The sequence below is a fragment of the Streptomyces sp. NPDC014623 genome, from assembly GCF_043088245.1.
Taxonomy (GTDB): domain Bacteria; phylum Actinomycetota; class Actinomycetes; order Streptomycetales; family Streptomycetaceae; genus Streptomyces.
Map to the genome: position 1 here is coordinate 56,225 of NZ_JBIBZU010000004.1, position 115,343 is coordinate 171,567.

Annotated in this window: 96 protein-coding genes, 1 tRNA gene and 1 pseudogene (2 of these 98 running past the window's edge); 30 read left to right on the forward strand and 68 right to left on the reverse strand. The window is 70.6% G+C overall.

Features of this window, described 5'->3' with window-relative positions:
• Both ACF1FZ_RS08780 and ACF1FZ_RS08785 read right to left on the reverse strand, forming a co-directional pair.
• Positions 1-460, reverse strand: partial view of a hypothetical protein gene (locus ACF1FZ_RS08780; RefSeq protein ID WP_391772661.1) — the 5' portion only. Its footprint begins 161 nt before the window's first position; 460 of the gene's 621 nt are visible here — the first part of the coding sequence; it begins with the start codon at positions 458-460; its stop codon lies off the left edge, out of view.
• Positions 461-513: 53 nt separating this feature from the next.
• A complete protein-coding gene (locus ACF1FZ_RS08785; protein ID WP_391772662.1) occupies positions 514-1,740 on the reverse strand; it encodes a DNA sulfur modification protein DndB in 1,227 nt (408 codons plus the stop codon).
• Between the two features lie 176 nt (positions 1,741-1,916).
• On the opposite strand from ACF1FZ_RS08785, the gene ACF1FZ_RS08790 reads away from it, so the two are divergent.
• The 4 genes from ACF1FZ_RS08790 (at position 1,917) to ACF1FZ_RS08805 (ending at position 10,727) form a co-directional block, all read left to right on the forward strand.
• Entirely contained in the window at positions 1,917-4,091 is a 2,175-nt protein-coding gene (locus ACF1FZ_RS08790; protein ID WP_391772663.1) for an N-6 DNA methylase, read from the forward strand.
• A gap of 95 nt (positions 4,092-4,186) precedes the next feature.
• Entirely contained in the window at positions 4,187-6,304 is a 2,118-nt protein-coding gene (locus tag ACF1FZ_RS08795) for an N-6 DNA methylase (RefSeq protein WP_391772664.1), read from the forward strand.
• Positions 6,301-7,551 (forward strand): restriction endonuclease subunit S, encoded by a 1,251-nt coding sequence (locus ACF1FZ_RS08800; RefSeq protein WP_391772665.1) that lies wholly within the window; start codon positions 6,301-6,303, stop codon positions 7,549-7,551. Before ACF1FZ_RS08795 ends, ACF1FZ_RS08800 begins: the two co-directional genes overlap by 4 nt.
• Entirely contained in the window at positions 7,548-10,727 is a 3,180-nt protein-coding gene (locus ACF1FZ_RS08805) for a type I restriction endonuclease subunit R (RefSeq protein WP_391772666.1), read from the forward strand. Before ACF1FZ_RS08800 ends, ACF1FZ_RS08805 begins: the two co-directional genes overlap by 4 nt.
• Before the next feature lie 71 nt (positions 10,728-10,798).
• Here the strand turns inward: ACF1FZ_RS08805 and ACF1FZ_RS08810 are convergent, their stop codons facing one another.
• Both ACF1FZ_RS08810 and ACF1FZ_RS08815 read right to left on the reverse strand, forming a co-directional pair.
• A complete protein-coding gene (locus tag ACF1FZ_RS08810; RefSeq protein ID WP_391772667.1) occupies positions 10,799-11,002 on the reverse strand; it encodes a DUF397 domain-containing protein in 204 nt (67 codons plus the stop codon).
• Positions 10,999-11,865 (reverse strand): helix-turn-helix domain-containing protein, encoded by an 867-nt coding sequence (locus ACF1FZ_RS08815; protein ID WP_391772668.1) that lies wholly within the window; start codon positions 11,863-11,865, stop codon positions 10,999-11,001. Before ACF1FZ_RS08815 ends, ACF1FZ_RS08810 begins: the two co-directional genes overlap by 4 nt.
• Positions 11,866-12,415: 550 nt before the next feature.
• Between ACF1FZ_RS08815 and ACF1FZ_RS08820 the strand changes: the two genes are divergently transcribed.
• From ACF1FZ_RS08820 to ACF1FZ_RS08860, 9 genes are all read left to right on the forward strand, one after another.
• The gene (locus tag ACF1FZ_RS08820) at positions 12,416-13,450 is read left to right on the forward strand and encodes a MarR family transcriptional regulator (protein ID WP_391772669.1); all 1,035 of its coding nucleotides are present in this window, start codon (positions 12,416-12,418) and stop codon (positions 13,448-13,450) included.
• Between the two features lie 63 nt (positions 13,451-13,513).
• Entirely contained in the window at positions 13,514-14,296 is a 783-nt protein-coding gene (locus ACF1FZ_RS08825) for a hypothetical protein (protein WP_391772670.1), read from the forward strand.
• A gap of 40 nt (positions 14,297-14,336) precedes the next feature.
• Positions 14,337-14,804 (forward strand): ATP-binding protein, encoded by a 468-nt coding sequence (locus ACF1FZ_RS08830; RefSeq protein WP_391772671.1) that lies wholly within the window; start codon positions 14,337-14,339, stop codon positions 14,802-14,804.
• 122 nt (positions 14,805-14,926) lie between these two features.
• On the forward strand, positions 14,927-15,418 hold the full coding sequence (locus tag ACF1FZ_RS08835; RefSeq protein ID WP_391772672.1) for an SseB family protein: 492 nt from the start codon (positions 14,927-14,929) through the stop codon (positions 15,416-15,418).
• Entirely contained in the window at positions 15,415-16,062 is a 648-nt protein-coding gene (locus tag ACF1FZ_RS08840; RefSeq protein ID WP_391772673.1) for a hypothetical protein, read from the forward strand. The genes ACF1FZ_RS08835 and ACF1FZ_RS08840 overlap by 4 nt, the downstream gene beginning before the upstream one ends.
• Positions 16,062-20,903: a putative T7SS-secreted protein gene (locus ACF1FZ_RS08845; protein ID WP_391772674.1), complete on the forward strand. Its 4,842-nt coding sequence runs from the start codon at positions 16,062-16,064 to the stop codon at positions 20,901-20,903. The genes ACF1FZ_RS08840 and ACF1FZ_RS08845 overlap by 1 nt, the downstream gene beginning before the upstream one ends.
• Positions 20,893-21,207 carry a hypothetical protein gene (locus tag ACF1FZ_RS08850; protein WP_391772675.1) on the forward strand — a complete coding sequence of 105 codons (315 nt, stop codon included), beginning with the start codon at positions 20,893-20,895 and terminating at the stop codon, positions 21,205-21,207. The genes ACF1FZ_RS08845 and ACF1FZ_RS08850 overlap by 11 nt, the downstream gene beginning before the upstream one ends.
• Before the next feature lie 247 nt (positions 21,208-21,454).
• Positions 21,455-23,044 carry a serine/threonine-protein kinase gene (locus ACF1FZ_RS08855; RefSeq protein ID WP_391772676.1) on the forward strand — a complete coding sequence of 530 codons (1,590 nt, stop codon included), beginning with the start codon at positions 21,455-21,457 and terminating at the stop codon, positions 23,042-23,044.
• 46 nt (positions 23,045-23,090) lie between these two features.
• Positions 23,091-25,256, forward strand: coding sequence for a UvrD-helicase domain-containing protein (locus ACF1FZ_RS08860; protein ID WP_391772677.1), 2,166 nt, complete (start codon positions 23,091-23,093; stop codon positions 25,254-25,256).
• A gap of 113 nt (positions 25,257-25,369) precedes the next feature.
• Here the strand turns inward: ACF1FZ_RS08860 and ACF1FZ_RS08865 are convergent, their stop codons facing one another.
• Positions 25,370-26,569, reverse strand: coding sequence for an ROK family transcriptional regulator (locus ACF1FZ_RS08865; protein ID WP_391772678.1), 1,200 nt, complete (start codon positions 26,567-26,569; stop codon positions 25,370-25,372).
• Between the two features lie 141 nt (positions 26,570-26,710).
• Between ACF1FZ_RS08865 and ACF1FZ_RS08870 the strand changes: the two genes are divergently transcribed.
• Both ACF1FZ_RS08870 and ACF1FZ_RS08875 read left to right on the forward strand, forming a co-directional pair.
• Positions 26,711-27,940 (forward strand): MFS transporter, encoded by a 1,230-nt coding sequence (locus tag ACF1FZ_RS08870; RefSeq protein WP_391772679.1) that lies wholly within the window; start codon positions 26,711-26,713, stop codon positions 27,938-27,940.
• Between the two features lie 156 nt (positions 27,941-28,096).
• Positions 28,097-29,488: a uracil-xanthine permease family protein gene (locus ACF1FZ_RS08875; RefSeq protein WP_391772680.1), complete on the forward strand. Its 1,392-nt coding sequence runs from the start codon at positions 28,097-28,099 to the stop codon at positions 29,486-29,488.
• Between the two features lie 373 nt (positions 29,489-29,861).
• On the opposite strand, the gene ACF1FZ_RS08880 is transcribed toward ACF1FZ_RS08875, so the two are convergent.
• The 5 genes from ACF1FZ_RS08880 to ACF1FZ_RS08900 all read right to left on the reverse strand — a co-directional run bounded on the left by ACF1FZ_RS08880 (position 29,862) and on the right by ACF1FZ_RS08900 (position 36,338).
• Complete coding sequence (locus ACF1FZ_RS08880) at positions 29,862-31,553, reverse strand: flavin monoamine oxidase family protein (RefSeq protein WP_391772681.1); 1,692 nt, start codon at positions 31,551-31,553, stop codon at positions 29,862-29,864.
• A 13-nt stretch (positions 31,554-31,566) separates the two neighbouring features.
• The gene (locus ACF1FZ_RS08885) at positions 31,567-32,394 is read right to left on the reverse strand and encodes a carbon-nitrogen hydrolase family protein (protein ID WP_391772682.1); all 828 of its coding nucleotides are present in this window, start codon (positions 32,392-32,394) and stop codon (positions 31,567-31,569) included.
• A 250-nt stretch (positions 32,395-32,644) separates the two neighbouring features.
• Positions 32,645-33,100, reverse strand: a complete 456-nt coding sequence (locus tag ACF1FZ_RS08890) for an Lrp/AsnC family transcriptional regulator (protein ID WP_391772683.1) — start codon at positions 33,098-33,100, stop codon at positions 32,645-32,647.
• A gap of 112 nt (positions 33,101-33,212) precedes the next feature.
• Positions 33,213-34,673 (reverse strand): aldehyde dehydrogenase family protein, encoded by a 1,461-nt coding sequence (locus ACF1FZ_RS08895; protein WP_391772684.1) that lies wholly within the window; start codon positions 34,671-34,673, stop codon positions 33,213-33,215.
• A gap of 198 nt (positions 34,674-34,871) precedes the next feature.
• Positions 34,872-36,338, reverse strand: coding sequence for a GuaB1 family IMP dehydrogenase-related protein (locus ACF1FZ_RS08900; RefSeq protein ID WP_391772685.1), 1,467 nt, complete (start codon positions 36,336-36,338; stop codon positions 34,872-34,874).
• Between the two features lie 291 nt (positions 36,339-36,629).
• Here ACF1FZ_RS08900 and ACF1FZ_RS08905 point away from each other — a divergent pair, with 291 nt between their 5' ends.
• A complete protein-coding gene (locus ACF1FZ_RS08905; protein WP_391772686.1) occupies positions 36,630-37,682 on the forward strand; it encodes a terpene cyclase in 1,053 nt (350 codons plus the stop codon).
• Between the two features lie 76 nt (positions 37,683-37,758).
• Here the strand turns inward: ACF1FZ_RS08905 and ACF1FZ_RS08910 are convergent, their stop codons facing one another.
• Together ACF1FZ_RS08910 and rpe are read right to left on the reverse strand one after the other, a co-directional pair.
• A complete protein-coding gene (locus tag ACF1FZ_RS08910; RefSeq protein ID WP_391772970.1) occupies positions 37,759-38,745 on the reverse strand; it encodes a sugar-binding transcriptional regulator in 987 nt (328 codons plus the stop codon).
• Positions 38,746-38,884: 139 nt separating this feature from the next.
• On the reverse strand, positions 38,885-39,568 hold the full coding sequence (gene rpe, locus ACF1FZ_RS08915; RefSeq protein ID WP_391772687.1) for a ribulose-phosphate 3-epimerase: 684 nt from the start codon (positions 39,566-39,568) through the stop codon (positions 38,885-38,887).
• Positions 39,569-40,354: 786 nt separating this feature from the next.
• On the opposite strand from rpe, the gene ACF1FZ_RS08920 reads away from it, so the two are divergent.
• Both ACF1FZ_RS08920 and ACF1FZ_RS08925 read left to right on the forward strand, forming a co-directional pair.
• Positions 40,355-40,561: a hypothetical protein gene (locus tag ACF1FZ_RS08920; protein WP_391772688.1), complete on the forward strand. Its 207-nt coding sequence runs from the start codon at positions 40,355-40,357 to the stop codon at positions 40,559-40,561.
• A gap of 38 nt (positions 40,562-40,599) precedes the next feature.
• Positions 40,600-41,535: a TauD/TfdA dioxygenase family protein gene (locus ACF1FZ_RS08925; RefSeq protein WP_391772689.1), complete on the forward strand. Its 936-nt coding sequence runs from the start codon at positions 40,600-40,602 to the stop codon at positions 41,533-41,535.
• A 32-nt stretch (positions 41,536-41,567) separates the two neighbouring features.
• Here the strand turns inward: ACF1FZ_RS08925 and ACF1FZ_RS08930 are convergent, their stop codons facing one another.
• Both ACF1FZ_RS08930 and fmt read right to left on the reverse strand, forming a co-directional pair.
• On the reverse strand, positions 41,568-43,001 hold the full coding sequence (locus ACF1FZ_RS08930) for an RsmB/NOP family class I SAM-dependent RNA methyltransferase (protein ID WP_391772690.1): 1,434 nt from the start codon (positions 42,999-43,001) through the stop codon (positions 41,568-41,570).
• Between the two features lie 80 nt (positions 43,002-43,081).
• The gene (gene fmt / locus ACF1FZ_RS08935; RefSeq protein ID WP_391772691.1) at positions 43,082-44,014 is read right to left on the reverse strand and encodes a methionyl-tRNA formyltransferase; all 933 of its coding nucleotides are present in this window, start codon (positions 44,012-44,014) and stop codon (positions 43,082-43,084) included.
• Positions 44,015-44,273: 259 nt separating this feature from the next.
• Here fmt and ACF1FZ_RS08940 point away from each other — a divergent pair, with 259 nt between their 5' ends.
• Positions 44,274-44,813, forward strand: coding sequence for a hypothetical protein (locus ACF1FZ_RS08940; RefSeq protein ID WP_391772692.1), 540 nt, complete (start codon positions 44,274-44,276; stop codon positions 44,811-44,813).
• A gap of 151 nt (positions 44,814-44,964) precedes the next feature.
• On the opposite strand, the gene ACF1FZ_RS08945 is transcribed toward ACF1FZ_RS08940, so the two are convergent.
• The 14 genes from ACF1FZ_RS08945 to pyrR all read right to left on the reverse strand — a co-directional run bounded on the left by ACF1FZ_RS08945 (position 44,965) and on the right by pyrR (position 61,695).
• Positions 44,965-47,109, reverse strand: a complete 2,145-nt coding sequence (locus tag ACF1FZ_RS08945) for a primosomal protein N' (RefSeq protein WP_391772693.1) — start codon at positions 47,107-47,109, stop codon at positions 44,965-44,967.
• A 119-nt stretch (positions 47,110-47,228) separates the two neighbouring features.
• Positions 47,229-48,437 (reverse strand): methionine adenosyltransferase, encoded by a 1,209-nt coding sequence (metK, locus tag ACF1FZ_RS08950; protein WP_391772694.1) that lies wholly within the window; start codon positions 48,435-48,437, stop codon positions 47,229-47,231.
• Between the two features lie 241 nt (positions 48,438-48,678).
• Positions 48,679-49,881 carry a bifunctional phosphopantothenoylcysteine decarboxylase/phosphopantothenate--cysteine ligase CoaBC gene (coaBC, locus tag ACF1FZ_RS08955; protein WP_391772695.1) on the reverse strand — a complete coding sequence of 401 codons (1,203 nt, stop codon included), beginning with the start codon at positions 49,879-49,881 and terminating at the stop codon, positions 48,679-48,681.
• Between the two features lie 178 nt (positions 49,882-50,059).
• The gene (gene rpoZ / locus ACF1FZ_RS08960) at positions 50,060-50,332 is read right to left on the reverse strand and encodes a DNA-directed RNA polymerase subunit omega (protein ID WP_003970369.1); all 273 of its coding nucleotides are present in this window, start codon (positions 50,330-50,332) and stop codon (positions 50,060-50,062) included.
• A 101-nt stretch (positions 50,333-50,433) separates the two neighbouring features.
• The gene (gene gmk, locus ACF1FZ_RS08965) at positions 50,434-51,051 is read right to left on the reverse strand and encodes a guanylate kinase (protein WP_051709907.1); all 618 of its coding nucleotides are present in this window, start codon (positions 51,049-51,051) and stop codon (positions 50,434-50,436) included.
• A 38-nt stretch (positions 51,052-51,089) separates the two neighbouring features.
• The gene (locus tag ACF1FZ_RS08970) at positions 51,090-51,413 is read right to left on the reverse strand and encodes an integration host factor (RefSeq protein ID WP_014157387.1); all 324 of its coding nucleotides are present in this window, start codon (positions 51,411-51,413) and stop codon (positions 51,090-51,092) included.
• Between the two features lie 244 nt (positions 51,414-51,657).
• Positions 51,658-52,497 carry an orotidine-5'-phosphate decarboxylase gene (gene pyrF, locus ACF1FZ_RS08975; RefSeq protein WP_391772696.1) on the reverse strand — a complete coding sequence of 280 codons (840 nt, stop codon included), beginning with the start codon at positions 52,495-52,497 and terminating at the stop codon, positions 51,658-51,660.
• Positions 52,494-53,603 carry a quinone-dependent dihydroorotate dehydrogenase gene (locus ACF1FZ_RS08980; RefSeq protein WP_391772697.1) on the reverse strand — a complete coding sequence of 370 codons (1,110 nt, stop codon included), beginning with the start codon at positions 53,601-53,603 and terminating at the stop codon, positions 52,494-52,496. Before ACF1FZ_RS08980 ends, pyrF begins: the two co-directional genes overlap by 4 nt.
• A gap of 60 nt (positions 53,604-53,663) precedes the next feature.
• Positions 53,664-56,972, reverse strand: a complete 3,309-nt coding sequence (carB, locus tag ACF1FZ_RS08985) for a carbamoyl-phosphate synthase large subunit (RefSeq protein ID WP_391772698.1) — start codon at positions 56,970-56,972, stop codon at positions 53,664-53,666.
• The gene (gene carA / locus ACF1FZ_RS08990; protein WP_391772699.1) at positions 56,965-58,107 is read right to left on the reverse strand and encodes a glutamine-hydrolyzing carbamoyl-phosphate synthase small subunit; all 1,143 of its coding nucleotides are present in this window, start codon (positions 58,105-58,107) and stop codon (positions 56,965-56,967) included. Before carA ends, carB begins: the two co-directional genes overlap by 8 nt.
• A complete protein-coding gene (locus ACF1FZ_RS08995; RefSeq protein ID WP_391772700.1) occupies positions 58,104-58,718 on the reverse strand; it encodes a hypothetical protein in 615 nt (204 codons plus the stop codon). Before ACF1FZ_RS08995 ends, carA begins: the two co-directional genes overlap by 4 nt.
• Entirely contained in the window at positions 58,715-60,001 is a 1,287-nt protein-coding gene (locus ACF1FZ_RS09000; RefSeq protein WP_391772701.1) for a dihydroorotase, read from the reverse strand. The genes ACF1FZ_RS08995 and ACF1FZ_RS09000 overlap by 4 nt, the downstream gene beginning before the upstream one ends.
• A 2-nt stretch (positions 60,002-60,003) precedes the next feature.
• The gene (locus ACF1FZ_RS09005; RefSeq protein ID WP_391772702.1) at positions 60,004-61,020 is read right to left on the reverse strand and encodes an aspartate carbamoyltransferase catalytic subunit; all 1,017 of its coding nucleotides are present in this window, start codon (positions 61,018-61,020) and stop codon (positions 60,004-60,006) included.
• 90 nt (positions 61,021-61,110) lie between these two features.
• Positions 61,111-61,695, reverse strand: a complete 585-nt coding sequence (gene pyrR / locus ACF1FZ_RS09010; RefSeq protein ID WP_391772703.1) for a bifunctional pyr operon transcriptional regulator/uracil phosphoribosyltransferase PyrR — start codon at positions 61,693-61,695, stop codon at positions 61,111-61,113.
• Between the two features lie 221 nt (positions 61,696-61,916).
• On the opposite strand from pyrR, the gene bldD reads away from it, so the two are divergent.
• Positions 61,917-62,417 (forward strand): transcriptional regulator BldD, encoded by a 501-nt coding sequence (gene bldD, locus ACF1FZ_RS09015; RefSeq protein ID WP_124267334.1) that lies wholly within the window; start codon positions 61,917-61,919, stop codon positions 62,415-62,417.
• 168 nt (positions 62,418-62,585) lie between these two features.
• On the opposite strand, the gene nusB is transcribed toward bldD, so the two are convergent.
• The 7 genes from nusB to aroC form a co-directional block, all read right to left on the reverse strand.
• Positions 62,586-63,017: a transcription antitermination factor NusB gene (gene nusB, locus ACF1FZ_RS09020; protein WP_031097763.1), complete on the reverse strand. Its 432-nt coding sequence runs from the start codon at positions 63,015-63,017 to the stop codon at positions 62,586-62,588.
• Positions 63,018-63,019: 2 nt separating this feature from the next.
• Complete coding sequence (gene efp / locus ACF1FZ_RS09025) at positions 63,020-63,586, reverse strand: elongation factor P (RefSeq protein ID WP_018490319.1); 567 nt, start codon at positions 63,584-63,586, stop codon at positions 63,020-63,022.
• A gap of 73 nt (positions 63,587-63,659) precedes the next feature.
• Positions 63,660-64,766, reverse strand: a complete 1,107-nt coding sequence (locus ACF1FZ_RS09030; RefSeq protein ID WP_391772704.1) for a M24 family metallopeptidase — start codon at positions 64,764-64,766, stop codon at positions 63,660-63,662.
• A gap of 69 nt (positions 64,767-64,835) precedes the next feature.
• Positions 64,836-65,645 (reverse strand): Pro-rich N-terminal domain-containing protein, encoded by an 810-nt coding sequence (locus ACF1FZ_RS09035; protein ID WP_391772705.1) that lies wholly within the window; start codon positions 65,643-65,645, stop codon positions 64,836-64,838.
• Between the two features lie 107 nt (positions 65,646-65,752).
• Positions 65,753-66,196, reverse strand: coding sequence for a type II 3-dehydroquinate dehydratase (gene aroQ, locus ACF1FZ_RS09040; RefSeq protein WP_391772706.1), 444 nt, complete (start codon positions 66,194-66,196; stop codon positions 65,753-65,755).
• Positions 66,193-67,839, reverse strand: coding sequence for a 3-dehydroquinate synthase (gene aroB / locus ACF1FZ_RS09045; RefSeq protein ID WP_391772707.1), 1,647 nt, complete (start codon positions 67,837-67,839; stop codon positions 66,193-66,195). Before aroB ends, aroQ begins: the two co-directional genes overlap by 4 nt.
• On the reverse strand, positions 67,836-69,020 hold the full coding sequence (gene aroC, locus ACF1FZ_RS09050; RefSeq protein ID WP_391772708.1) for a chorismate synthase: 1,185 nt from the start codon (positions 69,018-69,020) through the stop codon (positions 67,836-67,838). The genes aroB and aroC overlap by 4 nt, the downstream gene beginning before the upstream one ends.
• A 356-nt stretch (positions 69,021-69,376) precedes the next feature.
• On the opposite strand from aroC, the gene ACF1FZ_RS09055 reads away from it, so the two are divergent.
• Positions 69,377-69,811, forward strand: a complete 435-nt coding sequence (locus ACF1FZ_RS09055) for a hypothetical protein (RefSeq protein WP_391772709.1) — start codon at positions 69,377-69,379, stop codon at positions 69,809-69,811.
• A 109-nt stretch (positions 69,812-69,920) separates the two neighbouring features.
• On the opposite strand, the gene ACF1FZ_RS09060 is transcribed toward ACF1FZ_RS09055, so the two are convergent.
• The 7 genes from ACF1FZ_RS09060 to rpsD all read right to left on the reverse strand — a co-directional run bounded on the left by ACF1FZ_RS09060 (position 69,921) and on the right by rpsD (position 77,597).
• Positions 69,921-70,772 (reverse strand): shikimate dehydrogenase, encoded by an 852-nt coding sequence (locus ACF1FZ_RS09060; protein ID WP_391772710.1) that lies wholly within the window; start codon positions 70,770-70,772, stop codon positions 69,921-69,923.
• A complete protein-coding gene (gene mltG, locus ACF1FZ_RS09065) occupies positions 70,759-72,450 on the reverse strand; it encodes an endolytic transglycosylase MltG (RefSeq protein ID WP_391772711.1) in 1,692 nt (563 codons plus the stop codon). The genes ACF1FZ_RS09060 and mltG overlap by 14 nt, the downstream gene beginning before the upstream one ends.
• Positions 72,451-72,550: 100 nt before the next feature.
• Positions 72,551-73,024, reverse strand: coding sequence for a Holliday junction resolvase RuvX (gene ruvX / locus ACF1FZ_RS09070; protein ID WP_391772971.1), 474 nt, complete (start codon positions 73,022-73,024; stop codon positions 72,551-72,553).
• An 8-nt stretch (positions 73,025-73,032) separates the two neighbouring features.
• A complete protein-coding gene (alaS, locus tag ACF1FZ_RS09075) occupies positions 73,033-75,702 on the reverse strand; it encodes an alanine--tRNA ligase (RefSeq protein WP_391772712.1) in 2,670 nt (889 codons plus the stop codon).
• On the reverse strand, positions 75,702-75,998 hold the full coding sequence (locus tag ACF1FZ_RS09080) for a hypothetical protein (protein ID WP_391772713.1): 297 nt from the start codon (positions 75,996-75,998) through the stop codon (positions 75,702-75,704). Before ACF1FZ_RS09080 ends, alaS begins: the two co-directional genes overlap by 1 nt.
• 7 nt (positions 75,999-76,005) lie before the next feature.
• Positions 76,006-76,455 (reverse strand): DUF948 domain-containing protein, encoded by a 450-nt coding sequence (locus tag ACF1FZ_RS09085; RefSeq protein ID WP_391772714.1) that lies wholly within the window; start codon positions 76,453-76,455, stop codon positions 76,006-76,008.
• A 527-nt stretch (positions 76,456-76,982) separates the two neighbouring features.
• Positions 76,983-77,597, reverse strand: coding sequence for a 30S ribosomal protein S4 (rpsD, locus tag ACF1FZ_RS09090; RefSeq protein ID WP_014157362.1), 615 nt, complete (start codon positions 77,595-77,597; stop codon positions 76,983-76,985).
• A 191-nt stretch (positions 77,598-77,788) separates the two neighbouring features.
• Between rpsD and ACF1FZ_RS09095 the strand changes: the two genes are divergently transcribed.
• Positions 77,789-78,490, forward strand: a complete 702-nt coding sequence (locus ACF1FZ_RS09095) for a DUF2470 domain-containing protein (protein ID WP_391772972.1) — start codon at positions 77,789-77,791, stop codon at positions 78,488-78,490.
• 7 nt (positions 78,491-78,497) lie between these two features.
• Here ACF1FZ_RS09095 and ACF1FZ_RS09100 read toward each other — a convergent pair whose 3' ends face one another.
• The 4 genes from ACF1FZ_RS09100 to ACF1FZ_RS09115 form a co-directional block, all read right to left on the reverse strand.
• Positions 78,498-79,868, reverse strand: coding sequence for a replication-associated recombination protein A (locus ACF1FZ_RS09100; protein WP_391772715.1), 1,371 nt, complete (start codon positions 79,866-79,868; stop codon positions 78,498-78,500).
• Positions 79,869-79,912: 44 nt separating this feature from the next.
• A complete protein-coding gene (locus ACF1FZ_RS09105; RefSeq protein ID WP_391772716.1) occupies positions 79,913-80,548 on the reverse strand; it encodes a vitamin K epoxide reductase family protein in 636 nt (211 codons plus the stop codon).
• A gap of 388 nt (positions 80,549-80,936) precedes the next feature.
• Entirely contained in the window at positions 80,937-82,199 is a 1,263-nt protein-coding gene (hisS, locus tag ACF1FZ_RS09110) for a histidine--tRNA ligase (RefSeq protein WP_391772717.1), read from the reverse strand.
• Positions 82,200-82,214: 15 nt separating this feature from the next.
• Positions 82,215-82,901, reverse strand: a complete 687-nt coding sequence (locus tag ACF1FZ_RS09115) for an MBL fold metallo-hydrolase (protein ID WP_391772718.1) — start codon at positions 82,899-82,901, stop codon at positions 82,215-82,217.
• Positions 82,902-83,048: 147 nt separating this feature from the next.
• Between ACF1FZ_RS09115 and ACF1FZ_RS09120 the strand changes: the two genes are divergently transcribed.
• From ACF1FZ_RS09120 to ACF1FZ_RS09130, 3 genes are all read left to right on the forward strand, one after another.
• Positions 83,049-83,837, forward strand: coding sequence for a peptidylprolyl isomerase (locus ACF1FZ_RS09120; protein WP_391772719.1), 789 nt, complete (start codon positions 83,049-83,051; stop codon positions 83,835-83,837).
• Positions 83,838-84,026: 189 nt separating this feature from the next.
• Entirely contained in the window at positions 84,027-85,256 is a 1,230-nt protein-coding gene (locus ACF1FZ_RS09125) for a DUF349 domain-containing protein (protein ID WP_391772720.1), read from the forward strand.
• Between the two features lie 203 nt (positions 85,257-85,459).
• Complete coding sequence (locus ACF1FZ_RS09130; RefSeq protein ID WP_391772721.1) at positions 85,460-86,047, forward strand: hypothetical protein; 588 nt, start codon at positions 85,460-85,462, stop codon at positions 86,045-86,047.
• Here the strand turns inward: ACF1FZ_RS09130 and ACF1FZ_RS09135 are convergent.
• From ACF1FZ_RS09135 to pgsA, 15 genes are all read right to left on the reverse strand, one after another.
• Positions 85,931-88,333, reverse strand: coding sequence for a RelA/SpoT family protein (locus ACF1FZ_RS09135; RefSeq protein WP_391772973.1), 2,403 nt, complete (start codon positions 88,331-88,333; stop codon positions 85,931-85,933). The two genes, ACF1FZ_RS09130 and ACF1FZ_RS09135, sit on opposite strands and share 117 nt — an antisense overlap.
• Before the next feature lie 458 nt (positions 88,334-88,791).
• A complete protein-coding gene (locus tag ACF1FZ_RS09140) occupies positions 88,792-89,349 on the reverse strand; it encodes an adenine phosphoribosyltransferase (RefSeq protein ID WP_391772722.1) in 558 nt (185 codons plus the stop codon).
• Positions 89,346-90,455 (reverse strand): protein translocase subunit SecF, encoded by a 1,110-nt coding sequence (gene secF / locus ACF1FZ_RS09145; protein ID WP_391772723.1) that lies wholly within the window; start codon positions 90,453-90,455, stop codon positions 89,346-89,348. The genes ACF1FZ_RS09140 and secF overlap by 4 nt, the downstream gene beginning before the upstream one ends.
• 1 nt (position 90,456) lies before the next feature.
• Positions 90,457-92,211 carry a protein translocase subunit SecD gene (secD, locus tag ACF1FZ_RS09150; RefSeq protein ID WP_391772724.1) on the reverse strand — a complete coding sequence of 585 codons (1,755 nt, stop codon included), beginning with the start codon at positions 92,209-92,211 and terminating at the stop codon, positions 90,457-90,459.
• Between the two features lie 147 nt (positions 92,212-92,358).
• A complete protein-coding gene (gene yajC / locus ACF1FZ_RS09155; RefSeq protein WP_391772725.1) occupies positions 92,359-92,820 on the reverse strand; it encodes a preprotein translocase subunit YajC in 462 nt (153 codons plus the stop codon).
• Between the two features lie 169 nt (positions 92,821-92,989).
• Entirely contained in the window at positions 92,990-94,075 is a 1,086-nt protein-coding gene (gene ruvB / locus ACF1FZ_RS09160) for a Holliday junction branch migration DNA helicase RuvB (protein WP_391772726.1), read from the reverse strand.
• Between the two features lie 81 nt (positions 94,076-94,156).
• The gene (ruvA, locus tag ACF1FZ_RS09165; protein ID WP_391772727.1) at positions 94,157-94,783 is read right to left on the reverse strand and encodes a Holliday junction branch migration protein RuvA; all 627 of its coding nucleotides are present in this window, start codon (positions 94,781-94,783) and stop codon (positions 94,157-94,159) included.
• On the reverse strand, positions 94,780-95,313 hold the full coding sequence (gene ruvC, locus ACF1FZ_RS09170; RefSeq protein ID WP_325749653.1) for a crossover junction endodeoxyribonuclease RuvC: 534 nt from the start codon (positions 95,311-95,313) through the stop codon (positions 94,780-94,782). The genes ruvA and ruvC overlap by 4 nt, the downstream gene beginning before the upstream one ends.
• A 120-nt stretch (positions 95,314-95,433) precedes the next feature.
• Complete coding sequence (locus tag ACF1FZ_RS09175) at positions 95,434-96,186, reverse strand: YebC/PmpR family DNA-binding transcriptional regulator (RefSeq protein ID WP_325749654.1); 753 nt, start codon at positions 96,184-96,186, stop codon at positions 95,434-95,436.
• 62 nt (positions 96,187-96,248) lie between these two features.
• Positions 96,249-96,881, reverse strand: a complete 633-nt coding sequence (gene pdxT / locus ACF1FZ_RS09180) for a pyridoxal 5'-phosphate synthase glutaminase subunit PdxT (protein ID WP_391772728.1) — start codon at positions 96,879-96,881, stop codon at positions 96,249-96,251.
• Between the two features lie 6 nt (positions 96,882-96,887).
• Positions 96,888-97,808, reverse strand: coding sequence for a pyridoxal 5'-phosphate synthase lyase subunit PdxS (pdxS, locus tag ACF1FZ_RS09185; RefSeq protein WP_391772729.1), 921 nt, complete (start codon positions 97,806-97,808; stop codon positions 96,888-96,890).
• Positions 97,809-97,954: 146 nt separating this feature from the next.
• Positions 97,955-98,503, reverse strand: a complete 549-nt coding sequence (locus ACF1FZ_RS09190; RefSeq protein WP_325749657.1) for a hypothetical protein — start codon at positions 98,501-98,503, stop codon at positions 97,955-97,957.
• Positions 98,504-98,641: 138 nt separating this feature from the next.
• Positions 98,642-99,802, reverse strand: a complete 1,161-nt coding sequence (locus ACF1FZ_RS09195) for a glycosyltransferase family 4 protein (protein ID WP_391772730.1) — start codon at positions 99,800-99,802, stop codon at positions 98,642-98,644.
• Positions 99,799-100,719 carry a phosphatidylinositol mannoside acyltransferase gene (locus ACF1FZ_RS09200; RefSeq protein WP_391772731.1) on the reverse strand — a complete coding sequence of 307 codons (921 nt, stop codon included), beginning with the start codon at positions 100,717-100,719 and terminating at the stop codon, positions 99,799-99,801. The genes ACF1FZ_RS09195 and ACF1FZ_RS09200 overlap by 4 nt, the downstream gene beginning before the upstream one ends.
• Positions 100,716-101,402, reverse strand: a complete 687-nt coding sequence (gene pgsA, locus ACF1FZ_RS09205) for a phosphatidylinositol phosphate synthase (protein WP_391772732.1) — start codon at positions 101,400-101,402, stop codon at positions 100,716-100,718. The genes ACF1FZ_RS09200 and pgsA overlap by 4 nt, the downstream gene beginning before the upstream one ends.
• 268 nt (positions 101,403-101,670) lie before the next feature.
• On the opposite strand from pgsA, the gene ACF1FZ_RS09210 reads away from it, so the two are divergent.
• Positions 101,671-103,875, forward strand: coding sequence for an elongation factor G-like protein EF-G2 (locus ACF1FZ_RS09210; protein WP_391772733.1), 2,205 nt, complete (start codon positions 101,671-101,673; stop codon positions 103,873-103,875).
• A gap of 178 nt (positions 103,876-104,053) precedes the next feature.
• Positions 104,054-105,724 carry a hypothetical protein gene (locus tag ACF1FZ_RS09215; RefSeq protein WP_391772734.1) on the forward strand — a complete coding sequence of 557 codons (1,671 nt, stop codon included), beginning with the start codon at positions 104,054-104,056 and terminating at the stop codon, positions 105,722-105,724.
• 24 nt (positions 105,725-105,748) lie between these two features.
• Here the strand turns inward: ACF1FZ_RS09215 and ACF1FZ_RS09220 are convergent, their stop codons facing one another.
• A complete protein-coding gene (locus ACF1FZ_RS09220; protein ID WP_391772735.1) occupies positions 105,749-106,321 on the reverse strand; it encodes an HIT family protein in 573 nt (190 codons plus the stop codon).
• 66 nt (positions 106,322-106,387) lie between these two features.
• Here ACF1FZ_RS09220 and ACF1FZ_RS09225 point away from each other — a divergent pair, with 66 nt between their 5' ends.
• Entirely contained in the window at positions 106,388-107,065 is a 678-nt protein-coding gene (locus ACF1FZ_RS09225; protein WP_391772736.1) for a potassium channel family protein, read from the forward strand.
• 27 nt (positions 107,066-107,092) lie between these two features.
• On the opposite strand, the gene thrS is transcribed toward ACF1FZ_RS09225, so the two are convergent.
• From thrS to ACF1FZ_RS09240, 3 genes are all read right to left on the reverse strand, one after another.
• The gene (gene thrS, locus ACF1FZ_RS09230; RefSeq protein ID WP_391772737.1) at positions 107,093-109,069 is read right to left on the reverse strand and encodes a threonine--tRNA ligase; all 1,977 of its coding nucleotides are present in this window, start codon (positions 109,067-109,069) and stop codon (positions 107,093-107,095) included.
• Positions 109,070-109,173: 104 nt separating this feature from the next.
• Positions 109,174-110,409, reverse strand: coding sequence for a hypothetical protein (locus ACF1FZ_RS09235; protein ID WP_391772738.1), 1,236 nt, complete (start codon positions 110,407-110,409; stop codon positions 109,174-109,176).
• Positions 110,409-111,008, reverse strand: a complete 600-nt coding sequence (locus tag ACF1FZ_RS09240; RefSeq protein ID WP_391772739.1) for a DUF4365 domain-containing protein — start codon at positions 111,006-111,008, stop codon at positions 110,409-110,411. Before ACF1FZ_RS09240 ends, ACF1FZ_RS09235 begins: the two co-directional genes overlap by 1 nt.
• A gap of 194 nt (positions 111,009-111,202) precedes the next feature.
• On the opposite strand from ACF1FZ_RS09240, the pseudogene ACF1FZ_RS09245 reads away from it, so the two are divergent.
• A pseudogene (locus ACF1FZ_RS09245) lies at positions 111,203-111,918 on the forward strand (3'-5' exonuclease).
• 61 nt (positions 111,919-111,979) lie between these two features.
• Here the strand turns inward: ACF1FZ_RS09245 and ACF1FZ_RS09250 are convergent.
• A tRNA-Val gene (locus ACF1FZ_RS09250) sits at positions 111,980-112,051 on the reverse strand.
• A gap of 39 nt (positions 112,052-112,090) precedes the next feature.
• Entirely contained in the window at positions 112,091-112,537 is a 447-nt protein-coding gene (locus tag ACF1FZ_RS09255) for an SRPBCC family protein (RefSeq protein ID WP_391772974.1), read from the reverse strand.
• A 90-nt stretch (positions 112,538-112,627) separates the two neighbouring features.
• Between ACF1FZ_RS09255 and ACF1FZ_RS09260 the strand changes: the two genes are divergently transcribed.
• Complete coding sequence (locus tag ACF1FZ_RS09260; RefSeq protein WP_391772740.1) at positions 112,628-115,030, forward strand: SCO7613 C-terminal domain-containing membrane protein; 2,403 nt, start codon at positions 112,628-112,630, stop codon at positions 115,028-115,030.
• Here the strand turns inward: ACF1FZ_RS09260 and ACF1FZ_RS09265 are convergent.
• Positions 115,027-115,343 carry the 3' portion of a Tat pathway signal sequence domain protein gene (locus tag ACF1FZ_RS09265; RefSeq protein ID WP_391772741.1) on the reverse strand. The gene runs 2,428 nt beyond the window's last position, so the window shows 317 of its 2,745 coding nt (coding positions 2,429-2,745); its start codon lies beyond the right edge, outside the window — the gene reads right to left on this strand; it ends in the stop codon at positions 115,027-115,029. The two genes, ACF1FZ_RS09260 and ACF1FZ_RS09265, sit on opposite strands and share 4 nt — an antisense overlap.

Sequence of the window (115,343 nt, forward strand, 5' to 3'; positions counted from 1 at the left end):
CGGGCCCTGCGGTCTTGTAGGTCCCCGCCTTCATGTCCTCACCCACCAGGTACTCGCCGTCTCCCTCGACGGTGGTGGGCGGCCCCTTCGGCTTGGCGGGCTTGGGCGGCGGGGCCGTCACTGTGGTGGTCACGGTCACCGTGGGCCCGGGTACCTCGACCTCCTTGGTGACTGTCTTGGTCCCAGTCGTCTTCGGTGCGGGGCCGGCGGAGCCCGTGGCCTGAGCCTGGTCGTCCGAGACGCCGATCCCGACTCCGAGGAAGAGAGCGACGAGACCGACGGCTCCGTGGGCAAGCCACTTCTTGCCCTGCGACGGCTTCGCCGGCGGGGCGGGCGGGGGCATGAACCGGCCCGGGTACGGACCGTGTGACGGCGAGGTGGGCTGAGTCGGGTACGCGCCGAAGGAAGGGGTGTCGGTGGGACGGGGCGTGCCGGGCTGCTGCGGGCTGTCGGAATTCATCGTGCGGGCTCCTGGTCGTCGTGATCGGGCGTCGGTGGTCGGGGCAGGAGCGGTCACCGGCCCCGGATGCGCCGCCCGGCCTCCGTGCCCGGGTAGAGCATCGCGTCGGCGACACGGCCGCCGGAGTCCTTCACGCCGCCGCTGAAGTTGAGCCGCCCGGTCGCCCCGGCCTTCGCGGCCACGCCGTCCCAGTAGCGCGCCTCCCGCTCCCACTGGATGTCGGCGAGGAGCCGCTGCAGCGCATCGGTGCTCAGTGCGTTCGCCGGGTCGGCCCACGGCGTCGTGTGGTGGACGGCGATCCCGAGCCCGGCGAGCACGGCGGGCGCGGTGAGGGCGCTGCGCGAGACGAAGTGAGGGCTGTGCTCGGCGATGAGCCGGGCGAGCAGCGGTACGACGTGTCCCTCGACCTGACCGGCGTCGGTACCGGCGGGCAGCTCGTCCTCCTGGACGGTCTCCGCGGACCGGGACAGCCCGTTGCGGCCGTAGACCGCCGTGATGACCAGGGCCCGCAGGGCGGAGAGGGTGATGACCTCGGGGTCGCTCTTGCCGACCTGGCGCTTGCTGGCGTTGACGAGCTTGGTGAACGGTACGAGCTTGCCGTCCACGTCCACCTTGACGGCGTCGGCGACGCGGTGCGCGAGGCGGGTGGCGAAGTCCCGCTGGTCCATGGACATCGCCAGGTTCTTCGCCACGGCGACGCCCTGCACGTTGCGGTCGTAGAAGATCTGTCGCGCGTCGGCGACGCCCAGGTCGACGTACAGCTCGAACGGCACGCGGATCGTGGCGAGTTCGGCGTAGGTGAGCCCGAAGTGCTCCGGGTCGTCGTACAGCTCGTGCCAGGCGGTCGTCTGGGTCTCGCCGTCAATGGCGACGACTGCGGTGCCGGGCGTGATCGTCAGGGTCCGCAGTCCGGTGCCGGGCAGCAGTTCGTCGCTGAGTGCGGCGAGCGGTCCGGCGTGCCAGAAGGTGATCGGCGGCGTGGACCAGCCGGCGCCCAGTTCCCCCTTGACGCCGTCGGCGATGTACTCGGCGTACGAGCCGACGTTCTTCCCCTTCTGCGTGGACTTCAGCGCCCGCTGCACCAGCGACCGCAGCTCGGCGTGGCGGCGTACGGCACCGGAGGCGGCCTTGAGCGTCTTCGTGTCCTCCTCGCGGCGGGGCGAGGGGACGAGCTGGACGAGCGTCGGGACGGACATGGTCCCGATCACGGCGTCCGCCCGGAACGGCATGACGGTGAGCTGGGTGCCTTCGACGACGGCGGTCGGCATGGTGATGCGCATGGCGATTCCCCCCACGGGATCGACGAGTTGCCCGGACCCCCCTCGGGCCGAGCACCTCCACTTGGAAGCAACACCAGAGAAGCATCACCGTGAAAGCATTGTCAAACAGCTTGACGCGTTTGACCGGCCATGTAAGTTGTGAGCTGTCAGCTACCGAGAGGCCCAGGACTCCCGCCATGCTCCAGCCACCCGCCCAGGTGACCGCCGCCGAGATCTCACGCATCGCCGGAGTCACGCGCGCCACCGTCAGCAACTGGCGCCGTCGGCACGACGACTTCCCGGCACCCTCCGGGGGCACGGACTCCAGCCCGCTGTACGACCTGGTGGACGTGCGGAAGTGGCTCGGCGCCCGAGGACACGCCTCGACGGCCGACCCCGCGGAGGAGCTGCGCACCACGTTGCGACTGCACCCCGGGGGCGGCGGCATGACCGGCGCCCTGCTCCCCCTGGTCCTGGCCACGGCCCGGCGCACCCCCGAGGAACGCACCGCGCTGGCCGGCCTGTCCGACGCCGAACTCGTCGCCCGCGCCGACAGCGCGGTGGCCGATCTCGCGGAACTGGTCCCCGGCGCGGAGGCCGTCCACTTCGCGGCGCCTGACGTCGATGTCCTGCGGGCGCTGCTGCGCTGCGTACAGGACGACACGAGCGGCGAGGCGGCGCTGGCCGTGCTGGCGGAGCGAGAGCTGGAGGACAGTGCCGCGAGCGGCACCTACCGCACCCCGGTGCAGCTGGCCGACCTCGTCGCCCGCCTGGTGCCCGGCCCGTACGCCCGGGTCATGGACCCGGCGTGCGGCAGCGGCTCCCTGCTGTCGGCCGCCGCCCGGCGGGGCGCAACGGTGCTGTGCGGCCAGGACAGCGTGCCCGTGCAGGCGCAACGCAGCGCGGTGAGCCTGCTGCTGGCCGCCCCGGGCGCGGACATCACGGTGCGTGCGGGAGACAGTCTCCGCGCGGACGCGTTCGGCGGGGTCACCGTGGACGCCGTCCTGTGCAACCCGCCGTACGGCGACCGCGACTGGGGCCACGACGAGCTGGCCTACGACGCCCGCTGGGCGTACGGCGTACCGCCGCGCGCCGAGTCCGAGCTCGCCTGGGTCCAGCACGCGCTGTCCCACCTGGTGCCGGGCGGCCACGCCGTCCTGCTCCTCCCCCCGGCCGCCGCCTCCCGCGCCTCGGGCCGCCGGGTCCGCATGGAGCTGGTCCGCAGCGGGGCGCTGCGCGCGGTGGTGGCGTTGCCTCCGGGCGCGGCGGCGCCGTTCCATGTGGGGCTGCAGATCTGGGTGCTGCGGCTGCCCGAACCGGCCGGCTCCGCGCATACCTCGGTCCTGTTCGTCGACACGTCGGAGGCGGCGGGAGCGGGCGGCGACACGGCGACGGGTGGAGGTACGCGGACGGGCGGCACCGCCTCCGGCACACGCGCGGGCCGCGCCCCGCTGAACTGGACGGCTCTGACGGAAACGGCGCTCACCCAGTGGTCCGCCTTCGCGAAGGACCCGGACGCGTACGCCGACGAGCCGGGCACCGCCCGCGCGGTCCCGGTGGTCGACCTCCTGGACGACGTCGTGGACCTCTCCCCCGCCCGCCATGTACGCGCCTCGCGCACAGACGTCGCCCCGGCGGAATTGGCCCGAGAGGCGGACGAGGTACGCCGACGGCTCGTCGCCGGCGCCAAATCACTGGGCGAGGCGGCCGGTTACGACGACTGGAGCCCGGCCGGCCCCGCCCCCCGCGTGTGGCGCACGGCCACGGCGTCGGACCTGTCCCGGGGCGGCGCGCTCACGTTGCTGCGCACGGCGCCGGACTCCAAGGGTTCCGCCGGTGCGGCATCGGTGACTGCCGTACTCACCGGCATGGACATTGCGCGCGGCACGGAGCCATCCGGTGACCCCAGCGGGCTGCGGGCAGACTCGGCGCCGGTGATCGCGGCGGGCGACGTACTCGTACGGGCGGTCGCGGGCGGCAGCGGCGCGATGGCCCGCGTCGCGGACGACGCGGACACCGGAGCACTGCTCGGCCACCAGGTCCACCTGTTCCGACCTGATCCGGCAAGGCTCGATCCGTGGTTCCTGGCGGGCTTCCTGGGCTCGGAGGAGAACATCGCGAGCGCGTCCACGGGCAGCACGGTGCTTCACGTCAGTCCGGGCCGGCTGCGCGTTCCGCTGCTGCCGCTGGAGGAGCAGAGACGCTACGGCGACGCCTTCCGCCGCGTGCACGCACTGAGAACCGAGGCCGCGCGTGCCACGGAGCTGGCCGAGGAGACGGCCCGGCTGCTGGTCGGCGGGCTGACAGGGGGCGGGCTGGTCCCGTCGGCCCCGGCGGCGTCCGACAGCGGGGCCGCCGCGGAATCGGCCTGAACCGGCACCACGGCCTTCACGTAACCACCACACTTGTCAGTACCCGCTCCGGTAGACCGGAGAGCGGGGGGTCCGAAAGGAAACCGGGGAATCCCTTGAACAGCAGCAAGCACACGGAGCTGGCGAACCACGCCTGGTCCGTCGCCGACCTTCTGCGCGGCGATTACAAGCAGTCCGACTACGGAAAGGTCATCCTTCCGTTCCTGGTGCTGCGCCGCCTCGAATGCGTACTGGAGCCGACGCGGGAGAAGGTCGCGGAGACGGCCGCCCGTTTCGAGGGCCAGGAGATCGACACGGACCACTTCCTGCGCCGGGCGTCGGGCCACTCGTTCTACAACACGAGCAGCCTGACCCTGCGGAAGATCGCCGGCGACGCGAGCAACGCGGCAGCGAACCTCCAGGTGTACGTCGGGGGCTTCTCCCCCAATGCGCGCGAGGTCATGGAGAAGTACGAGTTCGCCCAGCAGATCCGCAAGCTCGACAGTGCGAACCTGCTCTATCAGGTCATCGGCAAGTTCACGGACCTGGACCTGCGCCCGGAGGTCGTGCCCAACCACAACATGGGCTACATCTTCGAGGAGCTGATCCGGCGCTTCTCCGAGCAGTCCAACGAGACCGCGGGTGAGCACTTCACCCCACGCGAAGTCATCAGGCTGATGGTCAACCTGCTGATCGCCCCGGACGGCGACGCGCTCAGCCTGCCGGGTGTCGTACGCACGGTCATGGACCCGGCCTGCGGTACGGGGGGCATGCTCAGCGCCGCCGAGGATCACATCAAGTCGTACAACGACGACGCCACGGTGGAGGTCTACGGACAGGAGCTCAACCCGGAGTCCTGGGCGATCTGCCGGTCCGACCTGATGATCAAGGAGCAGAACCCGGAGAACATCGCGTTCGGCAACTCCTTCTCGGACGACGGCCACGCACGGGAGACGTTCGACTACCTGCTGGCCAACCCGCCGTTCGGCGTGGAGTGGAAGAAGGTGAAGGAGGCCGTCGAGTTCGAGCACAACAGCCTCGGCGACTCCGGCCGCTTCGGCGCGGGTCTACCCCGCATCAACGACGGCTCGCTCCTCTTCCTCCAGCACATGATCTCGAAGATGAAGCCGGTGGACGTGAACGGCGGGGGCGGCTCACGCGTCGCCATCGTCTTCAACGGTTCGCCGCTGTTCTCGGGAGCAGCCGGCTCGGGAGAGTCGGAGATCCGCCGCTGGATCCTGGAGAACGACTGGCTGGAGGCGATCGTCGCCCTGCCGGACCAGCTCTTCTACAACACCGGGATCTCCACGTACTTCTGGATCCTGACGAACCGCAAGGACGCCCAGCACAAGGGCAAGGTCGTGTTGCTGGACGCGCGCGACCAGTGGGTGAAGATGCGAAAGTCGCTGGGCGACAAGCGCAAGGAGCTGGGCGACGGGACGGGCAGCAAGCCGAACCACATCGGCGACATCACCCGCCTGTACGGGGAGGCGGTGGCAGCCGCCGCGGACCCGGAACACCCGACGCACGCCAAGGTGAAGGTCTTCGACAACACGGCCTTCGGCTACCAGCGGATCACGGTCGAACGGCCATTGAAGCTGCGGTTCGAGCTGACGGAGGAGACGCTGGCGGCGCTGCTGGCCTCGAAGCCGGTGCAGAAGTGGACAGAGGAGCGCTTCCTGCCGCGTGAGCCCGAGCTGGCGGCGAAGGCCAAGGCCCGCCGGAAGCTGACGGACGAGGAGCAGGCCCAGTTCCAGAAGCTGGCCGACGCCGAGGCGCAGGTGCTCGGGGACGCGCTGAGCCCGCTGCTGGGCAGCCAGTGGGCGACCAAGTCCGAGGCGCAGGTGGCGGTACGGAACGCCATGGCGGAGGCCGGCGTCCAGGGCCCGACTGGCGCGACGTTCACGAAGGCGCTGCGGGACACGGTGGGGGTACGGGACCCAGAGGGCGAGGTGCAGCTCCTCAAGGGCGGGGAGCCGGAGCCGGACAGTGAGCTGCGCGACTACGAGAACGTGCCGCTGGGCGAGGACGTGGAGGCGTACCTGAAGCGGGAGGTACACCCGCACGTGCCGGACGCGTGGATCGACCACACGAAGACGAAGGTAGGGTACGAGATCCCGTTCACGCGGCACTTCTATGTGTACGAGCCGCCGAGGCCGTTGGCAGAGATCGACGCGGAACTGAAGGCGCTTGAGGCAGAAATTCAGGCGCTGTTGGGCGAGGTGACGGAATGACGACCGTACGACTTCGACACCTTGCACAGGTAAACCCGCTCACCCCTGCTTTCGATCGTCTCGCCGATGAGGACGAGCTGACATTCCTTCCGATGGAAGCGGTCTGGCCCGGTAGCCGCCTTGACGTTGCACGGCGCCGGACCAAAGTGTCCGTCGCCACGGGGTACACGAGGTTCCAGGACGGCGACGTGCTGGTTCCGAAGATCACACCAACATTTGAGGCAAGTCGCTCTGTACTGATCGGTGGACTCTTTGGCGGGGTGGGTGCGGGCACGACCGAACTTCACGTAGTACGCCCCGGGCCGCACATCGACCCCCGGTTCCTCCTGTACGTCGTCAACACACACAGCTTCCTCAAACTCGGTGAGGCTGAGATGCACGGCGTAGCGGGGCAACAACGTGTACCCGACAGCTTCCTGCGCGACTTCCTGGTGGAGCTGCCGCCGCTGGAGGAGCAGCGCCGCATCGCCGACTTCCTCGACGCCGAGACCGCCCGCATCGACCAGCTGGCGTTGAAGCGCCGCCAGATGCGGAGTTTGCTGACGCTCAAGCGGGAACGGGTCATTGAGTCGACACTGGGGCTTGAACGAGCGCAGACGACTGACGGTTTGGTGCCTCTGAAACATCTGGTGGCCGATGTCACCGTTGGAATCGTCATCACTCCGGCTAAGTGGTATGTAGAAGTGGGAGGGACTCCCGCGCTGCGGGGCCTAAACGTCAAGCCTGGCTTCATCAACACCGGTGACCTCGTGCAGATTAGCGCTGAGGGACATGCCGTCAACCGCAAGTCGCAACTCAATGCCGGTGACGTTGTGGTTGTGCGCACGGGCCAGGCAGGTGCAGCAGCTGTGGTTCCAGCCGAGTTGGATGGGGCGAATTGCATCGATCTCATCGTGGTGCGTCCCGGCAGCAAACTCTCGCCGAGGTACTTGCAGTACGTCTTGAACTCGGACTATGCCAGTGCACGAGTTACTGAGCACTCTGTCGGGAGTATCCAAGCCCACTTCAACGTGGGTGCCATGAAACAGATCCCCATCCCTTCGATCCCCCGCTCAGAGCAGGACGAGATCGTTCGCCTGCTCGATACCAGGGTCGGTGCTCTCGACCTGCTGCATCGCAAACTGGATTCCCAGGAGCAGCTGCTCACGAAGCGCCGCCAAGCCCTCATCACCGCTGCCGTAACCGGCCAGTTCGACGTCTCCACCGCCAACGGCCGCAACGTAACGGACGGAGTCCCGACATCGTGAGTCCCATCCACGACGAGTCCGCCTTCGTCGCCGCCATCGTCGCCGCCATGACCGAACGCGGCTGGCGCGAGGCGCGCCCCGAGGACTACCAGGCCGATCTCGGCCTGGACACCAACGAGCTGTTCACCTTCCTCGGCGAGAGCCAGCCCCGCGAGTGGGACGAGCTCCTCGCCGTCTACGGCAACGACCCCAACGCCGCCCAGCGCGGCTTCGCCCAGCGCCTCGACAAGGCGATCAGCGACGAAGGTCTCCTGAACGTCCTCCGCAACGGTGTCAAGGACCGGGGCGTCCGGCTCCGCGTGGCCTACTTCAAGCCGAACCTCGTCGCCGACGACTCCGTACTCGACGGCTACCGCGCCAACCGCCTCACCGTCGTGCGCGAACTCGTCTACGCCACCAAGCAGGCCGACTGGGGCAACAAGCTCGACCTGGCCCTGTTCCTGAACGGCATCCCCGTCGCCACCGCCGAGTTGAAGAACCCGCTCACCCGGCAGGGCGTCGAGCACGCCAAGGAGCAGTACCGCACCGACCGCGATCCCACCGAGCTGATCTTCACCCGCCGCGTCATCGCCAACTTCGCGGTCGACCCGGACCTCGTCTTCGTCGCCACCCAGCTCCGGGGCAAGAACACCCGCTTCCTCCCCTTCAACACCGGCTCCAACGGCGCCGGCTTGCCCGGAGGTGCCGGAAACCCGGCCCCCACCGCGTACGGCACGTACGCCACCTCCTATCTGTGGGAGCAGGTCTGGGCGCGGGACAACTGGCTGGACCTGCTCCAGCGGTACGTGCACCAGCAGAAGACAAAGACTCCCGGGGGCGGGACCACCAAGTCGACGATCTTCCCTCGCTTCCACCAGTGGGACGTGGTCAAGAAGCTCACCACCCACGCAGCGACCTTCGGCGTGGGCCAGAACTACCTCGTCATGGCCTCCGCCGGCTCCGGTAAGTCGAACACCATCGGCTGGCTCGCCCACCGCCTGAGCGACCTCCACGCCGACACCGACCCCCGCACGCTCGACCCGGATGCGCTGTCCGCCGGCCGGATCAAGCCTGGGGCACCGGTCTTCGACAAGGTCATCGTGATCACGGACCGCCGCAACCTCGACGCCCAGCTCCGGGAGACGGTCGGCAGCTTCTCGCAGACCGAGGGCCTGGTCGTGAAGGTGGACGAGAGGCACGGCTCGAAGAGTGAGCAACTCGCCCGTGCGCTCTCCCGGGACACCGGCAAGATCGTGACCGTCACGCTCCACTCGTTCCCCGCGCTCATCGACTACATCGAGCGCAACCCGACGGAGATCAGCGGCACGAAGTTCGCCATCGTCATCGACGAGGCACACTCCTCCCAGTCCGGCGACGCATCCACCGCCGTCAAAGCGGCACTGCGTGACCTCGGTCTGGACGCCGACTCGGAGGAGCAGGGCGCGAGCGCCGTCACCGTCTACGAGAAGCTGAAGAAGAAGGCCGCGGAGCGCTCACGGGCCGCGAACCTCTCCTACTTCGCCTTCACCGCCACCCCGAAGGCGAAGACGCTCGAACTCTTCGGCACGGAAGACATCGTGGACGGCAAGGCGGCCTACCGCCCCTTTCACACGTACTCCATGCGCCAGGCCATCGAGGAAGGCTTCATCCTCGATCCGCTGCGGAACTACGTCACGTACAACACGTACTGGAAGCTGGTGAACGAGAACCCCGACGAGCGCGAGGTGGACCCCTCCAAGGCCAACAGCCTGCTCGCCCGGTTCGCGCTCACCCACGAGTACACCGTCTCCCAGCACGCCCAGGTGATCGTCGAGCACTTCCTGGCGCATTCCCGCGGCCGGCTCGGTGGGCGGGCCAAGTCGATGGTGGTGACGGGTTCGCGGCAGTCTGCCGTGGAGATGGCGCGGGCGATCAAGAGCTACATCGCGGACCGGGAGTACGACACCAAGTACCCGGACCTGGGCGTCCTGGTCGCGTTCTCCGGCTCGCTCACGATTGACGACGAGGAGACAACCGAGCCGAAAGAGAACGGCGGCATCCCGGAGAGCGCGCTGCCGAAGGCGTTCGCGTACACACGGGCCGACGACAAGGCGGTGGGCGCGGGCGGCCGGGGCCAGCAGGAGTACAAGATCCTGGTGGTCGCGGAGAAGTACCAGACGGGCTTCGACCAGCCGCTGCTGACAACCATGTACGTCAACAAGAAGCTGACCGGTATCTCCGCCGTGCAGACCCTCTCCCGGCTCAACCGCACGGCCGACCGCAAGAACCAGGCGGACCTGGCGGTCCTGGACTTCGCGAACGACGCCGAGGACATCCGGGACGCGTTCCGCCCGTACTTCGAGGAGGCCAACACCCTCCCCTCCGACCCGAACCTGCTCTACACCGCGCAGAGCCGGGTCATGTCGGCGCCGATCATCTCGGAGTCGGAGATGGACGAGTTCGCCGCGGCATATTTCGCGGCGAAGGAGAAGGCGGCCGGCTCGCAGGCGAAGTGGGAGAAGCTGCACGCGGAGCTGTACCGGCTGCTCTCCCCTGCTGTCGCCCGCTTCACCCCGCTCCTGGAGAGCGAGGAGGAGGACGACGTGGAGACGGCTGAGGACTTCCGCGCGGACCTCAACGACTACGTGCGTAAGTACGGCTTCCTGGCCCAGATCGTCCCGTACCGCGACCACGAGTTGGAACGGCTCCACCTCTACGGCCGCTACCTCCTCAACCGGCTCCCGCGCCGTGCGGACGGTGGCGTAGACATAGGCGAGATCGACCTCAGTCACCTGCGGGTGGAGAAGACGGGCGAGTACGACGTCTCCCTGTCGCCCGAGGGTTCCGCCCAGCTCCCCGGCTTCGGTGACGGCACGGGTGGCGCGGCGGAGGCGGAGAAGTCGCTGTTGTCGGAACTGATCGAGGCGTTCAACGCCAAGTTCGGCACGGACTTCACCGAGGAAGACGTCCGCAAGCCGTTCAACAAGACCACGGAAGACCCCAAGGTCCGGGCGGCTGCCGTCGTCAACGACGAGGCCAACTTCGGCAAGGTCTTCGACCGGGCCTTCGCCGACAACATGGCCGACCACATCGAGACGACCGCCGGCATAGGGCGCCAGTACTTCGGCCCCGACAAGAACTTCCGGTCCAACCTGGACCGCAGCGCACGCCGGGCGGCGTGGCGGATGATCCGCCGCGAGGAGAACGTGGACGAGTAGTTTCCGGACGGACGGGAGGTCCCGCCGCAGCACCGAACCGGCGCTGCGGCGGGACCTCCCGCGTACGCTGCTCAGCCTGCGACGAGCCCAACGAGCCCTGCCCACGCCTCCGGAGCGACGGTCAGTACGGGCCCGCTAACCTGCTTCGAGTCCCGGATGTGCACCTTGGTGGCCACAGCGGCGACCTCAACACACTCGCCGCCGTCGCCGCTGCTGTAACTGCTCTTGAACCAAGCGCTTTCATGCACGGTCCGGGCAGTAGTTTGTGCGCTCATGTCTCCCCAATCAGCTTCACGATCAACGCTGACGACTCAGCAGGCGTCAACGCCTGCGATCGGAGAATGCCATAGCGAGCTTCGAGCTCGCGAACTTTTCGGGTGCCAGTGTAGAGACGACTGTCACTCTGGACCTCGGCGTACGCGATGCGTTGCTCCTTGTCCGTGTCAATCAGCGCAAACGGCCCGCCAAGCCCCGCACTGTCCTCGCGGTCAGTGGGCATGACTTGTACCTCCACACTGCGCAATTGCCCGGTCAGCAGAATCTGCTCCAGGGTGTTCCGCAGTATCTGCTTCCCGCCAATCGGCCGACGAAGAACGGCTTCCTCGATCACGAAACTCAGCAGGGGAACGGGGGTCCGGTTGAAGATGTCCTGCCTCACCATCCGTGCTTCCAGGCGCTGCTCGATCACGTCGTCCTCAAGTAGCGGGCGCTCCATCTGGAAGACAGCTCGTGCGTACTCCTCCGTCTGAAGCAACCCCGGCACGGCGTTCACTGCGTACACGCTCATGGCCGCCGCACGCGCCTCCAGCCGCGCCATATCCCTGAAGAACGCCGGATACTGCGACCGCGCCAGTTCCTCTTTCAGCGCCATCAGGAGCCCACCCGCCTCCAGCAGCCTGTCCGCCTTGTCGACGAACTCCGGCTGCGGGATCCGCCGCCCCTGCTCGAACGAGGCCACCGACTGCGCCGCGTACCCCAGCCGCTTCCCGAACTCCACCCGGTCCAGCCCCGCCCGCACCCGCAGCAGCTTCAACTGCCGCCCGAACGCGACCGCCACACCGTTCTCCGGCTTGCCCTCCGGCTGCGTCCCCGACGGGGTCACCGCCCCCGCGTCCATGGCCGCCTCGTCCTGCGTCATCGCCACCCGCCTGTCCCACGTGCGTACACGCCTCGACCCATCGCGTACAACCAGCTTGCGTAGGACGGCTCTTCGAGGTCCCGTCCGACCGACGGCACCGGCCCCGGACGGCAGCGCCCGCCCCGGCTCGTCCCACTCGGGCACCGTAACGACCCGCCCTCCCGCACGCACACCACTCCGGCCGCGTTCCATCGAAGGAGTGGCCCGACGCTCGGCACCCGAGATCCGAGCTTCGAGCGCCGGAATCAGCTCGTTCACTCGTTAGGAGGACGCGATCAAGGGCGCGGGCCCGACGCTTGAGCTCCGGGATTCGGGGGTCGGGATGCGAGCTTCGAGATCCGAGCGATGTTGTTCACCCGGTAGGTAGAAGAAGGGTTCTGGGAAAACCTCCCCGCCCTCCCTACCCCGTCACGGCCAGCCGGTATGACTAAAGGTGATCAGCTTGCGGCTCACCGTCACGACTGCTTACGGTGCCCCCAACAAATCGACCCCGACGCGGTGCGGAAACACCAGGCCGGGGTCTCACCCCAAGATCGAATCGAGCGATCTCGTGGCTACCGAGCACCTTAGCCCTGCCCTTCGCGCACCCGCATCCTCGCGCCCGTACGCGAAGGCCCGCCCCGGCTACGGCAAGCGCACCGCATCAGGGCAACGCGCTCCCCGTACCGACGACTTCGCCCTGTTGCCGGAGCGCGAGCGATACATCGCCGGATACGTCGACCGGCTCCCCGACGGCGCGGCCATGGACATCAAGTCGCTTGCCAAGAGCCTCCCGCTGTACGGCCAAATGGCCGTCTCCAGCGCGTTGAAGGCCCTCGGAGTGGCGGGGCATCTGCGGCGCGTACGCTGCCTGGCCGGCGAGGGGGACCAGGTCCGCTGGGTCTCCCGTACCTACTGGTCCCGTACGGCCCGCGACAACGAGTGGTGGGACACGTTCCTGACCACCGAGGGCAGCCGCTCCAGGCCGGAAGCGACACCCACCGCCCCGCCGCCCAGCAACACCGCCCCGACCTCCTCCCTGCAGGCGACCTCAACACCAACCACCCCACCCGAGCCCACCGCGCCTCCGACGTCACCTGCTCCTGCGCCCGCATCACCCGCCCTGCCCGAGCAGCGCACCTCGGTGACACCAGTGGTCGCCGCCTCCCCCGCGTACCTGGCCCTGGCCCAACTCGGCCGCCTGGACACGCGCCTGACGCTCTCAGCGGCGGACTGCCGCGCCCTGGAGCCGCTGGCCGCCGGCTGGTTCGCACGCGGGGTGGATGCCGACTACCTCACCCAGGCCCTCACGGCGGGCCTGCCCACCCAGGTCGGCTCTCCCGTCGGCCTCGTACGCCGCCGCCTCACCGACAAGCTTCCGCCGCTCACGGCCGGCAGCCCTGCACCTGCCACGACCGTCGCCCCGAAGCGCCGCGTCCTCGCCGAGTGCACCGAATGCGGGCGCCCCGGCTCGCCCGAGGCACTCCCCGACGGCCTCTGCCGCCCCTGCCGCACCACCCCGCAGGAGGCGTCCGCCGCTCCACCCGCTGAACGCGACGTCCACGCGCTGGTCGGACAGCTGCGCGAGTTGACCCGCCTGCCCTGACCTTCCGCGATCAACTCGGGGCATTCACGCCGAACCGCAGGGCATGGGGCCATAGAATCCGCCGTGAGCGCCGCCGACGTCTGGTCGTTGGGCGTCCCCGCAGGAGGAGATCGCATCCAGGGCCCTTCGGACTCGACGGAGATACCCGAGCCTGAGGAGGACGGCCGGGGCGATTCCGCCGACTCACCCGGGACGGACGGTCCGGCACCGGGCCCGGGTCTCGATTCGTCACCCTCGTCGACGGTCATCGCGGAGGTGCTCCCCGGTGTGGCAGTCGTCTGTGGCGAGGTCCCGACGGAGCTCGAGCCCGATCTGATCGACTTCGGCATCGTGCCGGCTGCCGACCGCAAGCAGATCTCCGCGGTCCTCGCCTCGCTCGGGAACGCGGCGACCGTGGCCGGCAACCTCGGACACGCCTTCGCGAGCGTGCAGGGGCTCTACAGGCTCGGCGACGCGACACAGGCCCTGCTGAACAGCGGCGCGAAGCTCGCCGTCAAGGACGGCGCGAACCTCGGGGCGGTGACGCTTCCTGGCCGCATCCTGCGCCAGGCTCGTCTCTACCCCGTGAACGCGGTGAGCAAGGCACAGACCGCGGCCTCGATCGGCCGGATCGATGACGATCCCGGACACGGAACGCGACGCACTGCAACGGCGTCGCCTTACGGCCATCCAGTCGGACAGCAAGAACGAGGGCACCGACGCGAGCTCGGCGAATCCGACCGGTTCCGAGGCCGAGACCTCAGGCGCAGGGTAGGCCCGAGCGCGGCTGTCCTCGGGCATCCCGCCTGCCCCTTCCGCGTACGGGCTGGTTCTGGTCGCGTACATCCGGGCCATGACAGTGCGTGACCCCTGGTGACATGTGGTCATGGTTCGTCACTGTGGAGGAATGACCGACAAGCCGCCGCTGCTGCCCGTACGACCGACGCGCGCCTCGCACACGCGATTCCCCTGGCATGACTTCACGATGCGCTTCAGCTCCACGCCGCGGGGAGCCCGGCTCGCCCGGGGCCTGGCGGGTGAACGCCTCGACGCCTGGGGCATCCCGTACGGAAGCGACGCGCACGATGCGTTGCTGCTGATCGTCGCCGAGCTCAGCAGCAACGCGGTGCGGCACGGTCACGTATCCGGCCGCGATTTCCGGCTCTGCCTCACCGCCGAGGGCACCGCCATCCGCATCGAGGTCACTGACACCCGGGGCGATCGCCTGCCCACCTCCACCGACCCGGCCTCACCGGACCAAGAGGGCGGCCGGGGCCTCCTGTTGGTCGCCGCACTGGCCGACCGGTGGGGCTGGTATCCCCGCACGGACGGGCCGGGCAAGACGGTGTGGGCGGTTCTGGAAGTCTCCCTATGACTGGTGTCATCCACACCCGGAGCCCGTCGCCATTGACAGGTTCGTGCCCGCAGTCGCAGCTTTCCAGCCAGTAGGCGATGTCACGTTGCACTCGGAAATTTGTACGTGTGATGATCCTTCGTATGACCACGGGTGGGGATGGGGTTCCGGAGCAGCAGCCGAGGCGGTCGCGGTTGGCGGACCTGGATGATCTTCCAGGTCCACCCCCGGAGGGTGCACCGACGGCGACGTCGGTCGAAGCCGGCCAGGACCGGTTGCGTACGGCGCGCCGGGAGTTTGCTGTGTTGCTGAGTGAGTTCCGGCGTACGGCGGTGCTGGTGCCGCTGGACGAGGCCGGTGACCTGTGGTCGGCGGAGCAGAACGGTGTGCGCTGGATTTGTGCCTTCTCGGATGAGGAGGCATTGGCCAGGTTCGCGTTGGCTCGTGGTCAGGGTGGGCGGGAGTGGACGTATCAGACCGTTCTGGGCGCGCGGTTGCTGGATGTGATGGTGCCTTTGCTGCCGGGACCGGCCGGGGTGGCGCTGGACGCGGGCGGTACGGACGGCATGTTGTTCCCGCCGGTGGCGGGCATCGTGCCGGATGCGGTCGCGGTGGATCTCGGGGGGATGCAGTGAGCGGGGAGAACGCGGATCTTCAGGTGCCGCCGGAGGCGCTGGCCGAGATCGCGAAGGGGATCGATCTGGCGCATGCGGAGCTGAAGGAGCTCGGCATGATCGGGGAGGCGTCGACGGGCCGGGGGTTCTCGGATCTTGCCTTGTCGGGCCTGGAGTTGGGCCATGGCGGGCTGACGTCTGAGTTCGAGACGTTCTGCAACCGCTGGGAGTGGGGTGTGCGGGCCCTGACGCAGAAGGGGAACGGCTTCGCTCTGGGTGTCGGGCTGTCGGCCGGTTCGTATGCGGAGCAGGAGCAGTACGTCAAGGACTCGATCAAGATCGGTGTGAACTCCCTGAACGGGAATCCTCATGCGTCCGAGGACGAGGTCAAGGGGATGAGCTGGGACACGATCAGTACCCAGTCCGCCTACGACAACCCGGACTACAGCCGCGAGTCATGGGACGAGGCCCATTCCGAGGTGAAGCAGACCTGGAAGGACACCGCCTACGACGTGGAGGACGCCGCGCTCGACTCGATGGAGCGCAACGGGCTGGTGGATCCGTCGCTGCGCTCAGAGGTGGATGAGCGGCTGAAGGAGCACTTGGATCCGTCGCAGGAGACGATCGATCAGGCTGAGCAGCCGCGGTGGGGGGAGAGTCGCTGATGGTGGACTGGGGGAAGTGGGGCGACACCCTGTACGACGGGGCGGGCGATCTTGTCGACAAGGGCAAGGAGATCGTCGGCACAGGGATCGACAAGGGCACCGACGTGCTCGGCGCCGGGCTGGAGAAGGTCGGGGCCGACGAGTGGGCGGACAAGGTCGAGGACTGGGGCGACGAGACCGCCTCCTCGCTGGGGGCCCACGTCGGCGAGCAGCAGCTCGGTCAGACCGAGGAAGCGAACGAGCTGATCCACGGGCGGCCGGAGAAGATCAGCGCTGCGGTGAAGAACCTCCGCGACTTCCAGAAGGCGTTCGATCTCGTCGGCAGTGGGATGAAGAAGCTCGACTCCGGTCGCTGGAAGGGCGAGGCCGCCGACGCCTTCCGCGCCAAGTTCCAGACGCTGCCCACCGACTGGCTGCGGGCGGCAGACGCGTTCGAGGACGCGGCCAAGGCGTTGGAGACCTACGCGGGGACAGTCACCAGCGCGCAGGCCAAAGCCGGTGAGGCGATCGCTCTCTACAAGGAGGGCAAGCAGGACTACGAGACTGCGGCGGCCTCTTTCAAGGAGAAGGCGGAGGCGTACAACGCGGTCCGCAACACCGACCACCCCCTCCCGCACCCAGGCACCTTCTCCGACCCGGGCGCGTCCAAGCGCCGGCACGCGCACGAGATCCTCCAGCGCGCCCGGCAGGCACGCAACGACGCTGCCGAGACGGCGAAGGGTGCGGTCACCGCCGCGATGGCTCACGCGCCGAAGGAGCCTACCGGTCTTGACCGGGCCGAGCAGGAGCTCATGGACTACGGCGTCGGCCAGTCCATGGAGCTGACCCACGTGGTCGGCGGAGCCGTCAAGGGCACCGCGGGACTGCTGAACTTCGTGCGCTCGGTCAACCCGACCGACCCCTACAACCTGACGCACCCGGCCGAGTACTACAAGGGCGTCAACATGACGCTCGCCGGCCTCGTCTCCACCGCTGCCAACCCCGACCGCGCGCTGAAGAACGCCTGGGACGCGGCCAAGGGCGACCCCTCCGAATTCATCGGCCGACTCCTGCCCGAACTGATCGGCACCAAGGGCGGTGGGCTCGTCAAGGGCCTTGCCCGTCACGGGCTGAAGGACGGCCTCGAACCCCCCAAGGGCAGTAACCGGCACGGGCACGAGAAGGCGCCCGACTCGAACGCCAATCAATGCAGCAAGGTCAAGTGCGCCGGAGACCCCGTCGACGTGGCCACCGGGCGCATGCTGCTCCCGCAGACGGACATCGCGCTGCCCGGGTCGCTGCCCCTGGTCTTCGAGCGCGTCTTCGACTCCTCGCACCGCGCCGGCCGCTGGTTCGGCTCCGGCTGGTCCAGCACGGTCGACCAGCGCCTTGAGATCGACGCGGAAGGTGTGGTCTTCAGCTGCAACGAGGGCAGTCTCCTGGCCTATCCGCATCCGGCCCCAGGCGTCCCTGTCATGCCCACGCACGGCCGGCGCTGGCCCTTGGACCGGGTGCAGGACGGCTACACGATCACGGATCCGGAGACCGGTCAGGTCCGGCACTTCGTCGACCAGCCCACCGGAGACCTGGCGCTCCTGGCTCAGATCGATGACCGCAACGGCCGCTGGATAGCCTTCGAGCACGACGAGGAGGGCGCTCCGAGGTCGATCGTGCACCACGGCGGCTACCACCTGAAACTCACCACGTGCGAAGGCAGGGTCACTGCCCTGCACCTGGCAGGCGCCGCCCCCGACGGCACCGACCAGGAGATCCGCCGCTACGGCTACACGGACGGCCACCTCACGTCGGTGACCAACTCATCGGGCAAGCCCCTGCGCTTCGACTGCGACGAGTTGGGCCGCATCACTGCGTGGACGGACACCAACGGCAGCCGGTACGAGTACGTCTACGACGAACAAGACCGCTGCGTCTACCAGACCGGCACCAACGGCCACCTTGAGGCCCGCTTCACCTGGGACGACACCGACCCCGATACCGGCCTGCGCATGACGTCCATGACTGACGGCCTCGGTCATGCCACGCGATACGTGATCAACGACCGATCCCAGATCGTCAGCGAGATCGGCCCTCTGGGGGCGATCACCCGCTACGAGCGCGACCGCTACCACCGGCTGTTGTCCCACACCGACCCGCTCGGCCACATCACGCGCTTCACATACGATGAAGACGGGCGGCTGACCGAGGTGGAGCGGCCGGACGGACGCCGGTCATGCGCCGAGTACAACGAACTGGGACTTCCCGTACGCATCGTCGGCACCGACGGAAATGTCACCCGGCAGACCTTCGACGAGCACGGCAACCGAACCGCGATCACGGAGCCCACCGGCGCCACAATCGCGTTCTCGTACGACGAGGCGGGCCACCTCGTCTCCATGGCCGACGCCCTCGGGCAAACTTCGATCGTCACGCCCGACAAGGCCGGACTTCCGATCGCAGTCACTGACCCATTCGGCGCGACCACTCGCTACGAGCGTGATGCCTTCGGCCGCCCAGTCTCGCTCAGGGACGCTGGGGGCGCAGTCACCCGTCTCGAGTGGACTGTCGAAGGCAGACTTGCCCGTCGCGTCGGAGCGGACGCAAGCGAGGAGTTGTGGACCTACGACGGTGAAGGAAACTGCCTCACCCACACCAATGCCGTCGGCGCGACCGTCAGCTTCGAGTACACCGACTTCGACCTCCTGCTGTCACGCACAGAAGCGGACGGCGCCCGGTACGAGTTCACGCACGACAGCAACCTCCGGCTCACTCGGGTCACCAACCCTCAGCACCTGACCTGGAGCTACGGATACGATCCAGCCGGTCAGCTGATATCCGAGACGGACTTCGACAACCGGACGCTCCGCTATGAGCGGGATGCTGCGGGCAGGCTCGCTGCACGCACCAGCGCCGCAGGCCGAACAACCCGCTACGAGAGGGACAGGCTCGGTCGCGTCGTCCGCAAGAACGCCGCCGGAGCCATCGCCACCTTCGCGTACGACTTCGCCGACCACCTCGTGGAAGCAGCCAACGAGGACGCAACCGTCAGGCTCATTCGGGACAGGTACGGCCGCCTTGTCTCCGAGACGGTCAACGGCCGCACCATGTCGTACACCTACGATGCCCTCGGCCGACGTACCAGCCGCACCACCCCGACCGGCGCGGTCAGCACGTGGGCCTCCGACGCCGCCGGCCGCCGAACCTCCCTCACCACCTCCGGCCGCACCATCGTCTTCGAACATGACGCCATCGGCCAGGAAACCGCCCGCCACATCGGCGATACCGTCTCCTTCACCAACCGGTACGACCCGCTCGGCCGCCTCACCAGCCAGCAGATCACCGGCACTACGGGCGCAAGCATCCAGCGCCGCGACTACACCTACAGCGCCGACGGCAACCTGACCACCCTCACAGACCAGCTCAGCGGGACCCATACCTTCGACCTCGACCCCGCCGGACGTGTCACCGCCGTCCACGCCTCAGGCTGGACCGAGCGCTACGCCTACGACACAGCCGGCAACCAGACCCACGCAACCTGGCCGCAACGCCACCCTGGGCAGGAAGCCACAGGTGCGCGTGAGTACGAGGGCACCCGCCTTACCCGGGCCGGCTCTCTCCGCTACTCCCATGATGCGGACGGCCGGATCGTCCAGCGCCGCAAGATCCACCTGTCGGGCAAGGCAGAGGTGTGGCACTACACGTGGGATGCCGAGGACCGGCTCACTGCAGTGACGACGCCGGACGGAACGCGATGGCGGTACGAGTACGACGCGTCAGGCCGACGCACAGCCAAGCTGCGCCTGTCGGCGGACGGTAAAACGATCATCGAACGCAGCGACTTCACCTGGGACGGACCGACACTGTGCGAGCAGACCACGGTCTCGGACGAATTGCCTCACGCGGTCACCCTCACGTGGGACCACGACGGCCTGCGGCCGGTGGCCCAGACGGAACGCATCCTGGCGGCGGTGACGCAGGAGGCTGGAGATGGCCGACATGACGCTCAGGCTCGCCCCTTGGGGGGCCTACACACCATGGTTCGAGCGACCGGTGCAGCTACACCAGTCGGTATGCCGAACGGGACGGGGCGCACGCAGCCCAGCGTCGACTCTCGCTTCTTCGCCATCGTCACCGACCTCGTCGGCGCGCCCTGCGAACTTATCGACGAGCAAGGCGGTATCGCCTGGCGCAGCCGCCGGGCCTTGTGGGGTACTACCACATGGGCATCTGGCAGCACCGCGTACACGCCGCTGCGCTTCCCCGGTCAGTACTACGATCCTGAGACAGGGCTGCACTACAACTACTCCCGCCATTACGATCCCGAGACGGCGCGCTACCTCACCCCGGATCCGCTCGGCCTCGTACCGGCGCCGAACCCGTCGACGTATGTCCTGAATCCGCACACGTGGACCGACCCACTCGGGCTGTCGCCGTGCCCTACGCATCTGTTTCGCGGAACCACAAGGGGTTTCGAGGGCAGTCCCGGTGTACAGCGGCACAGCATCACACCGACATCGTCCGATCCTGGCGTCGCCAGCGTGTTCGCGACGCAGGCCGAGCGGTTCGGCGACGCCATCGTCGAGATCTACCCGCGCGGCGCGCTGGACGGGGTCCCGGTCCACCAGGGGTACATTGCGCGGGAGGCCGAGTGGCCGGTCGAGCTGAGCCCGGCAGAACTCTCGTCCCGCGCATCCGTGCAAGTGCCCTCGGCGGTAGCCCGGGAGATCCTCTCCGAGATGGGCATCCACGTGCCACGCAAGATTGGCAACGGGGACATCGATCCGCTCCTTGAATACGATGTCCCCAAGCTCACCCCCGAGCAGATCGCGCACTTCGTAGAGGAGGCACACCGACGTGCTGGATAACGTGCCGGAAAAGGCAGCCCTGAGCATCGAATCCATCGAGTCCGTGACACCGGGCGTTCTCGGCGCGGCGGACACCGTGGCCATTTGCGTCGTCCGCTGTGTTGAGGGGACGGCACGGCTGGGCATGGTGTTCCATCACCCGGGTTCCGCAGCCTCCCCAGAGTTTTCGCTGACCGCCATTGAGTGGTACGGCAGACAGGTCGAGCAACTGGACACCGTTCACTCCGGCAGGGTCACGCTCACGGGAGCCGGAGCGGAGACGCTGGCCAAGCGCGATGTCCTGAGTTCGGCACCGCGGCACTGAACGCCCCGTCGGCACGGACGACGAAGACCTCTCCCTCCTGGAGGGCGGAGGGCCGTCACCGCCCCAGTGGGGACCAAGCTGCGCGCGACGAGCGCTTCGACGCCGGTGACCGGAAAGTGACGCCCCCTCACTCGCTGCCGCAGGGTCGCTGGACTGTAGATCGCCGCACGGAGAGACTTGGCCCCACCACATCGGGTCCACGCACCAACACGCGTCGGCCCTCAGCACACGCACACACGGGGGCAAGGTGCCAGACCAGCCGATCGCCGGGCGGTACGAGCTCCTGGAGGAGCTCAACAGCGGCGGTATGGGCGACGTGTGGCGCGGCTACGACGCCGTGCTGGACCGGCCCGTGGCCGTGAAAGTGGTCCGGCGGCAGGCCGTTGCCGGCTCACCACAGCTGGCCGAGGAGTTCGCCAAGCGGTTCAAGCGTGAGGCCCGCATCACCGCACGCATCCAGCACCCCGGCGTGCCGCAGGTGTTCGATGCCGTGCTCGATGACGCCTATGAGCGGCTGTTCCTCGTCATGGAGCTGGTCGACGGCTTCCCGCTGTCCTCGTACATCCACCCGGATCATCCGCTGCCCGTCAGCTGGGCCGTCGCCGTCGCCGCGCAGGTCGCCACCGTCCTGTCGCACGCCCACGAGGTGCCGGTCATCCACCGCGACCTCAAGCCGGGCAACATCCTGGTCGCGCAGGACGGCACGGTGAAGGTCCTCGACTTCGGGATCGCGGCGATCCTTAGGACGGACGTCACCAAGCTGACCGCGACCGGCAGCCCCATCGGGACCTACCAGTACATGGCGCCGGAGCAGGTCCGAGGAGGGCGGACCAGTCCGCAGACCGACCTGTACGCGCTCGGCTGCGTCATGCACGAACTGCTCAGCGGGCGGCGCCTGTTCACCGCCGACAGCGAGTACCTGGTGATGTACCAGCACGTGAACGCCGCGCCGACCCCGCTGCGCCTGCTGCGGCCGGACGTACCGGCGCCCCTGGAGGAGCTCGTCCTGCACCTGTTGCTCAAGGCGCCCGAGGCCCGGCCCGTCGACGTACAGGAGGTGTACGAGCGGCTCCGGCCCTTCCTGCCGTCGCCCGGCGAGAGGCCGACGCCGGGTGAGGAGGGTCCGCGCGGGGCGCCCGATCCGACAGGCGTCTTCCGTCAGCCGTACGCGCCGCGCGCCCGCGCCGGTACGAGCAGGACCGTACCCACCACAGTCGACCCGAACGCCGCGCCTCCGGCTCCCTTGGCCGTACCGGAGCAGCTGCGGGAGGAGATCGCGGAGGCGTACGCGCACTCCGACGCGCTGCTGGACGAGGAACGGTTCGCCCAGGCCGCCGAGGTGCTGGGCGAGATCATCGAGCCGGCCGCACGCGCCCTCGGTGCCGAGAACAGGAAGGTCCTGGAACTCCGCACGCAACGCGCCGCGATCCAGCTGCTCGGCGGGGACTACAGGGCCGCGCTGCCCGAGTTCGACGCCTTGGCCGACGCGTACGCGCGTACAGGCGGCCACAGCAGTACGCAGGCCCGTGCGTGCCGGGCCCAGGCTGCTCGGTGCCGCGCCGAGCTGGGCCAGGCCACCGACGCGCTGGTGGCACTGCGGGCGGTTCTGGACGTCGTCCGGGCGGTGGACGGCGACGTGAGCGAAGAAGCGGTCGAGCTGCGCAGGGACATCGGCATGCTGTTGCTGGCCCAAGGGGAAGCACCTGAGGCGCAGTTGATCCTCGCACCCCTCCACGACGACCTGTGCCTGGTCTACGGCCCCACGGACGACCTGTCGGAGGAGGTCGCCGAGGCACTGGCCCTGATCCAGCTCGGTCTCGACGGGCCGGCTGCCTGAACCGCCAACACCTGCGACGCCAACCGCTCCCCCGGAGAGTCCGCCCATGCCCCACCTCGCGTTCGACATCGACTTCTGCGCACAGCTCAGCAAGCTCCAGGGAAGCGTGAAACAGGGGGTGTTCGACGCCTGGGAAAAGTTCGAACGTCTCACCCTGGACCAGCTCTTCAAGGACCAGGGACTGAAGCTGGAAACGCTCAAACGGGCTCGCGACCCTCACATCAGGACCATTCGCATCGATCAAAGCACGCGTGGCGTCGTCCTCGCGCCGGACAGCGGGGACACCTACGTACTGCTACGGGTGATGCCGCACGACAAGGCAATCGCCTGGGCGATCAAGCAGAAGGCCAGCATCAACACGGTCACCCGGTCCGTCGAGATCCGGGACATCGCGATGCTCGACGAACTGACGCCGGCCTACGAACGCATCGCCCCGGCCCCCCATCAGCGGCTGTTCGCACACGTGTCCGACGGGGACATGACCGCGCTCGGCATCGACGGGACCACCCTGCGCCAGGCCCGCGCGCTCACCGACGCGGAACAACTGGAGATCTTCGCCCCGTACTTCCCGCAGGACCAGCGAGAGGTCCTGGAATACCTGGCGGCGGGCTTCAGCGTGGAGGAGGTGTGGCGCGACGTGGTGTCCGTCAGCATGTCCACCGTGTCCGCCGGCGACCCGCCCGTGGACACCGAGGACTTCGCGACCGCCATTCGGCGCACCCGGGCCCGTATCGCTCTCGTCACGGCCTCCGAGGAGCTCCGCGACATCCTCGCCAAGCCGTTCGCCGCCTGGAGGGTCTTCCTTCACCCGTCACAGCACAAGGTCGCCTACCGGCCCTCCTACTCAGGCCCTGCCCAGGTCACCGGCGGCCCGGGCACCGGCAAGACGGTCGTCGCCCTGCACCGGGTACGCCACCTACTGGGGTATCTGCGCGACGGGGACCGGATCCTGCTCACGACGTACACCAACACGCTGGTGGCCGCGCTGCGCACCGGGCTGGCCGCACTGGTCGAGGACGAGGTGCTGCGTGACCGCGTCGACATCATGACCGTCGACGCGTTCGCGGGGAGGGTCGTGTCGACGTCACGGCGGCCGTTGCGGGGTGGTGAGGAGGAAGCCCGGTGGGAGCAGGCGGCACAGGCCACTGGTTTCACCGGCACCGCGCAGTTCCTCGCCCAGGAGTACAAGCACGTGATTCTCGCGCAGAACCTGCGGTCCCTGGAGGAGTACGAGGGGTGTGAGCGGCGGGGGCGCGGCAGTGCGCTGCCGGCGTCCTCCCGCAGGCTCGTCTGGCGCACGATCGTGGAGTTCCGCGAGCGGCTCACCGCGGATGGGCTGCGCACCTACCTGGGCACGTGTGCGGAAGCCGCCGATCTGCTGGAGAGCGACGGCCCCCGTTTCCGGCACGTGGTCGTCGACGAGGCACAAGACCTGCACCCCTCCCAGTGGCGGCTGCTGCGCGCTGCGGCTCCGGCCCGGCCGGACGACCTCTTCATCGCGGGCGACCCCCACCAGCGCATCTACGACACGAAGGTGTCGCTGAAGGCGGTCGGCGTCCGAGTCTCCGGTCGGTCCACGAAGATGCGCAAGAACTACCGGTCGACCCACGAGATCCTCAGCTGGTCGACCGCCCTCCTCGTAGGCCGGCCCTTTGAGCAACTCGCGGACGACGCCCGCAATGAGACGCTGCTCGGCTACCGGTCGGCCCTGCACGGTACCGGGCCCGAGATGTTCGGCGGGAGCTCGGAAGCGGCCGAACTCGACGCCCTCGTCGCGCGGGTACGCGCGTGGCTCGACAGCGGAATCGAGCCGGGTGAGATCGGGATCGGCTCCCGATTCAACAAGGGTTGCGACAAGGTGGTCGAACGGCTCACAGCGGCGGGGATCCGTGCGGCGCGGCTACGAGGCGATTCCGTCGCCGACCCGGCGGCCGTCCAGATCGGCACGATGCATGCGTTCAAGGGGCTGGAGTTCCGGTGCGTCGCCGTCGTCGGCGTGAGCAGCGGTGCCCTGCCGTATCCGAAAGCCGTGACACCGGCGGAGGTCGACCGGCTTCAACACGAGGCCGACCTCCTGGCTGAACGCTGTCTGCTGTTCGTCGCCTGCACCCGCGCGCGGGACAGTCTGTACGTGTCGTGGTGGGGCGAGCCGAGCGAGTTCCTGGTGGAGACGGGCGCCGTGGTCCACCAGGCCCTTCCGGGCCGGGGCTGAGGAGCAGTCCCGGGCCCGGATCGGACGCGGCCCGACGCCGTGCTCCGGCGTCGTCCGGGGAGCCGTGCCCACCTGGCCGGACGGGCCGCTGTCGTCCGCACCCCGGGCCGCCTTCACCCTCCCGGGCTGAAGAGGGCGTCCTGCGCGGCATCCCGCGCGGCGAACAGCCCGCCGCGCAGGACCGCGCCGCCGCCCAGCGTCCCGGCCCTGACCTCCGTACGCAGCGGTGACATCCGGGCCAGTCGTTCCTCCACCCGCGCGGCGAGCGCGTCGCCTCCGGCGCGGCCCACCTCGCCCGCCAGGACGAGGCAGCCGGGGTCGAGCACGGAGACGACGGAGGCGGCCCCGATCGCCAGGCGGTCGGCGAGCGCCGCCAGGAAGGCCTCACTGCCCGCGTCGTCGGCGCGCAGCGCGGCCCGTACGGCGAACGCGGCGGCGGGGTCCTGCTCCTGCGCCCCGTCGGCCGACGGGCCTCGCGCCTCGATGCCGTGGTCCGCGGCCAGCTCACACACGGCGGCCGAGCCGACGAGGGAGTGGAAGCCTCCGTCGCAGTTGACCGCCGAGGGGACCCCGGAGGTGCCGGGCACCGGCAGGAAACCGATCTCCCCCGCTCCCCCGGACGCGCCGCGGCGCAGCTTTCCGTCGAGCATGACGGCTGCGCCGATGCCGTGACCGAGCCAGAGCAGCACGAAGGTGTCGCGGTCCCGGGCGGCCCCGACGCGGTGCTCCGCGACGGCGGCGAGGTTGGTCTCGTTCTCCACGAGGACGGTGGCGGAGAGCCGCCGCTGGAGTTCCCTGACCAGATCCCTGTGCCAGGCGGGGAGCCCCGCGGTGTTCCTGAGCTCCCCGGTGACCGGGTCGATCAGGCCGGGGGCGCCGATGCCGACGCTGTGCAGCGGGGCCGTGCCCGCCTTCCGGGCGGTACGCTCCAGCATCACCACGGCCCGCTCCACGGCGGGCCGCGTCCCGGTGTCGCCGGCGATGGGCAGGGTGGCCTCGGCGAGCGTGGTGCCGAGCAGGTCCGCGACGGCCACGGCGACGCCGTCCGTACGCACGTCGAGGGCGGCCAGGTGCGCACGGTCGGCGACGATCCCGTACAGCCGGGCATTGGGTCCACGGCGGTCCGAACCGCTCTCCCCGACGACCCGGACCAGGCCCGCGTCCTGCAGACGGTCCACCAGGTCGGCGACCGTCGGGCGGGACAGGCCGGTCAGGGTCTTCAGCTGAGTGGCCGTCAGCGGGCCGTCCTGCTGGAGGAGCCGAAGGGCGAGCCGGTCGTTGATGACCCGGGCGGTGCTCGGGGATGCGGGCATGCCGGGATCCTTCCAGATCACTGACGGTCCCCTGCCATGGGGTTATTTATCAGGCAGGGTTCCTGATAGTTTACGGCCCGCACCGCGCGCCGGGCACCGGCGGCCACCGGCGGGCAGGATCTTTCAGGGAGGGCACGGCATATGGCGAAGGACCCAGCGGTCCCGGTCTTCTGCACGGAGCAGATCAGGCGGGCGAGGTACGCGGTCGGCGCGGTGTTCGCCGTGCACGGGGCGGTGACCGGGAGCTTCGCGACCCGGGTCCCGTGGATCCAGGACCACGCCTCGGTGAGCGCGGGCGAGCTGGGTCTCGCACTCGCCTTCCCCGCCGTCGGTGCCTCGCTGGCCATGCCGCTGGCGAGCAGTGTCAGTCACCGGTTCGGAGCACGGACGGCCCTGCGCGGGCTGCTGGCGCTCTGGACGCTGGCGCTGGTCCTGCCGGCCCTGGCCCCGAATCTGCTCACGCTCTGCCTCGCGCTCTTCGTCTACGGGGCGACGGCGGGGATGTCGGACGTGGCGATGAACGCGCTCGGCGTCGAGGTGGAGAACCGGCTCGACAAGTCGATCATGTCGGGACTGCACGGCATGTGGAGCGTGGGCGCCCTGATCGGTTCGGCGGCGGGTACGGTCGCGGCCCACCTCGGCACCGACGCCCGTCTGCACCACACGCTGGCCGCACTGGTGCTGACGGCGCTCGGCCTCGCCGCCTGCCAGGGCGTCCTGGACCTGCGCAGCGAGCCCGGCGAGGAGCCGCCGCCGCGCTTCACCCTCCCGCCGAAGTCCGCGCTGGTCATCGGAGCCGTGGGCTTCTGCGCGGTGTTCGCCGAGGGGGCGAGCATGGACTGGTCCGCGGTCTACCTCCGGGACGTCATGGGCAGTTCGGCCGGGCTCGCCGCGGCGTCGACCACGGCGTTCGCCCTGATGATGGCCATCGCCCGGATCGCCGGCGACAAGGTCGTCGACCGTTTCGGCGCGGTGCGGACCGTACGGGCCGGAGGCGTCCTGGCCACGGCCGGCGGACTGCTCGTGGTGCTGTCGCCCGGCCCGGCCCTGGCGCTCTGCGGCTTCGGGCTGCTGGGTCTGGGCGTGGCGGTCGTCGTCCCGCTGGCGTTCGCCGCGGCCGGCCGCAGCGGTGCGAACCCGAGCCGGGCCATCGCGGGCGTCGCCACCATCACGTACACCTCCGGGCTCATCGCCCCGTCCGCGATCGGCTCACTGGCGGAGGCGACCTCGCTGCTCGTGTCGTTCGGACTGGTGACGGTGCTGGCGTTCGGGCTGGTCCTGGGCGCCGGGGTGCTGCGGGCCGGTGACCGCAAGGTCGCGGAGGGCGGCGTCCCGCAGCCCGCGCCGACCAGGAGCCCGGCAGACGGCTGAGGGCCCGGTGGCAGCACGGGCCGCGAAGGGCGGAAGGGCAGGTTCTGCCGGCGGCGGGGCCGGGCGCGGGGTCACCGGCCTGCGGCACTAACATGGCTCCGACCTTTCCGCGGGTGGACCCCAGGGCGCACCGCACACACCAATCAGGGAGCGACCATGGGCCTCGGCGTGCGCTGGACCTTGCACGGCGACGGGAAGACGCCTGCACCGGGGGCCGTGGTGCGCCCCGACGAGCGGCTCTCCTGGCCCCGTACGTTCGGCCTGGGCGCCCAGCACGTGGTGGCCATGTTCGGCGCGTCCTTCGTCGCGCCCGTCCTGATGGGCCTCGACCCGAACCTCGCGATCATGATGTCCGGTGTCGCCACCGCCATCTTCCTGCTGGCGACGAAGGGCAGGGTTCCCAGCTACCTGGGGTGCTCGCTCTCCTTCGTGGGGGTGGCCGCCACGATCCGGGCCGGCGGCGGCACCAGTGCCACCGTCACCGGCGCGGTGCTGGTGGTCGGTGCCGTGCTGTTCCTGGTGGGGCTCATGGTGCAGCGGTTCGGCGCACGGATCATCCACGCGGCGATGCCCCCCGTGGTGACCGGGGCCGTCGTGATGCTGATCGGCTTCAATCTGGCACCCGTCACCGCCTCGACGTACTGGCCCCAGGACCAGTGGACCGCCCTGCTGGTGATGCTGTTCACCGGCCTGGCCGTGGTCTGCCTGCGCGGCTTCTTCTCCCGTATCGCGATCTTCCTCGGGCTCGTCTTCGGCTACGTCCTGTCGTGGGCGCTCGACCTGGTCCTCGGGAAGATCCACTCCCCGGCCGGCGGCGCGGAGGCCGTCGACCACTGGCGGCTGGACCTGTCGGCCGTGGCGGACGCGGACTGGATCGGGCTGCCGTCCTTCCACGCGCCGGCCTTCGAATGGTCCGCGATCCTGGTCGCACTGCCGGTCGTCATCGCCCTGATCGCCGAGAACGCCGGGCACGTGAAGGCCGTGGGCGAGATGACCGGCGACTCGCTCGACGACAAGCTGGGCACCGCCATCGCCGCGGACGGCGCCGCCTCGATGCTGTCCACGGCCGTCGGCGGCCCGCCCAACACCACCTACAGCGAGAACATCGGGGTGATGGCGGCGACCCGGGTCTACTCCACCGCCGCCTACTGGGCCGCGGCCTGCTTCGCCCTGCTCTTCGGCCTCTGCCCCAAATTCGGTGCGGTCGTCGCCGCCATCCCCGGCGGCGTGCTCGGCGGCATCACCGTCATCCTGTACGGCATGATCGGCCTGCTCGGCGCCCAGATCTGGCTCAATGCCGAGGTCGACCTGCGTAATCCCCTCAACCTCGTGCCGGCCGCCGCGGGCATCATCATCGGCGTCGGCGGCGTCAGCCTGAAGATCACCGACAACTTCGAGCTGAGCGGGATCGCCCTCGGCACGCTCGTCGTGATCACCGGCTACCACGCGCTGCGGGCGTTCGCCCCAGCCCACCTGAAGACCCAGGAGCCCCTGCTGGACTCGGGCACGTCCCAGTACGACGAGAAGCCGCCGGCCGGGACGTCCTGACCGGCCCGGGAACCGTCCGGCGCCCGGTGTCCGTCCGTCCCGGTGACGTCCCGGGCCCGTCGGTGCCGTGGGGGGTCCCTGACCGGGACGCTGCGGGTACGGACCGGGTCGAGCAGTTCGCACGTCCGGCCGGCGCTGCCGGCGCGGCGACCGGTGCCGACGCGGTGATCGAGCGGATGCGGACTTTCCCCTCCGGCCGGCCGCCCGAGGACGGCCCGCGGTCTTCCACCAGGTCTGTCCGGCGGTCGCGGAGACCCTCCCAGCACATCGCGGACGGAGCGTCCCCGGACCGGGAGGCCGTCGCCGCACCGGACGTGCGGTTCGCCGAGCAGTGCCTGACGGCGGCCGGCACGGCCGCCCCGTGCCCCCGCCCTCAGCCCTCCGGGAGCTCGACCGGTGCGATCTCGTCGAAGACGTCGCCCGGGCCGGGGTTCGTCGGATCGGTCGACCCGCCGAACTGCGCCATCACACCCCATACGGCGTTCAGCGCGGTCTGCACGGCTCCCTCGGCCCAGCCCGCGGTCCACGAGATGTCGTCACCCGCCAGGAACAGGCCGCGCTTGTCGGCGGGCAGCCGGTCCTGCATGAAGTGGGTGAACAGGCGTCGCTGATAGCGGTAGTGGCCGGGCAGGTTGGCCTTGAAGGCGCCCATGAAGTACGGCTCGTTCTCCCAGGAGACGGTGACCGGGTTGCCGATGATGTGCTTGCGGATGTCGACGCCCGGATAGATCTCGCCGAGCGACTTGAGCATGACGTCCATGCGCTCGTTCGGGGAGAGCGGCAGCCATTTCAGGCTGTCGTCGCACCAGGTGTAGGAGAGGCAGATGACGGCCGGCTTGCCGGGCCCGTCGTCCAGGAGGTACGTCCCCCGGGTCATCCGGTCCGTGAGCGTCATGGACATCGTGTCCCGGCCGGTGGTCTCGTCCTCGTCCAGCCAGAACGGCCGGTCGACGGGCACGAACAGCTTGGACGACTCCATGTAGTGGGTACGCTCCATCGCCGTCCAGTGGTCGATCGGGAAGAGCGCGTCGTCGCAGGCGATCTTGGAGAGCAGCAGCCAGGACTGGGCGGTGAAGACCGCTGCCCGGTAGGTACGGATGTCGCCGGTGGCGTCGGTGACCGTGATCCGGTTCCCGGCGGTGCGGTCGAGCCGGGTCACGGCGGTGCGGGGCTCCCCGCCGTGCAGGGAGGACAGCGACGTGCCGGGCGGCCAGTGCACGGTCTTCTGCGGTTCGCGGTCCCACAGGCGCAGTGGCAGCTGCTGGCTGCCGCCGACGATTCCCCGGTGGTGGTCGTCGGCCTCGGTGTAGACGACGCGGAGGATCTCCAGGATCGAGTTGGGGAAGTCGGTGTCCCAGCCACCCGTGCCGAAGCCGACCTGCCCGAAGATCTCGCGGTGCCGGAAGGAGGTGAAGGCGTCGGAGTCGCAGAGGAAGCCGTAGAAGGTCTGGTCGTCGAGCTTCTCGACGAGCTTCGCCCAGATCTCCCGGATGCGCGGGACGTCGCGCTCGCGCATCGCGCGGTTCATGTCGGAGAAGTCGGCGCCCTCCTCCAGGCAGGAGTTCCAGGCGTCCATGACCTCGCGGTAGACCGGCGGCAGGTCGTCGATCGTCCGCGCGTAGTGGGACTCGCCCTTGAGGTCGACGACGGTCGACGGGGTGGCCGCGGACAGGGGGTTGGGGAACGGCTTGGTCTCCAGGCCCACCAGGTCGATGTAGTGCTGGAGCGCCGTGGACGAGGGCGGGAAGCGCATGGCGCCCATCTCGGCGGTCAGCGAGGGATCGCAGCCCTCGAAGCCGACGGTGCGCAGCCGGCCGCCGATCCGGTCCGCCTCGTAGACGACGGGCTTCAGCCCCATCTTCATGAGTTCGTACGCGGTGATGATGCCGGAGAGTCCTCCGCCGATGACAGCCACCTCGGTGCCGTGTTCGGTGGCCGGTACCTGTCCGATGCCCGCCGGGTGGGCGAGGTAGTCGTCGTAGGCGTACGGGAAGTCCGGCCCGAACATGGTGATCGGCGGCTGCGCGTCGGTGTGCTGGACGGCGTTGGGCACCGTGGACGTCATGGGGTACGGGCTCCTAGCGGGAAACGTGGGCGGGGACGGGGGGCCGGACCAGGGAGCCGTACAGGCCGGGGACGCGGTCCTCGATGTACGGGTTGGCGGCGCGCGACCGGGAGAGCAGCCCGGGGTCGGCCTCGGCGACGAGCAGTTCCTCGCCGCGGCCGGCGCGGGCACGGACCGTGCCGTCGGGCCCGGCCAGGCAGCTCAGTCCTGTGAAGTCGAACTCGCCTTCCCTTCCTGCCCGGTTGACGTAGGCGATGTAGAGCTGGCTTTCGAAGGCACGCACCGGCACGACGGCTTCGGCGACGAACGGGAAGGGATGCATCAGCGCGGTCGGGACCAGCAGCAGCTCGGTCCCGGCCAGGGCGTGCGCGCGTACGTTCTCCGGGAACTCCACGTCGTAGCAGATCAGCAGTCCGATCCGTACGCCGTCCAGCTCGGCCTGCACCACGGGCGTTTCACCGGGGGTGAACCACTCCTCCTCGAAGCTGCCGAAGAGATGGGTCTTGCGGTAGTTGGCGAGTGGCGTCCCGTCGGGGCCGATGAGCTGCGCCGCGTTGTGGACCGCGTCGCCGGCCCGCTCCGGGTAGCCGTAGTGGACGGCCAGACCGTGGCGTACGCAGATCTCGGCGACCGTTCGCGCGGCGGGCCCGTCCGCGGGCTCGGCGAGTTCGGGGACGGCGTCACCGATGGCGTATCCGGTGAGGAACAGTTCCGGGCAGACGAGCAACCGGGCACCCGCGGCGGCGGCCCGCGCGGCGGCCTCGTCGAGCGTGGCCAGGTTGGCGGCGACGGAGCCGGCCCGTCCGGAGCTCTGGAGCAGGGCGGTGCGCAACGGCGGCATGGCTGACCTCGGGCGGGGCGGGCGGGGTGGGGAGACGTATCGAAGGTACGGCGCGGAGATCGCGGCCGACAAGGCGCGTTCGTTGCGCGTTCACCGTTGATCCGTTGCGCGGGAAGCCGCTTCGGCGGCGATTCGTTGCGCACGGCGTCTTCGCAGGTCAGGCGAGTGATTTCGGTCTCCTCGGCGCCCGCCCGGACCGGGGCCCGGCTGCCACGACGCCCGCCGGCGTGGGGCGGAGGTCCGCCCGTCTTCAGGCCGGCGGGCCCGGCGAGTACCGCCGCAGCAGCGGGGAGAGGACGAGGACCGACTTGGTCCGCTCGACGTACGGCTCGCCGGCGATCCGTTCCAGCACCTGCTCGAAGTGCCGCATGTCGGCGGCGAAGACCTGCACGATCGCGTCGGCGTCGCCGGTCACCGTGGACGCCGACGCGACCTCCGGGTAAGCGGACAGGCCCCGTTTGATGGCGTCGGGCGCGGTGTTGCGGCTGCAGTAGATCTCGATGAACCCCTCGGTCTCCCAGCCGAGCGCCGCCGGGTCGACCCGCACGGTGAAGCCCGTGATGGCCCCCTCGGCGCGCAACCGGTCCACACGGCGTTTCACCGCGGGCGCGGAGAGACCGACCAGGGCGCCGATGTCCGCGTAGGAGCGACGGGCGTCTTCGGCCAGAGCGTGGACGATGCGTTCGTCGAGGTCGTTGAGGCGCACTTCGGGTGGGTCACTTCTCTGCGGCATGCGGATGCGGGGGGCGGCACGAGCCGCCCCCCGAAGTAGACCACGGGCGCCCCGGCGGGGCGCGCTCGCCGCAGGAAGCGACTGGTCAGAAGGGGAACTGCGAGCGGCCGTGCTGGACCGAGATCCACTTCTGCGTGGTGAACGCCTCGATCATCGACTCGCCGTTCAGCCGCCCGAGACCGGAGTTCCTCTCCCCGCCGAACGGGACGACGGGCTCGTCGTGGACCGTCCCGTCGTTGATGTGGATCATTCCGGTGCGGATCCGCTGTCCCACCCGTACGCCACGCTCGATGTTCCCGGTGTGGACCGCGCCGCTCAGCCCGTACGGGGTGTCGTTGGCGATCCGTACGGCCTCGTCCTCACCGTCGAAGGGGACGAGCAGGGCGACCGGCCCGAATATCTCCTGTCGCAGGACGGGGGAATCGTCGGCGAGACCGGTCAGTACGGACGGGCTCACCACGTTCCCTTCGGCCCGTCCGTGCAGCAGTGCCGTGGCGCCGGCCGCGACGGTCTCGTCGACGAGTTTCGACACCGCGTCGGCCTGCGAGGAACTGATCAGCGGGCCGATGTGGGTCGCGGGGTCCGCCGGGTCGCCGACGCGCAGGGAGGCGACCTTGGCGACGAACTTCTCGGTGAACTCCCGTTCCACCGAGCGGTCCACCAGGATGCGGTTGGCCGCCATGCAGACCTGGCCCTGGTGGATGTACCGGCTGAAGACGGCCGCGTCGACGGCGTAGTCCACGTCGGCGTCGTCCAGGACGATCAGCGCGCTGTTGCCGCCCAGTTCGAGCACCGCGCGCTTGAGGTTGGCCGCACAGACCGTCGCGACGTGGCGGCCGATCCGGTCCGAGCCGGTGAAGGAGATGACCTGCGGGACGGGGTGTTCCAGCAGGCTGTCACCGATCTCGGCGATGTCGGTGACCACGACGTTCAGCAGCCCGGCGGGCAGCCCCGCCTCTTCGAAGACCTTGGCGATGAGCGTGCCGCCGCAGACCGGGGTGTTCTGGTGCGGCTTCAGGACCACGGCGTTACCGAGGGCCAGTGCGGGCGCGACCGACTTGAGCGACAGCAGGAAGGGGAAGTTGAAGGGACTGATGACACCCACGACGCCGACGGGGAGCCGGTAGACGCGGTTCTCCTTGCCCTCGGTCGGCGAGGGGAGGATCTGCCCGGTGGGCCGCAGGGTGAGCTGGGCCGCCTCGCGCAGGAATTCCTTGGCGAGATGCAGCTCGAAGCCCGCCTTCAGCCGGGTGCCGCCGAGCTCCGTGACGATCGCCTCGGCGATCTCGGCTTCGCGCTCCTCGACGACGCGCAGTGCCTTCTCCAGCACGGCCCTCCTGGCGTACGGCGTCGTGTCCGCCCACTCCGGCTGGGCCCGGTCGGCGGCCCGGTAGGCCTGGTCGACCTCGAGGGCCGTCGCGACGGTGATCGAGGCGATCTTCTCCCCGCTGTACGGGTCGAAGTCGATGATGTCCCAGGACCCCTTCCCCGGCCTCCACTCGCCGTCTATGTACTGCTGGGCCAGGTCGGTGAAGAAGGAAGTCATGAAATCCCTTACCGCAGAGGGACGGACAACTGATTGCCGCTCATATTACTTATCCTTCAACAAAGTTGAAGAGAAAGCCTGTGGTGCCACGGGGAAGGCGATCCGCCGTACACGGCCTCGGGCGTACACGGAAAAGCGCCCCTCCCGGCCCGAACACCGGGGAGGGCGCCGCGATGCGGGGCCGACGGCCCCGCGACATCAACTCCAGCTGGCGTGGAGGGGCTTGCCCTCCGCGTAACCGGCGGCGCTCTGCACGCCCACGATCGCCTTCTCGGCGAACTCCTCGAGCGAGGACGCACCCGCGTAGGTGCAGGAGGAACGGACACCGGCGATGATCGAGTCGACCAGGTCCTCCACACCGGGGCGGGTGGGGTCGAGGAACATCCGCGAGGTGGAGATGCCTTCCTCGAACAGCGCCTTGCGGGCCCGGTCGTAGGCGGACTCCTCCGAGGTCCGGTTCTTGACCGCGCGCGCCGAGGCCATCCCGAACGACTCCTTGTAGTACCGCCCGTCGGCGGACTGCTGGAGGTCACCGGGCGACTCGTACGTACCGGCGAACCAGGAACCGATCATGACGTTGGACGCACCGGCGGCCAGCGCCATCGCCACGTCGCGCGGGTGCCGGACACCGCCGTCGGCCCAGACGTGCTTGCCGTGCTTCTTCGCCTCGGCGGCGCACTCCAGTACGGCGGAGAACTGCGGCCTGCCGACTCCGGTCATCATCCGGGTGGTGCACATCGCGCCGGGGCCCACACCGACCTTGACGATGTCGGCGCCCGCCTCGATCAGGTCGCGCACGCCATCGGCCGACACGACGTTGCCCGCGACGACCGGCACGCCCGGGCCGAGCGCCCGGACGGCGGTGACCGCGCTGATCATCGATTCCTGGTGGCCGTGCGCGGTGTCCACCACGAGGGTGTCGACACCGGCGTCGAGCAGCTGCCCGGCCTTGCCCGCGACGTCACCGTTGATACCGACGGCCGCCGCGATCCGCAGCTTGCCGTTCGCGTCCGTCGCAGGGGTGTACAGCGTCGCCCGCAGCGCGGCCTTGCGGGTGAGGATGCCGACGAGCCGGCCGTCCGCGCCGACCGCCGGAGCGAGCTTGCGGTTGGCGCCGTCGAGCTTGGTGAAGGCCTCGCGCGGGTCGATGTCCGCGTCGAGCACGACCGGGTCCTTCGACATGACCTCGGACAGCTGGGTGAAACGGTCGACGCCGGTCAGGTCGTGCTCGGTGACCACGCCGACGGGCCGGCGCTCGGCGTCGACGACGATGCCGGCCCCGTGGGCCCGCTTGTGCAGGAGGGACAACGCGTCGCCGACGGTCTGGCCGGGGGCCAGCACGATCGGCGTGTCGAGCACGAGGTGGCGCTTCTTGACCCAGCCGATGACCTCGGTGACGACCTCGATCGGGATGTCCTGGGGAATCACCACCAGGCCGCCGCGGCGGGCGATGGTTTCGGCCATCCGGCGGCCCGCGATGGCGGTCATGTTCGCGACGACGAGCGGGATGGTGGTGCCGCTGCCGTCCGGCGAGGAGAGATCCACGGCCTGCCGGGACCCGACCGCGGAGCGGCCGGGAACCATGAAGACATCGTCGTACGTGAGGTCGTAGGGGACCGAGGGGGAGGCCGTGTAACGACCGGTGCCGGGTTCAAGAAAACGCATAACACCCATTTTTTCATACGAAACAGTGCAGGTTGTTTCCACGAAGACACAGCAATGGGCCCCCGCATTCGTCAGTTCCTCCAAGGGAGCTGTCGGGGGCCGGGCAAGTGGAAGCCTGCCTTACCCATGGACCCTACCCGAACAGGAATAGCACCTTCGTGATCACGATCCCTGGACCGGGTGACATTGCGTCAGGTAGCTTCAAAACTGCAGGTCCTTACGGTAGGCGCAATGCCGCCACGAGCCCGGAGCACCTGTCACGCGTTCGGCCGGAAGGTTGGGAATCCGCCTGTGGAAAGCGAACTGCCTCAGATCTACTGTCCGTTCCCCCAGCGGAGCAATCCGCACGTGAATCACACCCGTGAGCACCTCGACGCCTGGACGCGGCGCACCGGCCTGGTGCACCGGGAATCGGCCAGGCAGCGCTTCGAGCAGGCCGACTTCGGTGCCTTCGTGGGCATGGTCCACCCGACGGCGGACAGCGAGCACCTCGACCTGGTCGCCGACTGGTTCGTCTGGCTCTTCCTCGTCGACGACCAGCTGGACGACGGCCACCTGGGCCGCAGCCCCGAGCGCGTACGCGACGTGGTGGAGCGGATGCGTGCCGTGGTCGAAGGCAGGGCGCCCGGTCCCCGGCCGGGCGAGGAGGCCCCCGCCGCGCTCGTGGCCCTGGCGGACCTGTGGGAACGTACGATTCCGCAGGCTGCGCCCCACTGGCGCACCCGCTTCACCTGGCACCTCATGACGTATCTGACGACCGCCACCACCTGGGAGGCGGGGAACCGCGCCGACGGTGTCGTGCCGTCGGAAGCGGTGTACATCGCCAAGCGCCGGCACACCGGGGCGATCCACGTGTGCATGGACCTGATCGAGATCGTCGCCGGCATCGGGGCGCCCGAATCGGTCCACAACGACGCCCGGTTCATCACGGCTCTCGAAGCCTCCTGCAACGTCGTGTGCTGGGCGAACGACGTCTACTCCTACGAGAAGGAGCAGGTCCTGGGCGAGATCCACAATCTCGTCCACCTCGTCCGCCACCACCGCGGCTACGGGAAGCGTCAGGCGCTCGAGCACGTGTGCGCGGAGATCGCCGCCGAGACGCGACGGTTCCTCGCCGCCGAGAGTGAGCTGCTCGGCATGTATCCGGAGCTGGCGGGCCTGCTCGTGCCCTATCTCGACGGGATGCGGAGCTGGATGCGCGGGAATCTGGACTGGTCGCGGCAGACCCCCCGCTACAACCCGGCGGACGTCGGCCAGTACGCGGAGCCGGGGGCGTATCTGGAGGAGTCCGTCCTCGGCGTGAGCGCTGATCACGCACCCCTGGGGGCGGGCGACAGCCGTTGAGACCGGTCACGGCGGAGGCCGGGCACCCGCGTGGGTGCCCGGCCTCCGCCGTGACCGGGGGTGGTCGTGACCACGGTCAGTCGTCCGGGTCGGCCCGCTCCAGTGCGGGCCGCTGGCCGGCGGCGGACTCCGTCAGGAGGTAGTCGGCCGCAGCCGTGTCCGTGACCAGGCTGGTCACCAGCCCCGAGCGCAGCACCGCGCCGATCGCCGCCGCCTTGCGCTGTCCTCCTGCGATGGCCACCACCTCGGGGATCCGGCGCAGCCGGTCCGCCTCCACGGTGATGCAGCGCTCACCGAGGTCCCGGCCGACCCGGCGTCCGTCCGCGTCGAAGAGGTGGGCGGACATCTCCGCCGCCACGCCGAGCGAGGCGTAGTGGCCCCGCTCCTCGTCCGAGAGCATGTCGTAGACGGTGGAGATGCCCGGCTCCCAGGAACCGATGGAGACCGCGGCGACCGTCACCTTGTCGAAGTACTCGAAAGCACGGGCGATACCCGTCTGGTGCCGCAGCGCGGCCGCTGTCGCCGGGTCGGGCAGGAGCATCGGCGCGTAGATCGGGTGCGCCTCACCGCCGGACACCTGTGCGGCGCGACGGACCGCCTCGACCGAGCCGCGCTCGGCCGTCCCCGCGTCGTAGACGCCGGTCAGCTGCACGACCGTGCACGGGGGCAGCCGGTCGAGCGCCGCCGCCATGTGGATGGTGGAGCGGCCCCAGGCCAGCCCCAGCACATCGCCCTCGTTGACCAGCTCGCCGAGCAGGTCGGCCGCCACCTCACCCAGATTCTCCGGGTCGGCGGCATCGTCCTGCTCCTCCGCCGGGGACTCGACCACGACAGCGTGCCGCAGGCCGTAGCGTGCCCGGAGCGCGTCGGAGCGCTCCGCGTCCAGCTCCGCCGGTACCCGGATCTCGATCCGTACGAGATCACGCTCGAGGGCCGTCTCCAGGACCCGGGCCACCTTGAAGCGGCTGACGCCGAACTCCTCGGCGATCTGGATCTTCGACTTACCCTCCAGGTAGAACCGGCGAGCCATGGCCGCCGCCTGCACCAGCTCCGCGGGTCCCATCCGCATGGCTGACCGACCCGCCGAGATGCCAGACACCGCGATCTCCTCACTGCTGTTCACACGCCCGATACACCGTTCATCCTGTCAGATGCGGCGATCCCTGATCAGGCCCGTCGGGCCCCGTTCACCTGAGCTTGGTTCAGTGGCCGCACGCCCAGGGTGCGGAAGCCGTGACCGTGTCCGCCTGCGCGCGCAGCGCCCGCACCGCCTCGGCCGGGTCCTCGGCGCCGTAGACCGCCGAGCCGGCGACGAACACATCCGCGCCGGCCTCGGCGCACCGCTCGATGGTGGTGGCCGAGACCCCGCCGTCGACCTGGAGCCACAGTTCGAGGCCGTGCTTGGAGATCAGCTCACGGGTGCGGCGGATCTTCGGCAGCATGATGTCCAGGAAGGCCTGGCCTCCGAAGCCCGGCTCGACCGTCATGATCAGCAGCATGTCGAGCTCGGGGAGCAGGTCCTCGTACGGCTCGACGGGCGTGGCGGGCCTGAGTGCCATGGAGGCGCGGGCGCCCTTCGCCCTGATCTCCCGGGCCAGCCTCACGGGGGCGGCCGCGGCCTCCGCGTGGAAGGTGACCGAGCCCGCCCCGGCCTCGACGTACTGCGGTGCCCAGCGGTCCGCGTCCTCGATCATGAGATGGCAGTCCAGCGGGGTGGCCGTGGCCTTGCTCAGCGCTTCCACGACGGGCACGCCGAGGGTCAGGTTGGGCACGAAATGGTTGTCCATGACATCGACATGGAGCCAGTCGGCGCCTTCCACGGCCTTCGCCTCCTCGGCGAGACGGGCGAAGTCGGCGGACAGGATGCTGGGGTTGATCTGGGCCATGCCCCAAGCCTGCCATGCTCCGTGCCGCTTCCCCGCCCCGGTGCGCCTCAAAGCCTCACGGGATCATTACGGTTCGTGCGGTCCCGGCCCTTCCGTGCCGTGGTTCCCTCCTCCTGTCCTGTCCCGCCGAACCGCCCGGGCGGCCGGCTCCGCGCTTCGGCTCCGGGTGCGGGACGTCACCGGGCCGCCGCCCGAGCCGTCCCGGCAGCGGTCCGCCGAGGTCCGGGCCCGGCGGGCACGGAGGGGGCACCGCGCCCGTCGGACCGCTCAGGTCCGTACCAGGGTGCGGACAGCCCCTGGTGCCCGCCCTGAGGCTGTGTTAGAAACTCCCCATGATAAGCGACCAGTTCCTGAAGGAGTGCCTCAGCATCGATCTCTGCCGTGTGACCAGCTGCTCCTGTTGAGCCCGGCCCGGCAGCGCTGAGCGCTTCCAGAACTGTGCGGCGTCGTCCGGCCGCCCCTCGGGTGAGCCGGCGGTCTCCCCCCGGAATCCTGCCCGTGGCCCCGGACCGGACGGTTCCCGTCCGCGTACGGCGCACCGGCCGCGCCCGCTCCGGGGACCTCTCCTCCCCGTGGCCCGCGGGCGCTGTCGTCCGCACCCCGCGGCCCCTGCCCGGCACGGTCCGCCCTCCGCGGCCCTGTGCCTGCGGCACCTCTCGACGGAGTCCGCCATGAGCACACCCGCCACCGCGGAGAAGCAGCCGCCGGCCGTCGCCCGGGTCCTGGCCGGCGGCAAGGACCTGCGGCTGCCGGACGAGCCGTTCGCCGTCCTGGACGCGTTCGCCCGTGAGCGGCTCCCGGAGGACGGGGAGCACATCGGTCCTGGTCACGCACAGCGTGGACGAGGCCGTCCTCCTCGGTATCCGTGCGGTCGTCCTGAGAGCCGGTCCGGGCACCGCCGCACGCGACACCCCCGTCCCCCTGCGAGGTCTGCCCGAGTACGCCGCGCTGCGTGCCGAGGTCCGCGCGGCGGTACGCGAAACGGCTCGCTGAGACCTCGGCGGGCAGCCCCGGCACAGACAGGAGTTCCCATGTCCCTCACCGCGTCCCTCGGTTCCGTAGCCGCGCTGCGTGCGCCCCGGCTGCCTCCGGACGGGCTGTACGAAGGCCCCCGGCAGCTGCGCAGGCTGGCGCCGGGGCAGCCCGACCGGCCCTACACGCTGTTCGACGTCCTTCCGCTCGGTCCGGTGATCGGGGCCGAGATCGGCGGTGTCGACCTGACCCGTCCGCTCGCGCCCGCCGTGCACGAGGAGCTCGACCGGGCCCTGCTGGAGTGGAAGGTGCTCTTCTTCCGTGGGCAGCACCCCAGCCCTGCCGAGCAGCGGGCCTTCGCCCGCAACTGGGGTGAGCTGGAGACCAACCCCCTGCTGGCCACCGGTGACGATCCGGAGGTCGCGCGCTTCGACCGCGCGTCCACACCGGGCTTCGAGAACGTCTGGCACACCGATGTGACGTTCCGCGAGCGGCCGGCTCTGGGCGCGGTCCTCCATCTGCGCGAGGTGCCTCCGTACGGCGGCGACACGATGTGGGCCGACATGGCTGCCGCGTACGACAACCTTCCGCCGGAGGTGAAGGGGCGTCTGGAGGGGGCGCGGGCGGTGCACGACTTCGTGCCGGGTTTCGCGCGGTTCACGCCCGAGGAGCGGCTCATCCCCTTCCAGGACCGCTTTCCCCCGGTCGAGCACCCGGTGGTGCGGACGCACCCCGCCACCGGACGCCGGATGCTCTTCGTCAACACCTCGTTCACCACCCGGATCGTGGGCTGGGACCGGGAGGAGAGCGACCGGATGCTGCGCCTGCTGTTCCAGCAGGCGCACGTGCCCGAGTACCAGGTGCGTTTCACCTGGCGCGCGGGGGACGTCGCGTTCTGGGACAACCGGGCGACCCAGCACTACGCGGTGAACGACTACGCCCCGCACCGCCGGGTGGCCGAGCGCGTCGCCGTCGCGGGCGACCGTCCGCACTGACGGACGGTCCGCGCGGGTGCGGGACCGCCGGATCAGCCCGTGCGGCGCAGCAGGGCGAGGTACATCGCGTCCGTGCCGTGCAGGTGCGGCCACAGCTGGACGTCCGGCCCGTCACCCAGCGCGGGCACCCCCGGCAGCAGCGGACGGGCGTCGATCCACTCCGCCTCGGCCGGTGCACCGCCACGCCCCTTGAGGACGTCCTCGACGACGACCCTGGTCTCGGCGAGATGCGGCGAGCAGGTCGCGTAACCGACGACCCCGCCGATCCGTACGGCCTTCAACGCCTCGCGCAGCAGGCCGCGTTGCAGGGGGGCGAAGCTCTCCAGGTCCTCCGGGCGGCGCCGCCAGCGGGACTCGGGCCGCCGCCGCAGCGCGCCGAGGCCGGAGCAGGGCACGTCCATGAGGACCCGGTCGAAGGAGCCGGGCCGCCACGGCGGCCGGGTGCCGTCGGCGGTGATCACCTGGTACGGCCCCGGGTTGCCGGCCAGCGCGTGCCCGACGAGCCGGGCACGGTGCGGCTGCTTCTCCGCGGCGAGCAGGGTGGCCCCGCGTCCGGCGGCGAGCGCCGCCAGCAGTGCGGCCTTGCCGCCCGGGCCGGCGCAGCCGTCCAGCCACCGGGTGTCGTCGCCCTCGACCGGAGCGTCGGCCAGGGCCGCCGCGACGAGCTGGCTGCCCTCGTCCTGCACACCGGCGCTGCCGTCCCGTACGGCGGCCAGGGCACCGGGCTCGCCGCCCTCGGCCATCCGCACCGCGTACGGTGACCAGCGGCCGGGAAGGCCGCTCTCCTCGCCCAGGGCCTCCAGCAGCTCCTCCGTGGTCGAGCGTCCGGGGCGGGCGGCCAGCGTCACCTCGGGCCGTTCGTTGTCCGCCTCCAGCAGGTCCTCGATCCCGGCCCGGCCGCCGCCCAGGGAGTCCCAGAGGGCGGAGACGATCCAGCGGGGGTGCGAGTGGACGACGGAGAGGTGCTCCTCGGCGTCCTCGTCGTAGGCGGGCGCCACGCGCTCCACCCACCCGTCGAGGTCGTGCGCGGAGACCTTGCGCAGCACGGCGTTGACGAACTTGGCGCGGCCCTCGCCCAGCACCACCCGCGCCAGCTCCACACTGGCGGAGACGGCCGCGTGGGTCGGGATGCGGGTGCCGAGCAGCTGGTGGACCCCCATGTTGAGCACGTCGAGCACCGGGGGGTCGACGTCGCGCAGCGGCCGGTCGATGCAGGCGGCGACGATCGCGTCGTAGGTGCCCTGCCGGCGCAGGGTCCCGTAGACCAGCTCGGTCGCCAGGGCCGCGTCCCTGTTCTCGAAGCCGCCCTTCGCGCGCGCCTTCTTCAGCAGCGGGGGGAGGACGAGGTTGGCGTAGGCGTCGCGCTCGTCGACGGCCCTGAGCACCTCGAAGGCGAGGAACCTGACCGGGTCCTTCCTGGGACGGCGATGCGGCTTGGCGGGACGGCGACGCTGCTGGTCGTTCACGTGAAAGGTGCTCCGCTGATGGTGAGAGGGCTAACCCGTCCAGCGTACGTCGCCCGCCTCCGCACGCCCGTTCCGAGGCCTCAGAGGCCCAGCAGCTCACCGTGGGCGATCCGCACACCGCGGGCCCAGTCGGCGGCCTTCATCGGCTTCTTGCCCTGCGGCTGGACCCAGAGGAGCTCCACTGCGTGGGAGCCGGTGCCCACGTGCACGTTGTTCTTGCCCGCGGACAGCTCGCCCGGGTCCAGGTCCGTGCGGTCCGGGGCGGGCACGGCCTGGACCAGCTTGAGGCGTTCACCCCGGAAGAGGGTCCAGGCCCCGGGCGCGGGGGTGCAGCCGCGCACCACACGGTCGACCCGCAGCGCCGGCGCGGACCACTGCACCTGGGCGTCCTCGACGGTGATCTTGGGTGCGAGGGTGACACCCTCCGCGGGCTGCGGGACGGCGTGCAGGGTGCCGTCCTCGATACCGTCCATGGTCGCCGCGAGCAGCCCGGCACCCGCGAAGGCGAGCCGGGTGAGCAGATCACCGCTGGTGTCGGTGGGCCGGACCTCCTCGGTCAGGACGCCGTACACCGGTCCCGAGTCCAGTCCTTCCTCGATCAGGAAGGTCGACGCTCCGGTGACCTCGTCCCCGGCCATCACCGCGTGCTGCACGGGCGCGGCCCCGCGCCAGGCGGGCAGGAGGGAGAAGTGCAGGTTGACCCAGCCCCTGGCGGGCACGTCCAGCGCGATCCCGGGCAGCAGGGCCCCGTACGCGACCACGGGGCAGCAGTCCGGGGCGATCTCCCGCAGCCGCGCCAGGAAGTCCTCGTCGCGCGGCCTGGCGGGCTTGAGCACCTCGATGCCCGCCTCTTCGGCGCGCTCGGCCACGGGACTGGCGACCAGCCGGCGTCCCCGCCCGGCCGGCGCGTCGGGACGGGTCACCACGGCGGCCACCTCGTGGCGGCCGGAGGCGATCAATGCGTCCAGAGCGGGAACGGCGACCTCGGGGGTGCCTGCGAAGACGAGCTTCATGGGTGGCGGACTGCCTCTCGGGCCGGAACGTACGTGGCGAGCAGCACACCAGTCTAGGGGGTGCCCGCGGAGTCCCGCCCGGCCTGCCCGGGGCGGCGTCCAGGGGGCGTACGCAGGACCGTGCGCCCCGCGCATACGCACTTACGCCCCTGTTGCGTGACCACTTGGCCGGGTGCCGCGTTGGTCAAGTGAGATTGACCGAAGTGGGCCGCCACCGCGCGGTCCGATCCCTTTCAACGCCGGTTCGAGAGGCTTGTTCATGGCCGACCACGCAACCCACGACGCCCAAGCGCGTGCCAGTCTGCATCTGCTGGTGCGGGACATCGAGCGGGTCCGGCGGCAGGTGGACGCACTGCGTACGCTCACCGCTCAGCTGGGCAACGTCTACCGTCCGCGCCGCTCCGGCCCGTCCGCGGGCTTCGTCGTCTACGGCAGGGCGCCGGCCCCGACGGTCCGGCTCGCGCAGGAACTGCGGGACAGCGTCGAGACGCTGGTCACGGCGGCGGTGGATTTCGACCGCTCGCTGGGCTTCTCGTGGGACGCGGTGGGCTCCGCCCTCGGGGTCACCAAGCAGGCGGTGCACCGCCGTTACGGCGCACGGCGCACCATCCCGCAGCCGGGGGCGGCTGAGACCCCTCCCGAGGGCGGGCACCGTGCGGTGCCCGAGAACACGAACCGTACGGTGCCCGCGGCGCCGGGCTCCTCCCCCGCCCTGCTGCCGACCGTACCCGCGGCCCGTTCGATGCCGCCGCAGCCGTCGGACCGCCCCGGCGCCTTCCCCGGCCCGCACAACGGTTGAGCGCAGCGGTTGACGGCAAGGCCGAGCTCAAGGGCTGCGAGCAGCCGAGCGGGGCCGGTCCCGGCGCGCCCCTCCGGCGGTCGAGGACGCACGGCCGCCGGACGCGCCGGGCCTCCCGCGGCATGCGGCTTCCCGCCCCCGCCCGGGCGCGTCAGCCGATGTCCGGCGGATCGATCCTGATCCGTACGGGCTCCCCGGTGCCCCGGGCCGTCCGCGCCGCCTGCGCGGCCTTCAGCGCGGACGCAAGCGCCGCGCCCCGCCCCGGGGGAACCCTGACCAGCGCGCGCTCCCAGGTCTCGCCGGACGGGGCGTCCCCCTGTCTTCGAGGCCTCCCGGGTGTGGCTCCCGGCACCGGCACCGGGCCGAGGACCTCCGCCTCCGGCGGCAGCTCCGCCCCGGCGAGGCAGGCCGCCACCGCCTCCGGCGGGCCGGTCACCGAAGCCATCCGGGACACCGGAGGAAAACCGAGCTCGGCGCGTTCCGCGAGCTCACGACGGGCGTGACCGACCGGGTCCCACCGGACCAGGGCCTGTACGGGCCGCAGGGACGGCTCGGCCACGATCACCACCGTGCCCCCCTCCGGCTGACCCCGTACGAGCGCGGCGGCGGCCGTCCAGCGCCGCAGCGCCTCCTCGCCCGCCCGGAGGTCCGGCCGGCCGACCATCGCCCAGCCGTCCAGCAACAGCGCCGCCGCGTACCCGCCCTCGGCGACCGGCTCCGCCCCCGGGGTGCTGACGACGAGGGCGGGGCTCCCGGGTACTGACTCCAGTACATGGTCCCGTCCGGACGTCCGGACCGGGACGGCGGGAAAGGCCCGCCCGAGCTCCTCGGCGGTCCTGCGGGCCCCCACGATCTGCGCCCGCAGCCGCACCCCCCCACAGGCTGCGCAGCTCCAGGCCGTCTCGGTCCGCCCGCACCAGGCGCAGTCGAGGTCCCGCTGGTCCGGTGCCTGCAGCGGTCCCGCGCAGTGCCGGCACCGCGCGGATTCGCGACAGCGTTCGCAGGCCAGCCTGGGGGCGTAGCCCCGGCGGGGCACCTGGACGAGCACGGGACCGCTGCGCAGGCCGTCCCGCACCGTCTGCCAGGCCAGGCTGGGAAGGCGCGCCGAGCGGGCCGCGCCGTCCCGCGCGAGTTCCCCGTCATCGACGGTACGCACCAGGGGGGCCGCGGCCCGCAGCTGCTCGCGGTCCGCCCGCAAGGGCAGGGCCCAGCCGCTCTCGACCAGCTGGGCGGCTTCCACCGTGCAGCTCGTCCCCCCCAGCAGGAAGGCGCAGCGGCCGTGCGCCGCCCGCAGCTCCAGGACCTCCCTGACGTGCGGGAAGGGGGCGTTGTCATCGCTGTGACTGGAGTCCCCGTCGTCCCAGAGGGCCACCAGGCCGAGGTCTGCGACCGGGGCGAACATCGCGGCCCTGGTGCCGACCACCGCGCGCACCGAGCCACGTGCCACCGCCAGCCACTGCCGGTAGCGCTTCTCCGGTCCTGAGTCGGCGGTCAGCAGCGCGTGGCGCCCCTCCCCCAGCACGGCGGTGAGCGCGGCGTCGACCCGCCCCGCGCTCCGTCCGTCCGGTACGACGACAAGCGCGCCCCGGCCCGAGGCCAGGGTCGCAGTCATGGCGCGGGCGATCTCCTCGGGCCAGTGCGGCCCGGGCAGCGCCGTCCACACGGCCCGGGGGACCCCGCCCCCGGCCAGCGCCCGCAGGAATCCGGGACCCTGGGCATACCGCTCCCAGGTCCCGGGCACCGGGGCGGGAGGCGGCGGCAGGGGCGCGGGCGACGGTTTGCCCTCGGCGCGCCCGTTCCTGGGCGGCACGGCGAGCTGCAGTACGTCCGCGAGGCTGCCGGCGTAACGGTCGGCGACGGCCCGCGAGAGCTCCAGCAGCTCCGGGCCCAGCACGGGCTCGGGCGAGACGACGTACGCGAGGGCGGCCAAGGCCCCCTGGTAGTCCGAGGAGGCCCGTCGCTCGATCAGGAAGCCGTCGATCAGCCCGCCGCCTTCGCGTCTCCCGCCACGGACCTGACGTCCGCCGGCCCCGAAGCGCACCCGGACGCGGACTCCGGGCTGCGCGTCCGCGTCGAGCTCCTCGGGGACGGCGTAGTCGAAGTACTGGTCGAGGTGAAGGGCGCCCTTGTTCACCAGGACGCGGGCCACCGGCAGCTCCCGGGCGAGCGGGGCGCCCCGCCAGGTCCGCGGCTTGGCACGCGGCACCTTGGCCCGGCGCACCGTCTCCCTGATGAGCGCAAGCTGCTCCGGCGCCCCGGCACCGGGTTCGTCGGACCGCTCGTCGTCGCTGCTCACAGCCACATTCCTACCAGACGTCACTGACACGTCCCGGCCGTACGGGAGGGCCCCACGACGCCGGGGCCCGGACACCTCGTACGGTGTCCGGGCCCCGGCGTGAAGGACGACGAGCGGTGCTAGAGCCCCGCGGCCTCGCGCAGCGCGTCCACGCGGTCGGTGCGCTCCCAGGTGAAGTCGGGCAGTTCGCGGCCGAAGTGGCCGTAGGCGGCGGTCTGCGCGTAGATCGGGCGCAGCAGGTCGAGGTCGCGGATGATCGCGGCCGGGCGGAGGTCGAAGACCTCGCCGATGGCGTGCTCGATCTTCTCCGTGTCCACCGCGGCGGTGCCGAAGGTCTCGACGAACAGGCCCACCGGCTCGGCCTTGCCGATCGCGTAGGCGACCTGGACCTCGCACCGGGTCGCGAGACCGGCCGCGACGACGTTCTTGGCGACCCAGCGCATGGCGTAGGCGGCCGAGCGGTCGACCTTGGAGGGGTCCTTGCCGGAGAAGGCGCCGCCGCCGTGGCGGGCCATGCCGCCGTACGTGTCGATGATGATCTTGCGGCCGGTCAGGCCCGCGTCACCCATCGGGCCGCCGATCTCGAAACGCCCGGTCGGGTTCACCAGCAGACGGTAGCCCTCGGTGTCCAGCTTGATGCCGTCCTCGATGAGCTGCCCCAGGACGTGCTCCACGACGAACTCGCGGATGTCGGGTGCGAGCAGCGAGTCCAGGTCGATGTCCGAGGCGTGCTGCGAGGAGACCACGACCGTGTCGAGGCGGACGGCCTTGTCGCCGTCGTACTCGATGGTGACCTGGGTCTTGCCGTCGGGGCGCAGGTACGGGATGGTCCCGTTCTTGCGGACCTCGGACAGACGGCGCGAGAGCCGGTGCGCGAGGTGGATCGGCAGAGGCATCAGCTCGGGCGTCTCGTCGCACGCGTAGCCGAACATCAGCCCCTGGTCGCCCGCGCCCTGCTTGTCGAGCTCGTCCTCATCGCCCTCGACCCGCTTCTCGTAGGCGGTGTCGACACCCTGGGCGATGTCCGGGGACTGCGCCCCGATCGACACCGAGACACCGCACGAGGCTCCGTCGAAGCCCTTCTTGGAGGAGTCGTAACCGATCTCCAGCACCTTGTTGCGCACGAGGTTGGGGATGTCGGCGTACGCCTTGGTCGTGACCTCACCCGCCACATGCACCAGACCAGTGGTGATCAAGGTCTCGACGGCGACGCGCGAGGAGGGGTCCTCACGCAGGAGCGCGTCGAGAATCGTGTCGCTGATCTGGTCAGCGATCTTGTCGGGGTGACCCTCGGTGACGGACTCCGAGGTGAAGAGACGGCGGGACACATCGCTCCCTGGGGTTGCAGCGGCTGCTGGCTGATCATTGATGGAACTCCGGGAGCTGCGCCCGGCACATTCCGTCGACCAGTTTATCGGTCGCTTCCGGTGATTGGGTCACGCGTCTCGCCCCTTGGGAGGTCTGTGACCTGCGGCACTGTTGACAGCGGTACGACGATCACTCCTCCCAGGCGCGAGATACGACTGATTATCGTGCCTTTACTTCCCATCGGGGCGGCGCTTACGCAACTTAGCCGAAACGTGCCGCCACCAGGTCCCACACCGTGTCGGCAAGGGCTTCCTTCGGCCCGTACGGCACAGCGGTCTCGCCGCCGTCGGCCCCGAGCACGACCGCCTCGTTCTCCTCGGACCCGAAGGTCTTGCGTTCCCCCACCTCGTTCACGACGAGCAGGTCGCACCCCTTGCGGCGGAGCTTCTCGCGGCCGTTGGCGAGGACGTCGTCGGTCTCGGCGGCGAACCCGACGACGAGCTGCCCCGGCCGGGCCCGGTCCGCGGCGACCTCGGCGAGGATGTCGGGGTTGCGGACGAGTGCGATGGGGGCCGGCTCCTGGCCGTCCTTCTTCTTGATCTTCCCTGTCGCGTAGGCGGCCGGCCGGAAGTCGGCGACCGCCGCGGCCATCACCACCACATCGGCGTCGGCCGCCGCCTCCAGTACCGCCTCGCGCAGCTGTACGGCCGTTCCGACGCGCAGGACGTCGGCGCCCGCGGGGTCGGGAAGTCCCGTGTTGGCCTCGATGAGCGTCACCCTGGCGCCCCGCGCGACGGCGGTGCGGGCGAGTGCGTAGCCCTGCTTGCCCGAGGACCGGTTTCCCAGGTAGCGCACCGGGTCGAGCGGCTCACGGGTGCCGCCCGCACTGATCACCACGTGCCGGCCCGCGAGATCGGGGGCGCCGGGGCCACGGGCCAGGACGCGGCGGCAGACCTCGAAGATCTCCCCCGGGTCCGGCAGCCGCCCCTTGCCCGTGTCCACGCCGGTGAGCCTGCCGACGGCCGGCTCGATGACGACGGCTCCGCGGCGGCGCAGGGTGGCCACGTTCTCCTGGGTGGCGGGGTGCTCCCACATCTCGGTGTGCATCGCGGGCGCGAAGACGACCGGACAGCGCGCGGTGAGCAGGGTGTTGGTGAGGAGGTCGTCGGCGAGGCCGTGGGCGGCCTTGGCGAGCGTGTCGGCGGTGGCGGGGGCGACCACGACGAGATCGGCTCCCTGGCCGATCCGGACGTGCGGGACCTCGTGCACGGTGTCCCAGACCTCGGTGGACACGGGGTTCCCGGAGAGGGCCGACCAGGTGGCCGCCCCGACGAAGTTCAGGGACGATCCGGTCGGCACGACCCGTACGTCGTGGCCGGACTCGGTCAGCCTGCGCAGCAGTTCACACGCCTTGTACGCGGCGATGCCTCCGCTGACCCCCAGCACGACCCTCGGCTTCTCCACTGCGTCTCCCCGCACTCGTGTCTCCGCGCACTCATGTGCGGCCTCGTGGCGCACGCCCTCCATGCTGCCTCACCGGCCGGGCCGGCCTCCGGCGGGCCCGGCCGGTGACACACCACAGGCCCGGCGGTCACCGACCGCCGGGCCTGTGGTGAAGGTGCTTTTCCTGCCTGCCGCCTGCTTACTGCGCGGGGCCCTCGATGGCCTCGGAGGTCAGCAGGCCCGCGTTGATCTCGCGGAGCGCGATCGAGAGCGGCTTCTCGTGGACGTGGGTGTCGACGAGCGGACCGACGTACTCGAGGAGGCCTTCGCCGAGCTGCGAGTAGTACGCGTTGATCTGGCGCGCGCGCTTGGCGGCGTAGATCACGAGGCTGTACTTCGAGTCGGTGGCCTCGAGGAGCTCATCAATCGGCGGGTTGATGATGCCCTCGGGCGTGGTGATGGAAGAGGACACTCTCTGCCTTCCGAAGGGGATAGAGATCAAAGAGATCTTTGATCATGCTGGTTCCGCAGTGGTGATGCTCTGCGTCCGTGGACCGGTGAGGACCGGTGAGGTCAGTCGTCGGTGCCGCGGAGGCCGGAAGCCTGCAGCATCAACGTTAGCAGCTCGCGCGCCACGTCCTCGACGGAGGTGTTGACGAGCGTCGTGTCGAACTCCGCCTCCGCGGCCAGTTCGACCTTCGCCGCGGCGAGCCGGCGCTCGATCACGTCCGGCGCCTCCGTCCCCCGGCCGGTGAGCCGGCGCACCAGCTCGTCCCAGCCCGGCGGCGCGAGGAAGACCAGCTGCGCCTCGGGCATCGACTGGCGGACCAGCCGTGCGCCCTGGAGGTCGATCTCCAGCAGAACCGGCTCGCCCGCCTCCAGGCGGTCGAGCACGGCCCGGCGCGGCGTGCCGTACCGGTTGCCGGCGAACTCGGCCCACTCCAGCAGCTCGCCGTTGGCGATCAGCTTGTCGAACTCCTCGTCGTCCACGAAGAAGTAGTGGACACCGTTGCGCTCGCCGGGGCGGGGCTTACGGGTCGTGGCGGACACCGAGAGCCAGACCTCGGGGTGAACCTTGCGCATATGCGCGACGACCGTGCTCTTGCCGACCCCTGAGGGGCCGGAGAGCACGGTCAGCCGCGGACGTACGTCCGGGGGTACGGGGGACGTCCCCCGGGATGTTGCAGCCATGGGGCGATTATCCCCGTTCTCAGGAGTGCCTGAGAACGTCAGGCGGCGCTGCCGCCGAACTCACGCTCCAGGGATGCGATCTGGTTGGAGCCAAGACCCCTGACCCGGCGGCTCTCGGAGATGCCGAGCCGCTCCATGATCTGCTTGGCGCGGACCTTGCCCACGCCAGGCAGGGACTCGAGAAGAGCGGAGACCTTCATCTTGCCGATGACGTCGTTCTCCTGGCCCTGCTTGATGACCTCATGGAGCGAGGCGCCGGAGTGCTTGAGTCGATTCTTGACCTCGGCCCGCTCCCGGCGAGCCGCGGCGGCCTTTTCGAGCGCGGCTGCGCGCTGTTCAGGGGTAAGGGGCGGAAGAGCCACGCCTACGTCACCTCGGATGTCGATCTGTCGGATACGGACCGGCGCGGAACCTGATGGCTCCGCACCTGGTGAGCAACGAACAACCTGTACTCGTTGGCTCTCGACGGAGACTAGCGGCCAAGACCGCCCGAGTCAGCGAGAACAGCGGAAAAGTCCTGGTCAGCCTTAGCCGAGCCGGACATTTCAGTCATAACAACCCGGAATTCTGGTCAGGATTCCGTCAACAGGCTGTCACGTGGCATGGTCAGCTTTCCGGGACGGCCGTACGGACCTCGTCCGCGAACCGTCCGGCGGCTTCGCGCAGCCCTGATACGTCCGGTCCGTGACGAAGCACACCCCGGCTCACGCTCGGCACGACATTGCCCACGGCGGCGCCGAAGACGCGGGGCAGATCCGCGGGGGTGGCGCCCTGGGCGCCGATGCCGGGAGCGAGCAGCGGGCCGTTGACCGACAGATCGACACCGGCGTCCCCGAGCGTGGCACCGACGACGGCGCCGACGGAACCGAGCGGTGTCGCGCCCGCGTTCTCGGCGGCCATGTGGTCGAGCATCACCTGGGCCACCGACCGGCCGTCCGCGGCGGTGGCGCGCTGGACCTCCGCACCCTCCGGGTTGGAGGTGAGGGCGAGCACGAAGACGCCCGCGCCGGAGGCCTCGGCGGCGTCGAGCGCCGGGCGCAGCGAGCCGAAGCCGAGATAGGGCGAGACGGTGACCGCGTCGGAGAACAGCGGCGAGTCCTTGTCGAGGTAGGTGGCCGCGTAGGCGCCCATCGTGGAGCCGATGTCGCCGCGCTTGGCGTCCATGAGCACGAGGGCCCCCGCCGCGCGGGCCTCCTCGAGGGCCTTCTCCAGGACGGCGACACCGCGTGAGCCGAAGCGCTCGAAGAACGCGGACTGCGGTTTGAGCACGGCGACCCGGTCGGCCAGTGCCTCGACGACCGTGCGTGTGAAGCGCTCGAGACCCGCGATGTCGTCGTCCAGGCCCCAGGAGGCGAGCAGGGAGGCGTGCGGATCGATGCCGACGCAGAGCGGGCCACGGGTGTCCATGGCGTGGCGCAGGCGCGCGCCGAAGGGTTCCAGGGTCACTGCATGACCTTCCGTGTCTCGGCGCCGACGGCCTCGGCGAGGGTGGCGTACGGGGACGCGGCCAGCCGGGCGGCCAGGCCCTTGTGGATCGCGCGGGCGTAGAACGGGCCCTCGTAGATGAAGGCGCTGTAGCCCTGGACCAGCGTGGCACCGGCCAGGATGCGCTGCCAGGCGTCCTCGGCGGTCTCGATGCCCCCGACGCCCACCAGGGTGATCCGGGTCCCCACGCGGGCGTACAGGCGGCTCAGGACCTCCAGGGAACGCTCCTTGAGGGGCGCGCCGGAGAGGCCACCGGTCTCCCCGGCCAGGGACGCGGCGGACTTCAGGCCGAGGCCGTCGCGGGCGACGGTGGTGTTGGTGGCGATGATGCCGTCCAGCCCGAGCTCGACGGCGAGGTCGGCGACGGCGTCGACGTCCTCGTCCGCGAGGTCGGGGGCGATCTTGACGAGCAGCGGGACCCGCCGGCCGGTGACGGTGCGGTCGGCCGCTTCGCGCACCGCGGTGAGGAGCGGGCGGAGCGCCTCGGTGGCCTGGAGGTCGCGCAGCCCGGGCGTGTTGGGTGAGGAGACGTTCACGACGAGGTAGTCGGCGTGTGCGGCGAGCCGCTCGGTGGACTTCACGTAGTCGCCCACGGCCTCGTCCTCGGGGACGGCCTTGGTCTTGCCGATGTTGACGCCCACGGTGGTGCGGAAGACGGGGGTGCGGGCGGCCAGGCGCGCGGCCACGGCCGCGGATCCTTCGTTGTTGAAGCCCATGCGGTTGATCAGGGCCCGGTCGGCGACGAGGCGGAACAGCCGCTTCTTCGGGTTGCCGGGCTGCGGCTCACCGGTGACCGTGCCGATCTCGATGTGGTCGAAGCCGAGCATCGACATGCCGTCGATCGCGACGGCGTTCTTGTCGAATCCGGCGGCGAGCCCGAACGGGCCGTGCATCCGCAGACCGAGTGCCTCGGTGCGCAGCTCCTCGAAGCGGGGCGCGAGCGCGGCGGCCACGAAGGTGCGCAGCACGGGCGTACGGGCGGCGAGGCGGATCCAGCGGAAGGCCAGGTGGTGGGCCTGCTCCGGGTCCATCCGCTTGAAGACCAGCTGGAAGAAGAGTTTGTACATCACGGTGTCCTCATGAAGAGGGGGACACCGTTTCCGGTGTCCCCCTGCTGGGCCTGGCTGCTAGTCGCGGGCCGCGGTCAGATGTTCCGCGTGTTCCTGGAGGGAACGTACGCCGACGTCACCGCGGTTGAGCGCGTCGATGCCCTGGACGGCGGCGGCCAGCGCCTGGACCGTCGTCAGGCACGGTACGGACCGTGCCACGGCCGCGGTGCGGATCTCGTAACCGTCGAGCCGGCCGCCCGTCCCGTACGGGGTGTTGACGATGAGGTCGACCCCGCCGTCGTGGATCAGCTGGACGATGGTCTTCTCCCCGCCGGGCCCCTCGCCCTCGGACTGCTTGCGCACCACGGTGGCGTTGATGCCGTTGCGCTTGAGCACCTCGGCGGTGCCGGAGGTGGCGAGCAGCTCGAAGCCGTGGGCGACGAGTTCGCGCGCCGGGAAGATCATCGAGCGCTTGTCGCGGTTGGCGACCGAGATGAAGGCACGTCCCTTGGTGGGCAGCGGGCCGTAGGCGCCGGCCTGCGACTTGGCGTAGGCCGTGCCGAACACCGAGTCGATGCCCATGACTTCGCCGGTGGAGCGCATCTCCGGGCCGAGGACCGTGTCGACCCCGCGGCCGTGGATGTCGCGGAAGCGCGACCACGGCATGACGGCCTCCTTGACGGAGATCGGCGCGTCCAGCGGCAGGGTGCCGCCGTCGCCCTGCTTCGGCAGCAGACCCTCCGCGCGCAGCTCCGCGACGGTCGCGCCCAGCGAGATGCGGGCGGCGGCCTTCGCGAGCGGGACCGCGGTCGCCTTCGAGGTGAAGGGGACGGTCCGCGACGCACGCGGGTTGGCCTCCAGGACGTAGAGGATGTCACCGGAGAGGGCGAACTGGATGTTGATCAGTCCGCGTACGCCGACCCCCTTGGCGATGGCCTCGGTCGAGGCCCGCAGCCGCTTGATGTCGAAGCCGCCGAGGGTGATCGGGGGCAGCGCGCAGGCCGAGTCGCCGGAGTGGATGCCCGCCTCCTCGATGTGTTCCATGACGCCGCCGAGGTAGAGCTCGGTGCCGTCGTAGAGCGCGTCGACGTCGATCTCGATCGCGTCGTCGAGGAAGCGGTCGACCAGGACCGGCCGGGTGGGGCTGATCTCGGTGGACTCGGCGATGTAGGCGGAGAGGCGGGCCTCGTCGTAGACGATCTCCATGCCGCGGCCGCCGAGCACGTACGACGGGCGCACGAGGACGGGGTAGCCGATCTCGTCGGCGATGGCCTTGGCCTCGGCGAAGGTGGTGGCGGTCCCGTGCTTCGGGGCCGGGAGGCCCGCCTCGGCGAGCACCCGGCCGAAGGCGCCGCGGTCCTCGGCGGCGTGGATGGCCTCGGGGGACGTCCCCACGACCGGCACGCCGTTGTCCTTGAGGGCCTGCGAGAGACCGAGCGGGGTCTGGCCGCCGAGCTGGACGACGACACCGGCGATGGGGCCCGCCAGGGACTCGGCGTGCACGATCTCCAGGACGTCCTCGAGTGTGAGCGGCTCGAAGTACAGCCGGTCGGAGGTGTCGTAGTCCGTGGAGACGGTCTCCGGGTTGCAGTTGACCATCACGGTCTCGTAGCCCGCGTCGTGCAGCGCGAAGGAGGCGTGGACGCAGGAGTAGTCGAACTCGATGCCCTGGCCGATGCGGTTCGGGCCGGAGCCGAGGATGATCACCGCCGGCTTGGTGCGGGGCGCGACCTCGCTCTCCTCGTCGTAGCTGGAGTAGAAGTACGGCGTCTTCGCGGCGAACTCCGCCGCGCAGGTGTCGACCGTCTTGTAGACCGGGCGGATGCCCAGCGCGTGCCGGACCTCGCGCACGACGTCCTCGCGCAGGCCGCGGATCTCGGCGATCTGGGCGTCGGAGAAGCCGTGCCGCTTGGCCTCGGCGAGCAGGTCGGTGTCCAGTCGCTCCGCGGCGGCCAGCTCGTCGGCGATCTCCTTGATCAGGAAGAGCTGGTCGACGAACCAGGGGTCGATCTTCGTGGCGTCGAAGACCTCTTCCTGGGACGCGCCGGCACGGATCGCCTGCATCACGGTGTTGATGCGCCCGTCCGTGGGGCGGACCGCCTCGGCGAGCAGCTCGGTCTTGTCGCCGGTCTCGCCGGTGAAGGCGAACTGCGAGCCCTTCTTCTCCAGGGAGCGCAGGGCCTTCTGCAGGGCCTCGGTGAAGTTGCGGCCGATCGCCATGGCCTCGCCCACCGACTTCATGGTGGTGGTGAGGGTGGAGTCGGCGGAGGGGAATTTCTCGAAGGCGAAGCGCGGGGCCTTGACCACGACGTAGTCGAGGGCCGGCTCGAAGGAGGCCGGCGTCTTCTCGGTGATGTCGTTGGGGATCTCGTCGAGCGTGTAGCCCACGGCCAGCTTGGCGGCGATCTTGGCGATCGGGAAGCCGGTGGCCTTCGAGGCGAGCGCCGAGGAGCGGGAGACGCGCGGGTTCATCTCGATCACGATGATCCGGCCGTCGGCCGGGTCGATCGCGAACTGGATGTTGCAGCCGCCGGTGTCGACGCCGACCTCGCGGATGATCGCGATGCCGATGTCACGCAGCCGCTGGTACTCACGGTCGGTGAGCGTCATCGCCGGGGCGACCGTGATGGAGTCGCCGGTGTGGACGCCCATCGGGTCGAAGTTCTCGATGGAGCAGACGACCACGACGTTGTCGTGCCTGTCGCGCATCAGCTCCAGCTCGTACTCCTTCCAGCCGAGGATGGACTCCTCCAGGAGCACCTCGGTGGTCGGCGAGAGCGTGAGGCCCTGGCCGGCGATGCGGCGCAGTTCCTCCTCGTCGTGGGCGAAGCCGGAGCCGGCGCCGCCCATGGTGAAGGAGGGGCGGACGACGACGGGGTAGCCGCCGAGGGTGTCGACCCCCTTGATGACGTCGTCCATGGAGTGGCAGATGACGGAGCGGGCGGACTCGCCGTAACCGATCTTCGCCTTGACGGCTTCGACGACTCCCTTGAAGAGGTCGCGGTCCTCGCCCTTGTTGATGGCCTCGACGTTGGCGCCGATGAGCTCGACGCCGTACTTCTCCAGCACACCGTTGTCGTGCATGGAGATCGCGGTGTTGAGCGCGGTCTGGCCGCCCAGGGTCGGGAGCAGCGCGTCGGGGCGCTCCTTGGCGATGATCTTCTCGACGAACTCGGGGGTGATCGGCTCGACGTACGTGGCGTCGGCGATCTCCGGGTCGGTCATGATCGTCGCCGGGTTGCTGTTCACCAGGATGACGCGCAGGCCCTCGGCCTTGAGCACGCGGCAGGCCTGGGTGCCGGAGTAGTCGAACTCGGCGGCCTGCCCGATGACGATCGGACCGGAGCCGATGACCAGGACGGACCGGATATCGGAGCGCTTAGGCACGCTGGCCCTCCATCAGGGATACGAAGCGGTCGAAGAGGTACGCGGCGTCGTGCGGGCCCGCGGCTGCTTCGGGGTGGTACTGGACGCTGAAGGCGGGCCGGTCCAGGAGCTGGAGGCCCTCGACGACCTGGTCGTTCAGGCAGACGTGGGAGACCTCGGCGCGGCCGAACTTCGTGTCGGACGGCTTGTCGAGGGGGGCGTCGACGGCGAAGCCGTGGTTGTGCGCGGTGACCTCGACCTTCCCGGTCGTGCGGTCCTGCACGGGCTGGTTGATGCCGCGGTGGCCGTACTTCAGCTTGTAGGTGCCGAAGCCGAGGGCGCGGCCCAGGATCTGGTTGCCGAAGCAGATGCCGAAGAGCGGGGTCTTCCGCTCCAGGACGCCCTGCATGAGGGCGACCGGGTGGTCGGCGGTGGACGGGTCGCCGGGGCCGTTGGAGAAGAAGACTCCGTCGGGCTCCACCGCGTACACCTCGTCGAGGGTGGCGGTGGCGGGCAGGACGTGCACCTCGATGCCGCGCTCGGCCATGCGGTGCGGGGTCATGCCCTTGATGCCGAGGTCGATCGCGGCGACGGTGAACTTCTTGGTGCCGTGCGCGGGGACGACGTAGGCCTCCTTGGTGGCGACCTCGGCGGAGAGGTCGGCGCCGCGCATCTCGGGGGCCTGGCGCACCTTGCTGAGCAGGGCGGCCTCGTCGGCGAGCGCGTCGCCGGAGAAGATGCCGACGCGCATCGCGCCGCGCTCACGCAGGTGGCGGGTGAGCGCACGGGTGTCGATGCCGCTGATGCCGACGACGCCCTGGGCGGCGAGCTCCTCGTCCAGGGTGCGGCGCGAGCGCCAGTTCGAGGGGAGGCGGGCGGGGTCGCGTACGACGTATCCGGAGACCCAGATGCGCTTCGACTCGGCGTCCTCGTCGTTCACACCGGTGTTGCCCACGTGCGGGGCGGTCATCACGACGACCTGGCGGTGGTAGGAGGGGTCGGTCAGCGTCTCCTGGTAACCGGTCATGCCGGTGGAGAAAACCGCCTCGCCGAAGGTCTCCCCCACGGCCCCGTAGGCACGGCCGCGGAAGGAGCGGCCGTCCTCCAGGACGAGTACGGCGGGAGCTTTTCCGGCTCCCCGGGTGGAGATCGTCATCGTGCGGTGCCTTCCGTCGTGCTGGTGGTGAGGTGGGTGCCGGCTGCGCCGGTGAGGCGGCCGACGGCGTCGACCCACGCCTGGTGCTCGGCCGCGTGGTCGGAGCGGAAACCCGAGTCGATCAGCGTCTCTCCGTGGGCCCAGGTGATGACCAGCAGACCGCCCTCGGGCAGGACCTTGCCGGCGAGGGCCTTGTCGAGCCTGGCCTCGCGCAGCGCGGAGGCCGGTACGAAGAAACCGGCCGCTCCGGGGCGTACGACGTCCAGACCCTGCGCGGTGAGGGTCAGCTCGACCCGGCTGCGGGTGCCGAGGCCGTGCGCCACGATCCGGTCGAGCCACTGCCCTGCGGTCGTCGAGGCGTGGTAGCGGCCGGTCAGTGTGAGCAGCGTCTCGCCGTCCGCGAACCCTTCAGGGGTGGTCGGGAGCTCGGGCAGCCCGGACTGCAGGCTTCCCCGCCACTTCCATCCCTGGCGCATCAGCCAGTAGACGAAGGCGATGAAGACGAGCAGTCCGAGGACCCAGCTGATGCGGGCGGACCAGTCGGTCACTTCGGCCGACTTCTGGTCCGCGGCCAGGTGGAGCAGCTGATGAGTGGGGTGGAGTGTTGTCACGCGAGCTTCCCGTCGACGACCGTGGCACGGCCCCGCAGGAAGGTGTGGGTCACTCGGCCGGGCAGCTCGCGACCCTCGTACGGAGTGTTGCGGCTGCGGGAGGCGAAGCCCGCGGGGTCCACAGCTCCACGGTATGCCGGATCGACCAGGGTGAGGTTGGCGGGCTCACCCGCCGAGACGGGCCGGCCGTGTCCTTCGAGCCTGCCGATGGCCGCGGGGCGGAAGGACATGCGGTCGGCCACGCCCGCCCAGTCGAGGAGCCCGGTGTCCACCATCGTCTGCTGGACCACGGAGAGCGCGGTCTCCAGGCCCACCATGCCCATGGCGGCGGCGGCCCACTCGCAGTCCTTGTCCTCGTGCGGGTGCGGTGCGTGGTCGGTGGCCACGCAGTCGATGGTGCCGTCGGCGAGGGCCTCGCGCAGGGCCATGACGTCGGCCTCGGTGCGCAGCGGCGGGTTCACCTTGTAGACGGGGTTGTAGGTCCGTACGAGCTCGTCGGTGAGCAGCAGGTGGTGCGGGGTGACCTCGGCGGTGACGTTCCAGCCCTTGGACTTCGCCCAGCGGACGATCTCCACGGAGCCGGCGGTCGAGAGGTGGCAGATGTGCACCCGGGACCCGACGTGGGCGGCGAGGAGCACATCGCGGGCGATGATCGACTCCTCGGCGACGGCGGGCCAGCCGCCGAGACCGAGCTCGGCCGAGACGACGCCCTCGTTCATCTGGGCGCCCTCGGTGAGACGGGGCTCCTGGGCGTGCTGGGCGACGACGCCGTCGAACGCCTTCACGTACTCCAGCGCGCGGCGCATGATCACAGCGTCGTCGACGCACTTGCCGTCGTCGGAGAAGACCTTCACCCCGGCGGCGGAGTCGTGCATGGCGCCGAGTTCGGCGAGCTGCTTGCCCTCCAGGCCGACGGTGACGGCGCCGACGGGCTGCACGTCGCAGTAGCCGGACTCCTTGCCGAGCCGCCAGACCTGCTCGACGACTCCGGCGGTGTCGGCGACGGGGAAGGTGTTGGCCATGGCGTGGACGGCGGTGAAGCCGCCGACCGCCGCCGCCTTCGTGCCGGTGAGGACGGTCTCGGAGTCCTCGCGGCCGGGCTCGCGCAGGTGGGTGTGGAGGTCGACGAGGCCGGGCAGCAGGACGCGGCCGGCCGCCTCGATCACGGTGGCGTCGCCGGCCTCGATGCCGGTACCGGTCGCGGCGATGCTCTCGCCGTCGATGAGGACGTCCGCAGGCTCGCCGCCGAGGACCTTCGCACCGCGGATCAGGATCTTGCTCATGGTTACTTGTTCTCCTCGGTACGGGCGGAGGCGGAGGGCAGGGCGGTCTCGGATCCGCCGAGCAGCAGGTACAGGACGGCCATGCGGGTGGAGACGCCGTTGGCGACCTGCTCGACGGCGGTGCAGCGGTCGGAGTCCGCGACCTCGGCCGTGATCTCCATGCCGCGGACCATCGGGCCGGGGTGCATCACGACGGCGTGCTCCGGCATCTTCGCCATGCGTTCGCCGTCCAGGCCGTAGCGGCGGGAGTATTCACGCTCGGTCGGGAAGTAGGCGGCGTTCATGCGCTCGCGCTGCACACGGAGCATCATGACGGCGTCCGACTTGGGCAGCACGTCGTCGAGACGGTAGCTGACGTCGCAGGGCCACCGCTCGACGCCGACCGGCACGAGGGTGGGCGGGGCCACCAGGGTGACGTGGGCACCGAGCGTGTGCAGCAGGTGGACGTTGGAGCGGGCCACACGGCTGTGCAGGATGTCGCCGACGATCGTGATCCGGCGGCCTTCGAGGTCGCGGCCGATTCCCGCGTCGGGTCCGACCAGCCTGCGGCGCATGGTGAACGCGTCCAGCAGCGCCTGGGTCGGGTGCTCGTGCGTGCCGTCGCCGGCGTTGACGACCGCACTGTCGATCCAGCCCGAGGTAGCGAGGCGGTACGGGGCCCCGGAGGCGCCGTGCCGGATGACGACCGCGTCGGCGCCCATGGCCTCCAGGGTCAGGGCGGTGTCCTTGAGCGACTCCCCCTTGGAGACCGACGAGCCCTTCGCGGAGAAGTTGATGACGTCGGCGGAGAGGCGCTTGGCGGCGGCCTCGAACGAGATCCGGGTCCGGGTCGAGTCCTCGAAGAAAAGGTTCACGACCGTTCGTCCACGCAGAGTGGGAAGCTTCTTGATCGGCCGGTCCGCGACCCGGGCCATCTCCTCGGCGGTGTCGAGGATCAGGACGGCGTCGTCGCGGGTGAGGTCTGCGGCCGAGATGAGGTGGCGGGGGGTCCGGGGGTTGTCCCCGGGAGGGCGCAGCATCTGGGGGTCTCCGTGGAGGGTGGAGGGATCAGGCAGGCGTGCGTACGGAGGCAGCCGTACGGCCGCCGGGGCGCACGGAACGGGACTCGGCTACCGCTCGCCTGCCGGGACGGTCTGCTTGACGCCGAGCAGCACGGCGTCGCGGCCGTCCTCCTCCGCGAGCTGGACCCTGACCGTCTCCCGCAGCGACGTGGGGAGGTTCTTGCCGACGTAGTCGGCACGGATCGGGAGTTCGCGGTGGCCGCGGTCGACGAGGACCGCGAGCTGTACGGCACGGGGCCGTCCGATGTCGCCGAGCGCGTCGAGTGCGGCGCGGATCGTGCGGCCGGAGAAGAGCACGTCGTCGACCAGCACGACGAGGCTGCTCTCGATGCCCTCGCCGGGGATCTCGGTGCGCGCGAGGGCACGCGCCGGGCGCATCCGCAGGTCGTCGCGGTACATGGTGATGTCGAGTGACCCGACCGGCGTCTTCCGGCCGGTGATCTCTTCGAGTTTCCCGGCGAGCCGACGGGCGAGGTAGACCCCTCGTGTCGGGATGCCGAGCAGCACCACGTCGTCGGCGCCCTTGGCGCGTTCGACGATCTCGTGGGCGATTCGGGTCAGTACCCGGGCGATGTCGGAAGCCTCGAGAACGGGGCGTGCCGCATTGCCGGTGTGGTCATGCTGTGCGTCCATAGGAAACGGACCTCCTTCTCCGCCTCACCGGACGGATGTTAAAGGACGTCGAAATTGCGTCATCCACGTTACCAGGGCTTGTGCGGAGCCCCGGGCCCGGCCCCAGGAGGTGGCAGTCCGGACCTTTCGGCTTGACGCAGCCAAGTAACGCTGCGTAACCTCACAGTGAGTTACCAGCCACGCGGCCCAGCCGCAGAATGTTCCAGCGTCCGGGGAGCCTTATGTCCAGCGAATACGCAAAGCAGCTCGGGGCCAAGCTCCGCGCCATCCGCACCCAGCAGGGCCTCTCCCTCCACGGCGTGGAGGAGAAGTCGCAGGGCCGCTGGAAGGCCGTCGTGGTCGGTTCCTACGAGCGCGGCGACCGTGCCGTGACCGTGCAGCGCCTTGCCGAGCTGGCCGACTTCTACGGCGTTCCGGTGCAGGAGCTCCTGCCCGGCACGACCCCCGGCGGTGCCGCCGAGCCGCCGCCGAAGCTGGTCCTCGACCTGGAGCGCCTGGCCCACGTGCCGCCGGAGAAGGCCGGACCGCTGCAGCGTTACGCGGCGACGATCCAGAGCCAGCGCGGCGACTACAACGGCAAGGTGCTGTCCATCCGGCAGGACGACCTGCGCACCCTTGCCGTGATCTACGACCAGTCGCCGTCCGTGCTCACCGAACAGCTGATCAGCTGGGGCGTGCTGGACGCCGACGCGCGTCGCGCGGTGGCCCACGACGAGAGCTGACCCCCAGCACCACGAAGAGCGTGCCGCCGGCCCGGCGGGGTCCTCAGGACCCCGCCGGGCCGGCGTTCTCATGTCCCGGCCCGTCCGCCGTGTCCGGGACGGACACGCCGAAGGGCCCACGGTCGCGTGCGACCGTGGGCCCTTCGTTCGGCTTGTCACCGCCCGGAGCTACTGCTCCCGGCGGAGATTCGGCTTGAGGTCCTTGAACCGGGCCAGCAGGCCGTTCACGAAGGCCGGGGAATCGTCCGTGGAGAACTCCTTGGCGAGCTGGACCGCCTCGTCGATCACCACGGCGTCCGGGGTCGAGTCCATCCAGATCAGCTCGTACGCACCGAGCCGCAGAATGCTCCGGTCGACGACCGGCATGCGGTCGATCTCCCAGTCCACGGCATAGGTGACGATGAGGTCGTCGATCCGGTCCGCGTACTGTGCGTACCCCTCGACCAGCTCCATCGTGAATTCACCGACCGGCGGCTGACGGTCGTCGGTCCGCGAGAGCCGCACCCAGTCCGCGAGGACCGTCTGCACGGACTCACCGCGCTGGTCGGCCTCGAAAAGGATCTGGAAGGCGCGCTTGCGGGCCTTGTTCCGGGCAGCCACGGTTAGCTGTTCACCCGGCCGAGGTAGTCGCCCGTACGGGTGTCGACCTTGATCTTCTCGCCGGTGGTGATGAAGAGCGGGACACCGATCTCGTAACCGGTCTCCAGGGTGGCGGGCTTGGTGCCACCGGTGGAGCGGTCGCCCTGGACGCCCGGGTCGGTGTGCTGGATGGTCAGCTCGACCGCGGCGGGCAGCTCGACGTAGAGCACCTCGCCCTCGTACTGCGCGACGGAGGCGGTGAAGCCCTCGATCAGGAAGTTGGCGGCGTCGCCGACGGCCTTGCGGTCGACCATGAGCTGGTCGTACGTGTCCATGTCCATGAAGACGAAGTACTCGCCGTCCATGTACGAGAACTGCATGTCGCGGCGGTCGATGGTGGCCGTCTCGACCTTCACGCCGGCGTTGAACGTCTTGTCGACGACCTTGCCGGAGAGCACGTTCTTGAGCTTGGTGCGCACGAAGGCGGGGCCCTTGCCGGGCTTGACGTGCTGGAACTCGACGACGGACCAGAGCTGGCCTCCGTCGAGCTTGAGCACCAGGCCGTTCTTGAGGTCGTTCGTGGAAGCCACGGTTGCGGAATCTCCTGGACTGAAGCTGGTGGACGGCCAAGGATGCGCGCCGGGGTCCCCACGAGGAGTTCCCCTAGAGCGCGAGCAGCTCCTTGGTCGTAATGGTGAGTAGCTCGGGTCCGCCGTCCGCCTCGGGGCGCACGACGAGAGTGTCATCGATCCGGACACCGCCCCGGCCCGGGAGGTGGACCCCCGGTTCGACGGTGACCGGCACACAAGCGTCCAGTTTACCCATGGCTGCCGGTGCCAACTGCGGGTCCTCGTCGATTTCGAGTCCGACCCCGTGCCCGGTGCTGGGCTGGAGGCCGTCGGAGTGGCCCGCCGAGTCCAGGAGATGGCGGGCCGCCCGGTCCACGTCCCGGTAGGCGGCTCCGGGGACCAGAGCCTCCCGTCCGGCTCGCTGAGCGGCGAAAACGAGGTCGTAGAGCTCGATCTGCCAATCGGCGGGACTGGTCCCGATGACGAACGTCCGGCCGATCTCGCAGCGGTATCCCCGGTAGTTCGCCCCCAGGCAGACGGAAAGGAAATCACCTTCCTCGACCCTGCGGTCGGTGGGACGGTGCCGGCCCTGACCCGAGTGCGGCCCCGTGCCGACGGAGGTGGCGAAGGCCGGGCCGTCGGCTCCGTGGTCCACCAGCCGGCGCTCCAGCTCCAGGGCGAGATGGCGCTCGGTGCGCCCCACCAGGATGGATTCGAGGAGTTCGCCGAGTGCCTGGTCGGTGATCTCCGCGGCGATCCGCAGGCAGGCGATCTCCTCCTCGTCCTTCACCAGGCGCAGTTGCTCCACCGTGCTGCCGAGGTCGCACAGGCGCACGCGCGGGGCGGCGGAGCTCATGGTGCGGTGGCGGGAGACGGTCAGGTCGTGTTCCTCGACGGCCAGGGAGTCCGCGTGCAGGCCGTCGGCGAGACCGGCCGCCGCGACCACCGGGTCGCCGTCGGCCTCGGGAAGGACGGTCTGGCGCAGGTGCTCGTCGGGTCGCCCGTGGGCGGGGCCCCCGGCCGGTGCGCGGGGACAGAGCAGGACGTCCTCGCCGGGACCGAGCAGCAGCACCGCGCCGGGCGGGGCCCCGCCCGCGAGATAGCGGACGTTGGCGGGGCGGGAGACCAGGGCGGCCGCGGCTCCGGCGGCGGCGTACCGGTCACGTAGCAGCCCGCGTCGGACGGCGTACACCTCTGACATGTTCCCGAGCCTACGAGCGTCGGCGGAGCCCCGCCCGGTCAGCGCACCCGACCGGGCACCGGCCGCTCGCTACCAGGCCGGCGGGCTGGCTATGGAACGGGCCAGGACGTCGTCGAGGACCCGTGCCGTCGTCTCCACGTCATAGGTGGAGTTGTCGATGATCGGCAGGCCGGAGCCGTACCACCCGGCCATGCGGCCGTGGATCCGGGCGACTTCCTCGTCGGAGAGCCTGCGGTTCCCGCTGCGGGCCGCGTTGCGCTCCAGGACGACCTCCAGGCCGGGCAGGAGGACCACGGGCAGCAGCCCGGGGCCCACATGGCGCTTCCAGCCGCCCAGGCCGACGACGGGCCGGTCGGGGAAGACGGCGTCGTCGAGGATGCAGGAGATCCCGTTGGCCAGGAAATTACGGGCGGCGAAGCCGCAGGTGCGTCGGGCCAGGCGGTACTGGGCCTCGGAGTGGTCGTTCCATCCGGCCTGCGGGTCGGCGAAGCCGGAGCAGACCCACTCGCGGACGTCGTCGAGGGACACGTGCGCGGTGGGGACCCTGCGGCGGCCCGCCCAGAGCTTGGCGACCGTGGTCTTCCCCGCTCCGGCCGGCCCGATCAGGAGCACGGCCAGGGTCGCGGAACCCGTGCCCGCCTCGGCGGGCGGAGCGGGCAGCGGGACGGGACCGCCGGGCGGCAGCTGGACGTGCCCGGTGGTCTCCCGGGCGGGAGGGGCCGGAACGTGCCGGGGCACCGGCGGCTGGGTCCCGGGAGCCATGGGAGGGAGGGGCGGCCCCGGGGGGCCGGGGTGGCCTGAGTGCTGGGCCTGGTGCGTCCACGGTCCGTTTCCGGGACCCTGGGGCGGCGGCAGCGGGGCCCCCACTGCGTGCTGCATCCGGTGCCACTCCGTCTCGTACAGGCAACTGGCGCTGGTCGACGGCAACCGTACCTTCCCCGGCCGCCATGCGGTGAACGGGCGGGGAAGGTACGAAGTGCCCGGTATCAGTCCGTCAGTTCCCCGGCCAGGGCCCGCAGGGCGAGCCGGTAGGAACCGATCCCGAACCCTGCCACGGTGCCGGTGGCCACCGGGGCGACCACCGAGGTGTGGCGGAATTCCTCCCGTGCGTACGGATTCGAGATGTGCACCTCGATCAGCGGAGCGGTGCGCTGGGCTGCCGCGTCGCGCATTCCGTACGAATAGTGCGTGAAGGCGCCGGGGTTGAGAACGACCGGAATCGAACCGTCCGCCGCCTCGTGGAGCCAGCGGATCAACTCGCCCTCGTCGTTGGTCTCGCGGACCTCGACGTCGAAACCGAGTTCCCTGCCGAGGGACTGGCAGGCGTCGACCAGACCGGCGTAGGACGTCGCGCCGTAGACGTCGGGTTCGCGGGAGCCGAGACGTCCGAGGTTCGGGCCGTTGAGCACGAGGACCCCCCGGGTCGTCATGCGGAGACCTCCCCGTAGGCGGCGAGCAGGACTGCCGGGTCGGGGCCCTCCAGCACGGTGGGCTTGCCGATGCCGTCCAGGACGATGAAGCGCAGCAGGTCGCCGCGGGACTTCTTGTCGACCTTCATGTTCTCCAGGAGCTTGGGCCACTGGTCGCCGCGGTAGGTGAGCGGCAGCCCGACGGACTCCAGGACGGCACGGTGCCGGTCGGCGGTGGCGTCGTCGAGCCGGCCGGCGAGCCGGCCCAGTTCGGCGGCGAAGACCATGCCGACCGACACGGCCGCGCCGTGGCGCCACTTGTAGCGCTCGTTCTTCTCGATGGCGTGGGCCAGGGTGTGGCCGTAGTTGAGGATCTCCCTCAGGCCGGACTCCTTGAGGTCGCTGGAGACGACCTCGGCCTTGACCCGGATGGAACGCTCGATCAGCTCGGCGGTGTGCGGTCCGGCGGGCGTGCGGGCGCCCTGGGGATCGGCCTCGACGAGGTCGAGGATCGCCGGGTCCGCGATGAAGCCGGCCTTGATGATCTCGGCCATTCCGGAGACGTAGTCGTGGACCGGCAGCGAGTCCAGCGCGGCGAGGTCGCAGAGCACCCCGGCCGGCGGGTGGAAGGCGCCCACCAGGTTCTTGCCCTCTGCGGTGTTGATGCCGGTCTTGCCGCCGACCGCGGCGTCGACCATGGCGAGCACGGTCGTCGGTACGGCGATCCAGCGCACCCCCCGCAGCCAGGAGGCGGCGACGAAGCCCGCGACGTCGGTGGTGGCGCCGCCCCCGACGCCGACGATGACGTCGGTGCGGGTGAAGCCGGTCTGGCCGAGCGCCTTCCAGCAGTAGGCGGCGACCTCGACGGTCTTGGCCTCCTCGGCGTTCGGCAGCTGGATCGCGATGGCCTCGTAGCCCTGGGCGGCGAGGTCCTCCCGGACCGCCTCGCCGGTCTCGGCGAGTGCCTCGGGGTGCAGGACGGCCACCCGCTTGGCGCGGTCGCCGATGAGGCTCGGCAGCTCGCCGAGGAGCCGGCGTCCGACGAGCACCTCGTACGGGTCGGTGCCCGCCGTGCCGGCGATCTGGATGCGCGTGGTGCCCTGCTCGGTCATACGTGTCTTCTCCTGGCCGGAGGGTACGGGCGGGCCGTTGCGCTCCGGCAGTTCCAGTGTTTCGGTGATCGCCTGGGCGACCTCTTCGGGAGTGCGTGCGTCGGTGGCGACGGTGACGGTGGCCACCTCTTCGTAGAGAGGGCGCCTGGCCTCCATCAGCTCGCGCCACTGACGTCGCGGGTTGACGGCGAGGAGGGGGCGGGCCGTGTTGAGCCCGACCCTCCGGACGGCCTCGTCCACGTCCATGGAGAGATAGACGACCCGGTGGCCGGCGAGCAGGGCGCGGGTCCCCGCGTCGAGCACGGCGCCACCGCCGAGGGCGAGGACACCTGTGTGCTCGCCGAGCGCGTCCCGCACCGCCTGCTGCTCCAGCGCGCGGAAGCGCTCCTCTCCGTCGTCGAAGAAGATCTCCGGGATGGCCTTGCCCGCCGTGGCCACGACGTCCGCGTCCGTGTCGCGGTAGGTGGTGCCCAGACGGCCGGCGAGCAGTTCACCCACCGTGGACTTGCCCACGCCCATCGGACCGACCAGGACGATCAGCGGGCCGCTCACCGGATCTGGAGGTGGGAGAGGTAGGACTGCACGTTGCGGTGGGTCTCGGCAACGCTGTCGCCGCCGAACTTCTCCGCCACCGCGTCGGCGAGGACCAGGGCGACCATCGCCTCGGCGACGATCCCGGCTGCCGGAACGGCGCACACGTCGGAACGCTGGTGGTGGGCCCTGGCCGCCTCGCCGGTGACGACGTCGACCGTGGCGAGCGCCCGGGGCACCGTGGCGATCGGCTTCATCGCGGCACGGACCCGCAGCAGCTCACCGGTCGTGAGTCCCCCCTCGGTACCGCCCGCGCGGCCGGAGGCGCGCTTGATGCCGGCCTCGGTGGCGAGGATCTCGTCGTGCGCCTTGGAACCGGGCACCCGGGCCAGATCGAAACCGTCACCGACCTCGACGCCCTTGATGGCCTGGATGCCCATCAGCGCGGCGGCGAGCCGGGCGTCCAGCCTGCGGTCCCAGTGCACGTGGGAGCCGAGGCCGACGGGAACGCCGTAGGCGAGCACCTCGACGACACCCCCGAGGGTGTCACCGTCCTTGTGGGCCTGGTCGATCTCCTCGACCATCGCCTTCGACGCGTCGGCGTCGAGGCAGCGCACGGGATCCGCGTCGAGCCGCTCGACGTCGGAGGGCTTGGGGTAGACGCCGTAGGGCGCCTTGGCCGCCGCCAGCTCGACGACGTGGGAGACGATCTCGATGCCCGCGGTCTCCTTGAGGTAGGAGCGGGCGACGGCGCCGAGGGCGACACGGGCGGCGGTCTCCCGGGCGCTGGCGCGCTCCAGGACCGGACGGGCCTCGTCGAAGCCGTACTTCTGCATCCCGGCCAGGTCGGCATGGCCGGGCCGGGGGCGGGTCAGGGGGGCGTTACGGGCCTGCGCGGCCAGCACGTCGGGGTCGACCGGGTCGGCCGACATCACCTGCTCCCACTTGGGCCACTCGGTGTTGCCCACCATGACGGCGACCGGCGAGCCCATGGTCAGGCCGTGGCGGACCCCGCCGAGGAAGGTGACCTCGTCCCGCTCGAACTTCATCCGGGCGCCGCGCCCGTAACCGAGCCGTCGCCTGGCGAGCGCGTCCGCCACCATCTCCGTGGTGACGGGGATACCGGCGGGAAGACCCTCCAGCGTCGCCACCAGTGCGGGGCCGTGCGACTCTCCGGCGGTCAGCCAGCGCAACCTGCTCAACGGTGCTCCTCATGCTCGCGCCTGTAACTGCGACGGCGCGACCGGGTGCGCGGCCCTGGCCCGCCTCCTCCGATCCTCCCATGACCAGGGGCCGGGACGGCCGCCGGTCCAGCAGCCGGACGACTCGCGGGCCCCGGTCCCGGCATGCGGCCCGCGCCGCAGTGAGGGCGCCCCTTCGGTCCTGGGCAGCGTCCGCCGAGCGGAACAGACCAGGACGGGAAGTCGCGTCGATGTCGCGTTCACACACCATGCATGCCATTTGCCTTCATCAAATCAATGCGCTTGACGCTCTGTCAGGAGGGCGTAACAATCACGGCGCAGAAATTCCATGAATGTAATTAATCAGGATGTGCAGCATGCGTAAATCCCTTATATCCCTGACCCTGGGCGCCGCGTTGGCCCTGTCGGCCACCCTCGGCGGCACCGCATACGCCGGACAGGGGAATTCGGACTGGCGCTACCTCGAATGCACGTCGGGCGGCGCCAAGGGTGAGCTGGGGTACCGCTGGTGGAGCAAGGGCACCATCACGTCGATCGACCTGGAGCTCACCGCGTACGACATCTCCTCGGACGGCCACCACCCCGAGGTCCGCTTCGTGTCCCGCAACTACGGCGGCGGAATCAAGTACTGGGGCTGGCGCTCCTACTCCGGCGGCGCCCCGGGGGGCCGGACCTGGTACACCAGCGCCCAGAGCGATGCCGGCCTTTACGGCATCGGGATCCAGATCGCCAACAAGGAGGGCAGCGACATCGTGACGTACAGGACCTGCTGGGTGTCCGAGGCCGCCTGAGCCCTGAGAAATCCGTCCGGCGGGCGGGACGTGGAGCCGTCCCGCCCGCCGCGGCGTCTTCGCACGGGCCCCGCCCGCCGGCGGTTCCGGCACACGCGCCCGGTTCCCGTTATCCGGAAGCCTCCGGCTTCCGTCCGTGGAGCGCCGTCCGGCCCGCCGCCCTCATCACGGCGAGCGGCGCCTTCGGACACCCCGTCATCTGTTCCACCTGAAGAACAGCCTGGTGCACGAGGAGGTCGAGCCCACCGACCACCGGCCCGCCGGCCGCTGCCCAGCGGGAGGCCAGCCGGGTCGGCCAGGGCTCGTACAGCACGTCGAACAGGGTGCCGGGGGTCGCGGGGACGGCCTCTGCCAGGGCATCCGTGGTGCCGGCCGGAGTGGTGGCGATCACCAGGGGGGCGCGGAAGGCCTCCTCGGCCCGCGTCCAGTCCGCGATCCTGACGTCGGCACCGAGGCGCTCGCCCCAGCCACGCATCTCGTCGGCCCGTGCCGCGCTGCGCACGTAGGCCGTGACCGGCCCGGCGCAGATCCCGGCGAGGGCGGCCAGCGCGGAGGACGCCGTGGCTCCGGCGCCCAGGACCGCGGCGGACTCGACCTTGTCGACACCGCGTTCGCGCAGGGCCGCGACCATCCCGGGGATGTCGGTGTTGTCGCCGGTCCGGCGGCCGTCCTCAGCGAGGACGACGGTGTTGACCGCCTCGACCGAGGCCGCCGTGTCGGTGATCCCGTCCAGCAGGGGAATGATCACCCGCTTGAGCGGCATCGTCAGGGAGAGCCCGGCCCAGGAGGGGTCCAGCCCTTCGACGAAACCGGGGAGTCCCTCCTCGTCCACGTCGAATCGGTCGTACGACCAGTTCTCCAGCCCCAGCTCCTCGTACGCGGCCCGGTGGAGGGCCGGGGAGAGGGAGTGGGCGATGGGCGAGCCGAGGACGGCCGCCCTGTGGGCCTCATTCGAGGGCATCGAACTTTTCCTTGAGCTTCAGGAAGTCGTCATAGTTCTTGGCGAACTCGGTCTTGTGCTGCCCATCGGTGGCCACGAAGTACAGCCAGCCGTCCGCGGTGGGGTTCAGCGCGGCGGCCAGCGCATCAGTGCCCGGGTTGCCGATGGGGCCGGGTGTGAGGCCCCGCTGCGTGTAGGTGTTGTACGGATCCTTGTTCTTGTGGATCTCGGACACACTGATATTGATCTTGCTCTGCTTCATGAGGTAGTTGAACGACGAGTCGAACTGAAGCAACTGATTCGTCTCGGTGTTAGTGGGCTTGAGGCGGTTGTAGACGACTTCGCTCATCTTCCGGAAGTCATCGTGCGTCTTGCCCTCGGCCTGGACGAGGCTCGCGACGGTGAGGACCTGCCAGGGGCCGTCCAAATTGTGCTTCTTCGCAGTTGCTTCCAGATCGAGTTTGCCGTACTCGGCGGTGGCCCGGCTGACCATCTTCTTCAGGACGGCTTCGGGTTTCGTCCCCTTGGTGACCGCGTAGGTGGCCGGGTAGAGAAACCCCTCCAGCGGATCCTTTATGGCCGGATCGTTGTCCGCCCAGTCGGGGAGACCGAGGCTGCCCGCATGGGTCTTGGCGACGCCCTCGGTCGTACCTGCCTTGAGCTGGAGCCTCTTGTCGAGCTCCGCGTACACGGTGGCGTTGCGCGTACCCGGAGTGACCATCATTCCGTTCTGGCTTTTCGGGTCCAGCATCATTTCTACAGCGCTTTTCGCCGACATCTCCTTCTTCAGGAGATAGGACCCGGCCTGCAAGGAGCCACCCTTGGGGTTCCCGTTCTGCGCCGAGACGAAGGCGTCGACGGATTTCACGACGCCGGCCTTCTTCAGGATGTTCGCGATCTCGTTGCCCAGCGCACCGGGCGGGATCTCCACCTCGACCGAGCCCGTGCCGCTGCCCGCGTAGTCGGGCGCCGAGCCGAACTGGTTCTGGAAGTACGAGTAGCCGAGGTACCCCACCCCGCCGAGACCTCCGACGAGGACCGCCGCGACGCCCAGGCAGGCGCAGCCGTTGCGGCTCTTCTTCTTGCCCTTGCCTCGGCGCTCGCCGCCGCCCCTGCGGGACTCACGCGGGTCGTCGTCGTGTTCGTCGTCCTCGCCGGAGCGGGAACGGGAGCGGGAGCGGGAGCCACGGCCGTCGCCCGGCTCGTCCGCGCCCGTGAAGAAGGGATGCGTCTCCTCCTGCGGCGTCTCCGGGTCCCAGTCCCGCCCCTGCTGCTGGGGCTCCTGCTCACGGCGGCCCGGGGGCTGCGGCGGGGGGTAGGCCTCGGTGGTCCCGTAGTGGTCGGCCTGTTCGCCGTAGCCGCCGGGGGCGTCGCCGTGCTGGGGCTGCTGGGCCGCGTACGGCATCGCCGCCTGCTGGCCGGTGTCCCAGCCGCCGTCGTACTGCGGTGGCTGGGGCTGCTGCTGGGCGTACGGGTCCTGCGGCGTGCCGTACTGCTGCTGGGGGTCCTGCTGCTGGTACGGGTCCTGCTGGTAACCCTGCCCCTGCTGGGCGTACGGGTCCTGCGCGTAGGGCTGCTGCTGGCCTTCGTACGGGCCCTGGCCGTAGGCGGCCTGCTGGCCCCCCCACCCCTGGTCCCCGTACAAGGGGTCCTCGGGATGCCACGGTTCGGAGCCGGAGCCCCGGCCATACTCAGTCATCGATCCCCTTGAGCCGCGAGACGACGCTCCGTCTCTTCGCTTTGCTGTGCGGTGTCTGTTCGAACACCGGCGCATCGCGCGGAACGTTACCGTATTGCGATCAGACAACCACTTCGACGCCCTCGCCCGGAGCAGTGCCTGACGCCCGTTCGGACTCCAGAGCGTTCTGAAGGATCACCACAGCGGCAGCTTGGTCGATGACAGAACGGCCCTTCTTGGACTTCACGCCCGAAGCGCGCAGCCCTTGAGTGGCCGTCACTGTGGTCATCCTCTCGTCCACGAGACGCACCGGGACCGGCGCGATCGCGCGGGCGAACACCTGGGCGAAGGCGCGGACCTTCACGGCCGCCGGGCCCTCTCCGCCACCCAGGGAACGGGGCAGCCCGACGACGACCTCGATCGGCTCGTACTCCGCGACGATCTGCCCGAGCCGCCGGTGGGCGGCCGGGACGTCACGTCCCGGCACGGTCTCCACCGGCGTGGCGAGGATCCCGTCGGGGTCGCACGAGGCGACCCCGATGCGGGCGTCTCCGACGTCGATGGCGAGTCGGCGTCCACGGCGCATCTGCGACATGTGCGGCGTCACGCCGTCTCGGTGACAAGGCGTTCGACGGCGGCGACGGCGTCACCGATGGCGTCCGGGTTCTGGCCACCGCCCTGGGCGACGTCCGGCTTGCCGCCACCGCCGCCACCGAGGGTCTTGGCGGCGGTGCGCACCAGGTCACCGGCCTTGAGGCCGCGCTCGCGGGCGGCCTCGTTGGTGGCGATGACCGTCAGCGGGCGGCCGTTGGCCGTGGTGAACAGGGCCACGACGGCAGGGCGGCCGCCCTGGATGCGCCCGCGCACGTCGAGGACGAGCTTGCGCAGGTCGTCGGCCGAGGTGCCGTCGGGCACCTGCCCGGTGACCAGCGCGACACCGCGTACGTCCTTGGCCGACTCCACCAGCCCGGCGGCGGCCGCGAGGACCTTCTCCGCGCGGAACTTCTCGATCTCCTTCTCGGCCTCCTTCAGCTTGCCGAGCATGCCGGAGATCTTCTCGGGAAGCTCTTCGGGGCGGCCCTTGAGCAGCTCCTGGAGCTGGGCGACGACCGTGTGCTCCTTGGCGAGGAAGTTGTACGCGTCGACGCCGACGAGGGCCTCGATACGGCGCACGCCGGAACCGATGGACGACTCGCCGAGCAGCTTCACCAGACCCAGCTGGGCGGTGTTGCCGACGTGCGTACCGCCGCACAGCTCCTTGGAGAAGTCGCCGATGGTGACGACACGGACCCGCTCGCCGTACTTCTCGCCGAACTCCGCGATGGCGCCCTGCTTCTTGGCGTCGTCGATGGACATGACCTCGGCCTGGACGTCGAGCTCCCGGGCCAGGACCTCGTTGATCTTCTGCTCCACGTCGGTCAGGACCGTGCCGGGTACGGCGGCGGGCGAGCCGAAGTCGAAGCGGAAGCGGCCCGGCGAGTTCTCCGAACCGGCCTGGGCGGCCGTCGGGCCCAGGGCGTCGCGCAGCGCCTGGTGCGTGAGGTGCGTGGCGCTGTGGGCGCGGGCGATGGCGCGGCGACGGGTGTTGTCGATGGCGGCGTAGGCGGAGGCGCCGACCGTCACCTCGCCGACCTGGACCGAGCCCTTGTGGACCGAGACGCCCGGGACCGGCTGCTGCACGTCGCGGACCTGGATGACGGCGCCGGTGCCGAGCCTGATCCGGCCCTGGTCGGCGAGCTGGCCGCCGCCCTCGGCGTAGAAGGGGGTGCGGTCGAGGACGACCTCCACCTCGTCGCCCTCGGTCGCGGCGGGCGAGGGCACGCCGTCGACCAGCAGGCCGACGATCTTCGACTCGCCCTCGGTGGCGGTGTACCCGGTGAACTCGGTGACGCCTGAGTGGTCGGCGACCTCGCGGTAGGCGGACAGGTCGGCGTGACCGGTCTTCTTGGCCTTGGCGTCGGCCTTGGCGCGCTCCCGCTGCTCCTTCATCAGGCGGCGGAATCCGTCCTCGTCGACCGAGAGGCCCTGTTCGGCGGCCATCTCCAGCGTGAGGTCGATCGGGAAGCCCCAGGTGTCGTGGAGCAGGAACGCCTTGTCGCCGGCCAGGACCTTACCGCCGGCGGCCTTGGTCTCGGTGACGGCGGTGTCGAGGATGTTCGTGCCGCCCTTGAGGGCCTTGAGGAAGGCGGCCTCCTCGGCCAGCGCGACGGTCTCGATGCGCTTGCGGTCGGTGATCAGCTCCGGGTACTGCCGGCCCATGGTGTCGACGACGACGTCGACGAGTTCACGGACGACCGGGCCGGTGGCACCCATGAGCCGCATGTTGCGGATGGCGCGGCGCATGATGCGGCGCAGGACGTAGCCACGGCCCTCGTTGCCCGGGGTGACGCCGTCGCCGATGAGCATCACCGAGGTGCGGATGTGGTCGGCGACGACACGGAGGGAGACGTCGGAGCCCTGGTCGGCGCCGTAGCGCACGCCGGTGAGCTCGGTGGCCTTGTCCATGACGACGCGCAGGGTGTCGGTCTCGTACATGTTCTGCACGCCCTGCAGGATCATCGCGAGGCGTTCGAGGCCGAGACCGGTGTCGATGTTCTGCGACGGCAGGTCCCCGAGGATCGGGAAGTCCTCCTTGCCGTCACCCGCACCGCGCTCGTACTGCATGAAGACCAGGTTCCAGATCTCCACGTAGCGCTCGTCGTTGACGGCGGGGCCGCCCTCGACGCCGAACTCGGGGCCGCGGTCGTAGTTGATCTCGGAGCACGGACCGCAGGGGCCGGGGACGCCCATGGACCAGAAGTTGTCCTTCTTGCCCAGGCGCTGGATGCGCTCGGCCGGCACGCCGATCTTCTCGCGCCAGATCTGCTCGGCCTCGTCGTCGTCGAGGTAGACCGTGATCCACAGACGCTCGGGGTCGAGCCCGAAGCCACCGTCCTCCACGGAGTTCGTGAGCGCCGCCCAGGCGAACTCGATGGCGCCTTCCTTGAAGTAGTCGCCGAAGGAGAAGTTGCCGCACATCTGGAAGAACGTGCCGTGCCGGGTGGTCTTGCCGACCTCTTCGATGTCCGGCGTACGCACGCACTTCTGCACGCTGGTGACGCGCGGGGCGGGCGGCTTGACCTCGCCGAGGAAGTAGGGCTTGAAGGGGACCATGCCCGCGGGGACCAACAGCAGAGTCGGGTCGTCCGCGATGAGCGACGCCGAAGGCACGACGGTGTGACCGCGCTCCTCGAAGAAGCTCAGCCAGCGGCGGCGGATTTCAGCCGACTCCATCAGTAGTCCTCATTCCGGTTGTTCGAGTTGTAGGGGAGCGTCCGGTGGACGGCGGGTTCGGGACCGGCAGGCGCCTCGATGCCGAGTGCCCCGCCCAGTTCGGCCTCGCGCCTGACCATGCCCTCACGCACGTCGAGGGCGAAGTCCCTCAGCTTGTGACCTGCCTCGATCGCCTTGTCCGCGGCCTGCGCCGCGAGGCTCTCGGGGGTCAGCTGCCGGATCTTGCGGTTGACCTTGGTGGTGGCCCAGACGCCGGCGGCTGCGCCGGCGGTGAACCAGAACGTACGGCGGAACATCGCTGGCTCAGTCCTTCTGTCCACGGGAGCTCCGGCCGTTCCGCTTCCTGTCACGGGCGGACGGCACGGTACGGCCGACGATCACGGTGCGGCGGGAGGCCCTGCGGGCCGGTTCCGGCTCCGCGGCGGTACGACGGCCGATCGCCTGCCGCACCCCGTAACCGAACGCGGCGACCTTCACGAGCGGGCCGCCGAACGTCGACGCGACGGTGGTGGACAGGGCGGAGGCGTTGGAGGTGACCTCCTGGACGTCGCTCGCGATGGCGTCGACCTTGTCGAGCTGGGTCTGCGCGGAACGCAGCGTGGCGGAGGCGTCGGCGAGCAGCGGAACCGCCTGCTCCGTCACGTCCGCCACCAGCGCGGTGGCCGCCTTGAGCGTCTGGGCCAGCCTCACCAGTACCACGGCGAGGAAGGACACCAGGATCGCCCAGAAGACAGCCACCAGGATGCCGGCCACCTCTCCACCGGACACAGCGCACCGCTCTCTGCTCGTCACCCGTACCGGCCGTTCCCGGCCGGTATCCGCCTGTCACGTCCCGGCGGGCGCGTCCTGCCACCACCGCCGATCGTCGTCCCCCGAGCCTATCGCGCCGGACGTCACGCGCCGTACCGCATTACGGACGGGCGGCGCGGGCCCCGGTCCCGGGAAGATCGTACGGAGAGATCACGCGCCGGCACTCTGCGTGTTCCGTGCGACGCCCTCACCGCTCTCCCTCGTGCCCGGCGACGCGGAACCCGCTCCTGTCCGCGGGAATCTCCCGGCGGAGCTGAACACCTTCGTGGGACGCGACGACGAACTGGCGGAACCCGAGCCGCTCCTGCGGGAGTCCGGGCTCGCCACCGTGGCAGGGGCCGGGGCGGACGGCACCCCGGCCGCCGAGGAGACGCCCGGGAGATGCCGGACGGGGAAACGCGAAGGCCCGCCACCTCCCGCACAGCGGGGAGGGGCGGGCCCGGGCTCGGTCGAGAGCTACGCCTGCGTCATCAGCGGGCGTAGTACTCGACGACGAGCTGCTCGTCGCAGATGACCGGGATTTCCTTGCGGTTCGGGTCCCGGTCCAGGCGGAAGGCCAGAGCCTTCAGGTTCACCTGGAGGTAGCGCGGGGTCTCGCCGTCGGTGTCGTAACCACCCTCACGGGCCACCTGGAAGGGGACCTTGGAGCGGCTGCGCTCGCGGACCTGCACGACGTCGTCGGGACGCACGCGGAAGGAAGGCTTGTCGACCTTGCCGCCGTTGACCTCGATGTGGCCGTGGACGACCATCTGGCGGGCCTGGTAGATGGTGCGGGCGATGCCCGAACGCAGGACCAGGGCGTCGAGGCGGCGCTCGAGCTCGACGACCAGCGCCTCGCCCGTCTTGCCCTCGGCCTTACGGGCGCGGTCGTAGGCGCGCGCCATCTGGCGCTCGCTGATGTCGTACTGCGCACGCAGACGCTGCTTCTCGAGCAGACGGACCTTGTAGTCCGAGTTCTGCTTGCGGCCACGGCCGTGCTCGCCCGGCGGGTAGGGGCGGGCTTCGAAGTACTTGACAGCCTTCGGCGTCAGGGCGATGCCGAGGGCACGCGACTTCTTGACCTTGGGACGCGACTGGTTAGGCACGTTCTCCAGACCTCCGTTGTAGGTTAGGTTAGGCTTACCTTACTCAAGGAGATCGCATGTCTCGCCCTGGGAACACCACACACGTCACGGACAGCACAGACAGCGGCAGCACACCAGAAGAAGGTGCTGCTACGACGGAAGGCCGATCTGATCGTGGTCAGCCGCGTCCCAGCGGGCTTGAAAACACTCGGCTGCCGTCAGCAGCCGAGCGCACACGAACTCTCGTACAGAGTACCTGCTCCGCCGTGCTGCTCGTACCCGGGCTCTCGGTGGTCCACCCGGACCAGCTGATGCCGGTCAGCAGGAGCATCGGCCCCGAGGGGGACCTCTTCCTCGGCTTCCCCGCCGATTCCCCGGTCGTACGGGCCGCGACGCGCGCCCAGGGCGACGAACTGACCGCTGTGCTGGAGATCACCGATGTCGCACCGGTCTCGGTCCCGCACCGGATCCGCGGCCGTGCCAGGATCGCCGGCTGGCTCACCGCCGTACCGGGGCTCGCTCAGCCCGGCCGGATGATGCTCCGGCTGGAGACCGGGGAGGCATCCGTCGACGATCTGTGGGGGTTCGAGGAGGTGGAGCCGGAGGCCTTCCGGGACGCCGTCGCCGATCCTCTGGCCACCCATGAGGCCGAGCTGCTCCAGCATCTGCACGCCGCTCACGACGAGCAGATGGCCACCCTGTCCGCGCTGCTCGGTGACCGGACCGAGTGCGGCTGCGCGGAGCACCGGATCGGTGCCGTCCCGCTCGCGCTCGACCGTTTCGGGCTCCGGGTGCGGTTCGTGGACGGCCGCGACGCCTGCTTCGACGCCCGGTTCGAATTCCCCGAGCCCGTACGCGACGTCTGCGAGCTGCGCCGCGCGATGCGCACCCTTTTCGCGGCGGCGTCGTGCTGAGCCGCGGTCACGAGGACGCCGGCCCGCCCTGCTCGCGGCCGAGCCGCTCGCGGACCCTGTCCGCCACATCGGCGTAGCGTGCCTCCGCTCCGTACCGCGTGGGTTCGTAGTAACGCCGGCCGCGGACGGCGTCCGGGGCGTACTCCTGGGCGGCGATGCCTCCGGGCACGTCGTGCGGGTAGACATAGCCCTGGGCGTGGCCCAGCTTGGCGGCGCCCTTGTAGTGGCCGTCGCGCAGATGGGCCGGGACCGGGCCCGCGAGGCCCCGGCGCACGTCCTCCTGCGCGGCGGAGATCGCCAGCGTCGCCGCATTCGACTTGGGGGCGAGCGCCAGCGCGATCGTGGCATGGCTGAGGGTCAGCGCCGCCTCGGGGAATCCGATCATGGCGACCGCCTGGGCCGCCGCCACCGCTGTGGGCAGCGCCGTCGGATCGGCGAGTCCGATGTCCTCACTGGCGGAGATCATCAGTCGCCGGGCGATGAAGCGCGGGTCCTCCCCCGCCTCGATCATGCGCGCCAGATAGTGCAGGGCGGCGTCCACGTCGGACCCGCGGATGGACTTGATCAGGGCGCTCGCGACGTCGTAGTGCTGGTCGCCGTCGCGGTCGTACTTCACGGCGGCGCGGTCGACGGTCTCCTCCAGCGTCGTGAGGGTGATCTCCCGCTCGTGCGTGGTGAGGGCCGCTCCTGCGGCCGCCTCCAGCGCGGTCAGCGCGCGGCGGGCGTCGCCGCCCGCGATACGCAGCAGATGGGCCTCGGCGTCCTCGGGCAGGGTGACGGCGCCGCCCAGTCCCCGCTCGTCGGTCAGCGCCCGGCGCAGGAGCGCGCGCAGGTCCTCGTCGGTGAGCGGCTCCAGGGTGAGGAGCAGGGAGCGCGACAGCAGCGGGGAGATGATCGAGAAGTACGGATTCTCCGTGGTGGCCGCGATCAGCGTGACCCAGCGGTTCTCCACGGCGGGGAGCAGGGAGTCCTGCTGGGCCTTGGAGAAGCGGTGGATCTCGTCGAGGAAGAGGACGGTCTCCTTGCCGAAGCCGCCGGTGGCGCGGCGCGCGCCCTCGATGACGGCCCGGACCTCCTTGACGCCCGCGGTGATCGCGGAGAGCTCGACGAAGCGCTTGTTGGTGGCCTTGCTGACCACGTACGCGAGGGTCGTCTTCCCCGTGCCGGGCGGGCCCCACAGGATCACCGACGAGGGGCCCGCGGGCCCTCCGCTGCCCTCGCCGACGAGGCGGCGCAACGGCGAACCCGGCTTGAGCAGGTGCTGCTGGCCGACGACCTCGTCCAGCGTGCGAGGACGCATCCGGACAGCGAGGGGGCTGCTGGACGGGTCCTTCTCCTGGCGGTCTTCGGCTGCTGCGGTAAAGAGGTCGGGCTCCACGTGAGGAAGCCTATGTCACCCCGCCGACAGGACCGCCCGGCGCGTCAGCTGGTCCAGAAGTCCCACCAGCGGGTCAGGATCAGCATGCCGATGATCCCGATCCAGAGCACCGGCGGCACCCAGTGGAATTCGGTGAGGGTGTTCCGCAGCCAGGCGGGGGCGGGCAGGATGCCGTGCTTGATGTTGTGCGTGGTGACGTAGCAGAACATGAAGATCGTCGCGACCCAGGCCAGGCAGCACCACAGGCAGAGCGAATTGATGTTGTACAGCGACTGGTACTGCAGCCAGGTGCAGAAGCCGACGCCGAACAGGGTGCCCGCGTTGAGGCCCAGCCAGTACCAGGCGCGGAAGCGGGCCCCGGCGAGGAGCGCCATGCCGATGCCGATGACCACCGAGTAGGTGGCGATGCCGAGCATCGGGTTGGGGAAGCCGAAGGCGGCCGCCTGCTCGCTCTTCATGATGTTGCCGCACGCGACCACCGGGTTCAGGCTGCAGCCCGGAGTGAAGCTCGGGTCCTCGAGCAGCTTGAACTTGTCGATCGTGATGACCCAGGCGGCGAGCAGTCCGGCAGCGCCGGTGATCACCAGCAGCAGCGCGAGCGCGCGACTGCCGCCGTAGGTCTTCGCGCCGTCGTCCTCGTCCCGCCGGGAGGAGGGGTGGTCTACCGCTGCCATCGTCATATCGCCGTTCCATCACTGAGTAGCCGGCCGGGCACGGTCATTGTGCCGCACCGACCGTGCGGCCGACCGTTCGATCGACATAAAAGTGTGCGCCGGAAAAGCCGGAACCGGCGGTCCCCGGGAAGCCCGTGCCGTCGGCGGAACCCGCATTCCGCAGGGCCACCGCGACCATGACGGGGCAGCGCCCCCCCTGCACGCGGCAACGACCCGGCGGCGCCGGAAGCCGTCGAGCGGTCCCGTATCGGAAACCTCCCTGCGGTGAATCCGGTCTCGCGGAGTTGACGGGACGCACACGTGCGTGCTCCCGGGACCTGCCTGCGGGGCTGGGAGTGCTCCGACGGGCTGTGCCCGCCCGGGCGGGCACAGCGGTGGGCGGACAGCTTCCGGCTCAGGCCAGTCCGGCCCGCACCGTGGTCACGAGCGCGTCGAGCGCGACCGGCTCCTGCTCGCCGGACTCCATGTCCTTGAGCTGGACCGCGCCCTCGGCGAGATCACGCTCGCCGGCCACGATCGCGTAGCGGGCGCCGGAACGGTTCGCGTTCTTCATCGCGCCCTTCAGACCACGGCCGCCGTATGCGAAGTCCGTGGCGATCCCGGCCTTCCGCAGCTCCGTGACCAGCCCGAAGAGCACCCGGCGCGCCTCGTCGCCGAGCGGCACGGCGTACACGCTGGTGGTGGCGGGGATGCCGAGTTCGACACCCTCGGCCTCCAGGGCGAGGACCGTGCGGTCCACACCGAGCGCCCAGCCGACCGACGGCAGAGCGGGGCCGCCGATCATCTCGGACAGGCCGTCGTACCGGCCGCCGCCGCCCACCGCGGACTGGGACCCCAGGCCGTCGTGGACGAACTCGAAGGTCGTGCGGGTGTAGTAGTCGAGGCCCCGGACCAGCTTCTCGTCGTCCTCGTACACCACGCCGGCGGCCGTCAGCAGAGAGCGGACCTCCTCGTGGTACGCCTTGCAGGCGTCGCAGAGGAAGTCACGCAGCATCGGGGCGCCGGTCAGCTGCTTCCGGACGTCGGACCGCTTGTCGTCGAGGACGCGCAGCGGGTTGATCTCGATGCGGCGGCGGGTCTCCTCGTCGAGATCGAGGTCGCGCAGGAAACTCTGGAGCGCCTCCCGGTAGACGGGACGGCACTCCTTGTCGCCCAGCGAGTTCAGCAGGATGCGGAACTGGCTGAGTCCGAGAGAGCGGTACGCCTGGTCGGCGAGGATGATCAGCTCGGCGTCGAGCGCGGGGTCCTCGGTGCCGATGGCCTCTGCGCCCACCTGGGAGAAGTGACGGTAGCGGCCCGCCTGCGGCTTCTCGTAGCGGTAGTACGAACCGGAGTACCAGAGCTTCACGGGCAGGTTGCCCGCCTTGTGCAGGTTGGCCTCCAGCGCCGCGCGCAGCACGGACGCGGTGCCTTCGGGGCGCAGCGCCAGCTTGTCGCCGCCCTTGGTCTCGAAGGCGTACATCTCCTTGGACACGATGTCGGTGGACTCACCGACACCGCGTGAGAACAGGGCGACGTCCTCGAAGCCGGGAGTCTCGATGTAGCCGTAGCCGGAGTTCTTCAGGGGTGCGGAGATCGCGTCGCGCACCGCGAGGAACTTCGCGGAGCGAGGCGGGATCAGGTCGTACGTGCCCTTGGGGGCCTGGAAGGTACTCACGGTTCTTTTCTCTCGTCACATTCCGCGGCGCGGCGCGGCCGGACCGCTCAGGTACGGATTGGAGGCGCGCTCGCGGCCGATGGTCGTCTGGGGGCCGTGGCCGGACAGCACCACGGTCGAGTCGTCGAGCGGCAGGCACACACGGGCCAGCGACTCGAGCAGCTCGGCGTGGTCACCACCGGGCAGGTCGGTACGTCCGACGGAGCCGGCGAAGAGCAGGTCGCCCGAGAAGAGGATCTGCGGGACATCCGCGGCCTCGGGCATCCGGAACGTCACCGACCCCTTGGTATGGCCGGGCGCGTGCGCGACGCCGAACTCCAGACCCGCCAGCTCCAGCCTGGCGCCGTCGGTCAGCTCCTGGACGTCGTCCGGCTCCCCCACGGTCAGCTCGCCCATCAGCGGCATCCCGATGGAGTGGCCCAGCGCCTTCTCCGGATCGCTCATCATGTAGCGGTCCTGCGGGTGGATCCAGGCGGGGACGTCGTGGGCTCCGCACACGGGGACGACCGAGGCGACGTGGTCGATGTGGCCATGGGTGAGGACGACGGCGACGGGCTTGAGCCGATGTTTCTTCAGCGCTTCCTCGACGCCCTGGGCGGCCTGGTGACCCGGGTCGATGATCACGCACTCCTCACCGGCGGCGGGGGCGACCAGGTAGCAATTGGTCCCCCAGGCCCCGGCGGGGAACCCGGCAATGAGCACGATCGTCCTTAGTGTTCGTCCGACGAGGAGGGCCGCGGAGGCGAATGCGGCAGATCAGAGACTACCGGCGCTCCTCATTCCACAGCTAACCCATATACCGTACGGGCATTCCAGGACCGATCACACGACGCGCAAGGAGATCATCCGGTGGTCAGCAGCGATCAGCGGCGGCGGCAGCTCGCCCGGGAGAAGTTCGAGCGGCAGCAGCAGCGTCGGGAGGAAGCACGCCGGAGGACCAGGCGTCTCACGGCGATCATCGCCTCGTCGGCGGCCGTGGTGGCGGTCATCGGCGTGGGCGCGTACGTCTCGCTCGACGGCGACGACTCGAAGACCTCCGCGGACGCGGCCGCGAGCGCCGACCCGTCGCCCTCGCCCTCGAAGAGCGAGAGCAGCGCTCCCGAGCCGGCGATGAAGATCGACAAGAAGGCGAAGTACTCCATGTCGCTCAAGACGAACCAGGGCGACATCGGTATCGCGATGGACGCGGCGAAGACCCCGCACACCACGAATTCCTTCAAGGCCCTCGCGGACAAGGGGTACTTCGACGACACGAAGTGCCACCGACTGACCACGCAGGGTATTTTCGTCCTGCAGTGCGGTGACCCCAAGGGGGACGGCACGGGCGGTCCCGGTTACACGATCCCTGACGAGAATCTGACCGCGCTGGGCAAGGCGGGCGCCGACGGTTCGGTGACGTTCCCTGCGGGCACCGTCGCGATGGCGAACACCGGCCAGCCCGGCACGGGCGGCAGCCAGTTCTTCCTGGTCTACAAGGACACCAAACTCCCGCCCAGCTACACACCGTTCGGCACCATGGACGATGCGGGTCTGAAGGCCGTCAAGAAGGTCGCCGAGGCGGGCGTCGCCGATGGGGCGGGCGACGGCGCCCCGAAGAAGGCCGTCACGGTCGAGAAGGTGACGGTCGACAAGGTCTGACCGCAGGTGTGGTCGCCCGGCGCGGAGTCCCTGGAGCGCACCGGAGAATTTCAGCCGCGCTGAGTGCGGACAGCCGGGCGGCCGGTCGCCTAGATTGGCGTTGTGCAGGGCGGGCGCTGCCCGCCCCAGGAAACTGTGGACGATGCACGGGGGGCGAACCCCCTCGATGCATCAGGTGGAGGAGGCGCTGTGAGCAGCGACCCGTGGGGCCGTGTCGACGAGACGGGCACCGTGTACGTGCGTACGGCCGAGGGCGAGCAGGTCGTCGGATCGTGGCAGGCCGGTTCCCCCGAGGAGGCTCTGGCCTATTTCGAGCGCAAGTACGAGGGCTTGGTGGTCGAGATCGGCCTCCTCGAGCGGCGGGTGAAGACCACCGACCTCTCGGCGAAGGACGCCACGGCGGCGATCGAGCACCTTCGTGCGCAGGTCGACGAGCATCACGCCGTCGGCGATCTCGCCGCGCTCGGCAAGCGGCTGGACGCGCTCGTCGCGACGGTCGACTCACGCCGTGAGGAGCGCAAGGCCCAGAAGGCGAAGCAGACCGACGAGGCCCGTCAGGCCAAGGAGGCGCTCGTCGTCGAGGCCGAGGAGCTGGCGCAGAGCGAGCAGTGGCGGTCCGCGGGTGAGCGCCTGAGGGCTCTCGTCGACACCTGGAAGGGGCTGCCTCGTCTGGACCGCAAGTCCGACGACGAGCTGTGGCACCGCTTCTCGCATGCCCGTTCGGCCTTCTCCAAGCGCCGCAAGGCTCATTTCGCCGCGCTGGACGCCCAGCGCGAGGAGGCCCGCAAGGTCAAGGAACGGCTGGTCGCCGAGGCCGAGTCGCTCTCCGGTTCGACCGACTGGGGTGCGACGGCGGCGCGTTACCGCGACCTGATGACCGAGTGGAAGGCTGCGGGCCGCGCCCAGCGCGAGGCCGAGGACGAGCTGTGGAACCGCTTCCGCGGCGCACAGGACGTGTTCTTCGCGGCCCGCAGCGGCGTCTTCGCGGAGCGGGACGCGGAGCAGGGCGAGAACCTCAAGCTGAAGGAGGAGCTCGCCGCCGAGGCCGAGAAGCTCGTTCCGGTGACGGATCTGAAGGCGGCCCGGGCCGCGTTCCGTTCCATCAACGAGCGCTGGGAGGCCATCGGCCACGTCCCGCGTGACGCCCGCCCGAAGGTCGAGGGCCGGGTGCAGGCGGTGGAGCGCGCGCTCCAGGAGGCCGAGGAGTCCGAGTGGCGCCGGACGAACCCGGAGGCCCGGGCGCGCGCCGAGGGTCTGACGGGCCAGCTCCAGGCGGCCGTCGACAAGCTGCGCACGCAGATCGACACGGCACGCGCCTCGGGCAACAACGCCAGGGCCGACAAGCTCTCCCGCGAGCTCGAGGGCCGGCAGGCTCTGCTGGACCAGGCGCTGAAGGGCCTGGAGGAGTTCGGCGGCTGAAGCCGGCTTTCCCACCCGGTGAGGGGCCCCGCACGCGTCGCGTGCGGGGCCCCTCACGCATGCGGACGGCAACGAAGATCCGTGAAGCACCGCCGGGCTCCCGCCTTGGTCCCGAACAGGCCGAAGCGGATGAGTCCCGCACCAGCATGGTGTGCGCGTGCCGGATCCGCTGTATTCACCACGGCCTCGATGCAGATCAACACATGAGAATCACCCGTGCCGCCCTCGCCGCCGGATCGCCGTCCGCGGCCGGCACCGTGACGGCGGTGCCGGCCGCCGCGGACGGCCCGCTCACGCCGGTGGACGAGATGTCCGACGACGACCTCCGTGCCTCGATCCTGCGCATCCTGGCGGACGAGGACAGCGGAAGGAGGATCATCCCCGAGGCCGGCGAGGCCCTCGACAGCGGCTCCGCCGAGGTCATGCGGCAGTGGCTGGAAACCGGCTACCGCCCCGCCCGGGCCGAGGACGACCAGGCCGCCCTCACCAGCCTCCTCGCCCGGCCGGGCATCGGCGACGCGCTCCGCGCGGCGGCCGAGGAGGCCATCGAGGGCCCCCGGAGGAGATGCGGTACTTCCTGGAGCACGGCCAGTACGAGGGCGACGCGTAACCGGAGCGTCTCGCCGGCGACGTGCGCCGGAGCCTCGTCGCCGACGGTTCCTACGCGCCAGGCGTTACGGCCGCCGCGTCGAGGTGACCCGGTAGACGTCGTAGACGCCTTCCACGCCGCGTACGGCCTTCAGGACGTGCCCCAGGTGCTTCGGGTCACCCATCTCGAAGGTGAAGCGTGAGGTGGCCACCCGGTCGCGGGAGGTCTGCACGGCTGCCGACAGGATGTTCACGTGCTGGTCGGACAGGACCCGGGTGACGTCGGAGAGCAGCCTGGAGCGGTCCAGCGCCTCGACCTGGATGGCGACGAGGAAGACCGACGACTGGGTGGGCGCCCACTCGACGTCGAGGATCCGCTCGGGCTGCTGCGAGAGCGAGTCGACGTTGACGCAGTCCGCACGGTGCACGGAGACGCCGCTGCCCCGGGTGACGAATCCGATGATCGGATCGCCGGGTACGGGAGTGCAGCAGCGGGCCAGTTTGACCCAGACGTCCTCGACACCCTTGACGACCACGCCCGGGTCCGCGTTGGCCCGGCGTTTGCTGCGCCCGTGCGAGGGCGGCGAGCTCTCCGCCAGGTCCTCGTTGGCCGCGTCCTCGCCGCCGAGTGCCTGGACCAGTTTCTGGACGACACCGGCCGCGGTGACATGGCCTTCGCCGATCGCCGCGTAGAGCGAGGAGATGTCGGGGTAGCGCATCTCATGGGCGAGAGTGACCAGGGAGTCGCCCGTCAGGATCCGCTGGATCGGCAGATTCTGCTTGCGCATGGCTCGCGCGATGGCGTCCTTGCCCTGCTCGATCGCCTCGTCACGCCGCTCCTTGGAGAACCAGGCCCGGATCTTGTTGCGCGCCCGGGGCGACTTGACGAACTGGAGCCAGTCGCGGGAGGGCCCGGCGCCGGCCGCCTTGGAGGTGAAGACCTCCACCAGGTCGCCGTTGTCGAGCGTCGACTCCAGCGGTACGAGCCGGCCGTTGACCCGTGCCCCTATGGTCCGGTGGCCGACCTCCGTGTGGACCGCGTACGCGAAGTCGACCGGCGTCGCCCCGGCGGGCAGCGCTATCACGTCGCCCTTCGGTGTGAAGACGAAGACCTCGTTGCGCGACAGGTCGAACCGCAGGGACTCCAGGAACTCACTGGGGTCCTCGGTCTCCTTCTGCCAGTCCAGGAGCTGGCGCAGCCACGCCATGTCGTTGACCGTGTCCTGGCCGCGCCCGCCACCGGTGTTCTTCGGGATGTCGGTGCGGACCTTGGAGGCGCCGGCGACTGCTTCCTGCTTGTACTTCCAGTGCGCCGCGATGCCGTACTCCGCGCGGCGGTGCATGTCGAACGTACGGATCTGGAGCTCGACGGGCTTGCCGCTGGGACCGATCACCGTGGTGTGCAGCGACTGGTACATGTTGAACTTGGGCATCGCGATGTAGTCCTTGAACCGCCCCGGCACCGGATTCCACCGGGCGTGCACGGTGCCGAGCGCCGCGTAGCAGTCGCGGACGGTGTCGACGAGGACCCGGATGCCCACCAGGTCGTAGATCTCCGCGAAGTCGCGGCCCCGCACGATCATCTTCTGGTAGACGCTGTAGTAGTGCTTCGGCCGTCCGGTGACGGTGGCCTTGATCCGGGCGGCGCGCAGGTCGGCCTGGACCTCGTCGGTCACTATCGCGAGGTACTCGTCCCGCTTGGGTGCGCGCTCGGCGACGAGGCGGACGATCTCGTCGTACATCTTGGGGTAGAGGATCGCGAAGGCGAGGTCCTCCAGCTCCCACTTGATGGTGTTCATGCCCAGGCGGTGAGCCAGGGGCGCGTAGATCTCGAGGGTTTCGCGGGCCTTCTTCTCCTGCTTCTCCCGCTTGAGGTAGCGCATGGTGCGCATGTTGTGCAGCCGGTCGGCGAGCTTGATGACGAGGACCCGGGGGTCCTTGGCCATGGCGACGACCATCTTGCGTACGGTCTCCGCCTGGGCGGCCTCGCCGAACTTGACCTTGTCGAGCTTGGTGACGCCGTCGACGAGCAGCGCGACCTGGTCGCCGAAGTCCTTGCGCAGGGTGTCCAGGCCGTACTCGGTGTCCTCGACCGTGTCGTGCAGCAGCCCGGCCATCAGAGTCGCCGGGTCCATGCCGAGCTCGGCGAGGATCGTGGTGACGGCGAGCGGATGGGTGATGTACGGGTCGCCGCTCTTGCGCTTCTGGCCGCGGTGCCAGCGCTCGGCGACCTGGTAGGCCTTCTCGATCTGCCGCAGCGTGGCGGACTCGATCTTGGGGTCGTTGCCGCGGACCGTACGCAGGAGGGGTTCGAGGACCGGGTTGTACGGACTGGAGCGCTGCACCCCCAGTCGGGCGAGACGGGCCCGCACACGGTTGGACGAGCCGCCGGAGCGCGCGGGCGGGGCCGGCGGAACGGCGACGGCTCTGGAGGGGGGCTTCGCCGCGGGGGCGGGTGCCGGGGGGTTCGGCTCCGCGGCCGGCTTCACCGGGGGCGCCTGCTCCGTGCCGGAGGAGGGCACGGACTCCGGTCCGGGAGTCGGCGTCTTCGAGCCCGGAGGCGGGGTCTTCGTCCTGGGAGGCGGCTGCGTCTTCGACCCCGGAGGCGGGGCCGGCTTCGCCTGGGCCGTGGGCGTCTGGGGGGCCGGAGCCTGGGCGGGGCCCTGGGTGCGCTCACCGGCGGGCCCGGGCGTGCCCGCCCCGTCGGGCCGGCCCTTCCCGGGCGTGGCGGAGGCCGCCGCGGGCCTTTCGGGCTGCGGGGCGGCGGCTGGCTGGGCCTCGTCTGGCAAGAGCGCTCCTCGTGCGGATCCGGGCTACCGGAAAACCCATGGTATCGAGCCCCGGGCGGGTCCTCGCCCGGGGAGTGTGGAACCCCTCACGGCAACAGGACGGGTACCCGGATGTTCCCGGGTACCCGTCCTGTACGTCCTCATGCCCGCGGCGCAGGTCAGAGGGTGATCAGAGCCTCCAGCGGGGCGCCCCGCAGTCCTGCCCCGAGCCGGCTGCGGCCGGCGAGGAAGCCGAGCTCCATGAGGACCGCCACCCCGGCGACCTGCGCTCCGGCCCGCCGGATCAGTTCCAGCGAGGCCTCGGCGGTACCGCCGGTGGCCAGGACGTCGTCGATGACCATGACCCGGTCGTCGGCGGCCAGGTCCTCGGCGTGGATCTCGATCTCCGCCGTGCCGTACTCCAGCTCGTACGCCTGACCGAGCGTGGCGCCGGGCAGCTTCCCCGCCTTGCGCACGGGCACGAACCCGATCCCCGCCCGGACCGCGACCGGTGCGGCCAGGATGAAGCCACGCGCCTCGAGGCCGACGATCTTGGTGGCCCCGTACCGTACGCAGAGCTCCACGAAGAAGTCGGTGAGCGCGCTGAAGGCGGCCGGGTCCGCGAGCAGCGGGGTGATGTCCTTGAACATCACTCCGGGCTTCGGGTAGTCCGGCACGTCACGGATACGGCTGAGCAGGAGTTCCCGGGTGGCGTCGGTGACGCTCGTGCCGGTCATCGGCGGTTCCTCGGGGTCCTGCCGTGGCCTCCGGACTCCCGCCGCTGGCCCACGACCGCCCCGGCGGGCTCGGTGTCCCCGTCGGGGTCCCCGGCCCGGCCGTCGCCCTCGTCCTCGACGGACTCGCCCTTGGCGGCCGCCGCGGCCCTCTTGGCGAGGATCCGCTTCTTCAGTGCCTTTATCTGCGGCTCGCGCTCCTTGAGGTCGGCGACCAGCGGGGTGGCGATGAAGATCGAGGAGTACGCACCGGCGGCGAGGCCGACGAAGAGGGACAGCGAGATGTCGTTCAGCATGCCCGCGCCGAGCACGCCGCCACCGATGAACAGCAGACCGGCGACCGGCAGCAGGGCGACGACGGTGGTGTTGATCGAGCGCACCAGCGTGCCGTTGATGGAACGGTTGGCGATCTCGCTGTAGGTCCAGCGGGTCTGCTTGGTGATCCCGTGCGTGCCCTCCTTCAGGCTGTCGAAGACGACCACCGTGTCGTAGAGGGAGTAACCGAGGATCGTGAGCAGACCGATCACGGTGCCCGGGGTGACCTCGAAGCCGACGAGGGCGTAGACACCGACCGTGATGGTGATGTCGTGGATCAGCGCGATCAGGGCCGCGACGGCCATGCGCCACTCGAAGGCGATGGCCAGGTAGACCACCACGAGGACCATGAAGATGCCGAGGCCCGCCCAGGCCTTGTTGGCGATCTGCTCGCCCCAGCTGGGGCCGACGAGGTCCGCGTTGATCTTCGCCTCGGGGATGCCGAGGTCCTCGGAGAGCTGGGCCTTGATCTCGTCGGCCTTCTGGGTGTCGACCTCGGTGATCTGGATCCGGAGCCCGCCGTTGCCGAGCTCCTGGACGATCGCCTCGTGGCCGGAGGCCTCGACCGCGTCCTCGTGTGCCTGGGAGACGGACACCTTGGCCTTGGTGTCGGTCGTGAAGACGGCACCGCCCTTGAACTCGATGCCCATGTTCAGACCGCTGACCGCCAGACCGAGGATGGCCGTGATGGTGATCAGGATCGAGACGCCGTACCAGATCTTGCGCTTGCCGATGAAGTCGTAACCGACCTCGCCACGGTAGAGCCGGGCGCCGAGATTGCCGAGTCGCGACATCTCACGCCTCCTTCGGGTGGTCGGTGCGGACGTTGACGCGGCGTGAGCGGCGCAGCGGGGGCTTGGCGCCGAGCCGCTTCGGGTCCAGGCCGGACCACGGGTGACCGCTGGCGAAGAACTTCGTACGGGCCATCAGTGTCATCACGGGCTTGGTGAAGAGGAACACCACGACGACGTCGAGCAGGGTCGTGAGACCGAGCGTGAACGCGAAGCCCTGGACCTTGCCGACGGTGACGAGGAAGAGCACGGCCGCGGCGAGGAACGACACGAAGTCGGACACGAGGATGGTGCGCCGGGCCCTGGGCCAGGCGCGCTCGACGGCCGGCCGGAGTGTGCGGCCCTCACGGATCTCGTCCCGGATGCGTTCGAAGTAGACGATGAAGGAGTCCGCCGTGATACCGATCGCCACGATGGCACCGCAGACGGCCGGGAGGTTCAGCGCGAAGCCGATGGCCGGACCGAGCAGGGCCATGATCGTGTAGGTCAGGACGCCGGAGGCCAGCAGGCTGAGGAGCGCGATGAGCGCCAGACCGCGGTAGTAGGCCACCAGGTAGATGACGACCAGCGCCAGTCCGATGGCACCGGCGATGAGACCGGCCTCCAGCTGCTCGCCGCCGAGGGCGGCGGTGACGGTGGTGACGGTGTCCTCGCTGAAGGACAGCGGGAGCGCCCCGTAGGAGAGGACGTTGGCCAGGTCCTCCGCCGACTGCTGGGTGAAGCTGCCGGAGATCTCGGCGCTGCCGCTGAGCGCCTCGTTCACCTGGGGTGCGGAGACGACCTCACCGTCGAGGGAGATCGCGAACTGGTTCTGCGGGGACTGCTGCGTCGACAGTTTCTTCGTGATCGACTGGAACTTCTTGGAGCCCTTGTCGGTGAACTCCATGGAGACGAGCCAGATGCCGCGCTGCTGGTCGAACTGGGCCTTCGCGTCGTCGACGTCCGTGCCGGAGACCTCGGCCGGGCCGAGGAGGTACTTGGCGTCACCCTCGGAGCTGCACGCGACCGTGGGGTCCTCGGGCTTGACGCCGTCACCGGCCTTGGCGCGGGCGGACGGGTCGGTGCAGTCCAGCGCGGTGAACTTCTTCTCGAGCGCTGCGGTGGCGGGGTCGGGTGTGCCGGTCGCCGCGGGGGTGTCCGCCGCACCGGCGGCGCCGGCGGCAGGGGTCGGCGTCGTGTCCTGCTTCAGGGCGCCGGTGACGGCACGGCCCTGGGTGGTGGCGCCCGCCGAGGGCGTCGTCTTCGGGTCGGAGGCCGTTTCCGGGTCGCTCGCCTTCGCACTGGGCGTGGCGCTCGGCTTCCCGGAGCCGCTCTCGGACGGACTCGCGGAACCTTCGGGTGCCGGCTCGCCGCCGGTGACCGTGAGCACGGGCCGGAAGTAGAGCTGGGCGGTCGTGCCGACCTGCTCCCGGGCCTGCTTCGAATTCGTCCCCTTGGGGATGTTGACGATGATGTTCGATGCGCCCTGGGTCTGGACCTCGGCCTCGGAGACGCCCAGACCATTGACACGGCGTTCGATGATGCTGACCGCGGTGTTCATGTTGGTCTCGTTGATCGCCTCGGGCTTGCCGGGCTGGCTCTTCGCCTTGAGGGTGATCGAGGTGCCGCCCGCAAGGTCGATACCGAGCCGGGGCGTGGTGTGACCTGACAGGAACATCCCGCCGGTCAGGGCGACCATGGCGATGAGGATCAGGACCAGGGCACGCCCCGGCCTCCCCTGTCCACCGGTTGAGCCCCGGCCTTTCTTCGGTGCTGCCACCTTTTCGTTTCTCCCTGTCCAACCGCCCCGCGCCGGGTACGCGCCCGAGCGGCCACGAAGTGTTGTGGGGACCCGCCCCCGCAGAAGACCGCACGGCCCGTAAGACGCCGGACACCTGTGGGTGCCCGGCGTCTGTGGGTCGTGGAACTACTTCGCGTCGCCCTCGCCGTCGGCCTTGGCGTCCTTGACGTCGGCGTCCTTCGGCGCGTCGGCGTCCTCGGCCTTCTTGCCCAGGTCGATCTTCGCGACGTCCGCGTCCGCGGGCTCACCGGCGGTGAGCGATGAGGCGTCGTCGGGCACGACGGTGCCGTCGCTCTCCAGCTCGTCGTCGCCGTGGACGATGCGGTTGTACTCCGCGTCGTCCAGGACGGCGCCGATGGCGTTCTTGGCGTAGACGGCGTGGACGCCGGGCGCGACCTCGAGGAGAACCGTGTCGTCCTGAATCTCCTTGACGGTGGCGTACATGCCCCCGATCGTCCGGACGCCGGTGCCGGGCTGCATGTCGTCGCGCATCTGCGCAGCCGCCTGCTGCTTCTTCTTGGCGGACCGGGTCATCAGGAACATGGCCCCGATGAGCACGATGAAGGGGAGGAGGGTCACGAGACTCACGGGACGGAACTTCCTTCGCACGACCACGCTGATAATCACGCGGCCTGATCTACGGGGGTGGGCACACCGACCTGTACGGACGGCATCGGCGGAGTCTAAGCGAGTCCGCATCGTTGGAACAACGTCCAGGATGGCACCGTGGTTCCCCTGCTGGCCAGCCCGCGCTGTGTCACGCCCCGAACAGGCCCTGTTGTCCCTTTGCGCCGTGCTGCGGCGGTGCGAGCCCGAGGTGCGCCCACGCCGCAGGGGTGGCGACCCTGCCCCGTGGGGTCCTCGCGAGCAGTCCTTCCCGCACGAGGAAGGGCTCGGCGACCTCCTCGACCGTCTCGCGCTCCTCCCCCACGGCCACCGCGAGGGTGGAGAGCCCGACGGGGCCTCCCCCGAAGAGCTTCAGCAGGGCGCTCAGCACCGCACGGTCCAGCCGGTCGAGCCCCCGGGCGTCGACCTCGTACACCCGCAGGGCCGCGGCCGCGATGTCACGGTCGATCCGCCCTTCCGCCTTGACCTGGGCGTAGTCCCGGACGCGGCGCAGCAGACGGTTGGCGATGCGGGGCGTGCCCCGGGAGCGTCCGGCGATCTCTGCGGCTCCCGCTGTGTCTATGGCGACGTCGAGGAGGCCGGCGGAGCGGTGGATGACCCGCTCCAGCTCGGTGGGGGCGTAGAACTCCATGTGTCCGGTGAAGCCGAAGCGGTCGCGCAGCGGGGGCGGCAGCAGTCCCGCCCTGGTGGTGGCGCCGACGAGGGTGAACGGCGGCAGTTCCAGCGGGATGGCCGTGGCCCCCGGGCCCTTGCCGACGATGACGTCGACCCGGAAGTCCTCCATCGCCATGTAGAGCATCTCCTCGGCCGGCCGCGACATGCGGTGGATCTCGTCGAGGAAGAGGACCTCGCCCTCCTGGAGCGAGGAGAGGATCGCAGCGAGATCGCCGGCGTGCTGGATGGCGGGGCCGGAGGTGATCCGGATCGGCGCGCCCATCTCGGCCGCGATGATCATGGAGAGGGTGGTCTTGCCCAGGCCGGGGGCGCCGGAGAGCAGGACGTGATCGGCGGTGGCGCCCCGGGCACGGGCGGCCTTGAGGACCAGGTCGAGTTGTTCACGCACCTTCTCCTGCCCCACGAACTCGTGCAGGTCCTTCGGGCGCAGGGCCGCCTCGACCGCCGTGTCCTCGCCGTCCGCTCCGGCGTCGACCAGGCGGTCGTCCGGCCGCTCGTCCGTGAGGTCGCCGGTGTCGGGTCCGGTTTCGTCCCAGTTCATCTCGTCAGTCCCGCCTCGGGTGTTTCGGTGCCGGTCCGCGCGGTGCTCCGGCCGGCGTGCAGGGCGTATGGGCCCCTGGGGTCAGCGTGCGCGGTTCAGTGTCTGCAGTGCGGCGCGCAGCAGCTGCGGTACGGGGGCCTGAGCGCCGCCGGCGATCGCCGCCTCGGCCTGCGGGGTCACGGCGGTCACGGCATCGTCGGCCTCGCGGGTGGCGTAGCCGAGGCCGATCAGGGCGGCCTGCAGCTGGTCGCGCCAGGAGCTGCTGACGGCGGCGCCGACGCCCTGCCGGCCGCTGTGTGCGCCGACCGGTTCGCCGAGCCGGTCCTTGAGTTCGAGGAGGAGCTTCTGGGCGCCCTTCTTGCCGATGCCGGAGACGGCGGTGAGCGCCTTCTCGTCGCCGGTGGCGACGGCGATGCGCAGGGCGTCGGGACTGTGGGCGGCGAGCATGGCCTGGGCGAGCCTGGGGCCCACCCCGCTGGCGGTCTGCAGCAGCTCGAAGACCTGCCGCTCGTCGTCGTCCGCGAAGCCGTAGAGGGTGAGCGAGTCCTCCCGGACGACCAGGGACGTGGCCAGCCTGGCCTCCTCGCCGATGCGCAGGCCGGCGAGCGTGCCGGGGGTGCACTGGACGGCCATGCCGATGCCGCCGACCTCGATCACGGCTGTGACCGGGCCGAGGGCGGCCACCGGGCCGGAAACGAAGGCGATCATGCGGTACGGCCTTTCAGCGTGCGGTGGGCGGCGACGGCCTGCTGCAGTCGGTTCTGCGCGGGCGCGCGCCAGATGTGGCAGATGGCGAGGGCGAGGGCGTCGGCGGCGTCAGCGGGCTTCGGTGGGGCGTCGAGCCGCAGCAGCCGGGTCACCATGGCCCCTACCTGGGCCTTGTCGGCGCGTCCCGATCCGGTGACTGCGGCCTTGACCTCGCTGGGGGTGTGCAGGGCGACCGGGATGCCGCGGCGCGACGCGCAGAGCATGGCGACGGCACTGGCCTGAGCGGTGCCCATCACCGTACGCACGTTGTGCTGGCTGAAGACCCGCTCCACGGCGACGCATTCGGGCCGGTGCTCGTCGAGCCAGCGCTCTATGCCCTGCTCGATGGCGACGAGCCGGTGGCCGAGCTCCGCGTCGGGCGGGGTCCGCACGACGCCGACGCCGACCATGGTGAGCGGTCGGCCGGCCACTCCCTCGACGACTCCGACGCCGCACCGGGTCAGCCCCGGGTCCACCCCCAGCACCCGCATGAATGGGACCCCCTTCGCCGCTCGGTCATCTGTTCCCGCAGGCTATCGGCTGCCACTGACAGTGCGACGGGCCGACGGGGTGTGTCCCGTCGGCCCGTCGGTGTACTGCGTGCCGCCGCCTCAGGCGTCGACCTTCTCCATGACCTCGTCGGAGATGTCGAAGTTGGCGAAGACGTTCTGCACGTCGTCGCTGTCCTCCAGGACGTCGATCAGCTTGAAGATCTTGCGCGCGCCCTCTTCGTCCAGCTCCACCTGCATGGTCGGGACGAAGTTGGCCTCGGCCGAGTCGTAGTCGATGCCGGCCTCCTGGAGCGCCGTGCGGACCGCGACCATGTCGGTGGCCTCGCTGAGCACCTCGAAGGTGTCACCGAGGTCGTTGACCTCCTCGGCACCCGCGTCGAGCACCGCTCCGAGCACGTCGTCCTCGGTCAGCTCCCCCTTGGGGACGATCACGACGCCCTTGCGGTTGAACAGGTACGAGACCGAGCCCGGGTCCGCCATCGAACCGCCGTTGCGCGTCATGGCGACACGGACGTCGGACGCGGCACGGTTGCGGTTGTCGGTGAGGCACTCGATGAGCACCGCGACACCGTTCGGGCCGTAGCCCTCGTACATGATCGTCTCGTAGTCGGCGCCGCCGGCCTCGAGACCGGCGCCGCGCTTGACCGCCGAGTCGATGTTCTTGTTCGGGACCGAGCTCTTCTTGGCCTTCTGAATGGCGTCGAAGAGAGTCGGGTTGCCGGACACGTCGGCGCCGCCCGTGCGCGCCGCCACCTCGATGTTCTTGATCATCTTCGCGAAGAGCTTGCCGCGCTTGGCGTCGATCACGGCCTTCTTGTGCTTCGTCGTAGCCCATTTAGAGTGGCCGGACATCTGCCTTCTCCTTCGCGTCACCAAAATCGATCCGAACCCGGGAGATCCTACCGGGGTCGGGATCAGCCCACGGAGCGCACCATGTCGGTGAAGAGCGTGTGCACACGGTGGTCGCCGGTCAGTTCCGGGTGGAACGAGGTGGCCAGGGCGTTTCCCTGGCGTACGGCCACGATATGCCCTCCGTGCACCGCGACGACCTCGGCGCCGGCGCCGACCGACTCCACCCAGGGGGCCCGGATGAAGACACCGTCGACGGGTCCGCCGGACACCCCGGTGACCTCGACGGCCGCCTCGAAGGATTCGTTCTGCCGCCCGAAAGCGTTACGGCGCACGATCATGTCGATGCCGCCGACCGTCTCCTGGCCGGAAACGGGGTATCCCCTGCTCGAACGGAGTTGAGGGCTCGGGGAAGGGTCGAGGATCTTGTCGGCGAGCAGGATCATGCCCGCGCAGGTGCCGTAGACAGGCATCCCGGTGGCCACCCGCTCGCGCAGCGGCTCCAGCATGCCGAAGAGGACAGCCAGTTTGGACATGGTGGTGGATTCGCCACCGGGTATGACGAGCCCGTCGACCTCGGCGAGCTCCTCGGGCCGCCTGACCGGCCTGGCCAGGGCGTCCGCCGAGGCCAGGGCGACCAGGTGTTCCCGTACGTCGCCCTGGAGAGCCAGGACTCCGATGACAGGGGTGCCGGGCATCGGTGCTTACCAGCCGCGGTTGGCGTAGCGCTCGCCCTCGGGCAGCGTGTCGCAGTTGATGCCGACCATGGCCTCGCCGAGACTGCGCGAGGCGTCCGCGATGATCTTCGGGTCGTCGTAGAAGGTGGTGGCCTTCACGATGGCGGCGGCGCGCCTGGCCGGGTCACCGGACTTGAAGATGCCGGATCCCACGAAGACGCCCTCGGCGCCGAGCTGACGCATCAGGGCCGCGTCCGCGGGGGTGGCCACGCCGCCGGCCGAGAACAGGACGACGGGCAGCCGGCCGAGCTCGGAGACCTCCTTGACCAGCTCGTAGGGGGCGCGGAGCTCCTTGGCCGCGGCGTACAGCTCGTTGTTGTCGTAGCCGCGCAGCCGGGCGATCTCGTTCTTGATCTGACGCAGGTGCCGGACCGCCTCGACGACGTTGCCGGTGCCCGCCTCACCCTTCGAACGGATCATCGCGGCACCCTCGGCGATACGGCGCAGGGCCTCGCCCAGGTTGGTGGCGCCGCAGACGAAGGGGGTGGTGAAGGCGAACTTGTCGCTGTGGTTGACCTCGTCGGCCGGGGTCAGGACCTCGGACTCGTCGATGTAGTCGACACCGAGGGACTGGAGCACCTGGGCCTCGACGAAGTGGCCGATACGCGACTTGGCCATGACGGGGATGGAGACGGCCTCGATGATCTCCTCGATCATGTCGGGGTCCGACATCCGGGCCACGCCGCCGTCCTTGCGGATGTCGGCCGGTACCCGCTCCAGGGCCATGACGGCCGCGGCGCCCGAGTCCTCGGCGATCTTCGCCTGCTCGGCGTTGACGACGTCCATGATCACACCGCCCTTGAGCTGCTCGGCCATGCCGCGCTTGACTCGGGCGGTGCCGGTGGCCGGGGTCTCGGCGGACTGCGGGGTGCGGGGAAGCGTGGACACGGATCGACCTCACTGGGGGTGGAAAGACGCTGGATACTGCAGCCCCGAGCAAACGCTCCGGAAGCAGTCCACAGCAAGGGCCAATGAGCACCCCGTGGACCGTTCCGCACGCCCTCGGGCCCGCCGGCCCGCAGCCGCTCCGCCCGCTACCGGCTCCCCGGGCGGTCGGCCAGGGCGACCGGCGGCTCGTCGTCCATCTCGAAAGCGAGCGGGAACGGGGCGTGCCCCGCCAGCCGGAACAGCCGCACCGTCCGGTGTCTGCGCAGCGCGCGCGCGGCGCGCACGGCGTCGTTGTGGAAGCGGCGCGCCATCGGTACGCGGCGTACGGCGGCGGCCAGTTCCCTGGCCGCGTCCTCACCGCCCGGGAACTCCTTCACCGCCTCGACCTGCGCCACCTCGCCGAACACCGCCCGCAGGGCGGTGCTCAGCTCGCTCTCGGCGACCTCACGCTGCTCCTCCTCGGCCTGCCGCGCCGCGTGCGCCGCCTCGTACAGCACGATCGACGCCGCGGGATCCAGGACCTTGGAGGTGGCCAGCTCCTGGGTGACCGAGGCGCGGCGCAGCAACTGGGCGTCCAGCGCCGCCCGGGCCGCGTCGATACGGGCGTGGAGCCGGTCGAGCCGCCCGGCGGTCCAGCTGAGATACAGGCCGATCGCGAAGAGCGCGACGACGGTCCAGATGAGGATTTCGATCACGGGCGGCAAGGCTACCGCCGGAAGGAGTCCCCCGGACCCGCCGGTACGCCATGGCCCGCACCTGGGACGGGCGTGCCGACCTCGGGCCACCTCTGGGAGGGGCGTCCGGCCCCGCTCCTGGGGACCGCCGGCCCCCGCTCAGTCCCTGGCGAGGCCGAAGCGCGCGCGGAGCCCGGTGCGTTCGTCGGTGTCCACGGACGCGGCCCCCTCCGTCACCGTCTCGTACACCCCGAGGATGTCCGCGCCGACGGTCGTCCAGTCGAAGCGGCGCACATGTGCGCTGCCCCGCTCCCGCAGCCCCGCTCGCCGCTCCGGGTCGCCCAGCAGCCGGATCGCGGCCGCGGCCAGCGCGTCCGCGTCCTCGTTGGCGAACAGGTCGCCGGCGGACCCCTGGTCGAGCACCTGCGCGAAGGCGTCCAGATCGCTCGCGAGGACGGGCGCTCCCGCGGACAGTGCCTCGACCAGAATGATGCCGAAGCTCTCGCCACCGGTGTTCGGCGCGACGTACACATCGACGCTGCGCAGCAGCCGTGCCTTGTCCTCGTCGCTCACCATGCCCAGGAACTCGACACGTCCCCGCATCTCCTCCGGCAGTGAGGCGACCGCTTCCTCCTCGTCCCCGCGCCCCGCGACCAGCAACCGGGTCTCCGGGCGTGCGGCGAGGATCGCGGGGAGCGCCTTCATCAGGACGGGCAGGCCCTTGCGGGGCTCGTCGATACGCCCTATGAAGCCGAGCGTGCCGCCCTGCCACTCGTCCTTCGGCTCGGCCCGGGCGAAGAAGTCCACGTCGACGCCGTTGGGGATGACCACGGCGTCCCCGCCGAGGTGCTCGACGAGGGTCCGCCGCGCGTACTCGCTCACCGCGATCCGCGCGCTGATCTTCTCCAGCGCCGGCTGGAGGATCGGATACGCCGCGATCATGGCCCTGGAACGCGGATTGGACGTGTGGAACGTCGCCACGATCGGCCCCTGGGCCGCCCAGCAGGTGAGCAGGCCCAGCGAGGGCGAGGTGGGCTCGTGGATGTGGATGACGTCGAAGGTGCCGTCGTTCAGCCAGCGCCGGACCCGTGCGGCGGACAGGAAGCCGAAGTTCAGCCGGGCGACGGAGCCGTTGTACGGGACGGGCACCGCCCGGCCCGCGGACACGACGTACGACGGGAGCGGCGTCTCGTCGTCGGCGGGTGCGAGCACCGAGACGTCGTGACCGAGGCGGATCAGGTGCTCGGCCAGGTCCCGGATGTGGAACTGCACCCCGCCCGGGACGTCCCAGGAGTACGGGCAGACGATGCCGATCTTCACTGAGCTTCCCCCTGGGGGTCCAGATCGGAGAGCCAGAGCCGCTGCAGCATGTGCCAGTCCTCCGGATGCTCGGCGATCCCGGCGGCGAAGGCGTCGGCCAGCGCCTGCGTCATGGAGGACGTCTTCTCCGCGCGGGTACCTGTCTCCGGTACGGCGACGGGCGGATGGACCCGTCCCTGCATCACCGGCGTGCCGTCGTACCAGAGGGTGACGGGCAGCAGCAGCGCGCCGGTCTGCTGGGCCAGCAGCGCCGGCCCGGCGGGCATGCGCGCGGTGTCGCCGAAGAAGTCCACCTCGACCCCGGAGGCGGACAGATCGCGGTCGGCGACGAGACAGACCAGCCCTCCCGAACGCAGCCGCCGGGCCAGCTTCCCGAACGCGGCCCCTCCGTTGTGCGGAAGGACCTCCATGCCCAGCCCCTGGCGGTAGGCCACGAACCGGTCGTAGAGGGATTCCGGCTTGAGCCGCTCGGCGACCGTCGTGAACGGCACCTTCAGGTCCGTGGTCGCCCATGCTCCCGCCAGGTCCCAGTTCCCCAGGTGCGGCAGCGCGGCTACGACGCCCTGGCCCGAGTCGAGAGCCTCGGTGATCCGGTGGACGTCACGGACGTGGATGGAGGCCTTGATCCGCTGCGGACTCCAGGTAGGCAGCCGGAAGGACTCCATCCAGTAGCGCATGTACGAACGCATGCCCGCCTTCGACAGCTCTGCGAGCCGTGCGGCGTCCGCGTCCGGCACCACCCGGGCGAGGTTCGACTCCAGGCGCAGCACGGACTTTCCGCGCCGCTTCCACACCTGGTCGGCCAGGGTGCGGAAGAGCGCGGCCGCGGCCGGCTCGGGAAGCATCTTGACCGCGCCCCAGCCGAGGCCGTAGAGCCCGTCGGTCAGCCGTCCCCTCAGATCTGATCCGGTACTCACTGCGTGGCCTCGCTCCCCTGGTCCGCCGTCCCGCCCTGGACGGCGGCCGCGGCGGCATCGGCCTCGGCCGACTCCCTGCGCACGGTCACCACCCGCTGGATCAGCGTGACCAGGCTGCCCACGGCGACGATCCACAGCGCGATCGGGAGCAGGACCTGGATCCCGGGCACCCCGAAGCCGTGCAGGCCGGCGAGGCCTGCCGCGACCAGCGAGATGACGAGCCGCTCGGCGCGCTCCACCAGTCCGTTCACCGCGACCGGCAGGCCGATCGACTCGCCCCGCGCCTTCGTGTACGAGACCACCTGGCCGCTGGCCAGGCAGAAGATCGCGACCGCGCACAGCGCGTTGTCGTCACCGCCGCCCGCGTACCAGAGCGCGAATCCGGCGAAGATCGCCCCGTCCGCCACCCGGTCGAGCGTCGAGTCCAGGAACGCGCCCCACCGGCTGGAGATCCCGGCCTGCCGGGCCATGTTGCCGTCGACGAGGTCCGAGAAGACGAAGACCGTGATCACGATCGTGCCCCAGAAGAACTCCCCCATCGGGAAGAAGACCAGCGCACCTGCCATCACTCCGGCCGTACCGACGAGAGTGACCGCGTCGGGGCTGACCCCGAGGCGGAGCAGCAGAGCGGCGAACGGTGTGAGGACACGCGTAAAAAATGCACGCGCGTACTTGTTCAGCATGGCCTTCCCGAGGTTCGGCGGGCGCCGTGGCCCCTTCGGCCACCGGCTGGCCCATCGTAGTCACCAGCCGTGCCCGGTATCGGCGGGGCACCCCATCCCGCCCGGCGCCCCGAAGTCCCGCTTCGCCGCGGGCGACGTGTGGACGACTTCCGGCGCGGGTGAAAAGCTCGAATGACCGCGGGCGTCGCCGGAACCGCCGCGACGGCTCCCCGCCCGTGTGCCCGCCCCCAGCTCTTGCGGCACCGCCACCGATCGGGAGGCACGCGTCATGGGTGACAGGACACATACGCACACCGGAGCCGCCGGCAGGGCGGCGGCGGCCGACGGGCCCGCCTCCGTACGGAACGTGGCGCTGGTCGGCCACAGCGGCTCGGGCAAGACCACCCTGGTCGAGGCGCTCGCGCTGACGGCCGGGGCGCTGAACCGGGCCGGCCGGGTCGAGGACGGCTCCACCGTCTCCGACCACGACGAGATCGAGCGGCGCCGACGCCGTTCCGTGCAGCTCTCGCTGGTCCCCGTCGAATGGGGCGGCTACAGGATCAATCTGCTGGACACTCCCGGTCACGCGGACTTCGTCGGGGAACTCAGGGCCGGTCTGCGCGCGGCGGACGCCGCCCTCTTCGTGGTCTCGGCCGCCCAGGAGGCCGATGCCGTGGCCGGCACCACCCGGACGGTCTGGGAGGAGTGCGCGGCGGTCGGAATGCCACGGGCCGTCGTCGTCACCCACCTGGACACCGCGCGCACGTCCTTCGACGGGATGGCCCGGATCTGCGGCGAGATCTTCGGGCACGACGACCCCGACGCCGTGCTCCCCCTCCATCTGCCGGTGCAGGGGCCCGAGGGACCGGACGGCCACGCCCCGCTCACCGGACTCACCGGACTCCTCGCCCAGCGGGTCCTCGACTACTCCTCGGGGGAGCTACAGGAGAGAGCACCCGCCGGCGACCAGCAGGAGCCGCTCCGGGAGGCGCGTAACCGGCTCATCGAGGGGATCATCGCCGAGAGCGAGGACGAGACCCTGATGGACCGCTATCTCGCCGGTGGCGAGATCGGTGTCCCGACTCTCTTCGCCGACCTGGAGCGCGCCGTCGCGCGGGGCTCCTTCCACCCCGTCCTCACCGCGGCCCCCGCCGCAGAGGGTGCCCGCCAGGGCGTCGGCACCGTGGAACTCCTCGACCTGATCACCCGGGGCTTCCCCTCCCCCGGGGAACGCGCCCTGCCCGCCGTCACCACCCCGGGCGGCGATCCGCGCCCCGCTCCCGTCTGCGATCCGGCGGCACCCCTGGTCGCCGAGGTCGTGAAGACCTCGTCCGACCCGTACGTGGGACGGGTCTCCCTCGTCCGCGTGTTCTCCGGCACCCTGCGCCCCGACGACACCGTGCACGTGTGCGGCCACGGCCTCACCGAGCCCGGCGGCGGGGGCCGCCCCTGCCATGAGGCCGACGTGCGCGTCGGCGCCCTCACCGAGCCCTTCGGCGGGCAGCAGCGCCCCCTGGACCACTGCGTCTGTGGAGACCTCGCCTGCGTCTCCAAACTCGGCGGGGCGGAGACCGGGGACACCCTCTCGGGCACCGGCGACCCCCTGCTGATGGAGCCGTGGGCCATGCCCGACCCGCTGTTCCCCCTCGCGGTCCGCGCCCACAGCAAGGTCGACGAGGACAAGCTCTCGCAGGGCCTGGGGCGCCTGGTCGCCGAGGATCCCACGATGCGTCTGGAGCAGAACCAGGACACCCGTCAGGTCGTGCTGTGGTGCATGGGCGAGGCGCACGCGGACGTCGCGCTGGAACGCCTGCGCAGCAGGTACGGCGTACAGGTCGACGCCGAACCCCACCGTGTGCCGCTGCGCGAGACGTTCGCCTCGCGGTCCGTCGGGCGAGGCCGGCTCGTCAAGCAGTCCGGAGGCCACGGCCAGTACGCGATCTGCGAGATCGAGGTGGAGCCGCTGCCGCCCGGTGCGGGCATCGAGTTCGTCGACAAGGTGGCCGGCGGTTCGGTGCCGCGGCAGTTCATCGCGTCCGTGGAGAAGGGCGTCCGCTCCCAGGCTGCCCGCGGTGTCGCGGCCGGCCATCCGCTCGTCGACGTGCGCGTGACCCTGCTCGACGGCAAGTCGCACTCGGTCGACTCCTCCGACGCGGCCTTCCAGACCGCGGGAGCGCTGGCGCTGCGCGAGGCCGCTGCCGGCACCCGCGTCCAGCTCCTCGAACCCGTCGCGGAGGTCGGTGTCCTGGTTCCCGACGACTACGTGGGGCCCGTCATGAGCGACCTCGCGGGGCGGCGGGGCCGGGTGGTCGGCACCGAGCAGGCCTCCGGTGAGCGCACACTCGTACGCGCCGAAGTGCCGGAGGCCGAGATCGGCAGGTACACCGTGGACCTCCGCTCCCTGACGCACGGGAGCGGCCGGTTCGACCGGGCGTACGCCCGGCACGAACCGATGCCTCCACAACTCGCCGACCGCATCCGCGAAGCGCGGTGAAACACCACGAACGTGAGCAGGCTGACCGGATATGGCGCCTCCGCCCACCCGTCGGCCCCGTCCGCGGGCGGGCGGAGGGGTCCGGACGATACCCTGTGGGCCCAGCTCAGAAGGTGTGCGACGTACGGTAGTTGGGAACAGCCGCAGGAGCAGGCCGTGCGGGCGAGTGGGGGCGACAGTGGCGAACGACGGATTCGATTTCTCACCCGGAGCGCAGATCCCGCTCCAGGGTTCGGGAGGACAGGCGGTGGCGACCAACGCCCTCGCCTCCGCCGCGTACCGCGACAGCGATGTGACGGAGATCCTCAAGGCCAACAGCGAGTGGCACAAGTCCGAGGTCAAACCGGGCGAGTCCAAGCTGTTCAAGTCCGACTACTTCAAGCCGAATCTGGGTGAGGCGTTCTCCAGGGCCGTCCAGGAACGCATGCTCGGCGGCGGCCGCAACGCGCTCATCCAGTCCTTCGGCACCGACCCGCAGACCGTCGTCGAGCACTGCCTGTCCGCGACGCGGCTGCGCAAGGCGCGCGACACGAAGCTGACCCTGGTCACCGCCGTCTTCGGCTTCCTGTTCCTCCCCGGCCTGGTCCTCTGGGTCCTCGCCTTCCGGCTGCGCGACTTCCTCAACAAGTCCAAGGACAAGTTCTTCCAGGCGCTGGGCGGCATCCTGCTCCTCGCACTGGGCGCCGCCGCCGCTTTCTTCCTGATCACCATGCCGCTCACCGGCTTCCTGGGCCTCTATCTGCGTGCCTGCGCCATCGCCCCGCTGATCGGGTGGCTGCTCGCCAAGCGGATCGCGGAGACCTCGGTCAAGGACCTGCGCGCCCGCTGGGAAGGGCTCCTCTCCGGCGGTGGCGTCAGCGCGAAGATTCCCGAGGCCGTGCCCAAGAACCCCAACGAGACCGCCCGTGAGGCTCTGCGCCAGGCTCTGGAGAAGCTCTCCGCCGAGCAGGAGTCCAACGCCGTCTTCTACGCCGGCCCCAAGGGCATCCTCGGCATGGGCACCCGCTGGGGCAGCTGGCAGCTCGCCGAGGAGCTCACACCGGAGGACCCCGCCAAGGAGATCCACCAGTTCCGCAGCTGGGACGTCGTACGGGCCATCCACGACCAGCTGAAGATGCTGGAGCGCGGCCCGCTGAACACCGGCGGCTTCCCCACGCCGTCCGTCAAGCACTGGATCGTCTCCCCCGTCGGCGAGAACGCGGGCTCCGTCTCCCGCCCCGAGGGCGAGGACGTCGCCACCTTCCAGATCAAGCCCCACGAGATACAGCGCATCTGCAACCACCAGCAGTTCGGCAGCGGCAACCGGCATTACCTGGGCGTCCAGTTCACCCTCTGGGACGGCCAGCTGGTGATCACGATGCTGATCACGGTCACCGTGCTCCACGAGACACTGCGGATCGAGGTCACGGGACACGCGCTGGGCCCCGTCCATTCGCTCTTCCTCACCAAGCCGGAAGCGGCGACCAAGACGGTCAAGAAGGCGGTCAGGTTCTGGGAGACCCGCAAGATCACGCTCCCCCTCGTCAAGGCGAGCGAGGTCGTGAGGCTCGCCCTGCGAGCCCCCTTCACCTGGTACCCGCCGCTGCTCGACTACCTGGGCGGCAAGATCGTCCTGCCCGAGCCCTTCGGCCTGCGCCACGCCTGGGCGGCCAAACCGTGGGGCCACCGCTTCATGGCCGACGACGCGATGCGGACCGCCACCCCGGTCCTGCGCGTCGTGCATTCCGCGACGATGCGGGTCCTGAAGGAACACGGCGTCGACATCGAGCGCTTCGACAACCGCTCCATGGTCCTCAGCGGCCTGGTCCAGGACCCCGCCCCGAAGAAGGCCGACGTCTACGACGCGTGATCAGCTCGGGGCCGGGGGCCCCGCTCAGACGGACGGGTGTCCGGCCGGCCACACACCTGCCAGCATCGTCCTGGTGTCCCCCAGCAGCTGCGGGAGCACCTTCGTGTGTCCGACGACCGGCATGAAGTTGGTGTCCCCGCCCCAGCGCGGCACCACGTGCTGGTGGAGGTGGGCGGCGATGCCGGCACCGGCCTCCGCCCCCTGGTTCATACCGATGTTGAAGCCGTGCGCCCCGGAGGCGGCCCGCAGCGCGACCATGGCCCGCTTGGTGAAGTCGGCCAGCTCCGCGGTCTCGGGGCCGTCGAGCTCCGTGTAGTCGGCCACGTGCCGGTAGGGCACCACCATCAGGTGCCCACCGTTGTACGGGTAGAGGTTGAGCACCGCGTAGACCTTCTCACCGCGCGCGATGACCAGCCCGTCCTCGTCCGACTTCGACGGGATCTCGCAGAACGGGCAGCCGTCCCCGGCTCCCGGGCCGCTCGGCTTGCTCTCACCCTGGATGTAGGCCATCCGGTGGGGCGTCCACAAGCGCTGGAACGCGTCGGGCGTCCCCACTCCGATCTGCTGCTCCGGCTCACTCGTCATGTCCGTCAGCATATTGCGTCATTCCCCCCGCGCGTGTCGCCGGGGGCGAGCCCACCTGGGCACCGCGATGCTGACGCCATGAGCGACCGTCCCACGGCTCCCGTACCCGACCGGCTCGAGGAATGGGAGCAGCGCACCGAGGTGCCGCTCTTCGCCGCGGCACTGGTCTTCCTCGCCGGTTACGCGGTCCGCGTCCTCGCCCCGCTCGGCGCCCAGCCCTGGCGCGACATCGCCCTCGCCCTCGTCGCCGCCACCTGGCTGCTCTTCGCCGTGGACTACGGCGCACGGCTCCGGCTCAGCGGCCTGGGCCTCCGTTTCGTGCACCGGCACTGGCTGGACACGGCGGTCCTGCTGCTGCCGTTGCTGCGCCCGCTGCGCATGGTCAAGGTCTACACGGCGGTCCAGCAGCGCAGGAACGGCCCCGGGCTGAGTCTCCACGCCCGGGTGATGACGTATGCGAGCCTCACCGCCGCGCTCCTGGGCTTCTCCGCGGCACTCGCGGTGTTCCACCAGGAGCAGGGGGCGCCCGGTTCCACGATCCGCACGTTCGGCGACTCGCTGTGGTGGGCGTGCGCGACGCTCACCACCGTGGGCTACGGCGACGCGGTGCCGGTGACCCCGGCCGGCCGGGCGATCGCGGCGTTCATGATGGCGTGCGGGCTGGCTCTGCTCGGGGCGGTGACGGGGTCGTTCTCCTCGTGGCTGCTCCAGGTGTTCGCCCGGGAGGACAAGAGGAGGCCCCCGGAGAGCTCATAGCCCTCCGGGGGCCTCCTCGGACGGGCGTCACACCTGTACGCGACGCTCCACCACGTCGACGAGCTTGGCGATCGCTTCGTCACGGGCGATGCCGTTCTCCTGCGATCCGTCGCGGTAGCGGAAGGAGACCGTGCCCGCGTTCATGTCGTCGTCACCGACGATGATCATGAACGGGACCTTGGCCTTCTGGTGGTTGCGGATCTTCTTCTGCATCCGGTCGGAGGAGGCGTCCACCTCGACCCGCAGCCCCTTCTTCCGGGCCTCGGCGGCGAACTCCTGGAGGTACGGGATGTGGGTGTCGCCGATCGGGATGCCGACCGCCTGGACCGGCGCCAGCCAGACCGGGAACGCGCCCGCGTAGTGCTCCAGCAGCACCGCGAAGAAGCGCTCGATGGAGCCGAACAGCGCGCGGTGGATCATGACCGGACGCTGCTTGGTGCCGTCCGGGCCGGTGTACTCCAGGTCGAAGCGCTCCGGAAGGTTGAAGTCGAGCTGCACGGTCGACATCTGCCAGGTACGGCCGATGGCGTCCTTGCACTGCACCGAGATCTTCGGGCCGTAGAACGCGGCACCGCCCGGGTCCGGGACCAGCGGGAGCCCCTGCTTCTCGGCGACCTGACGCAGCGTCTCGGTGGCTTCTTCCCAGGTCTCGTCGCTGCCGACGTACTTCTCCGGGTCCTTGGTGGACAGCTCCAGATAGAAGTCGGTCAGTCCGTAGTCGCGGAGGAGGTTCAGGACGAAGGTGAGCGTCCGGTCCAGCTCCTCGGCCATCTGCTCCCGGGTGCAGTAGATGTGCGCGTCGTCCTGGGTGAACCCGCGCGAGCGGGTCAGACCGTGCACGACACCCGACTTCTCGTACCGGTACACCGTGCCGAACTCGAAGAGGCGCAGCGGCAGTTCGCGGTAGGAGCGGCCGCGCGCATCGAAGATCAGGTTGTGCATCGGGCAGTTCATCGGCTTGAGGTAGTAGTCCACCCCGTCGTCGAGCTGCATGGGCGGGTACATGCCGTCGGCGTACCAGTCCAGGTGGCCGGACTTCTCGAAGAGCTTGCCCTTGGTGGCGTGCGGGCTGTAGACGAACTCGTAGCCCTCCTCCTCGTGGCGGCGCCGCGAGTAGTCCTCCATGGCCCGGCGGATGACGCCGCCCTTGGGGTGGAAGACCGCGAGACCGGGGCCGATCTCGTCGGGGAAGGAGAAGAGGTCCAGCTCGTTGCCGAGCTTGCGGTGGTCGCGCTTGGCGGCCTCCTCGAGGAACAGCAGGTGCGCCTTGAGTTCGTCCTTGGTGGGCCAGGCGGTGCCGTAGATGCGCTGGAGCATCGGGTTCTTCTCGCTGCCGCGCCAGTACGCCGCCGCGTTCCGCATCAGCTTGAACGCGGGGATGAACCGGGTGGTGGGCAGGTGCGGGCCCCGGCAGAGGTCCTTCCAGCACAGGTCGCCGGTCTTGGCGTCCAGGTTGTCGTAGATGGTCAGCTCGCCGCCGCCCACCTCGACGTCCGCGCCGTCGTCCGTGGAGGCCGAGCCCTTGATGCCGATGAGCTCCAGCTTGTACGGCTCGCCCGCGAGCTCCTCGCGGGCCGCCTCGTCGGTGACGACACGGCGGGAGAACTTCTGGCCCCGCTTCTGGATCTCCTGCATCTTCTTCTCGATGGCCTTGAGATCCTCGGGCGTGAACGGCTTCTCGACGTCGAAGTCGTAGTAGAAGCCGTCCTTGACCGGCGGGCCGATGCCCAGCTTGGCCTCGGGGAACAGCTCCTGCACGGCCTGGGCCATGACGTGCGCGGTGGAGTGCCGCAGGATATTCAGGCCGTCCTCGGAGGAGATCTCGACGGGCTCGACGACCTCGCCGTCCTGGAGCTCGTACGCGAGGTCACGCAGCTCGCCCCCGACCCGTGCGGCGACGACGGTGCGCTGCCCGGGGAAGAGCTCGGCGGCCGTCGTGCCCGTCGTCACCACGTGCTCTTCCCGCTCGGAATCGCGTTGGATGATCACACGGACGTCTGACACCGGTCTCTCCTGACTGAGGGGGTGCGGCGCCTTCCTCTGGCGCGCGCATGAGGAATCGTACCGAGCCGGGGGGCCTCGACGCGAAAGGGATGGCGCGGCTCCCCCTACTCCCCCGTGCACGCCTCCTCGAAGAAGTCGACGTTCTCGTGGAGCGACTTCATCAGCCGGTCCCGCTCCGCCTCGTCCACCTGGACCGGCGCGACCTGGCAGGCGCCGCTGAGCCGCCGGAAACCGCCCCGGTTCTCCAGCCGGCCCTCCACCCGCAGCGGGAGTCCGACCAGGTGGGCGTGGCCGGCGATCCGGTAGGCCTCCTCGTCGAGCTCGATCCGTACGTGCGTGACCTCGGCCCCCGCCAGCACCCGCAGCCGCACGACGCCGGGGCCACGCGGCCCGGAGCGGCGCAGCCGTACGACGGCTCCGGTGATCCGTACGGGAACGGCGGGTTCGTCCTGCAGGTAGCGCACTCCCGCCAGGCGGAGAGCGGGCAGGTCGCCCGGGGAGAATTCGACGGGCTCGGGACTCGCCGGGCAGCCTTCGGGGGTCCCGGCGGCCGGCGCCCAGGCCAGGACGATCCTGGCTCCTCCCGTTCCCCGGACGAGCGCGACGACCGCTTCGGTCAGTTCCCGGCTGACGCCGGCGGCCACCGCGGCGTCGAACGCGTCCATCCTGCCGGTGGCCCGCTGGTAGTCGACCGCTTCCCTGGCCGCGTGCAGCGCCGCGTACAGCTGTACGGCGACGGCCCGCCCCGCGTCGACGGGGACGAAAGCGGTGAGGCTGCGGCCGTCGGCCGTCGGCCCGACGAGGGTGCCCTCCAGGGCTCCGAGGGCCTTCCTGCGGTGCCGGGCGCCGTGGTAGCCGGCCCGGCCGCGCACGGCGAGCGATCCGGCGAGGAGGATCTGCCGGGCCGCCGTGCGCAGCTGGTCGGTACCGGTCCAGTCGGCGGCTCCTGAGGCGTCCTCGGGGACGTCACGCCACCAGTGGATCTCGTCGCTGGGCACGGTGAGGGCGACCAGGATGCCGCGGGCCGAGGGGGCGGCGCTGCGGGTGAGCGCGGTGAGGGCTTCGGCGAGCAGGTCCTCGCCGTCGGGGAAGGCGGTGCTGTCCGGCACGAGCAGGCTGGTGCCACCGGTGACGGGACCGGGCGGCACCCAGCGGCTGTAGCGCCCGCCCGCGCCTCCGCGCCGGTGCCAGCCGTGCCGCCGCAGCAGGGCTCCGAGTACGGCGGGGTCGACGCGGGCGGGATCGGGGGCCGGCCCGGGGTCCGGGCCGTCGGCGTACGGATGTGTGCGGCTGCCCGAAGGCGTCGTCCCTCCGGCGGGCTCGTCCATCGACCGGTGCATCAGGGTCTCCCTCCCGACCCGACCCGGGCCATGATGTCGCAGAGTGCGCGGTCGTCGAAGATCCGCGAGGTCGGGATCCGCACGGTGGTGCGGTGCCGGCCCGTCACCGGATGGCCGGCCAGGTTCGTCCAGTAACAGCAGTGCCGCAGGTCCAGCCGTTCGTGTCCGGCCCGCAGCCAGTCGTCCTGGCTGCGGGGCACGAGCATCACGACCAGGATCTTGTGCACCGACACGGGGCTGCGCGCGAGCTTCACCAGATGGGCGTTGTCGAGAGTGAAGGAGAACGCGGCGCCGGGCGGGTGCGGGGGTATCCGGTAGGTGCATTTGAGCTGCACCTTGATGGTGACTTCGTCGTCGACGGTGTGGCCGGGGGCGCCGTGGCTGACATGCCAGTCGATGCCGTTGTCGGGGAAGGGCTGCGAGAGCGAGCAGCCCGCTGCGGCTGCCACCGCGTGGAGGTAGCCCACCTGGAGGGTCTCCATGCAGGCGGTGGTGGCGAGTGTGCCGCGCAGCGGTGGCGTGTTCCGCTGCAGCGGCGGCTTCCCCCCGTGGTCCTCGGTGGCGGCGGGACTCCCTGGGTTCGGCTGCGCGAGCGCCATGGCTCCGTGCCTTCCGGGCTGTGCCGACCGGTCGCCCGGTCTCCGCTGACGGGCTGGTCGAGTTCCTTGCCCGTTCCTTGTGTTGTCACCGCAGGAGCCGGGCCGTAAACGGCGTATCAGGCATAGGGTGCGGGTATCACCGAACCGGGCAGAGGAATCCCGTCGTCTGCCGGGCAGTCGCGAGGAGTTCGGGGATGATGCATTGGTTCGAGGGGCCGCTGGCGGCTTTTGACACCGAGACGACAGGTGTGGACGTCGAGGAGGACCGGATCGTTTCGGCCGCTCTCGTCGTCCAGGACGCGGCGGGCGGGCGGCTCCGCGTCACCCGCTGGCTGGTCAATCCAGGGATCCCGGCGCCACCGAGGTCCACGGCCTGACCGACGACCATCTCCAGCGCAACGGCCGGTGGCCCGCGCCGGTCGTCGAGGAGATAGCCCGGGCGCTGGCGGAGCAGTGCGCGACGGGACGGCCGCTGGTCGTGATGAACGCACCGTTCGATCTGACGCTGCTGGACCGGGAACTGAGGCGCCACCGGGCCTCGTCACTGGTCGGCTACCTTCGGGGCAAGTCGCTGTGCGTGCTGGATCCGCGGGTGCTGGACAAGCACCTGGACCGCTACCGCAAGGGCCGCCGCACGCTGACGGACCTGTGCGAGCTGTACGGGGTGCCGCTGGACGGCGCGCACGACGCGGCAGCCGACGCGGCGGCGTCGCTCGAACTGGTGCGGGCGGTGGGGCGGCGGTTCTCCGCCCGGCTGGATCGGCTGTCACCGGCGGAGGTGCACTCGCTGCAGGCGGTGTGGCATGCGGCTCAGGCGCGCGGGCTGCAGGCGTGGTTCGAGAAGAACGGTACGGCGGAGACGGTGGATCCGGCATGGCCGCTGCGTCCGGAACTGCCTGCGGCGGCCTGATCCGGGCCGGGTGCGCGAAAGCCGGTCCGTCGGCGAGACCGACGGGCCGGCTTTTCCCGGGTGGGCGATACTGGGTTCGAACCAGTGACCTCTTCGGTGTGAACGAAGCGCTCTCCCACTGAGCTAATCGCCCGGGAACGGGTTGAACCATACAGGGCTCGGCGGTCTGCGTTCAAACCGCCCGGAGCCATGCCCTCAGTCCGCGGCGTCCGGCGCGCATCATCAGCGTGTGGTTGGCCCGGAAGACGAGGCGCCCGGGCACGGCGAGCCGGCGCAGCAGCGCCCTGCGTACGTCGGCCTCCTGCTCGTAGACGATCCGGCTGCCGCCCTCGTGCGGGGCGACGCTCCAGCGCGCCCAGCCGTCGAGGTCGCCGCTCATCTCCGCTTCGAGCGTCCGTGCCACGGGGTCGGTGCGGCGCTGCCGTAGCGTCAGGACCAGGTCGTACGGGAGGGACGAGCGGAAGCGCGCCGTGGCGGTGGTGTCGTCGACACGGCTGATCTCGCGGACCTGGGGCCACCACCGGGGGTAGTCCTCGGCGCGCTCCAGGGCGGCGTACACGGCGTTGGGCGGCGCGGGCAGCTCCCACACGCTGGTGAAGCGGTAGTGGTTCCAGTCCATGGTCACAGTCTGGGGCACGGGCCTACTCAGACGCGGAACTGAGTATCCGAACCCATGTACGCGGATGTGGCCGCCGCCACACTCCCGTACATGAGACATGTGCCGCCGCCCGCAGAGGAACTGGTGCTCCTCGATCGTGAACTGGCCCGGCTGGACGCCCGCCGGCTGCAGTTGCTGAACCGTCGTGCCTGGCTGCTGGGCGTGCTGCGTGCGCCGGCCGCCCCGCCGCCTCCTCCGGCGCCCGCCACCCGCCCCGCCTCCCCGCCTCACGCCCCGTCCGTGCCGGCGCACGGCACGCAGAACGTGCTGCTGGTGCTCGGTGGCCTGCTGCTGACCGTCGCCGCGATCGCGTTCACCCTGTTCAGCTGGGGCGAGATGGGCGTCGCCGGCCGTTCGGCGGTGCTGGCGGCTGTGACCGCGTGCGCACTGGTGGTGCCCGCGCTGCTGCTGGGCCGCGCGTTGCCCGCGACGGCGGAGGCGGTCGCCGCTCTGGCCCTGGTGCTGACGGTGCTGGACGCGGTCGCGCTGCACACGGTCGTGGCGCCGGAGCCGGACGGGCTCGTCTTCTGGGCGGTCGCGTCGACGGTGCTGGTGGCGGTGTGGGCCCTGTACGGACTGCTGCTCGGCCGGCTGCGGACGCCGTTGCCCGCGGCCGTGGTGGCGGGGCAGCTGCCGCTGGTGTTCACCGCGTGGGCGGCCGGGGCGTCCGCGACGGGCTTCGGCTGGGCGCTCCTGGTGACGGCGGCGGCGGACGTCACGGTCGCGCTGTGGGGCCGGGGGGCCGCGGTGCGGGCTACGGCGTGCGCCGGGGCACTGCTGACGGGGCTGATCTCGCTGGCGCTGGGTCTGGGGCTGTCCGTATCGGCCGGGGGCGTGCTCGGGGCTCTGGGACCGAGCGCGTTGCTGCTGGCCGGGGCGGTGGTGGCGGGGGCCGGCGCGTGGCGCGCCCCGAAGGCCATGGCCGTGGCCGGGGGCGCCGTGGCGGGCCTCGCGGCGGTGGCCGCGGTGGGCGGTGTGCCGGCTGCGGCACTGCCGTGGGACCAGGCGGTCGTGGTGTACCTGCTGTGCGGCGCGGCCCTGTCGTCGGTACTGCGGTTCCGGGCCTCGCGGCCGGTCGTGCGGGGGGTCCTGGGCGCGTCGGTCTCGGTCGTGGCGGGCGCGGTGCTGTGGGCGGTTCCGGCGGTGGCCGCGGCACTGCTGGGGCCCGCGTCGTCGACGGCGGAGGTGTGGTCCGGGGCGCCGGAGGGCTTCCGGGGTGCGCTGTGGCCTTCGGTGCCGTGGCAGCAATCGGCTTCCTCCCCGGTGGTGCTCGTGGTGGCGGCGGGTCTGTCGGCCGCGCTCGGTGTCCGGTGGCCGCGGGTGCTCCCCGAGAAGGGCCGGCGCCTCGCGGAGGCCGGCGCGGTGGTGCTGGGCTGGGGAGCGGTGCCGACTCTGCTCGCGGTGGCGGATGCTCCGTACGCGGTGGCCGTGGGCGTGGAGTTGCTGCTGGTCGCGGTGCTGCTGACCCTTGTGATGCGTCGCACGGCCGATGCGTTCGCGGTGACCTGCCTGGTGTGCGCGCTGGCGGGGGCCGCGAGCGTGGGACTGCTCGGCCTGGCCGCCGAACCCGCCACGTACGCCGTGTACGGGGTGCTGGCGGTGCTGTTCGCCGGCTCCGCGACCGGGTCCCGGGCGTCCTCGGTGCGGTCGGTGCTCGCCTGCGCCTCGGTGTTGTGCGCGGTCGTCGTCGCTGCTGCCGCGGGGGCGTCGCTGGGGTGGAGCGCCCCGCACACGGCACCGCTGGTGCTGGGGGTGACCGCGGCGACCGTGCTGCTCGGGGCACGGCTGCGGGAGCCGGTGGTGGCCTCTTCGGTGGAGCTCGCGGGGGCGTTCGCCGCGGTGGTGGCTGTGGGCCTCACCGTACCGGACGCACCGTTCCTGGCGCTGGTACTGGGGCTGTGCGGGGTGCTGGCCGCGGCCACGGCGCTCCGGCCGGAGCGCCGTCGGGCGGCCGGGTACCCGGCGGCTGCGCTGTTCGTGGCGGCGGCATGGGTGCGCCTGGCGGCCTCGGGGGTGGCCGCCCCCGAGGCGTACACGCTGCCGGTGTCCGTGGCCGCGTTCACCGTGGGGTGGCTGCGTCGCCGCAGGGATCCGGCCGCGTCCTCGTGGGTGGCGTACGGTCCCGCCCTGTCCATGACGATGGTGCCGAGCCTCGTGGTGGCGTGGGCCGATCCGCACTGGCTGCGGCCCCTGTTGCTGGGGGTGGCCGCGCTGGCCGTGACGCTGGCGGGAGCCCGCCTGCGGCTTCAGGCGCCCCTGGTGGTGGGCGGTTCGGTCCTGGCGCTGGACGGGCTGCACGAACTGGCCCCTCATGTGGTCCAGGTGTTCGACGCGCTCCCGCGCTGGGCGCCCCCGGCGCTCGCCGGGCTGCTGCTGCTCGCGGTCGGTGCGACCTACGAGCAGCGGCTGCGCGACGCGCGCCGGGTGCGGGAGAGCTTCGGGCGGATGCGTTAGGGCATCTTGTCGCCGACGAGCGCGAGGTTCTGGATGGCCGCCAGGCCGTACAGAGCGGTGGTGTTGGTGCTGACCCAGGCCGCTTCGCTGCCCGTTACGGGCCCGGTGGGGCCTTCGATCTTCTTGGTGCTCCAGTCGGTGCTCTCCTTGTAGTCCCAGGTGTCGGCGCTGCTGTAGAACTGCTTCCACGCCCGGGTGGCCAGGGTGACGTCGCCGGTCCGTACGGCCGCGTAGGCGTCCTGTCGCGAGTGGCCCTGGAACAGCAGGAGGGTGCCGAAGTTGCTGCCGTAACGGGCGGTCTGTTCGGCCTTGG

Excerpts from the sequence above, each read along its gene's own strand:
- ACF1FZ_RS08785 (WP_391772662.1), bottom strand. The coding sequence starts at position 1,740 with ATGCGCATCACCATGCCGACCGCCGTCGTCGAAGGCACCCAGCTCACC.
- ACF1FZ_RS08790 (WP_391772663.1), top strand. The coding sequence starts at position 1,917 with ATGCTCCAGCCACCCGCCCAGGTGACCGCCGCCGAGATCTCACGCATC.
- ACF1FZ_RS08800 (WP_391772665.1), top strand. The coding sequence starts at position 6,301 with ATGACGACCGTACGACTTCGACACCTTGCACAGGTAAACCCGCTCACC.
- ACF1FZ_RS08810 (WP_391772667.1), bottom strand. The coding sequence starts at position 11,002 with ATGAGCGCACAAACTACTGCCCGGACCGTGCATGAAAGCGCTTGGTTC.
- ACF1FZ_RS08815 (WP_391772668.1), bottom strand. The coding sequence starts at position 11,865 with ATGACGCAGGACGAGGCGGCCATGGACGCGGGGGCGGTGACCCCGTCG.
- ACF1FZ_RS08830 (WP_391772671.1), top strand. The coding sequence starts at position 14,337 with ATGACCGACAAGCCGCCGCTGCTGCCCGTACGACCGACGCGCGCCTCG.
- ACF1FZ_RS08835 (WP_391772672.1), top strand. The coding sequence starts at position 14,927 with ATGACCACGGGTGGGGATGGGGTTCCGGAGCAGCAGCCGAGGCGGTCG.
- ACF1FZ_RS08845 (WP_391772674.1), top strand. The coding sequence starts at position 16,062 with ATGGTGGACTGGGGGAAGTGGGGCGACACCCTGTACGACGGGGCGGGC.
- ACF1FZ_RS08860 (WP_391772677.1), top strand. The coding sequence starts at position 23,091 with ATGCCCCACCTCGCGTTCGACATCGACTTCTGCGCACAGCTCAGCAAG.
- ACF1FZ_RS08865 (WP_391772678.1), bottom strand. The coding sequence starts at position 26,569 with ATGCCCGCATCCCCGAGCACCGCCCGGGTCATCAACGACCGGCTCGCC.
- ACF1FZ_RS08870 (WP_391772679.1), top strand. The coding sequence starts at position 26,711 with ATGGCGAAGGACCCAGCGGTCCCGGTCTTCTGCACGGAGCAGATCAGG.
- ACF1FZ_RS08875 (WP_391772680.1), top strand. The coding sequence starts at position 28,097 with ATGGGCCTCGGCGTGCGCTGGACCTTGCACGGCGACGGGAAGACGCCT.
- ACF1FZ_RS08880 (WP_391772681.1), bottom strand. The coding sequence starts at position 31,553 with ATGACGTCCACGGTGCCCAACGCCGTCCAGCACACCGACGCGCAGCCG.
- ACF1FZ_RS08885 (WP_391772682.1), bottom strand. The coding sequence starts at position 32,394 with ATGCCGCCGTTGCGCACCGCCCTGCTCCAGAGCTCCGGACGGGCCGGC.
- ACF1FZ_RS08895 (WP_391772684.1), bottom strand. The coding sequence starts at position 34,673 with ATGACTTCCTTCTTCACCGACCTGGCCCAGCAGTACATAGACGGCGAG.
- ACF1FZ_RS08900 (WP_391772685.1), bottom strand. The coding sequence starts at position 36,338 with ATGCGTTTTCTTGAACCCGGCACCGGTCGTTACACGGCCTCCCCCTCG.
- ACF1FZ_RS08910 (WP_391772970.1), bottom strand. The coding sequence starts at position 38,745 with ATGGGACCCGCGGAGCTGGTGCAGGCGGCGGCCATGGCTCGCCGGTTC.
- rpe (WP_391772687.1), bottom strand. The coding sequence starts at position 39,568 with ATGGCCCAGATCAACCCCAGCATCCTGTCCGCCGACTTCGCCCGTCTC.
- ACF1FZ_RS08925 (WP_391772689.1), top strand. The coding sequence starts at position 40,600 with ATGTCCCTCACCGCGTCCCTCGGTTCCGTAGCCGCGCTGCGTGCGCCC.
- fmt (WP_391772691.1), bottom strand. The coding sequence starts at position 44,014 with ATGAAGCTCGTCTTCGCAGGCACCCCCGAGGTCGCCGTTCCCGCTCTG.
- ACF1FZ_RS08940 (WP_391772692.1), top strand. The coding sequence starts at position 44,274 with ATGGCCGACCACGCAACCCACGACGCCCAAGCGCGTGCCAGTCTGCAT.
- gmk (WP_051709907.1), bottom strand. The coding sequence starts at position 51,051 with ATGGCTGCAACATCCCGGGGGACGTCCCCCGTACCCCCGGACGTACGT.
- ACF1FZ_RS08980 (WP_391772697.1), bottom strand. The coding sequence starts at position 53,603 with ATGTACAAACTCTTCTTCCAGCTGGTCTTCAAGCGGATGGACCCGGAG.
- carA (WP_391772699.1), bottom strand. The coding sequence starts at position 58,107 with ATGACGATCTCCACCCGGGGAGCCGGAAAAGCTCCCGCCGTACTCGTC.
- ACF1FZ_RS09000 (WP_391772701.1), bottom strand. The coding sequence starts at position 60,001 with ATGAGCAAGATCCTGATCCGCGGTGCGAAGGTCCTCGGCGGCGAGCCT.
- ACF1FZ_RS09005 (WP_391772702.1), bottom strand. The coding sequence starts at position 61,020 with ATGCTGCGCCCTCCCGGGGACAACCCCCGGACCCCCCGCCACCTCATC.
- pyrR (WP_391772703.1), bottom strand. The coding sequence starts at position 61,695 with ATGGACGCACAGCATGACCACACCGGCAATGCGGCACGCCCCGTTCTC.
- bldD (WP_124267334.1), top strand. The coding sequence starts at position 61,917 with ATGTCCAGCGAATACGCAAAGCAGCTCGGGGCCAAGCTCCGCGCCATC.
- ACF1FZ_RS09030 (WP_391772704.1), bottom strand. The coding sequence starts at position 64,766 with ATGTCAGAGGTGTACGCCGTCCGACGCGGGCTGCTACGTGACCGGTAC.
- ACF1FZ_RS09035 (WP_391772705.1), bottom strand. The coding sequence starts at position 65,645 with ATGCAGCACGCAGTGGGGGCCCCGCTGCCGCCGCCCCAGGGTCCCGGA.
- aroQ (WP_391772706.1), bottom strand. The coding sequence starts at position 66,196 with ATGACGACCCGGGGGGTCCTCGTGCTCAACGGCCCGAACCTCGGACGT.
- ACF1FZ_RS09055 (WP_391772709.1), top strand. The coding sequence starts at position 69,377 with ATGCGTAAATCCCTTATATCCCTGACCCTGGGCGCCGCGTTGGCCCTG.
- ACF1FZ_RS09060 (WP_391772710.1), bottom strand. The coding sequence starts at position 70,772 with ATGCCCTCGAATGAGGCCCACAGGGCGGCCGTCCTCGGCTCGCCCATC.
- mltG (WP_391772711.1), bottom strand. The coding sequence starts at position 72,450 with ATGACTGAGTATGGCCGGGGCTCCGGCTCCGAACCGTGGCATCCCGAG.
- ruvX (WP_391772971.1), bottom strand. The coding sequence starts at position 73,024 with ATGTCGCAGATGCGCCGTGGACGCCGACTCGCCATCGACGTCGGAGAC.
- alaS (WP_391772712.1), bottom strand. The coding sequence starts at position 75,702 with ATGGAGTCGGCTGAAATCCGCCGCCGCTGGCTGAGCTTCTTCGAGGAG.
- ACF1FZ_RS09080 (WP_391772713.1), bottom strand. The coding sequence starts at position 75,998 with ATGTTCCGCCGTACGTTCTGGTTCACCGCCGGCGCAGCCGCCGGCGTC.
- ACF1FZ_RS09105 (WP_391772716.1), bottom strand. The coding sequence starts at position 80,548 with ATGACGATGGCAGCGGTAGACCACCCCTCCTCCCGGCGGGACGAGGAC.
- ACF1FZ_RS09130 (WP_391772721.1), top strand. The coding sequence starts at position 85,460 with ATGAGAATCACCCGTGCCGCCCTCGCCGCCGGATCGCCGTCCGCGGCC.
- ACF1FZ_RS09140 (WP_391772722.1), bottom strand. The coding sequence starts at position 89,349 with ATGACCGGCACGAGCGTCACCGACGCCACCCGGGAACTCCTGCTCAGC.
- secF (WP_391772723.1), bottom strand. The coding sequence starts at position 90,455 with ATGTCGCGACTCGGCAATCTCGGCGCCCGGCTCTACCGTGGCGAGGTC.
- ruvB (WP_391772726.1), bottom strand. The coding sequence starts at position 94,075 with ATGAACTGGGACGAAACCGGACCCGACACCGGCGACCTCACGGACGAG.
- ruvA (WP_391772727.1), bottom strand. The coding sequence starts at position 94,783 with ATGATCGCCTTCGTTTCCGGCCCGGTGGCCGCCCTCGGCCCGGTCACA.
- ruvC (WP_325749653.1), bottom strand. The coding sequence starts at position 95,313 with ATGCGGGTGCTGGGGGTGGACCCGGGGCTGACCCGGTGCGGCGTCGGA.
- ACF1FZ_RS09175 (WP_325749654.1), bottom strand. The coding sequence starts at position 96,186 with ATGTCCGGCCACTCTAAATGGGCTACGACGAAGCACAAGAAGGCCGTG.
- pdxT (WP_391772728.1), bottom strand. The coding sequence starts at position 96,881 with ATGCCCGGCACCCCTGTCATCGGAGTCCTGGCTCTCCAGGGCGACGTA.
- pgsA (WP_391772732.1), bottom strand. The coding sequence starts at position 101,402 with ATGCTGAACAAGTACGCGCGTGCATTTTTTACGCGTGTCCTCACACCG.
- ACF1FZ_RS09210 (WP_391772733.1), top strand. The coding sequence starts at position 101,671 with ATGGGTGACAGGACACATACGCACACCGGAGCCGCCGGCAGGGCGGCG.
- ACF1FZ_RS09220 (WP_391772735.1), bottom strand. The coding sequence starts at position 106,321 with ATGCTGACGGACATGACGAGTGAGCCGGAGCAGCAGATCGGAGTGGGG.
- ACF1FZ_RS09225 (WP_391772736.1), top strand. The coding sequence starts at position 106,388 with ATGAGCGACCGTCCCACGGCTCCCGTACCCGACCGGCTCGAGGAATGG.
- ACF1FZ_RS09235 (WP_391772738.1), bottom strand. The coding sequence starts at position 110,409 with ATGCACCGGTCGATGGACGAGCCCGCCGGAGGGACGACGCCTTCGGGC.
- ACF1FZ_RS09240 (WP_391772739.1), bottom strand. The coding sequence starts at position 111,008 with ATGGCGCTCGCGCAGCCGAACCCAGGGAGTCCCGCCGCCACCGAGGAC.
- ACF1FZ_RS09255 (WP_391772974.1), bottom strand. The coding sequence starts at position 112,537 with ATGGACTGGAACCACTACCGCTTCACCAGCGTGTGGGAGCTGCCCGCG.
- ACF1FZ_RS09260 (WP_391772740.1), top strand. The coding sequence starts at position 112,628 with ATGAGACATGTGCCGCCGCCCGCAGAGGAACTGGTGCTCCTCGATCGT.